The sequence below is a fragment of the Roseobacter sp. TSBP12 genome, from assembly GCF_009129705.1.
In the GTDB taxonomy this organism is placed as follows: Bacteria; Pseudomonadota; Alphaproteobacteria; order Rhodobacterales; family Rhodobacteraceae; genus Celeribacter; species Celeribacter baekdonensis_A.
Window position 1 is genome coordinate 114,979 of record NZ_PYIB01000028.1, and the last position, 115,343, is coordinate 230,321.

General features: G+C 54.8%; 106 protein-coding genes, 2 tRNA genes and 7 pseudogenes (2 of these 115 only partly in view). 46 read left to right on the forward strand and 69 right to left on the reverse strand.

Going from position 1 to position 115,343, the window contains the following annotated elements:
* Window positions 1-250, forward strand: the 3' portion of a protein-coding gene (locus tag C8029_RS08885; RefSeq protein WP_152002767.1) for a hypothetical protein. The gene continues 248 nt to the left of window position 1, outside the view; only the last 250 of its 498 coding nucleotides appear in the window; the start codon falls outside the window, past its left edge; its stop codon occupies window positions 248-250.
* On the opposite strand, the gene C8029_RS08890 is transcribed toward C8029_RS08885, so the two are convergent.
* The 6 genes and pseudogenes from C8029_RS08890 to C8029_RS08915 all read right to left on the reverse strand — a co-directional run bounded on the left by C8029_RS08890 (window position 247) and on the right by C8029_RS08915 (window position 9,853).
* Window positions 247-1,164, reverse strand: a complete 918-nt coding sequence (locus C8029_RS08890) for a DMT family transporter (RefSeq protein ID WP_152002768.1) — start codon at window positions 1,162-1,164, stop codon at window positions 247-249. The two genes, C8029_RS08885 and C8029_RS08890, sit on opposite strands and share 4 nt — an antisense overlap.
* 39 nt (window positions 1,165-1,203) lie before the next feature.
* On the reverse strand, window positions 1,204-2,244 hold the full coding sequence (queG, locus tag C8029_RS08895) for a tRNA epoxyqueuosine(34) reductase QueG (RefSeq protein ID WP_152002769.1): 1,041 nt from the start codon (window positions 2,242-2,244) through the stop codon (window positions 1,204-1,206).
* A 39-nt stretch (window positions 2,245-2,283) separates the two neighbouring features.
* On the reverse strand, window positions 2,284-2,949 hold the full coding sequence (gene fzlA, locus C8029_RS08900; protein WP_152002770.1) for an FtsZ-binding protein FzlA: 666 nt from the start codon (window positions 2,947-2,949) through the stop codon (window positions 2,284-2,286).
* A 48-nt stretch (window positions 2,950-2,997) separates the two neighbouring features.
* A complete protein-coding gene (gene mtgA / locus C8029_RS08905; protein ID WP_152002771.1) occupies window positions 2,998-3,726 on the reverse strand; it encodes a monofunctional biosynthetic peptidoglycan transglycosylase in 729 nt (242 codons plus the stop codon).
* Window positions 3,727-3,829: 103 nt separating this feature from the next.
* Window positions 3,830-8,364, reverse strand: a pseudogene (gene gltB, locus C8029_RS08910) (glutamate synthase large subunit).
* A gap of 55 nt (window positions 8,365-8,419) precedes the next feature.
* Window positions 8,420-9,853, reverse strand: a complete 1,434-nt coding sequence (locus tag C8029_RS08915; protein ID WP_152002772.1) for an NAD(P)-dependent oxidoreductase — start codon at window positions 9,851-9,853, stop codon at window positions 8,420-8,422.
* A 229-nt stretch (window positions 9,854-10,082) separates the two neighbouring features.
* Between C8029_RS08915 and C8029_RS08920 the strand changes: the two genes are divergently transcribed.
* Complete coding sequence (locus C8029_RS08920) at window positions 10,083-10,889, forward strand: undecaprenyl-diphosphate phosphatase (protein ID WP_009570311.1); 807 nt, start codon at window positions 10,083-10,085, stop codon at window positions 10,887-10,889.
* Between the two features lie 50 nt (window positions 10,890-10,939).
* On the opposite strand, the gene C8029_RS08925 is transcribed toward C8029_RS08920, so the two are convergent.
* Window positions 10,940-11,923 carry a complex I NDUFA9 subunit family protein gene (locus C8029_RS08925; RefSeq protein WP_152002773.1) on the reverse strand — a complete coding sequence of 328 codons (984 nt, stop codon included), beginning with the start codon at window positions 11,921-11,923 and terminating at the stop codon, window positions 10,940-10,942.
* A gap of 141 nt (window positions 11,924-12,064) precedes the next feature.
* Here C8029_RS08925 and C8029_RS08930 point away from each other — a divergent pair.
* The 8 genes from C8029_RS08930 to C8029_RS08965 all read left to right on the forward strand — a co-directional run bounded on the left by C8029_RS08930 (window position 12,065) and on the right by C8029_RS08965 (window position 17,134).
* Window positions 12,065-12,151 (forward strand) — tRNA-Leu (locus C8029_RS08930).
* 182 nt (window positions 12,152-12,333) lie between these two features.
* Window positions 12,334-12,945: a ribonuclease D gene (locus C8029_RS08935; RefSeq protein WP_152002774.1), complete on the forward strand. Its 612-nt coding sequence runs from the start codon at window positions 12,334-12,336 to the stop codon at window positions 12,943-12,945.
* Window positions 12,946-12,980: 35 nt separating this feature from the next.
* Complete coding sequence (locus C8029_RS08940; protein WP_009570314.1) at window positions 12,981-13,943, forward strand: KpsF/GutQ family sugar-phosphate isomerase; 963 nt, start codon at window positions 12,981-12,983, stop codon at window positions 13,941-13,943.
* A gap of 9 nt (window positions 13,944-13,952) precedes the next feature.
* Window positions 13,953-14,552, forward strand: a complete 600-nt coding sequence (gene lptC / locus C8029_RS08945; protein WP_009570315.1) for an LPS export ABC transporter periplasmic protein LptC — start codon at window positions 13,953-13,955, stop codon at window positions 14,550-14,552.
* Between the two features lie 17 nt (window positions 14,553-14,569).
* Window positions 14,570-15,073 (forward strand): lipopolysaccharide transport periplasmic protein LptA, encoded by a 504-nt coding sequence (gene lptA / locus C8029_RS08950; RefSeq protein ID WP_152002775.1) that lies wholly within the window; start codon window positions 14,570-14,572, stop codon window positions 15,071-15,073.
* Window positions 15,073-15,804: an LPS export ABC transporter ATP-binding protein gene (gene lptB, locus C8029_RS08955; protein ID WP_009570317.1), complete on the forward strand. Its 732-nt coding sequence runs from the start codon at window positions 15,073-15,075 to the stop codon at window positions 15,802-15,804. The genes lptA and lptB overlap by 1 nt, the downstream gene beginning before the upstream one ends.
* A gap of 246 nt (window positions 15,805-16,050) precedes the next feature.
* Entirely contained in the window at window positions 16,051-16,626 is a 576-nt protein-coding gene (gene hpf, locus C8029_RS08960) for a ribosome hibernation-promoting factor, HPF/YfiA family (RefSeq protein ID WP_009570318.1), read from the forward strand.
* 43 nt (window positions 16,627-16,669) lie between these two features.
* Entirely contained in the window at window positions 16,670-17,134 is a 465-nt protein-coding gene (locus tag C8029_RS08965) for a PTS sugar transporter subunit IIA (RefSeq protein ID WP_009570319.1), read from the forward strand.
* 138 nt (window positions 17,135-17,272) lie between these two features.
* On the opposite strand, the gene C8029_RS08970 is transcribed toward C8029_RS08965, so the two are convergent.
* The 8 genes and pseudogenes from C8029_RS08970 to cysQ all read right to left on the reverse strand — a co-directional run bounded on the left by C8029_RS08970 (window position 17,273) and on the right by cysQ (window position 26,352).
* Complete coding sequence (locus C8029_RS08970; protein WP_009570320.1) at window positions 17,273-18,703, reverse strand: hypothetical protein; 1,431 nt, start codon at window positions 18,701-18,703, stop codon at window positions 17,273-17,275.
* A 3-nt stretch (window positions 18,704-18,706) separates the two neighbouring features.
* Window positions 18,707-20,404, reverse strand: a complete 1,698-nt coding sequence (locus tag C8029_RS08975) for a DUF5927 domain-containing protein (RefSeq protein ID WP_152002776.1) — start codon at window positions 20,402-20,404, stop codon at window positions 18,707-18,709.
* Window positions 20,401-21,387 (reverse strand): glycosyltransferase family 2 protein, encoded by a 987-nt coding sequence (locus C8029_RS08980; protein WP_152002815.1) that lies wholly within the window; start codon window positions 21,385-21,387, stop codon window positions 20,401-20,403. Before C8029_RS08980 ends, C8029_RS08975 begins: the two co-directional genes overlap by 4 nt.
* Before the next feature lie 238 nt (window positions 21,388-21,625).
* Complete coding sequence (locus tag C8029_RS08985; RefSeq protein ID WP_152002777.1) at window positions 21,626-22,642, reverse strand: glycosyltransferase family 2 protein; 1,017 nt, start codon at window positions 22,640-22,642, stop codon at window positions 21,626-21,628.
* Between the two features lie 33 nt (window positions 22,643-22,675).
* Window positions 22,676-23,661 (reverse strand): annotated as a pseudogene (galE, locus tag C8029_RS08990) (UDP-glucose 4-epimerase GalE).
* A gap of 9 nt (window positions 23,662-23,670) precedes the next feature.
* Entirely contained in the window at window positions 23,671-24,567 is an 897-nt protein-coding gene (locus C8029_RS08995; RefSeq protein WP_009570325.1) for a UTP--glucose-1-phosphate uridylyltransferase, read from the reverse strand.
* Window positions 24,568-24,754: 187 nt separating this feature from the next.
* On the reverse strand, window positions 24,755-25,555 hold the full coding sequence (locus C8029_RS09000; protein ID WP_009570326.1) for a 3-deoxy-manno-octulosonate cytidylyltransferase: 801 nt from the start codon (window positions 25,553-25,555) through the stop codon (window positions 24,755-24,757).
* On the reverse strand, window positions 25,555-26,352 hold the full coding sequence (gene cysQ, locus C8029_RS09005; RefSeq protein WP_009570327.1) for a 3'(2'),5'-bisphosphate nucleotidase CysQ: 798 nt from the start codon (window positions 26,350-26,352) through the stop codon (window positions 25,555-25,557). The genes C8029_RS09000 and cysQ overlap by 1 nt, the downstream gene beginning before the upstream one ends.
* Before the next feature lie 132 nt (window positions 26,353-26,484).
* Between cysQ and C8029_RS09010 the strand changes: the two genes are divergently transcribed.
* A complete protein-coding gene (locus tag C8029_RS09010; RefSeq protein WP_009570328.1) occupies window positions 26,485-27,303 on the forward strand; it encodes an ABC transporter permease in 819 nt (272 codons plus the stop codon).
* A 6-nt stretch (window positions 27,304-27,309) separates the two neighbouring features.
* Here C8029_RS09010 and C8029_RS09015 read toward each other — a convergent pair whose 3' ends face one another.
* Window positions 27,310-27,921 carry an alpha-ketoglutarate-dependent dioxygenase AlkB gene (locus tag C8029_RS09015; protein WP_152002778.1) on the reverse strand — a complete coding sequence of 204 codons (612 nt, stop codon included), beginning with the start codon at window positions 27,919-27,921 and terminating at the stop codon, window positions 27,310-27,312.
* A 212-nt stretch (window positions 27,922-28,133) separates the two neighbouring features.
* Here C8029_RS09015 and dnaK point away from each other — a divergent pair, with 212 nt between their 5' ends.
* From dnaK to radC, 3 genes are all read left to right on the forward strand, one after another.
* Complete coding sequence (gene dnaK, locus C8029_RS09020) at window positions 28,134-30,053, forward strand: molecular chaperone DnaK (RefSeq protein WP_009570331.1); 1,920 nt, start codon at window positions 28,134-28,136, stop codon at window positions 30,051-30,053.
* Between the two features lie 82 nt (window positions 30,054-30,135).
* Entirely contained in the window at window positions 30,136-31,293 is a 1,158-nt protein-coding gene (gene dnaJ, locus C8029_RS09025; RefSeq protein ID WP_009570332.1) for a molecular chaperone DnaJ, read from the forward strand.
* 87 nt (window positions 31,294-31,380) lie between these two features.
* On the forward strand, window positions 31,381-32,148 hold the full coding sequence (radC, locus tag C8029_RS09030) for a RadC family protein (RefSeq protein WP_009570333.1): 768 nt from the start codon (window positions 31,381-31,383) through the stop codon (window positions 32,146-32,148).
* 4 nt (window positions 32,149-32,152) lie between these two features.
* Here the strand turns inward: radC and C8029_RS09035 are convergent, their stop codons facing one another.
* The 4 genes and pseudogenes from C8029_RS09035 to secA all read right to left on the reverse strand — a co-directional run.
* A complete protein-coding gene (locus tag C8029_RS09035; RefSeq protein WP_152002779.1) occupies window positions 32,153-33,721 on the reverse strand; it encodes a phosphate ABC transporter substrate-binding/OmpA family protein in 1,569 nt (522 codons plus the stop codon).
* A 33-nt stretch (window positions 33,722-33,754) separates the two neighbouring features.
* On the reverse strand, window positions 33,755-34,723 hold the full coding sequence (locus C8029_RS09040) for a hypothetical protein (protein WP_152002780.1): 969 nt from the start codon (window positions 34,721-34,723) through the stop codon (window positions 33,755-33,757).
* Window positions 34,724-34,857: 134 nt separating this feature from the next.
* Window positions 34,858-35,139, reverse strand: a complete 282-nt coding sequence (locus tag C8029_RS22955) for an SEC-C metal-binding domain-containing protein (protein ID WP_353617597.1) — start codon at window positions 35,137-35,139, stop codon at window positions 34,858-34,860.
* A 9-nt stretch (window positions 35,140-35,148) separates the two neighbouring features.
* A pseudogene (gene secA / locus C8029_RS09045) lies at window positions 35,149-37,559 on the reverse strand (preprotein translocase subunit SecA); the annotation flags it as partial.
* Window positions 37,560-37,738: 179 nt separating this feature from the next.
* Between secA and C8029_RS09050 the strand changes: the two are divergent.
* The 4 genes from C8029_RS09050 (at window position 37,739) to C8029_RS22005 (ending at window position 40,548) form a co-directional block, all read left to right on the forward strand.
* Window positions 37,739-38,581 carry a peptidylprolyl isomerase gene (locus C8029_RS09050; RefSeq protein WP_152002781.1) on the forward strand — a complete coding sequence of 281 codons (843 nt, stop codon included), beginning with the start codon at window positions 37,739-37,741 and terminating at the stop codon, window positions 38,579-38,581.
* A 27-nt stretch (window positions 38,582-38,608) separates the two neighbouring features.
* Window positions 38,609-39,856 carry a bifunctional glutamate N-acetyltransferase/amino-acid acetyltransferase ArgJ gene (gene argJ / locus C8029_RS09055; protein ID WP_152002782.1) on the forward strand — a complete coding sequence of 416 codons (1,248 nt, stop codon included), beginning with the start codon at window positions 38,609-38,611 and terminating at the stop codon, window positions 39,854-39,856.
* The gene (mutT, locus tag C8029_RS09060) at window positions 39,853-40,251 is read left to right on the forward strand and encodes an 8-oxo-dGTP diphosphatase MutT (protein WP_009570344.1); all 399 of its coding nucleotides are present in this window, start codon (window positions 39,853-39,855) and stop codon (window positions 40,249-40,251) included. The genes argJ and mutT overlap by 4 nt, the downstream gene beginning before the upstream one ends.
* 156 nt (window positions 40,252-40,407) lie before the next feature.
* Window positions 40,408-40,548: a hypothetical protein gene (locus tag C8029_RS22005; RefSeq protein WP_009570345.1), complete on the forward strand. Its 141-nt coding sequence runs from the start codon at window positions 40,408-40,410 to the stop codon at window positions 40,546-40,548.
* 75 nt (window positions 40,549-40,623) lie between these two features.
* Here the strand turns inward: C8029_RS22005 and infB are convergent, their stop codons facing one another.
* The 5 genes and pseudogenes from infB to pip form a co-directional block, all read right to left on the reverse strand.
* Complete coding sequence (gene infB / locus C8029_RS09065; protein WP_009570347.1) at window positions 40,624-43,146, reverse strand: translation initiation factor IF-2; 2,523 nt, start codon at window positions 43,144-43,146, stop codon at window positions 40,624-40,626.
* A gap of 25 nt (window positions 43,147-43,171) precedes the next feature.
* Window positions 43,172-43,773, reverse strand: a pseudogene (locus C8029_RS09070) (RNA-binding protein); the annotation flags it as partial.
* Between the two features lie 26 nt (window positions 43,774-43,799).
* Window positions 43,800-45,407, reverse strand: a complete 1,608-nt coding sequence (nusA, locus tag C8029_RS09075; protein ID WP_074644111.1) for a transcription termination factor NusA — start codon at window positions 45,405-45,407, stop codon at window positions 43,800-43,802.
* Window positions 45,408-45,421: 14 nt separating this feature from the next.
* On the reverse strand, window positions 45,422-46,009 hold the full coding sequence (gene rimP / locus C8029_RS09080) for a ribosome maturation factor RimP (RefSeq protein ID WP_074644115.1): 588 nt from the start codon (window positions 46,007-46,009) through the stop codon (window positions 45,422-45,424).
* 172 nt (window positions 46,010-46,181) lie between these two features.
* Window positions 46,182-47,159 (reverse strand): prolyl aminopeptidase, encoded by a 978-nt coding sequence (gene pip / locus C8029_RS09085; protein ID WP_152002783.1) that lies wholly within the window; start codon window positions 47,157-47,159, stop codon window positions 46,182-46,184.
* A 69-nt stretch (window positions 47,160-47,228) separates the two neighbouring features.
* On the opposite strand from pip, the gene ubiG reads away from it, so the two are divergent.
* Window positions 47,229-47,975 (forward strand): bifunctional 2-polyprenyl-6-hydroxyphenol methylase/3-demethylubiquinol 3-O-methyltransferase UbiG, encoded by a 747-nt coding sequence (gene ubiG, locus C8029_RS09090; protein WP_040401732.1) that lies wholly within the window; start codon window positions 47,229-47,231, stop codon window positions 47,973-47,975.
* Between the two features lie 3 nt (window positions 47,976-47,978).
* Here ubiG and C8029_RS09095 read toward each other — a convergent pair whose 3' ends face one another.
* The 4 genes from C8029_RS09095 to C8029_RS09110 are packed head-to-tail and all read right to left on the reverse strand — an operon-like array spanning window position 47,979 to window position 50,271.
* A complete protein-coding gene (locus C8029_RS09095) occupies window positions 47,979-48,428 on the reverse strand; it encodes a MarR family winged helix-turn-helix transcriptional regulator (protein ID WP_009570358.1) in 450 nt (149 codons plus the stop codon).
* A complete protein-coding gene (locus tag C8029_RS09100; RefSeq protein WP_009570359.1) occupies window positions 48,425-49,261 on the reverse strand; it encodes a carbon-nitrogen hydrolase family protein in 837 nt (278 codons plus the stop codon). Before C8029_RS09100 ends, C8029_RS09095 begins: the two co-directional genes overlap by 4 nt.
* A gap of 3 nt (window positions 49,262-49,264) precedes the next feature.
* On the reverse strand, window positions 49,265-49,522 hold the full coding sequence (gene grxC / locus C8029_RS09105; RefSeq protein WP_009570360.1) for a glutaredoxin 3: 258 nt from the start codon (window positions 49,520-49,522) through the stop codon (window positions 49,265-49,267).
* Between the two features lie 35 nt (window positions 49,523-49,557).
* Window positions 49,558-50,271 (reverse strand): ComF family protein, encoded by a 714-nt coding sequence (locus tag C8029_RS09110; RefSeq protein WP_009570362.1) that lies wholly within the window; start codon window positions 50,269-50,271, stop codon window positions 49,558-49,560.
* 62 nt (window positions 50,272-50,333) lie between these two features.
* Between C8029_RS09110 and C8029_RS09115 the strand changes: the two genes are divergently transcribed.
* Window positions 50,334-51,167, forward strand: a complete 834-nt coding sequence (locus C8029_RS09115) for a methyltransferase domain-containing protein (protein WP_009570363.1) — start codon at window positions 50,334-50,336, stop codon at window positions 51,165-51,167.
* A 76-nt stretch (window positions 51,168-51,243) separates the two neighbouring features.
* A complete protein-coding gene (gene hemH, locus C8029_RS09120; protein WP_009570366.1) occupies window positions 51,244-52,305 on the forward strand; it encodes a ferrochelatase in 1,062 nt (353 codons plus the stop codon).
* 95 nt (window positions 52,306-52,400) lie between these two features.
* Here hemH and C8029_RS09125 read toward each other — a convergent pair whose 3' ends face one another.
* Entirely contained in the window at window positions 52,401-52,586 is a 186-nt protein-coding gene (locus C8029_RS09125) for a hypothetical protein (RefSeq protein ID WP_009570367.1), read from the reverse strand.
* A gap of 123 nt (window positions 52,587-52,709) precedes the next feature.
* Window positions 52,710-53,303, reverse strand: a complete 594-nt coding sequence (locus C8029_RS09130; RefSeq protein ID WP_009570368.1) for a L,D-transpeptidase — start codon at window positions 53,301-53,303, stop codon at window positions 52,710-52,712.
* A gap of 167 nt (window positions 53,304-53,470) precedes the next feature.
* Between C8029_RS09130 and dalA the strand changes: the two genes are divergently transcribed.
* Entirely contained in the window at window positions 53,471-54,004 is a 534-nt protein-coding gene (gene dalA, locus C8029_RS09135) for a divisome-associated lipoprotein DalA (protein WP_040401733.1), read from the forward strand.
* 10 nt (window positions 54,005-54,014) lie between these two features.
* Here the strand turns inward: dalA and C8029_RS09140 are convergent, their stop codons facing one another.
* From C8029_RS09140 to hslO, 5 genes are all read right to left on the reverse strand, one after another.
* Entirely contained in the window at window positions 54,015-54,515 is a 501-nt protein-coding gene (locus tag C8029_RS09140) for a L,D-transpeptidase family protein (RefSeq protein ID WP_009570372.1), read from the reverse strand.
* 70 nt (window positions 54,516-54,585) lie between these two features.
* Complete coding sequence (locus C8029_RS09145) at window positions 54,586-55,803, reverse strand: class I SAM-dependent RNA methyltransferase (protein WP_009570373.1); 1,218 nt, start codon at window positions 55,801-55,803, stop codon at window positions 54,586-54,588.
* A 1-nt stretch (window position 55,804) separates the two neighbouring features.
* Complete coding sequence (locus tag C8029_RS09150) at window positions 55,805-56,908, reverse strand: CCA tRNA nucleotidyltransferase (RefSeq protein WP_009570374.1); 1,104 nt, start codon at window positions 56,906-56,908, stop codon at window positions 55,805-55,807.
* Between the two features lie 47 nt (window positions 56,909-56,955).
* Window positions 56,956-57,558 (reverse strand): CoA pyrophosphatase, encoded by a 603-nt coding sequence (locus tag C8029_RS09155; protein WP_152002784.1) that lies wholly within the window; start codon window positions 57,556-57,558, stop codon window positions 56,956-56,958.
* Complete coding sequence (hslO, locus tag C8029_RS09160; RefSeq protein ID WP_009570376.1) at window positions 57,542-58,543, reverse strand: Hsp33 family molecular chaperone HslO; 1,002 nt, start codon at window positions 58,541-58,543, stop codon at window positions 57,542-57,544. Before hslO ends, C8029_RS09155 begins: the two co-directional genes overlap by 17 nt.
* 78 nt (window positions 58,544-58,621) lie before the next feature.
* Here hslO and C8029_RS09165 point away from each other — a divergent pair, with 78 nt between their 5' ends.
* Window positions 58,622-59,053 carry an NUDIX hydrolase gene (locus C8029_RS09165; RefSeq protein WP_009570377.1) on the forward strand — a complete coding sequence of 144 codons (432 nt, stop codon included), beginning with the start codon at window positions 58,622-58,624 and terminating at the stop codon, window positions 59,051-59,053.
* Here the strand turns inward: C8029_RS09165 and C8029_RS09170 are convergent.
* Complete coding sequence (locus C8029_RS09170) at window positions 59,043-60,326, reverse strand: PP2C family protein-serine/threonine phosphatase (RefSeq protein ID WP_009570378.1); 1,284 nt, start codon at window positions 60,324-60,326, stop codon at window positions 59,043-59,045. The genes C8029_RS09165 and C8029_RS09170 overlap by 11 nt on opposite strands.
* 149 nt (window positions 60,327-60,475) lie before the next feature.
* Here C8029_RS09170 and C8029_RS09175 point away from each other — a divergent pair, with 149 nt between their 5' ends.
* Window positions 60,476-60,796 carry an Hpt domain-containing protein gene (locus tag C8029_RS09175; RefSeq protein ID WP_009570379.1) on the forward strand — a complete coding sequence of 107 codons (321 nt, stop codon included), beginning with the start codon at window positions 60,476-60,478 and terminating at the stop codon, window positions 60,794-60,796.
* 10 nt (window positions 60,797-60,806) lie between these two features.
* Here the strand turns inward: C8029_RS09175 and ilvA are convergent, their stop codons facing one another.
* Together ilvA and C8029_RS09185 are read right to left on the reverse strand one after the other, a co-directional pair.
* The gene (gene ilvA, locus C8029_RS09180) at window positions 60,807-62,057 is read right to left on the reverse strand and encodes a threonine ammonia-lyase IlvA (protein ID WP_009570380.1); all 1,251 of its coding nucleotides are present in this window, start codon (window positions 62,055-62,057) and stop codon (window positions 60,807-60,809) included.
* Window positions 62,050-62,802, reverse strand: a complete 753-nt coding sequence (locus C8029_RS09185) for a hypothetical protein (RefSeq protein ID WP_009570381.1) — start codon at window positions 62,800-62,802, stop codon at window positions 62,050-62,052. The genes ilvA and C8029_RS09185 overlap by 8 nt, the downstream gene beginning before the upstream one ends.
* A gap of 147 nt (window positions 62,803-62,949) precedes the next feature.
* On the opposite strand from C8029_RS09185, the gene C8029_RS09190 reads away from it, so the two are divergent.
* A complete protein-coding gene (locus C8029_RS09190; protein ID WP_009570382.1) occupies window positions 62,950-64,176 on the forward strand; it encodes an argininosuccinate synthase in 1,227 nt (408 codons plus the stop codon).
* 127 nt (window positions 64,177-64,303) lie between these two features.
* Here the strand turns inward: C8029_RS09190 and C8029_RS09195 are convergent, their stop codons facing one another.
* On the reverse strand, window positions 64,304-65,107 hold the full coding sequence (locus C8029_RS09195) for a ribokinase (protein WP_226946291.1): 804 nt from the start codon (window positions 65,105-65,107) through the stop codon (window positions 64,304-64,306).
* A 21-nt stretch (window positions 65,108-65,128) separates the two neighbouring features.
* Window positions 65,129-67,393 (reverse strand): NADP-dependent malic enzyme, encoded by a 2,265-nt coding sequence (locus C8029_RS09200; protein ID WP_009570384.1) that lies wholly within the window; start codon window positions 67,391-67,393, stop codon window positions 65,129-65,131.
* Window positions 67,394-67,562: 169 nt separating this feature from the next.
* On the opposite strand from C8029_RS09200, the pseudogene mutS reads away from it, so the two are divergent.
* Window positions 67,563-70,183: pseudogene (gene mutS / locus C8029_RS09205) on the forward strand (DNA mismatch repair protein MutS).
* A 61-nt stretch (window positions 70,184-70,244) separates the two neighbouring features.
* On the opposite strand, the gene C8029_RS09210 reads toward mutS, so the two are convergent.
* Together C8029_RS09210 and hrcA are read right to left on the reverse strand one after the other, a co-directional pair.
* Window positions 70,245-70,805 (reverse strand): nucleotide exchange factor GrpE, encoded by a 561-nt coding sequence (locus C8029_RS09210; protein ID WP_009570386.1) that lies wholly within the window; start codon window positions 70,803-70,805, stop codon window positions 70,245-70,247.
* A gap of 11 nt (window positions 70,806-70,816) precedes the next feature.
* Window positions 70,817-71,881: a heat-inducible transcriptional repressor HrcA gene (gene hrcA / locus C8029_RS09215; RefSeq protein WP_009570387.1), complete on the reverse strand. Its 1,065-nt coding sequence runs from the start codon at window positions 71,879-71,881 to the stop codon at window positions 70,817-70,819.
* A 120-nt stretch (window positions 71,882-72,001) separates the two neighbouring features.
* Here hrcA and rph point away from each other — a divergent pair, with 120 nt between their 5' ends.
* Genes rph through hemW form a run of 4 tightly spaced genes read left to right on the forward strand, consistent with a single transcriptional unit; the run spans window position 72,002 to window position 74,875 of the window.
* Window positions 72,002-72,715 (forward strand): ribonuclease PH, encoded by a 714-nt coding sequence (gene rph, locus C8029_RS09220; protein ID WP_009570388.1) that lies wholly within the window; start codon window positions 72,002-72,004, stop codon window positions 72,713-72,715.
* On the forward strand, window positions 72,715-73,335 hold the full coding sequence (gene rdgB / locus C8029_RS09225; RefSeq protein WP_009570389.1) for an RdgB/HAM1 family non-canonical purine NTP pyrophosphatase: 621 nt from the start codon (window positions 72,715-72,717) through the stop codon (window positions 73,333-73,335). Before rph ends, rdgB begins: the two co-directional genes overlap by 1 nt.
* The gene (locus tag C8029_RS09230; protein WP_009570390.1) at window positions 73,332-73,715 is read left to right on the forward strand and encodes a RidA family protein; all 384 of its coding nucleotides are present in this window, start codon (window positions 73,332-73,334) and stop codon (window positions 73,713-73,715) included. Before rdgB ends, C8029_RS09230 begins: the two co-directional genes overlap by 4 nt.
* A gap of 2 nt (window positions 73,716-73,717) precedes the next feature.
* Window positions 73,718-74,875, forward strand: a complete 1,158-nt coding sequence (gene hemW / locus C8029_RS09235; RefSeq protein WP_009570391.1) for a radical SAM family heme chaperone HemW — start codon at window positions 73,718-73,720, stop codon at window positions 74,873-74,875.
* On the opposite strand, the gene C8029_RS09240 is transcribed toward hemW, so the two are convergent.
* The 8 genes and pseudogenes from C8029_RS09240 to hemJ all read right to left on the reverse strand — a co-directional run bounded on the left by C8029_RS09240 (window position 74,872) and on the right by hemJ (window position 82,292).
* A complete protein-coding gene (locus tag C8029_RS09240) occupies window positions 74,872-75,780 on the reverse strand; it encodes a ParB/RepB/Spo0J family partition protein (protein WP_009570392.1) in 909 nt (302 codons plus the stop codon). The genes hemW and C8029_RS09240 overlap by 4 nt on opposite strands.
* Window positions 75,781-75,783: 3 nt before the next feature.
* On the reverse strand, window positions 75,784-76,584 hold the full coding sequence (locus tag C8029_RS09245; protein WP_040401735.1) for a ParA family protein: 801 nt from the start codon (window positions 76,582-76,584) through the stop codon (window positions 75,784-75,786).
* Window positions 76,577-76,924 carry an RsmG family class I SAM-dependent methyltransferase gene (locus tag C8029_RS22960; RefSeq protein WP_353617595.1) on the reverse strand — a complete coding sequence of 116 codons (348 nt, stop codon included), beginning with the start codon at window positions 76,922-76,924 and terminating at the stop codon, window positions 76,577-76,579. Before C8029_RS22960 ends, C8029_RS09245 begins: the two co-directional genes overlap by 8 nt.
* Window positions 76,855-77,193, reverse strand: a complete 339-nt coding sequence (locus tag C8029_RS22965) for a 16S rRNA (guanine(527)-N(7))-methyltransferase RsmG (RefSeq protein WP_353617596.1) — start codon at window positions 77,191-77,193, stop codon at window positions 76,855-76,857. The genes C8029_RS22960 and C8029_RS22965 overlap by 70 nt, the downstream gene beginning before the upstream one ends.
* Window positions 77,193-79,081 (reverse strand): annotated as a pseudogene (gene mnmG, locus C8029_RS09255) (tRNA uridine-5-carboxymethylaminomethyl(34) synthesis enzyme MnmG). The gene C8029_RS22965 and the pseudogene mnmG overlap by 1 nt, the downstream one beginning before the upstream one ends.
* 2 nt (window positions 79,082-79,083) lie before the next feature.
* Window positions 79,084-80,379, reverse strand: coding sequence for a tRNA uridine-5-carboxymethylaminomethyl(34) synthesis GTPase MnmE (gene mnmE / locus C8029_RS09260; protein WP_152002785.1), 1,296 nt, complete (start codon window positions 80,377-80,379; stop codon window positions 79,084-79,086).
* Window positions 80,380-80,403: 24 nt separating this feature from the next.
* Window positions 80,404-81,675 (reverse strand): transcription termination factor Rho, encoded by a 1,272-nt coding sequence (gene rho / locus C8029_RS09265; RefSeq protein WP_040401834.1) that lies wholly within the window; start codon window positions 81,673-81,675, stop codon window positions 80,404-80,406.
* 164 nt (window positions 81,676-81,839) lie between these two features.
* Window positions 81,840-82,292 (reverse strand): protoporphyrinogen oxidase HemJ, encoded by a 453-nt coding sequence (hemJ, locus tag C8029_RS09270; protein WP_152002786.1) that lies wholly within the window; start codon window positions 82,290-82,292, stop codon window positions 81,840-81,842.
* A gap of 394 nt (window positions 82,293-82,686) precedes the next feature.
* Between hemJ and C8029_RS09275 the strand changes: the two genes are divergently transcribed.
* The 4 genes from C8029_RS09275 to dnaQ are packed head-to-tail and all read left to right on the forward strand — an operon-like array spanning window position 82,687 to window position 85,466.
* Window positions 82,687-83,292 carry a Maf family protein gene (locus C8029_RS09275; protein WP_152002787.1) on the forward strand — a complete coding sequence of 202 codons (606 nt, stop codon included), beginning with the start codon at window positions 82,687-82,689 and terminating at the stop codon, window positions 83,290-83,292.
* Window positions 83,289-84,131, forward strand: a complete 843-nt coding sequence (locus C8029_RS09280; protein ID WP_152002788.1) for a shikimate dehydrogenase — start codon at window positions 83,289-83,291, stop codon at window positions 84,129-84,131. The genes C8029_RS09275 and C8029_RS09280 overlap by 4 nt, the downstream gene beginning before the upstream one ends.
* The gene (gene coaE / locus C8029_RS09285) at window positions 84,128-84,730 is read left to right on the forward strand and encodes a dephospho-CoA kinase (RefSeq protein WP_152002789.1); all 603 of its coding nucleotides are present in this window, start codon (window positions 84,128-84,130) and stop codon (window positions 84,728-84,730) included. The genes C8029_RS09280 and coaE overlap by 4 nt, the downstream gene beginning before the upstream one ends.
* Window positions 84,723-85,466 (forward strand): DNA polymerase III subunit epsilon, encoded by a 744-nt coding sequence (gene dnaQ / locus C8029_RS09290; protein WP_152002790.1) that lies wholly within the window; start codon window positions 84,723-84,725, stop codon window positions 85,464-85,466. Before coaE ends, dnaQ begins: the two co-directional genes overlap by 8 nt.
* Before the next feature lie 9 nt (window positions 85,467-85,475).
* On the opposite strand, the pseudogene secB reads toward dnaQ, so the two are convergent.
* Together secB and C8029_RS09300 are read right to left on the reverse strand one after the other, a co-directional pair.
* Window positions 85,476-85,993 (reverse strand): annotated as a pseudogene (secB, locus tag C8029_RS09295) (protein-export chaperone SecB).
* A 58-nt stretch (window positions 85,994-86,051) separates the two neighbouring features.
* Window positions 86,052-86,564: an FxsA family protein gene (locus C8029_RS09300; protein ID WP_152002791.1), complete on the reverse strand. Its 513-nt coding sequence runs from the start codon at window positions 86,562-86,564 to the stop codon at window positions 86,052-86,054.
* A gap of 107 nt (window positions 86,565-86,671) precedes the next feature.
* Here C8029_RS09300 and C8029_RS09305 point away from each other — a divergent pair, with 107 nt between their 5' ends.
* The 3 genes from C8029_RS09305 to C8029_RS09315 are packed head-to-tail and all read left to right on the forward strand — an operon-like array spanning window position 86,672 to window position 88,994.
* Entirely contained in the window at window positions 86,672-87,337 is a 666-nt protein-coding gene (locus tag C8029_RS09305; protein ID WP_009570405.1) for a Tim44/TimA family putative adaptor protein, read from the forward strand.
* A complete protein-coding gene (gene mltA, locus C8029_RS09310; protein WP_009570406.1) occupies window positions 87,337-88,377 on the forward strand; it encodes a murein transglycosylase A in 1,041 nt (346 codons plus the stop codon). The genes C8029_RS09305 and mltA overlap by 1 nt, the downstream gene beginning before the upstream one ends.
* Window positions 88,374-88,994, forward strand: coding sequence for a Smr/MutS family protein (locus tag C8029_RS09315; RefSeq protein ID WP_152002792.1), 621 nt, complete (start codon window positions 88,374-88,376; stop codon window positions 88,992-88,994). Before mltA ends, C8029_RS09315 begins: the two co-directional genes overlap by 4 nt.
* 9 nt (window positions 88,995-89,003) lie before the next feature.
* On the opposite strand, the gene hslU is transcribed toward C8029_RS09315, so the two are convergent.
* From hslU to regB, 10 genes are all read right to left on the reverse strand, one after another.
* On the reverse strand, window positions 89,004-90,308 hold the full coding sequence (gene hslU / locus C8029_RS09320) for an ATP-dependent protease ATPase subunit HslU (protein ID WP_152002793.1): 1,305 nt from the start codon (window positions 90,306-90,308) through the stop codon (window positions 89,004-89,006).
* Window positions 90,305-90,862, reverse strand: coding sequence for an ATP-dependent protease subunit HslV (hslV, locus tag C8029_RS09325; protein WP_009570409.1), 558 nt, complete (start codon window positions 90,860-90,862; stop codon window positions 90,305-90,307). The genes hslU and hslV overlap by 4 nt, the downstream gene beginning before the upstream one ends.
* A 108-nt stretch (window positions 90,863-90,970) precedes the next feature.
* Window positions 90,971-91,291 (reverse strand): thioredoxin, encoded by a 321-nt coding sequence (trxA, locus tag C8029_RS09330; protein WP_009570410.1) that lies wholly within the window; start codon window positions 91,289-91,291, stop codon window positions 90,971-90,973.
* Window positions 91,292-91,348: 57 nt separating this feature from the next.
* Complete coding sequence (gene addA, locus C8029_RS09335; RefSeq protein WP_152002794.1) at window positions 91,349-94,744, reverse strand: double-strand break repair helicase AddA; 3,396 nt, start codon at window positions 94,742-94,744, stop codon at window positions 91,349-91,351.
* Window positions 94,741-94,938: a hypothetical protein gene (locus tag C8029_RS09340; RefSeq protein WP_152002795.1), complete on the reverse strand. Its 198-nt coding sequence runs from the start codon at window positions 94,936-94,938 to the stop codon at window positions 94,741-94,743. Before C8029_RS09340 ends, addA begins: the two co-directional genes overlap by 4 nt.
* A gap of 56 nt (window positions 94,939-94,994) precedes the next feature.
* Window positions 94,995-97,718 carry a double-strand break repair protein AddB gene (gene addB, locus C8029_RS09345; protein ID WP_152002796.1) on the reverse strand — a complete coding sequence of 908 codons (2,724 nt, stop codon included), beginning with the start codon at window positions 97,716-97,718 and terminating at the stop codon, window positions 94,995-94,997.
* A gap of 10 nt (window positions 97,719-97,728) precedes the next feature.
* Complete coding sequence (locus tag C8029_RS09350; RefSeq protein WP_152002816.1) at window positions 97,729-98,409, reverse strand: nucleotidyltransferase family protein; 681 nt, start codon at window positions 98,407-98,409, stop codon at window positions 97,729-97,731.
* Window positions 98,382-99,407, reverse strand: a complete 1,026-nt coding sequence (locus C8029_RS09355) for an aminoglycoside phosphotransferase family protein (RefSeq protein ID WP_152002797.1) — start codon at window positions 99,405-99,407, stop codon at window positions 98,382-98,384. Before C8029_RS09355 ends, C8029_RS09350 begins: the two co-directional genes overlap by 28 nt.
* 118 nt (window positions 99,408-99,525) lie before the next feature.
* A complete protein-coding gene (locus C8029_RS09360; RefSeq protein WP_152002798.1) occupies window positions 99,526-101,112 on the reverse strand; it encodes a PAS-domain containing protein in 1,587 nt (528 codons plus the stop codon).
* An 81-nt stretch (window positions 101,113-101,193) separates the two neighbouring features.
* The gene (regB, locus tag C8029_RS09365) at window positions 101,194-102,588 is read right to left on the reverse strand and encodes a sensor histidine kinase RegB (RefSeq protein WP_009570416.1); all 1,395 of its coding nucleotides are present in this window, start codon (window positions 102,586-102,588) and stop codon (window positions 101,194-101,196) included.
* A 92-nt stretch (window positions 102,589-102,680) separates the two neighbouring features.
* On the opposite strand from regB, the gene C8029_RS09370 reads away from it, so the two are divergent.
* Together C8029_RS09370 and C8029_RS09375 are read left to right on the forward strand one after the other, a co-directional pair.
* Window positions 102,681-103,310 (forward strand): SCO family protein, encoded by a 630-nt coding sequence (locus C8029_RS09370; protein WP_152002799.1) that lies wholly within the window; start codon window positions 102,681-102,683, stop codon window positions 103,308-103,310.
* Between the two features lie 88 nt (window positions 103,311-103,398).
* Window positions 103,399-103,953, forward strand: a complete 555-nt coding sequence (locus C8029_RS09375; protein ID WP_152002800.1) for an ActR/PrrA/RegA family redox response regulator transcription factor — start codon at window positions 103,399-103,401, stop codon at window positions 103,951-103,953.
* Between the two features lie 54 nt (window positions 103,954-104,007).
* On the opposite strand, the gene C8029_RS09380 is transcribed toward C8029_RS09375, so the two are convergent.
* Window positions 104,008-104,904, reverse strand: coding sequence for a LysR family transcriptional regulator (locus tag C8029_RS09380; protein ID WP_152002801.1), 897 nt, complete (start codon window positions 104,902-104,904; stop codon window positions 104,008-104,010).
* A gap of 97 nt (window positions 104,905-105,001) precedes the next feature.
* Between C8029_RS09380 and C8029_RS09385 the strand changes: the two genes are divergently transcribed.
* Complete coding sequence (locus C8029_RS09385) at window positions 105,002-105,208, forward strand: hypothetical protein (RefSeq protein ID WP_152002802.1); 207 nt, start codon at window positions 105,002-105,004, stop codon at window positions 105,206-105,208.
* On the opposite strand, the gene C8029_RS09390 is transcribed toward C8029_RS09385, so the two are convergent.
* Complete coding sequence (locus C8029_RS09390; RefSeq protein WP_040401737.1) at window positions 105,171-105,761, reverse strand: HD domain-containing protein; 591 nt, start codon at window positions 105,759-105,761, stop codon at window positions 105,171-105,173. The two genes, C8029_RS09385 and C8029_RS09390, sit on opposite strands and share 38 nt — an antisense overlap.
* A gap of 157 nt (window positions 105,762-105,918) precedes the next feature.
* Here C8029_RS09390 and ahcY point away from each other — a divergent pair, with 157 nt between their 5' ends.
* Together ahcY and C8029_RS09400 are read left to right on the forward strand one after the other, a co-directional pair.
* A complete protein-coding gene (ahcY, locus tag C8029_RS09395; protein WP_009570421.1) occupies window positions 105,919-107,310 on the forward strand; it encodes an adenosylhomocysteinase in 1,392 nt (463 codons plus the stop codon).
* A 172-nt stretch (window positions 107,311-107,482) separates the two neighbouring features.
* Window positions 107,483-107,824 carry a DUF2853 family protein gene (locus C8029_RS09400; protein WP_009570422.1) on the forward strand — a complete coding sequence of 114 codons (342 nt, stop codon included), beginning with the start codon at window positions 107,483-107,485 and terminating at the stop codon, window positions 107,822-107,824.
* Window positions 107,825-108,122: 298 nt separating this feature from the next.
* On the opposite strand, the gene C8029_RS09405 is transcribed toward C8029_RS09400, so the two are convergent.
* The 3 genes from C8029_RS09405 to C8029_RS09415 are packed head-to-tail and all read right to left on the reverse strand — an operon-like array spanning window position 108,123 to window position 109,816.
* A complete protein-coding gene (locus C8029_RS09405) occupies window positions 108,123-108,545 on the reverse strand; it encodes an EVE domain-containing protein (protein ID WP_009570423.1) in 423 nt (140 codons plus the stop codon).
* Window positions 108,545-108,817 (reverse strand): YciI family protein, encoded by a 273-nt coding sequence (locus C8029_RS09410; protein WP_009570424.1) that lies wholly within the window; start codon window positions 108,815-108,817, stop codon window positions 108,545-108,547. Before C8029_RS09410 ends, C8029_RS09405 begins: the two co-directional genes overlap by 1 nt.
* 3 nt (window positions 108,818-108,820) lie before the next feature.
* A complete protein-coding gene (locus C8029_RS09415) occupies window positions 108,821-109,816 on the reverse strand; it encodes an NAD(P)H-dependent glycerol-3-phosphate dehydrogenase (RefSeq protein ID WP_051130573.1) in 996 nt (331 codons plus the stop codon).
* 153 nt (window positions 109,817-109,969) lie between these two features.
* On the opposite strand from C8029_RS09415, the gene C8029_RS09420 reads away from it, so the two are divergent.
* From C8029_RS09420 to C8029_RS09435, 4 genes are all read left to right on the forward strand, one after another.
* Window positions 109,970-110,584: a uroporphyrinogen-III synthase gene (locus tag C8029_RS09420; RefSeq protein ID WP_193217627.1), complete on the forward strand. Its 615-nt coding sequence runs from the start codon at window positions 109,970-109,972 to the stop codon at window positions 110,582-110,584.
* Window positions 110,585-110,666: 82 nt separating this feature from the next.
* Window positions 110,667-111,902, forward strand: a complete 1,236-nt coding sequence (locus tag C8029_RS09425; protein ID WP_152002804.1) for a COG4223 family protein — start codon at window positions 110,667-110,669, stop codon at window positions 111,900-111,902.
* Between the two features lie 12 nt (window positions 111,903-111,914).
* Entirely contained in the window at window positions 111,915-113,408 is a 1,494-nt protein-coding gene (locus tag C8029_RS09430; RefSeq protein ID WP_152002805.1) for a heme biosynthesis protein HemY, read from the forward strand.
* 73 nt (window positions 113,409-113,481) lie between these two features.
* Window positions 113,482-113,557: transfer RNA gene (locus tag C8029_RS09435), tRNA-Thr, on the forward strand.
* An 81-nt stretch (window positions 113,558-113,638) separates the two neighbouring features.
* Here the strand turns inward: C8029_RS09435 and C8029_RS09440 are convergent.
* Window positions 113,639-115,343, reverse strand: partial view of a trimethylamine N-oxide demethylase gene (locus C8029_RS09440; protein WP_152002806.1) — the 3' portion only. 668 nt of this gene lie beyond the right edge of the window; 1,705 of the gene's 2,373 nt are visible here — the last part of the coding sequence; its start codon lies beyond the right edge, outside the window; the stop codon is at window positions 113,639-113,641.

A 115,343-nucleotide genomic window follows, 5' to 3' on the forward strand; every position in this document is an offset into this window, starting at 1 on the left:
CTTTGATCGGCTTGAAACCGAAGCGAGTGTCAAATTTCGCTCTGTCCCTGGAAGTTCTCAAACAACGATCACCTATATTGTTGGCGAAAGTCGAATTGGGCCCTTCCCCGTCGAACGCGCAGCCGAGGGTGTTCTTGCCGCCGCGCAAGCGGAACGAATGATCGTCGCCCAGAGGCGCTCAGTGGCAAAGGAGCAAGAGCGGCGTGCGTCCATGACAAAAAGTGCATTTTGGCAAAAGATATTTGATTAAAATGTATCCGTTTTGCGCCGCCGATCGGCGCTCAGCCCAAGGGCGCGCTCCCGCAAAATAATCGCAATCCCGGCAGAGATCACGATACTCGCGCCGATCATCATCGGCACAGTCGGCACCTCGCCAAAAACCGTATAGCCAATAATCAAAGCAAAAAGCATTGACGCATAGTCAAATGGTGCCAAAAGAGATGCATCGGCGTAGCGGTAGCAGGAGGTCAAAAACACTTGCGCAACGCCACCAATCAAGCCGCCAAGAATAAGAAATATAAAGACGGTCGGGCTGGGCATCACCCACTCGGAAAAGGGAATGGTCAACAGGCCTGCTACGGTACAGGACATTGAGAACCAAAAGACAATCGACGTCGTCGACTCACTGCGCACCATATTGCGCACATGCAGCTGCACAATTGCCGCAAGACAGGCCCCACCAAGAGCAACCATTGCCCCCAATTGTTCAAGCGGGTCGGGCATACCTTGCATAACGGTAATGCGCGGCAAAAGGACGACAATGACCCCAACAAGCCCGGCCAGCACAGCGGAAAACCGGAACAACCGGACGTTTTCCCCCGCAAACATCGCGGCAAAAATCACCAAAAGCAGCGGTGAAGCGTAGCCAATGGCCGTTGCCTCGGGCAGAGGCAACAAGGCCAAAGCATAGAAATTTAAAAACATCGCGCTTGCGCCAATCATCCCGCGCCAGACATGCCCCATCGGAGATTTCACCCGAAGTCCCGCGGAGAATTCATGTCGCTGTGCAAGCCAGATAAAGATGATTGGCAACGCAAAAAACGACCTGAAAAACACCGCCTCGCCCGGCGGCACCTCATCACTCGCGGCTTTGATCAGCGCGGCCATGATGACAAAGCAAAACACCGAAGCGAGTTTGAGGGCTATGCCTCGAAAGGGGGTCATATGAACGATTCCGCGCGCTGATCAGACAGCTAAAGGATTTCACGCGGAGCCAAGCCGCGCAACGGCCCATTGCGCGGCATCGCGCACGGTGGCATCGGCATCTTCGCACAACAGACGCGCGATGGGTTCAAGATCAGCCGCACCCGAGTTGCCAATCGCGTAAAGCACATTGCGCACAAAGCGGTCGCGCCCAATCCGCTTGATCGGAGAGCCCGAAAACTTTGCACGGAACGCCGTATCGTCCAGCAGCGCCAGATCACGCAAAGGCGGCGCAATGAGATCATCCCGCGCCGCATAACGAAGCTCCTTCGCTGTGGCCGCGAACTTGTTCCACGGACAGGCAGCAAGACAATCGTCACAGCCATAAATCCGGTTGCCCATTTTTTCTCGCAGCTCAAGGTCAACCGGCCCGTGATGTTCAATCGTCAGATACGAAATGCACCGCCGTGCATCGAGTTGAAAGGGCGCAGGAAACGCTTGCGTCGGACAGGCATCCAAACAGGCACGACAAGACCCGCAATGGTCCTTTTCTGCTCGATCAGGGTCGAAATCATGGGTTGTGAAAATCGCACCGAGAAAGAACCAACTGCCCAAATCCCGCGCCAAAAGATTGGTGTGTTTGCCTTGCCATCCAAGCCCCGCCTTGGCGGCAAGAGGCTTTTCCATCACCGGAGCGGTGTCGACGAAAACCTTGATCTCCGTTCCCTCACCCGCCTGCTCTATCAGCCATCGCCCCAGCCGTTTAAGCCGCTTTTTGACCATATCGTGATAATCACGGTTGCGAGCATAGACGGAAATTGCGCCGGATTCGGGTCTATTCACAGCCTCCATCGGATCATCGTCAGGGGTGTAGACCTCGGCCAACATGATCACCGATTTTGCCTCAGGCCAAAGGGCGGTCGGGTCGCCACGCCACGCCATGCGCTCTTCCATCCAACCCATTTGGCCATGATGACCGGCATCAACAAAGGCTTTCAGCCGATCCATGGCATCGGGCAAATCAGGTCGGGCAAAACCCACCTTGGAAAACCCTTCCTCCAAAGCACGGGCGCGCACTGTTTCTTTGTCTAATCCAGCCAAATCGCGCCCCTTATGGGTCAGTTTTCCTCAGATTGAGCCTCAGAAATCAAGGTCTGCGTAATGGGACGGCGGCGGGAAACCGGAAACTTGATCCGCCAAAAGCGACCGAAAGGCAGGACGCGATTTGATCTTTGCGTACCAATCCTTAACCACCTCATGCCGGTTCCAATCGACATCGGAAATATAGTCCAACGACGACAAATGCGCCGCCGCCGCGAAGTCGGCAAGTGTCATCGCATCACCGGCAAGCCAACGCCGACGTTCCAACAACCACGCCATGTAATCCAGATGATATTTGACCGCCTTCGCCCCAGATTTCACATTGGCAGAGACCGGATAGCCGCCCTTCATCAACTTGCGATTGACCCGCTCGTACAAAAGATTCGCGGTCACCTCACTGTGAAACTTATCGTCGAACCATGCCACCAGCCGCCGCACTTCATAGCGACCATCAATGTCTTTGGGCATCAAGGGCGGCGCAGGATAGCGCTCTTCGAGATATTCGCAAATCGGTGTGCTTTCAGCGAGGTGCATATCGTCAATCCGCAACACCGGAACCTTGCCAGCGGGATTTCGACGCATGAAATCGGGATCGCGTTCCCAATAGCGCTCCTCGACCAGTTCAACCTCAAGCCTTTTCTCCGCCAAGCAGAGACGCACCTTGCGGCAAAACGGGGAAAGGGGGACGTGAAAAAGTCGGATCATATTCGCTACTCTTGTTTTTCTTCTACTTGCCGCGATTGTGCCGTCAGTTCAATGGTCGAAACAAGATGCACGACCATCACGGGATATTGTCGCGGCGCCATCGACGATCTGGGCGGCTCTCCGCCGAACAAACGGACCGGGATTTCCGGCATCCCGGTCTTTGGGTGCGGGTAAAACGGCGGCGAGTTGGGCCGCCTGTTGCGCCGTGAGGGCCTCTGGTCCGACGCCAAAATAATGCCGCGCCGCAGCCTCAGCCCCAAAGACACCCGCATCAAATTCAGCGACATTGAGGTAGACCTCAAGGATGCGCCTCTTGCTCCATGTCAGTTCAACAATTGGCGTGATGAGCGCTTCAAGCGCTTTACGGGACCAATTCCGCCCGTGCCACAAAAAGCTATTTTTGACCACTTGCTGCGTGATCGTCGAGGCCCCACGTTGCCCACCCGCGTCGATCGCCGCACGAATGGCAGTCAAGTCAAACCCCCAATGGGTACAAAAATTAGCGTCCTCGGCGGCCACAACAGAGCGCGCAAGCGCCGGGGATATGCGCTCGATGGGTGTCCATTGATAATCCACCGATCCGCCCTGACGACCGGATTCGGCCATCATATAGGGTGTCGTCGGAACAGGAAGGATGGAATAGGCCAGAATCCACAGCAAACCCAAGCCAACGCATAGCGCCACTATTCGCAACACCCGCCGCCGGATGCGCCGAAACAGACCGAGGCCGGTGTTGGTCGTTTTCTTGGTCGATTTTTTCTGTGTCTTGCGTGCCATGCGGACGAGGAACCACGCGGGCCGTATTCAGGTCAAGTGGTCGGATCGACAAAACGAAAAAAGCCCCCGAAATCGGGGGCTTTTCACTGAGTTCGGGTCACATTCACTCGGCCGGCATCGCGCCTCTTTCAATGGCCAGCGGCACCGGTAGGTGGATCAACATCTCTTTCGGGCAAATCTGAAGGAAATACCCTTTTTGTTCATCCCAATGGAGCAAGATGTCCTTGGCTTTCACCGATCCGGTTTCTGCGGCGTGGCGTTCAACCAAGCCTCTGAGCTGCGTTTCCCAATGATCGACAGTGACCGGACAGGTGACCAGCGTCTCCATATTGATCAGATCGAGCGCAAGCCCGTCCGGGTCATAGAGATAAGCCATGCCGCCGGTCATACCGGCGCCAAAGTTTGCGCCAATAGAGCCGAGAATCACGGCCAAACCACCGGTCATATATTCACACCCGTTGGAGCCGCAGCCTTCGATCACTGCCGTGGCACCAGAATTGCGCACAGCAAAACGTTCGCCCGCGCGCCCCGCCGCAAAGAGATAACCGTCGGTTGCGCCGTAAAGAACGGTGTTGCCAATGATCGTGTTCTCAGAAGCGACAAGCGGCGAATGCATCGGCGGACGAACCACGACCGTGCCTCCCGACAAACCCTTGCCGACATAGTCGTTGGCGTCACCCGACACCTCGATTTTCAGACCAGGTGCCGCAAAAGCACCAAGGGACTGACCGGCAGACCCGGTGAGTTTCACCGTCAAATGGTCTGGCTGAAGCGCATTGCGCATGCCGAATTTCGACACGATATGCGACGAGGTGCGTGTGCCGATGGTGCGGTGCGTGTTTTGCACCGCGTAAGACAGCTGCATCTTTTCGCCATCATTCAAGAAACGCGCCGCGTCAGAAACGATTTGCGCATCAAGCGTATCGGGCACCGCATTGCGCGGTTTGGAGCGATCGTAGACGATTTTGTCCGCGCCATCGACGGAGATCAAAAGCGGGTTCAGATCGAGATCGTCAAGATGCGCCGCCCCCCGTGAGACCTGCGTCAACAGATCCGCACGGCCGATCACCTCATCCAGAGAACGCGCGCCAAGAGACGCCAGCAATTCACGCACCTCCTGGGCATAGAAGGTGATGAGGTTCACAACCTTATCGGCATTGCCCGTGAACTTGGCGCGCAGCGCCTCGTCCTGGGTACAGACGCCCACCGGACAGGTGTTCGACTGACACTGGCGGACCATGATACAGCCCATCGCGATCAATGCGGCGGTGCCGATCCCATATTCCTCGGCGCCAAGCATCGCGGCCATGACAATGTCACGCCCCGTCCGCAAACCGCCATCGGTGCGTAGCGTCACACGTTCGCGCAGATTGTTCATCGCCAAGACCTGATGCGCCTCGGTGAGGCCCATTTCCCACGGCAGACCCGCGAATTTGATCGAGGTCGCAGGCGAGGCACCCGTACCACCGTTGTGACCGGAGATCAGAATGATGTCGGCTTTCGCTTTCGCCACACCGGCGGCAATCGTGCCAACGCCGGAGGAGGCCACAAGTTTGACCGTCACCTTACAGCGCGGGTTGACCTGTTTGAGGTCATAGATGAGCTGCGCGAGGTCTTCGATCGAGTAGATGTCGTGGTGCGGCGGCGGCGAGATCAGCGTCACGCCTTTGGTCGAATGGCGCAGTTTGGCGATCAGGTCGGTAACCTTCATACCGGGCAACTGACCGCCTTCACCGGGTTTCGCACCCTGAGCGACTTTGATCTCAAGCTCTTCGCAGGCCAACAGGTATTCGACCGTGACGCCAAAGCGCCCCGAAGCCACTTGTTTGATCTTTGCAGAGGCATTGTCCCCATTGGGTTCCGGCGTGAAATCATCCGGGGATTCGCCACCCTCACCTGAGTCGGATTTCGCGCGATCCGGTTCATCGCGATGGAAAGCGTGCGGTGTGCCTCAGGAGACAAAGCCCCCAAAGACATGCCCGGAGTCACAAAGCGTTTGCGGATCGAGGTGATCGACTCGACCTCTTCGATCGGAACGGGTTTGCCCAGCGGTTTGAAATCCAACAGATCGCGCAGGTGAATCGGCGGATTGGACTGCATTTTTGCGGAATATTGTTTCCACATTTCATAGGAGGCACGGTCACAGGCCGATTGCAGCATATGCATCGACTGCGCTTCCCACGCATGGGTCTCGCCCGATTTACGCGCTTTGTAAAAGCCACCGATCGGAAGCGTGTTGCCGCCCAGCCAGCCCTGTTTGTGAACCGCCAAAAGTTTCTTTTGGATACCGCCGATGCCGATGCCGGAAATCCGGCTGTGCATGCCTGGGAAAAACTCGGCGCACAGGGCACGAGACAGGCCCACGGCCTCAAAGTTCAAACCGCCGCGATAGGAGGAAATCACCGAAATCCCCATCTTGGCCATGATTTTCAACAGACCCGCGTCCACAGCGGCACGGTAACGCAAGACAGCCTCGGACAAGGTGCAATCCAACAAACCACGCTCAATACGGTCGGACAGGCTGTCCTCCGCCAGATAGGCGTTCACGATGGTCGCGCCGCAACCGATCAACACCGCAAAATAATGCGGGTCGATACATTCGGCGGAACGCACACCCAGCGAACAGAAGGTCCGCAGGCCCTTACGCGTCAACCAGCTATGCACAGCCGAGGTCGCAAGGATCATCGGCATGGCGACGTTTTTCTCGTCCTGTCCTTGATCCGTCAAAATGATGTGACCACCGCCGGAGCGCACGGCCTCTTCGGCCTCGGCACGAATCCGATCCAACCCATCGCGCAGCGCGTTCGGGCCGCCATCCACTGGGAAAGTACAGTCAATTTCCGTCATCGGCGCGTTGAAATGATCTTTCAGCGCATCGAATTGTGCGTTGCCAACGAACGGACTGTCCAAAACAAGAATCTCGGTCTGGGAGCTGTCTTCATCCAGGACGTTTTTCAAGTTTCCGAACCGGGTTTTGAGCGACATGACGCGGAACTCGCGCAAGCTGTCGATCGGCGGGTTGGTCACCTGAGAAAAGTTCTGTCGGAAGAAATGCGACAGCGGACGGTATTTGGTCGACAGCACTGCAGAGGGCGTGTCATCCCCCATCGACGCCAAAGCCTCTTTGCCATCTTCGGCCATCGGCGCGAGGATTTGTTCCAGTTCTTCAATCGTGTACCCGGCTGCAATCTGACGCTTTTTCAGCTCGGCACCGGTGTAGTAAGCGGTCTCGGTAATGCCAGACAGTTCGTCTTCGAGATCGTTGATCTTGCCAACCCAGTCGCCAAACGGACGGGCATTGGCCAAGCGATCCTTGATCTCAACATCGTGGTACAATTTGCCCTCGGCCATGTCGACGGCCAACAATTGCCCCGGCCCAAGCGCGCCTTTTTCAACCACAGTGGCCTCATCTGTCGGCACCATACCAACTTCAGACCCAGCGATCACAAGCCCATCCCCGGTCACGACATAGCGCATCGGACGCAACCCGTTGCGGTCCAGACCGGCGCAGACCCAGCGACCATCGGTCATCGCCAAAGCGGCCGGACCGTCCCACGGCTCCATCACGGAGTTCACATAGGAATACATGTCGCGCCACGCCTGCGGCAGTTCTTCGGCGTTTTTCGACCACGCTTCAGGCACCAACATGGTCTTCGCCATAGGCGCCGAGCGGCCCGCACGCACCAACACTTCGAACACCGCATCAAGTGCGGCGGAATCGGAGGCGCCCTGCGGGATGATCGGCTTGATGTCCTCGGCCATGTCGCCAAACGTCGTCGAGGCCATGCGGATTTCGTGCGACTTCATCCAGTTGGTGTTGCCCTTGATCGTGTTGATCTCGCCGTTATGCGCCAACATGCGGAACGGCTGGGCCAACCACCACTGCGGGAACGTGTTGGTGGAATAGCGTTGGTGATAAATCGCAAAGGCGGATTCAAAGCGCTCGTCCATCAGGTCCGGGTAAAACACCGCAACCTGTTCGGCCAACATCATGCCTTTGTAGATGATCGAGCGGCAGGACAGCGAACAGATGTAGAGGCTGCTAACACCTGCGGCTTGGGCGGCTTTTTCGATCCGACGGCGGATCACATAAAGCTCACGCTCAAATGTCTCTTCATCCACACCTTTGGTGTTGGAAATGAGGATTTGTTCGATCTCGGGCCGCGTCGCATTGGCCTTTTCGCCCAAACATTCGGTGTTCACTGGAACATGGCGCCAGCCGTAAATGTAATAGCCCATGCGGAGCACTTCGCTCTCCACGATGGTCCGGCAGGTTTCCTGAGCACCAAAATCCGTCCGCGGCAAAAACACTTGACCGACGGCCAAAAGTTCGCCATCGCGCGCTTCGTGGCCAGTGCGGCGGATTTGGTCACCAAAGAAGTGATGCGGGATCTGAACGTGAATGCCCGCGCCATCGCCGGTTTTCCCATCGGCGTCTACGGCGCCGCGGTGCCAGATCGCTTTGAGCGCGGTGATGCCGTTTTCCACAACCTTGCGGGATTTTGAGCCATCAATCGACACCACAAGACCCACGCCACAAGAGGAGTGTTCATCCTCTTCGCGGAACAGGGAATGCTCTGTCATCCATTGGCGCTTGGCGTCTTCGCGGGCGGCCCAGTCTTGGTCAAACTTCGTCATGTCGGATACCTTTCGGATAAAGGCGGGAGGGCGGACCCTCCTGAAAAAACTAGGATTATTCAGCAGCCACAGAGACGGATTGGTCGATATACTCGATCATCGCATCCGCCGCTTCGCGCCCATCACGGATCGCCCACACCACAAGGGAAGCGCCGCGTTGAATGTCACCACAGGCATAAACACCCGGAAGCGAGGTCACATGGGATTTAAAATCCGCCATGACGGTGCCCCAGCGCGTGACATCAAGACCCTCAACACCCCAAAGCGTGGGAAGATCTTCGGGTTCGAAACCAAGCGCTTTGATCACCAGATCGGCGTCTTCGACGTAATCCGCACCCTCAATCACCTCGGGCGATTGACGGCCGGACGCGTCGGGTTGACCGAGGCGCATTTTCTGAACCATGACGCCCGAAACCGGATCGCCCGCAAAACCTTTCGGCGCAGAGAGCCAGACGAATTCGACGCCTTCTTCTTCGGCGTTTTGGGTTTCGCGCTGTGAACCGGGCATGTTGGCGCGGTCACGACGATAGAGACATTTCACCGAAGTGGCCCCTTGGCGGATCGCAGTACGGACACAGTCCATCGCGGTATCACCGCCACCGATCACAACAACCTTTTTGTCCGCCGCATTCAATTCACCGCTTAGATAATCCTCAACCTCATCGCCAAAGGACACTTTGTTGGAGGCGGTGAGATAATCAAGTGCGCGCACGATGCCGGCGGAACCAGACCCAGGACCTTTGAGATCGCGGGATTTGTAGACGCCGGTTGCGATCAGCACGGCATCATGCTTGCCACGGATTGCATCAAAGGAAATGTCTTCCCCGACGTTGCAATTCAGCACGAATTCAACACCGCTGTCTTCGAGCTGTTTCACCCGACGCAGCACGATGTCTTTTTCAAGTTTGAAGCCAGGGATGCCGTACATCATCAAACCGCCAGCGCGATCAGAGCGTTCGTAGACCGTCACCTTAAGACCTGCCCGGCGCAAACGATCCGCGGCCGCAAGACCACCGGGGCCAGAGCCGATGATGCCGACGCTCTCCTCGCGCTCCACAGCGGGGGCGATCATTTCGACCCAACCGTTTTCCCAAGCTGTATCGGTGATGTATTTCTCAACCGAGCCGATGGTCACAGTGCCATGGCCGGATTGTTCGATCACACAATTGCCCTCGCACAACCGGTCCTGCGGACAAATGCGACCACAAATTTCCGGGAAGGTGTTGGTGGCCTGTGACAGCTCATAGGCCTCTTTCAACCGCCCCGTTGCGGTCAGGCGCAACCAATCCGGGATGTTGTTGTGAAGCGGGCAATGGCTTTGGCAGTACGGCACACCGCATTGCGAACAGCGCGACGCCTGTTCTTCGGCCTTGGCCTCCACGTACTCGCCGTAGATTTCAAGGAAATCGTCTTTACGATCCTCCGCGTCCCGCTTGGATGGCATATCCCTGCCTACGGTCACGAATTTGAGCATCGGCTCTTTCGCCATGACACCACATCTCCGAATAGGTTGGTTGTGAGTTTGTGCCTAAATACGCGCAGTCGGAAAAAAAGAAAAGTCAGAAGTGCTGTCTTATTTTCTTTTCTTTTGGCCCGATCGGTCAAATTCAAGCGGGGAAATGGTGTATTTAGGTAATATATACTGACTTACATTCGACCTTCTTATTGATAACAAATGGGTTTACGCTGCCTTAAATCTTTCCAAAGGCGCACCTCCCATGTCTCTCTTTTACCTCCTCATTCTTGCGATTGTTCAAGGCATTACCGAATTCTTGCCGATTTCATCCTCTGGCCACCTGATTCTCCTGCCCCACCTGCTCGGCGCACAGGACCAAGGTCAGGCGATTGATGTCGCGGTTCACGTTGGCACACTTGGGGCGGTGATCGTCTATTTTTGGCGCGATGTACGCGAAGGCCTTTTGGGCATTCCCAGACTTGCAACCGGGCGCATCGACACCCCCGGATCGAAACTCGCCTTTCTCCTGCTCATTGCAACCATCCCTGTCGTCCTTCTTGGCCTTGTCCTGAAAATCACCGGCCTGTCGGATCTGATGCGCTCCACCGCAGTGATCGGCTGGGCCATGCTGGTCTTTGGCATCGTGCTCTACTGGTTCGATCAAAAAGGCGCTGAAGAGAAAGTGGCGCGGGACTGGTCGATCAAAGACGCCGTGAAACTTGGCCTTTGGCAAGCGGTCGCCTTGATCCCCGGCACATCACGCTCCGGCATCACCATCACAGGCGCACGCGCCATGGGGTACAAACGCGAAGATGCCGCAAGAATTTCGATGCTGATGTCGATCCCAACGATCATAGCCTCCGGCATCTTGTTGGGCGCGGAAGTTGTCGGCCAAGCGGATTGGGCGATGATGAAAGACGCGGCCATTGGTGCAGTCTTTGCCTTTGGCGCCGCCATCCTCGCCCTGTCTCTGATGATGAAGCTTTTGAAATCCGTCAGCTTTACACCCTATGTGATCTATCGCGTGATCCTGGGTGTGGTGCTTTTGGTGGTCTCTTACAGCTCATGAAAACGCGCGCCCGAATGAGCGCGCGTTTCAAGCCTTGCGGTTCTGATCGCTCAGATATTCATGTTCTTTGCGCTTTCGCGGATCGCGTCATACTGACCCGACGGGCGATAAACCCACATGTAATCCGGCAAAACAGCCTGAAGCGCGGTTGGCGCCATGCCGAGATCAGCAAAGGTTTTTGCCCCCTCTGACACCACATTATCAACCCGCAGGTTGGCCACCTGATCGCGGGTCAAAATGCCATTGTGGAACAGGCCGCCCGTCATGGATTGCAGCAAGGACAGCACACCGCCCATGATATTGCCCACCCAGAACGGCAGGTTAAGGATCAAACGGTTGCGATGAAGCACGGCGAGCATGTCGCCCATCAGGCCTTTGAGCGTATCCACATCCGGGCCGCCAAGTTCGTAAACGCCAGCATCCGCCTGACCCAAAACCGCCTTCACTGCGGCTTGTGCCACATCGTCGACATAGACCGGCTGAAATTTCGTGTTGCCGCCAACCAAGGGCAAAACAACGCTTTTTTCTGCCATTTTGCCGAAGCGGTTAAAGAACGCATCCTCGGTGCCAAAAATCACCGAAGGGCGCAGGATCACGGCATTCGGGAAAGCCGCGAGCACTTTGGCCTCGCCTTCCGCCTTGGTGCGGGAATAGGCGCTTTTCGATTGCGCGTCGGCGCCAATGGCGGACAGGTGAACCAGATGTTCCACACCCTGCTCCGCGGCAATACGCGCAATGCGCCCGGCACCGTCGGCCTGAATCGCCGCAAAGGAATTTTTGCCGCGCTCGGTCAAAACACCCACACAGTTCACAACTGCATCCGCGCCCGCCATCGCCGCACGCACAGAGGCGTCATCGCGAATGTTACAAAAGATCGGTTCGACCTGACCCACTGCGCCGTAAGGTTTTACATAAAGCGACTCGTTGGGACGACGAACAGCGACACGCACACGCCAGCCCTCCTTTGCCATACGACGGGCGATGTACCGCCCGACAAAGCCAGCGCCGCCATAGATGGTGACCAGTTTCGTCATCTGCATCTCCAATGCCAATTACCGCTTTTCTTTAGCTTTTAGAGCGGAAATGAACAAGACGCTATTGCTGTTCCACAAATCCTTTAAAATCGTCGTTGACAGTGCCCTTCAGGCCTATTACATCGCGGCTCTACGACACCTGCCCAGGTGGCGGAATTGGTAGACGCGCTAGCTTCAGGTGCTAGTATTGGCAACGATGTGGAGGTTCGAGTCCTCTCCTGGGCACCACCACTTTCCGATGGGAAAGTGTCGATCTAACTCAAAATCAACTCGGTACTGGCCGGATCATCCAAACTTCTTTGGCCGGATCAAACCACTTTCCCGACATCAAAGAGTGCGATCTCTTGCCCCGGATAGGCAGAATGCGTATTGACAGGCGACAGCCAGATTTAGCGCAAAGGCCCCTCTCCATGGCGAATTTCCTTTATAAAAATGACCTCCCCGATGATCTCGATCTTGGTCCGATTGTCGCCATTGATTGTGAAACCATGGGGCTGAACCCACATCGGGATCGTTTGTGCCTTGTGCAAATGTCCGGCGGGGACGGCAATGCGCATTTGGTTCAGGTTGCGCGCGGCCAAACCGAGGCCCCCAACCTGTGCAAAATGTTGGCCGACCCCAATGTGTTAAAGCTGTTCCATTTCGGCCGTTTCGATATTGCCGCGATGTATCACGCCTTTGGCACCGTGACCGAACCGGTCTATTGCACCAAAATCGCCTCCAAGCTCGTTCGCACCTTCACTGATCGGCATGGGTTGAAAAACCTGCTAGAGCAGCTTTTGAAGGTCGATATTTCCAAATATCAGCAAATGAGCGATTGGGGGGCCGAAGACCTCACAAATGCTCAGCTCGACTATGCCGCCTCCGACGTCTTGTACCTGCACCAACTGCGTGACAAGCTCAACGTGATGCTGGAACGCGAAGGCCGGATGGAGATCGCTCAGGCCTGTTTCGACTTCTTGCCAACGCGGGCCAAATTGGATCTCGAAGGCTGGCCCGAGATCGACATTTTCACCCACTGATCTGCTCTTGCCCATCTGCCACTGAGGAGGTCGCCATGACCCAATCGGACGCCTTTATCGCCACCGCCCAGCGCGTGATCCGCCTCGAAGCCGAGGCGCTGACCCAATTGGCCGAGGGCATCGGTGCAAATTTTGCCGAAGCTGTCGGGCTTATCCTCGCCGCCAAAGGGCGTACGATTGTCACAGGCATGGGCAAATCCGGCCATATCGCCCGCAAAATTGCCGCCACTCTGGCCTCCACGGGCACGCCTTCGCATTTCGTCCATCCCGCCGAAGCCAGCCATGGCGATCTTGGCATGATCGGCAGCGACGATGTCTGTCTGGTTCTGTCCAACTCCGGCGAAACGCCTGAACTTGCCGATCTCATCACTTACACCCGCCGGTTCAAAATTCCGATGATCGGCGTCGCCTCGAACCCGGACAGCTCGCTGATCCGCGCCTGTGATGTGGCGCTGGTCCTGCCGAAAATGCCCGAAGCCTGTGGTCACGGCATCGTACCAACGACCTCGACCACAATGACACTGGCACTCGGCGACGCTATTGCCGTTGCTCTGATGGAGCAACATGCTTTCACTGCCGACAACTTCCGGGTCTTGCATCCCGGTGGCAAACTGGGTGCACGCCTGACCAAGGTCCGCGCGTTGATGCATGAAGACATGCCCTTGGTGACAGCCGAGACGCCAATGCGGGATACGCTTGCAGAGATTTCCGCAAAGGGTTTTGGCGTTGTCGGCGTGGTTGACGCCCAAGGCCATCTGACGGGCATCATCACAGACGGCGATTTGCGCCGCAACATCGACGGACTGCTTGATAAAACCGCAGGCGACATCATGACCGCCGCGCCGATGACCATTTCCCCCGACGCCTTGGCCGAAAAAGCCGTGGCGCGAATGGATGAGCGGGCGATCACCTGTCTTTTTGTGCGGGATCCTGCCGAAGATGGCCGTCCTTGCGGGATTTTGAAAATACAGGACTGTCTTCGCGCTGGCGTCGTGTAAGACAGCCCTATGGCGCGGTTTGACAACAGCTATTCTCGTTTCGTGGCGCTCGCAAAGATCGTCCTCCCCCTGGCCAGCCTTGTGGTATTGGCCACGCTGTTTTTGTTTGCACGCGGGCGCGAGTTCGAAATGTCCATTCCCTATGCGCAAGTCGATTTAGAAACACTGGCGCGCGAACAACGTGTGGATGGTCCGGCCTATGCGACAGTGACCAAAGATGGTGCGCAGTTGGAATTGTCTGCCGATCAAGTTCGCCCAGACCTGTCCACTCAGGACGTGGTAAATTCTTCCGCCATCCGTGGTGCCCTGCGCATTCCCGGCAATGGCTCCGTTACACTTCAGGCCAACGACGGCGTGATTGACGGGCCTGGCAAAATTGCTGAACTGTCAGGTCAGGTGCAAATCAAAACATCAACGGGCTACACGATCCACTCTGATCGGATCGCGACGATGCTTGATGTCTCCAACATCGAAAGCCCCGGCACGGTTACAGCCGACGGACCAACCGGGCATCTGACCGCCGGGGCCATGCAAATCTCACATGATGAGGGGACGGACACCTACCTTCTGGTTTTCAAGGACGGTGTAAAGCTGGTATATCAACCGTGAATTTAAAGGAAAAAACCGTGCGCATCATTCAAACCCTGTCCCTGAGCGTCGCGCTGATCATTGCATTGGCATTTCAAAGCCTGCCCGTGATGGCTCAAAGCGCGCAGATTGCGTTCGGCGGATTAAAGCACGACAGTTCGCAGCCCGTCGAAGTGACCTCCGACCAATTGAGCGTCGATCAAGCAACCGGAAAGGCACTTTTCGCCGGCAATGTCGTGATCGGCCAAGGCACGCTGCGACTGACGGCGCAAACAGTTGAGGTTGTTTATGCCAAAACCGGCGGCACAATCGCCCGGCTTTTGGCCTCTGGCGGTGTGACGATCACCAATGCGGGCGAAACGGCAGAAGCCGCACAGGCCGAATATGACCTCGAATCATCAACTGTTCTGCTCACGGGCAACGTGCTTTTGACCCAAGCGGGCAGCGCCCTTTCGGGCGAACGCATGCTGATTGATCTCAACACTGGCACCGGCCGCATGGACGGACGCGTGAAAACCATACTCCAGCCTGGGAATAAGTGATGTCCGACACAACCGGGCTAAAGGTCCGCAACCTGCGCAAAGGCTATCGCAAACGCACCGTGATCCGCGATGTGTCGCTTGATCTTGGCCGTGGGGAGGTCGTGGCACTACTGGGTCCCAACGGGTCAGGCAAAACCACCTGTTTCTATTCTATCGCAGGTCTTGTAATGCCGGAAGCTGGAGAGATCACGGTCGATGGCCGCAACATCACGCTTTTGCCGATGTACCGTCGCGCCAAAATGGGCATTGGATATTTGCCGCAAGAGGCCTCGATTTTTCGCGGTCTTTGTGTTGAGGACAATATCCTCGCGATCCTCGAAGTCTCCGAATCCGACCCCCTCGTGCGGCGCGAAAAACTTGAGGAACTGCTGTCCGAATTCTCGATCTCTCACCTGCGGCGCGCGCCCGCCTTGTCGCTCTCCGGGGGCGAGCGGCGCCGCGTCGAAATCGCGCGCTGTCTGGCCTCTGACCCCTCCTATGTGCTTTTGGATGAACCCTTTGCCGGCGTTGATCCTATCGCGGTGGCGGAAATTCGCGGACTTGTGTCCGATCTCAAGAATCGTGGCATTGGCGTGTTGATTACCGATCATAACGTTCAGGAAACGTTAGGAATTATTGATCGAGCCTATATTTTGCATGATGGTCAGGTGTTGATGTCCGGCACCACCGAAGACATCGTTGCGGATGAAACTGTACGCCGTGTTTACCTTGGCGACAATTTCCGGATCTGAACGCGGGTTTCGATTGACATTGACCTAGATTCTGCCGCCAAATGTAACCGATGCATGACGCGCGTTTCACAGTCTGCGCCACGGCAAATCAAAGCCTCAGGGCGCCAAAGCACCACCCCGACACACCGTCAGGGTCCTATGGCGAACGCATGCATTCAATTCCCGCTTTATACAAGAACCCAAGGCCCTGTCAGACGCCAGAGGAGGCGTCGAGCATATAGGTCCCAAAGAAAGAAGGAGGTATCAATGCGGTACCAAATCAGCGGAAAACAAATCGACATCGGCACAGCCCTTCAAACGCATGTGAAGACGGAGCTGGGCACCGTTCTTGATAAATACGCACAGCGTCCGACTGACGCGAATGTCGTGTTTTCAAAAACTGGGGCAGAATTCAATTGCGAGGCCGTGGTTCACCTGTCCAGCGGCCTGACCGCACAGGCCAGTGCGCATGCTCATGAAATCTACGCAGCCTTTGATGAATGCGCAGAAAAAATGGACAAACAACTGCGCCGTTATAAGCGCCGTTTGAAAGATCACCACAAGGATCGCTCCGAGCCGGTTGAACTCTTCGGCGCTTCCCAGTATATCCTCGCCGCGTCTGACCATGATGAGGATCAGGAACCTGAAAGCCTTCAGCCGATGATCATCGCTGAAATGGAGGCAAAGATTCCGACCCTGACGGTTGGCGAAGCAGTGATGCAAATGGAATTGGCTGGTGCTCCTGTTCTTGTGTTCCACAAGGATGGGAAAACCGGAGTAAACGTGGTCTACCGCCGTGCCGATGGCAACATTGGTTGGGTTGACCCTAACAACGCGACATAACAAAACTGACCCGCCTCGACGGGTCGGGGCGGGTACATTTCATATGGATATATCTAAGATCTTGAATCCGCAGGCCATCAAATTGGTCGGAAAGATGACGAGCAAGAAACGTCTCTTTCAGGATCTCGGGGAGATCGCTGCAAGTGCCTATGGCCTGTCGCTCAATGACACGGTGGATGCCTTGCAAGACCGCGAAAGCCTTGGCCCAACAGGTGTGGGGCATGGCGTTGCTTTGCCTCATGCGCGCATTGAGGGGTTGGACCGTGTGGTCGGGGCGTTTATGCGCCTCGAAAACCCGATGGATTTCGATGCCGTGGACCGGCAGCCCGTCGACCTGATTTTCGCCCTTTTTGCCCCGGCGGAATCCGGTGTGGATCACCTCAAAGCACTGGCGCTTGTGTCGCGTACAATGCGCGATGGGGACATCTGCGCCAAACTGCGCGCCAATGGCGAGGCCACGACCCTTCATGCCATTTTGACTGAAGGGCCAAAAACCAAAGCCGCTTAAAATCGGCCTGTGGCGTTTCAGACCTGCCACAGGTCATTTCGAAATTGGGCCCTCTCAACCAAATTTCAAAACGCGTTCAAGGGCCAAAACCATCCGCACGTCACCCCAAGTTTTGCGGCCCCTGTGTCGCGAAACACTTTAGGTTTGTGACCAAGGTTTAAAGCCAAACATCATGTAATCGCGCTGGTAGGCCGCCCGAACGGCGTCCTCGACCTCTTCGTCGTAGATATCTGCAAGCGTGTAGGGACTATCGTCCCGCTGTGCGGGAACGGCAATCGCAGACACTCCAACACTCGCCCCTAGGCGATCAAGATCCTCGGTCAGGCTTTCCTCTCGTATGATGACGTCAGGCAGAGAGAAATCCGCAAAACCTTTGATCACTTCGGATTGTGACGCCCATGTCCCATCCACCCGTATGGAGGTTTGGCCGTTGAGATTGCCTTTGACGAAGTCCGCGAATTTCAGAAACGCTTCGCGGTGCTGGTCGCGACCATAGGATGCGTCCGGCTGACCCACTGGGATGGGTAACTTATAAATGTCACGCAATACCTCGCGGATTTCTACGTAGGTCAGCGCACTGATATTCAAAATATATCGGCAAAACGTCCGATGTAGCCGCAAGGCCGGATGTGTAATCACCGTAAAGCTGCGATGCCCTTTGTTTTGCCGCTTCCACTGACGGAGCGTCTTTTGGGTAAACTCTTGGGTCAAAGCCGCTGGGTCGATCCTATCCAGACCGGCCAGCCACGCCTGCACCGCTTGCTCCGGGCCACTGCGCACCGGCATATAAAGCAAAGGTACCGATTGACCGGCCAGATAGGTCGGCACCCCAGGACCGCGACGCGGTTCGAAATTTGGCGTGTTGGACAGGTTGAAGTGGTCGACGCTGGACAGGTTGGCCACCATCTCCGCGTAGTTCACAACCTTATCCTCAAGACGCGACGGGTTTTGAACCTTGGTCTTTTGCGTGGTCTTGCCCCGCTCCTCACTCACACCAAGGAAACGTGCCAACCCGTTGAGGACTTCAATGTCCTGAATGTCGTCATAATTGATATAAAACGCAGTCTGGCCAGAGGTTTGCAGCGCGCGCTGAAGCGAAAGCTGAAACCCCTTGAGTTCATCCAAAAGCCCTGAGAATTCACGTTTATCAAAAACTATCTTGGCCGATTTAGCATCCTTCAAATCGCCAAGCCGCCATTGTCCGGTCTTGTCCGCGATCTTGCGCGACACATAGCTGTCCAGCGGGTTGCGGGTGAGGATGATCTTGGCGCATTTCGAATCCTTCAGGACATGTGCCAGAATGCGCGGGTCGTGATCGTGGAAAAACCGAAATCCAGCCAACCCCTTGGTTGCATCCCGCATTTTATGCAGCAAAAGCGTCGGGTCCGCTTCGCGCATGATCAGGCTTACGCCCAGCATTTCTTTCTGTTTCGACTTGCCGATAAAGGCCGGATTGAACGCCTCGCCCCAACATGTCAGCCCAGGATAGGAATTGACGTTTTCTTCGAGAAAATTTGACCCGGTTCGCATTTCTGCGAAAATTACGAAATAGTCGTACTGATGAGACATGCGCTACTTTACCAAATAGGGCCGTTTGCTATCGCGGGGGCGGGCATCGGGCGCGTTGCCCATGGGAAAATCGCCCATGAGGTGGGGCTTCATCCCCTGATTTTTCAGATTTTGCAGGAACTGGCCAAAGCCTGTCAAATCCCGCATCTTGGGGGCTTCGGTCAACCGGCGGACATTGCGCGGACCGATCTCATCAATGATCGCCTGCAAAGGCTCCATACGGCTTTCGATAAAATCCGCCATGGTCCAAATCCGCACGCGCGCTTTGACATGTTGGGACCGCAGGATGGCGATATGCTCCGCCTCGATCCGTTGTAACCGCGCGGCCTCCCGACGAATATCAGAGAAATTGCGATTTGAACGGAACAGGGTCACAGCCCAAGCCCCGGTGATCACCGAAATCTGAGCGTTTGGATCGGTGGCGATGAGCCAGTTGATCTCCTGATTGTCGCGAGGTCCGAACATAAAACACTGCCGCTCGCCCCGGGTGTTCCAGATCAGCGAGGTGAGAAAGCCGCAGGGGTTATAATCCCTCAAGGCCGCATGGTTCGAAAGCGCGCCAGAGAACACCTTTTGATCGCCGGCGAACTCAACACCGTCAGGATCAAAAAGATGACCATGCACCCGCGCACCGACCGCACGCGCCAGCCATTCATCAAACTCCTCGAACAGATCAGAGAAGCCCTCAAACACGGAATAGGGCGCACTGGTTTTGTCTTGACCCTGACCATGCCCCGGCATCCGGCTTTGCATATATAGCCCCTCGCGCCCCATCGTCCGACGCTCCACAGCCTTTGAAAAGATGCGGTCTATTTTGCCCGGATTGGGCTCGGCCCCCTTCATCGGGTTGCTGTCAGAGTTCAAAAACGTTGTGTACAAACGATCCGCCCGGGGCCAGATTTTGCGCGCCACAAAGCAATCCGAGCGCCGCAGAAGTTGCAGGTGATCATCATAAAAAATATGCGGTTTGCCCTGATAGTCGAACTTCGACAGAGTCAAAGACCGGCTCTCGATATTGTTGGAATAGAGCCGCACCAAGGTTTGGTAATAGCTTTCATCCGGGATCCAGACCTTTTTGAAATAGCTGTCATAGGCCTTGCGATCCGGGTCTTCGAGAATGGCGGAGAGGGTTTGACGCGTCAGGCACCACCATTGCGAGCCAAGATGCGGAACCAAACCGTCCGGAATTTTGCGTTTATACCGGATTTTGCGTTGAAGCGTGACGTAGCGGTCAAACAACCACCGCCGCTTTTTCCACGAAAACGGGAACCGGAGCGTAAAGCGTTCGGCGTCCAGCCCGCCCACAGTCCAAGGCACATCCTCGGTTGTGACGCTTTCGATAAAATTCGTCATCGGCCGCGCCGCAAGATATTGTTTCAAATCCTCTACGGGCCGCAGCGGCAAACAGGAGCCGGACGACAGGTAGACATGGCGCACATTGCGAAACCGGTCGAGCATCAGCTCTGAGGCGGCTTGTGAGGCGGCGACGAGCGACCAGGTTCCCCAATCGCACGCATGGCGTTTACTAAAAATCACCGTGTCGAGATCAGAGAGACTATCGACAAAGGGTTGATAGACATCCTTTTTCACCCGGCGATCCACATGGATCACAACCGGGCAGCCATGGCTTGCCCAATGACGCGCAACCTGTTCGGCGCGATCAAGGGCGGTATGAACAAGCATTACAAACCCGACCGTCATGCCCAGTTGCCCTTGGACATAAGACCGAGAATCTCAAGTTGCCGCCAATTGATGTATTTTTCAGACCAGTTACACCACAAGTCAGGATCATCTTTGATCCGACTCATGTAGGCAAGATATTCGCGACTTCCGGCATAATGCTGACGGCGCTTCAATTCCTCTTCGGTCTTTTGCACGAATGTATTGAGAAACTTGGCGTGTAACAGCACGCCAGAGGCCATTTCACCGCCATTGCTGTCGTAGACTTTATTCAGGCGTTTCGGCAAAAGCATATGAGTCGAATGCAGATACACATAGCTGCGATCCCATTTGACCAATGGAATTTTGTTCAAAGATGGCGCGTTGAACGGGTCGTTGTGAAAAAAAAGCCGCGCGCGCGGGCCGCCCTGAATCCACAGGTTTTCATACTCCCAGTTGGTTGAAAGCATGTAGTTTCCGCTGTCAAACCATTCGGCAATCTCAAACGGATTTTGGCCCTCAATATAGGGCTGCGCATCGACCGGTCCTTTGGGGTACATGTCAATCAACATGGCCGAAAAACTGCGCAGGCCGGAATTATCGAGCCAATCGGTCAAGGCCGGGATCGGACGGGTGTCGCAAAAGGGAAAGGCGAAAAACTCGTCCACATCAACGGTCAGCGTCCAATGTCCGTGGCAATATTTGCGCGCGAGCGCATTCATCCAATGCACGCCAAACAGCGATTTTCGATAACTTGCCGTGGTGTGCCAGATCGACACATCCTCTTGGCCGATGAGAAATTCCCGCGAGCCATCGTCACTGTCATTGTCGACAAAAAGAAAATGGGACACGCCCATGTCCCTGTAATATTTCATAAAATACGGCAACCGGATGCGTTCATTGCGCAGCGTACAGACCAGAAGGACGTCATTTTTTTTGATCCGGTCGGTGTGATTTTGCAGACAAGTCAACTCTCGGCTTTTCCGATATGCTCGGATAAGCCGATGCTTGCGCCGAAGTCTCAGGCGATATTGCCGTAGCCGACTCACTTCAGCCCTTTTCCATTTCGCTCAGGGTTTCTCTTTTACCTCAGCTATCACACAAACTTTAAGACCCGCCTCACCCACCCACATTTTAAAGGTGCTTTGGATTGTTTTCTTATGTTTCTGTAATGCGTCTTTTCCTATTTTAAATAGGGGTTTATTCAGTTTTCGTAAACAACACATTGTAAATTTTGAAACAATTATTGGCGCACCCTCTGACCTAACGCCATGCGCCACGTGTCAAAATTCCATCCTCTTCAAGGCCCTGCCATCCATGATACCGGACACCATCCTCAGACCAAAGAGTGGGGTCTCTTGCAACGGCCGCATAATAGTCATCATATTTATGGGGGTTTAAGTGATACTCACGGAGCAGGTTGTCTTGCCGCGCCTTTTCCATCATGTCCGGTAGAAACTTGCTATGAAGCAAAGCCCCTGTCGGCAAATCCAGACGTGCGTCAAATCCACAGTTTAGTTCACGTGGCAGAACCACATGAGTTGAACTCACATAAGCAAATCGCCCATGCCATTTGACCAAGGGGGTCTTATGCAGATGTGGAGCGATGTTCGGCTGATCTTTAAAAAAGACCCGCGCACGTGGCCCCCCTCGTATGGAAATATCATTGTATTTCGCTTGCATTTCCCAAGTATAGTTATGCGCATCATAATAAGGCAAAACATCCCAAACTGGCTGCCCCTCCTTATAACTGACCGCGCTGATGGGACCGTCTCCATACAAATCCAACATCATCGCGGAAAACACCCGACAGCGTCGAGTGTCGAGCCAGGCGGTCAGATCATGTAGGGTTCGCGTTTCATTGAAGGGGATTATCAACGCCTCATCAGCGTCCAAAGTAAGGCACCAATGATCGTGACCGTAACGCATCAAAAGACTGTTGATCCAATCCATTCCGAACCGCGCGTCACGGTAGCTTTGATCTGTTCTCCATAATGAAACATCCGGTTGACGGAGCAGATAGTCTGATGTTCCATCAGTGCTGCCATTATCAATGATCAGAAAATGCAAAATGCCCAAGGCACGGTGGTGATCGAGAAAATAGGGAAGCCGCAGCCTCTCATTGCGCACAGTCGCAAAGGCAAGGATATCACCCTTGCGGATTTTGGCCGTGCGCAGTTGCACGGCTTCCAATTCGCGGCGTTTGATCCATGCCCGAGCAAGAAGATACCGGCGCTTGTGTCGTAGCCGGTATTTCCTCCAAAGATCGTAAACTGGCATTCAAACTCCCCACTGAAAAATCCACATTGTGGATCATTTTTCGTAGTGGCCAGTTTGATGCCATTTCCACGCATGATCAATCATCGTGGCAAGATTCGAGCGCTCAGGGGCCCATCCAAGCTCCTTGATCGCACGCGCCGAGCCAGAGACAAGTTTGGTACAATCGCCAGGACGGCGATCCCCCTCGACGATGGGCACATCTTTGTTGGTCACAGCGCGGGAATGATCCACGACGTCACGCACCGAAAATCCCACACCAGTGCCCAGATTGAACACCCGGCTGCCTTTGCCGTTTTCAAGCCATTTGAGACCCAAAACATGGGCATCGACCAGATCACAGACATGGACATAATCGCGGATACAGGTGCCATCCGGCGTGTCATAATCCGTGCCGAAAATCGTCAAAGCGGCGCGTTTGCCCGCGATCGCATCCAACATCAGCGGGATGAGATGGGTTTCCGGCTGATGGAACTCGCCCACCTCGCCGTCGGGATCACAGCCAGCCACGTTGAAGTAGCGGAAAATCACATGGTTAAGGTCGTAGGCCGCGCCAAAGTTTTCCAGAATGTCTTCGATCGCGCGCTTGGACGCCCCGTAGGAGTTGATCGGGAGCTGTACAGAGTCCTCATCCAACACCACGTTGTCCTGATCGCCATAGGTGGCACAGGTGGAGGAAAACACAAAATGCGGACACCCCGCCGCCACCGCCGCTTCGACCAACGTCAAAGAGCCGATGACGTTGTTACGCCAGTATTTCCCCGGATCTGACATGCTTTCGCCAACCTGGGAAAAAGCGGCGAAATGCATCACGGCGACGGGTTTATATTTGGCAAAGACCTCGTCAAGGCGGGCACGATCCAAAAGATCACCCTTCTCAAATGGGCCAAATTTCACCGCATCTTCCCAACCCGTCGACAGGTTGTCAAAAGTCACAGGCTGATAGCCCGCGGCCCGCAGCGCCTTACACGCATGCGAGCCGATATAGCCGCTCCGCCGGTTACAATAACGGATTTGGTCATGGATGGACCTTACTGTGCAGCAGTGCGCATGGAGGACAGGGTATCAAGATACTCCTGAAGCTCATCACGCAACTCAGGGCGCGACAGGCCGAAAGAAATCGTCGCCTGAAGGAAGCCCGCCTTGGACCCGCAATCAAACCGCTGACCCGCGAAGCGATAGCCGTACACGCCGCGATCCGTGTCGATCTCGTCGGCAATCGCATCGGTCAGCTGAATTTCACCGCCGGCGCCCGCTTTCATCTGGTTGAGGTTTTTCATCACATTGGGCGAAAGAATATAACGACCGATCACCGCAAGGTTGGACGGTTCTGTGCCGGGCGCAGGTTTTTCGACCATGCCTTTGGCCGAAACATAGGCCCCCATGTCCTCTTTGATGTCGAGCACACCGTAGGAGGACACTTTGTCATCGGGGACTTCCATGGCCGCAACCATAGAGCCGCCAATTTCTTCATAGGCTTCGACCATCTGTTGCAAACACGGCTTATCCGCCGCAATCACGTCATCCGGCAGAATCACAGCAAAGGGTTCTTTCGGGTCCAAAAGACGGCGCGCGCACCATACAGCGTGACCAAGGCCCAGCGCTTTGTGCTGGCGGATATAGGCAATCGCACCACTGTCCATATTGGTCATTTTCAGGGTTTCCAGAAGCCCATCTTTGCCCTTTTTGCGCAGCTCTTGTTCAAGGACGGGAGAATGATCAAAGTAGTCCTCAAGCGCGCCCTTTCCGCGCGAGGTGACAAAGATGAACTCCTTAATTCCGGCCGCCCGCGCTTCATCAATGGCGTATTGAATCAAGGGACGATCGACAAGCGTCATGATTTCCTTCGGAATGGATTTGGTCGCAGGTAAAAACCGCGTCCCCAAACCCGCCACGGGAAAGATCGCTTTCGTCACTTTACGTGTCATCTTTACTCCTCTGGGCTCGCACCATTGAGCCCTTAAATTGAACTTTGCCAAAGCGACCTTAATGTTTTCCGGTCATAAGGTCAGCACTGGTCTTTAGCTTTCGCAGTTTATTGCCACAGTTTTACTACTGTGCCTTGTTAGCACACAGATACAGATCAAAAAACGATCATATGGCGCATAAATTCCCCTAAGACGCGCCCATCTCAGACAGCATTGCCTCAAGACGCGGAACGTCTTCGGGGTTGTTCAACTCCCAAAATTGCCGCCCACGAGATTCGACCTCGACACACAGAACGGGCCGCTCTTGTTCCAAGAAGCGGAGTTGCTCCAAACCTTCGAGGCTTTCCAAGGGGCCCGTCGGCCATTTGGGATAAGCTGCCAATGCGGAGGGGCGATAGGCGTAGACGCCAACATGGTGAAACACCGGCGTTTCTTCGTCATCCGCGTAGGTTTTAGAGGTATAGGGAATCACCTCTTTTGAAAAATAGAGACCCTTGTGATCACTCCCAAACACGGCCGTCGTTCCGCCCACGCGTCCCGCCCGCCGGTCCTCAAGAAACCCGTTCAAAGCCCGGCCATCACAGCGCAACACCGGAGTGGCAACCTCCGCTGTCGGGTGCGCCCGCAAACCCGCCACGAGGTCTTCGACAAACCAGGCGGGGGTCAGCGGCGCATCGCCCTGAAGATTGACCACAATGTCATAACCGCCACCGAGATTTTCCAAGGCCTCGGCACAGCGTTCAGTGCCATTGGCGCAGGCCTCTGAGGTCATCACAACCTCCGCCCCAAAGGCTTCGGCGGCCGTGCGAATGCGGTCATCATCCGTTGCAACAACAACCCGGTCCACACCGGACACCGCAATTGCGGCATCCCAACTGCGCCGGATGAGGGATTTCGCCTCCCCCGTGGCCCCGGTCAACTCAACAAGCGGTTTGCCCGGATAGCGCGTTGACGCGTACCGGGCGGGAATCACAATCAGAACGGACATCAGGCGTCTTTCAGCTCAACACCGGGAGCATAGGCAATGAAGAACGGATTGGCGTAATCTTCTTTGCCATAGGTCAGAGGCGTGTGATCATCAAAGCGCACCACATCGCCACCGGCCCCAAGCAAAACCGCATGTCCGGCAGCCGTATCCCATTCCATCGTACGTCCAACGCGCGGATAAAGATCGGCCTCTCCCGTTGCCACAAGACAGAATTTAAGCGACGAACCCGCAGATTTGCTGTCTTTCGCTTTGTATTTGGCAAGGTAATCTTCGGTTGCCTGATCACGGTGCGATTTCGAGGCCACGATCATCAAGGCGTCATTGTCCGGCGTCGACACGGACATCTTTTTCATTTCACCCGGCGCCGAGGCTTCAAACGGGCCAATTTCCTCATAGGACTGCCCGCTTGCATCGGTGATAAACAGGCGATCCTTGGCAGGCGCGTAAACCACACCGCGCAGCGGCACACCCTTCTCGACATAAGCAATGTTCACGGTGAAATCGCCACGACGCTGTACAAATTCTTTAGTGCCATCAAGCGGGTCAACGATAAGGAACGTATCCGATTTCAACTGATGCGAGGCAGATTGTTCTTCGGTGATCAGGGTCACATCGGGGAAAGCGGCCCGCAACCCTGCGGAAATCAATGCATCCGCAGCTTCGTCGGCTTCGGTCACCGGGCTTTCGTCCGATTTTGTTTTCACTTCAAAATCATCGGCATTGTAAATCTCAAGAATCTTCTCACCAGCTTCGATTGCCAGACTGCGCATGAGGGGGATAAGTTTTTCGAAATCCAAGGGTTTGCTCCTGATTTATGTCACATGTGTTTTCATTGAAAGAAAACCTCAACAACCTTATGCTATGTCGGCATGGGAACAACAAGAAATCCCGAAGAAACAGGCGCGATTAACCTACAGGACACATGAACGATGTTTCATTACGCAAAAAGCCGAAGCGGGTTCTCAGCCGCGCTGACGATCCTGAGGCTTATTTTCGTGAACACCGTGCGTCATGTCCGAAAATCACACGGAAACCCGCTTCTGGGTCTGATTTCGAATATGACACAGGCGATGATTCTCGTGTTTGTTTTTACCTTTATGTACAGCATTCTCGGTATCCGTGGCGTCGCGATCAGAGGAGATTTTATGCTATTCATCATGTCCGGGATTTTCCTGTTTCTGACGCATAACAAAGCCATTGGCGCGGTTGCCGGTGCGGAAAATTCCACCTCGCCGATGATGCAACACGCGCCGATGAACACCGCCATTTCCATCGCCTCCGCCGCTCTCAGCACCCTTTACATCCAGGTCCTATCAGTCGCGGTGATCCTCATCGTCTATTCCTTGGGCTGGGGAGAGGTGCATTTTCAGGATGCCGCTGGCGCTTTTGGGATGTTGCTTATGGCCTGGGCCTCCGGATCCGCCATCGGCACTGTGGTTTTGGCTGCCAAACCATGGGCCCCGCGCATGGTGGGCATCGTGCAAACAGTCTACACCCGCGCCAATATGTTTACCTCCGGCAAGATGTTCGTCGCCAATCAAACACCGGGCTACATGCTTGCCTTTTTTTCGTGGAACCCGCTGTTTCACACCATTGACCAGGCCCGCGGCTTTACCTTCGTCAATTACAACCCGCATTACAGTTCGGTCCTTTACCCAGCTGTCTTTTCAATGATCTTTGTCACCATCGGGCTGCTTGCCGAATTTTTCACCCGCAAACGCGTGTCGCTGAGCTGGGGCGCGCGGTGATCGCGGTCACGTCACAACGCGCAATGTCAGATTGAGACGACCCCCATCACGCAAAAGCGTGCTGGTGCCAGTCTTGATCCGATCAATGCCGTGATACAACAGGCGCGCTTCACCGTTCATGACCACCACATCGCCGGACTGCAACCAAACGCTTTCCGTTTTGCCACCACGGGTCGCCTGACCAACCCGAAACAGCGCCTCATCCCCCAGGGAAATCGACACAACAGGTTGGCCAAAATCCATCTCATCGCGATCCTGATGCATCCCCATTTTCGCACCTTCGCCGTAAAAATTGACCAAACAGCACTCAGGCGACCGCTCTGTGCCCGCAACCTGCTCCCAAATGGTGAGAACCCGTTTCGGAATGGGCGGCCAGTTTTGCCCATTCGGATGCCGATCGGCATAGCGATACCCCGCTTTATCCGAGACCCAGCCAAACCGCCCCGCAGAGGTCGTACGCACAGACATCGGCTTTCCATAAGGCGTCATCGGCGAAAAGAGCGGCGCGCGCCGCGTCACCTCGCGCAGATCTTCAATGATTGCCTTTTGATCCTCTGCCGCAATAAGCCCCTTATAAATGCGCATCCCACGCAGACTTAATGCCTTTGGTCGATCCATTTTCCCCCTCCTTTGTCATTTTCCTCTGAAATGACTCCATTTTTCCTGTCCCTGAGCGCCTTGCACAACTTGCAGGGGGCCAAACGCCTCCTTATATACGCCGAGAAGCAATGATCGGTTCGGATATTCTGATCGGTCAAGATCACTGGGATCAACGGCGGGTGCCAAAATGGGCCCCTCGTTTTAACATCGCCTAAGAGAGGATTTTGAGCATGGCCAAAGTCATCGGTATCGACCTCGGGACCACCAACTCCTGCGTTGCCATCATGGATGGTTCGCAACCCCGGGTTATTGAAAATGCTGAAGGTGCACGTACCACGCCTTCGATCGTCGGCTTTACCGACAATGAACGCCTCGTTGGTCAAGCGGCCAAACGTCAGGCTGTGACCAACCCTGAGAACACAGTGTTCGCCGTCAAACGTTTGATCGGTCGTCGCGTCGGTGACGCCGAAGTGGAAAAGGACAAGAGCCTCGTTCCCTACAGCATCGTCGATGGCGGCAATGGTGACGCTTGGGTTGAAGTGCGTGGCGACAAATATTCGCCTTCGCAAATCTCCGCCTTTATTCTCGGCAAGATGAAAGAAACCGCCGAGTCCTATCTCGGCGAAGAAGTGACCCAGGCCGTCATCACGGTTCCGGCTTACTTTAACGACGCCCAACGCCAAGCCACCAAAGACGCCGGTAAGATTGCTGGCCTCGAAGTGCTGCGGATCATCAACGAGCCGACAGCTGCGGCTTTGGCCTATGGCCTCGACAAATCCGAAACCAAGACCATCGCAGTCTATGACCTTGGCGGCGGGACATTCGACGTGACCATCCTCGAACTCGGTGATGGCGTGTTTGAAGTGCAGGCCACCAACGGCGACACATTCCTTGGTGGTGAAGATTTCGACATGCGCATCGTGAACTACCTCGCGGGTGAGTTCAAAAAAGAGCATGGCGTCGATCTGACCAAAGACAAAATGGCCCTTCAGCGCCTCAAAGAAGCTGCTGAAAAAGCCAAGATCGAACTGTCGTCCTCCAGCCAGACCGAGATCAACCAGCCGTTCATTTCCATGGACCCGTCCTCCGGCACGCCGCTTCACCTCGTGGTCAAACTGACCCGTGCGAAGCTGGAAAGCCTTGTGAACGACCTGATCAAAAACTCGATCAAACCGTGCCAAGCTGCGCTCAAAGACGCTGGCCTGTCCACCTCTGACATCGACGAAGTCGTGTTGGTTGGCGGGATGACCCGTATGCCGAAAGTCATCGAAGAGGTGACCAAATTCTTCGGCAAAGAGCCGCACAAAGGTGTGAACCCGGACGAAGTAGTTGCCATGGGCGCCGCCATTCAGGCCGGCGTATTGCAAGGTGACGTGAAAGACGTGTTGCTGCTTGATGTGACCCCGCTGTCCATCGGCATCGAAACGCTGGGTGGCGTGTTCACCCGTCTGATCGACCGCAACACCACGATCCCGACGAAGAAGTCGCAAATCTTCTCCACCGCCGAGGACAACCAGTCCGCCGTGACACTTCGCGTGTTCCAAGGTGAGCGCGAAATGGCCGCCGACAACAAAATGCTGGGCCAATTCAACCTCGAAGGCATCCCGCCCGCACCGCGCGGCATGCCGCAAATCGAAGTGACCTTTGACATCAACGCCGACGGTATCGTCGAAGTGGGTGCCAAAGACAAAGGCACCGGCAAAGAGCAAAAGATCACGATCCAAGCCTCTGGTGGCCTCTCCGATGAGGACATCGAGAAAATGGTCAAAGACGCCGAGGCAAATGCCGACGCCGATAAGGCCCGCAAAGCATTGGTCGAAGCGAAAAACCAAGCCGAAAGCCTCATTCACTCGACTGAAAAGGCGATCGAAGAGCACAACGACAAGGTTGATCCGACCACCGTTGAAGCCATCGAACTTGCGATTGCTGCGCTCAAAGATCAGCTTGAAACCGAAGACCCGGATAAAATCCGTTCGGGCATTCAAAACGTGACTGACGCTGCCATGAAGCTCGGTGAGGCCATTTATAAGGCTGAACAGAGCAAAGCGGGCCAAGGCGACGATGTCGATATGGATGACGGTCCGTCGTCTGTTGATGATGACATCGTTGATGCCGATTTCGAAGATCTCGGCGGCGACAAGCGCTCCTAACGCGTATCAGGGACCGATTGGCCGGTTCGAACCATCGAACCGGCCTCTCCCGTTTTAGGGCGTTCCCGAAAGGACCAAATCCATGGCAAAACGCGATTTCTATGAGGTGCTTGGCGTCAACAAAGGCGCGGATGCTGGGGAATTGAAAAAAGCCTATCGCAAAAAAGCGATGGAATTTCACCCCGACCGCAACAAAGACAACCCCGAGGCAGAGGCCAAGTTCAAAGAAGCGAACGAAGCCTACGACACGCTCAAAGACCCCGATAAAAAGGCCGCCTATGACCGGTTTGGTCATGCCGCTTTTGAACAGGGTGGCATGGGCGGTGGCGGGCGTGCTGGCGGTGGCTTTGGTGGCGGTCATGGCGATTTCTCGTCGGCCTTCTCCGACGTGTTCGATGACCTGTTTGGCGATTTCATGGGCGGTCAACGCGGCGGTCAGCGGTCGCGTGCGCAACGCGGTGCAGACCTACGCTACGACATGCGTATCACCTTAGAGGAGGCCTATAAGGGCGCGCAAAAGACCATCACTGTCCCGACCTCCGTTGCCTGCACGGGCTGCAGCGGCACAGGCGCTGCGAACGGTGCCGAACCGCAAACCTGTCCGTCTTGTTCGGGCATGGGCAAGGTCCGCGCGCAACAGGGCTTTTTCACCGTTGAACGCACCTGTCCGGCCTGTGGTGGTCTGGGGCAGACGATCAAAGACCCCTGCCCCGATTGTCGTGGTGCTGGGCGCATTGAAAAAGAGCGCTCTCTGTCTGTGAACATTCCCGCAGGTGTCGAAACAGGCACGCGCATTCGCCTAGCTGGCGAAGGCGAGGCAGGGCTTCGTGGCGGTCCCACGGGTGATCTCTACATTTTCATCGAGGTGCGGTCGCACAATCTGTTTGAGCGCGACGGCGTGCATTTGCATTGCTCTGTCCCCGTATCTATGGCCACGGCGGCGCTTGGTGGTGACATTGAAGTTCCGACCATTGATGGCGGGCGTTCTCGCGTGAAAATCCCCGCAGGGAGCCAATCTGGTCGCCAAATGCGCCTACGCGCCAAAGGCATGCCTGCGCTGCGGGGAGGTGGTCAGGGTGACATGTTCATCGAGCTTTCGGTGGAAACGCCCGTCAATTTGACCTCGAAACAAAAAGAGTTGCTTCAGGAGTTTGAAAAGCTCGGTGAAGACCACAACAACCCGGAAAGTTCTAGCTTTTTCAAAAAGGTAAAGACTTTTTGGGATGGAATGAAAAGCTAAAACCTTTGGCTGGCGGCGTATATATCTATGCCGCCGGTTAAAAGCCGTTAACTACTTTTTTAGCGAATCGTGGGATGGATTCACTCCATGACCACAACACCGCACCCCTCCGCGTTTCGCGAAATGCCCGACTGGCTCTTCGATCTCGAAGAAGCCCGTCCCGTTGTCCTCCCCTCGCGTCCGCCAAGCTACCTGCGCAATCATAAAAAGCACCTTCAGGATCGCTTCTTTGATGGCGGCGCGCAGGCGATGCCGGATTATGAGCTTTTGGAACTCATCCTTTACCGCGCTCTTCCGCGTGCGGATGTAAAACCGATTGCGGCAACGCTGATCGAGAGTTTCGGCGATTTCAACCGCGTTATCTCCGCACCCATTTCCCGACTTTTGGAGATTGAGGGCGTCGATCTTGCCGTCGCCCAAGAGCTGAAAATCGTCGAGGCGGCGGCGCATCGTCTTGCCCGCGCCCGTGTCATGCAACGCCCGGTGATTTCAAGCTGGGATGCGGTTTTGGACTATTGCCACACCACCATGGCACATCGGGAAACCGAACAGTTTCGCGTGCTGTATCTGGATCGGAAAAACATCCTCATCGCCGATGAAGAACAGGCACGCGGTACGGTGGATCATGTGCCGGTCTACCCGCGTGAGGTGGTTAAAAGGGCGCTTGAACTCAATGCCTCTGCCCTCATTCTCGTCCACAACCATCCCTCTGGCGACCCGACGCCATCAGACGCAGACATCACCATGACCAACCAAATCCGCGATGCCGCAGAGGCGCTCGATATTCAGCTCCACGATCACCTGATCATTGGAAAATCGACTGAGCTGAGTTTTCGTGGGTCAGGCTATCTCTGATTTATTATAATTCTCTGAGCCAAATTTCCACCCGACGATTAAGTGACCGACCCCAAGCAACGTCATCGCAGGCAAGCGGCATGACTTCGCCATAGCCTTGGACGCTCAATCGTAGCCGATCTGGTTCAAAGGCTTCGCCAAGCGCACGACGCACGGCCAACAGCACAGCATTGGCGCGCCGCTCCGAGAGTGCGCGGTTGACTGGCGCGGCACCTTCGCCGTCGGAAAATCCCGCGAACATCAATTCTTTGCCGTCATAGACCCCCGCCTCAATCAGTTCCGCAAGCAAATGCACGTTGGACCGCGATTGCGCATCGAGACCGATGGCACCCCCTTCAAAGCGAAACCCCAAAGTCAGCCGTTTGGCCCCTTGCAGGGCCGCGGTCACATCTTGGAGATCATCGAGCGAGATTTCGTCTCCGGCATGGGTGATTGCATTGGCAAATCGGCGGCCCTGATCGCGGAACGACAGGTGGTCCACCCCTTGATCCACAAAAGCCGTGCGAGCAACGACAACCTGCGCTGCGGGCGATACAGCAAATTCAAGAAACTCTCGCGCCAATTTCGGCAAACGCCGCGCGGGTGTGTAGAGAAAGACGGGACGGGTCAGCGGATAGTCTTCGGTTTTGATGTCCGGCGCGATGGCTTGCGCTTCAAATCCACAAGCCCCCGTCAGCCCAAGCGGTTTAACCGACCCACCTGCCGACATCCGCCCCAATCCGATGGCATATGGGTCATGCTCAACCGCAGCACTCAAAGCGGCGTAGCTGTCATGTACGGTCAACTCATCTGTCGCAGATGCCCCTTTGGCAAGAATCATCCGGCGAAATTCACTGCCCTCTCGCAAATCGTCACGCATCACATGGCGCGACACGGGAGCATCAGCGCCACCAACTTCGCTCCAATTTGTGACCGACCCGGTATAAATATTGGACAGATCGGTGAGCGACAGCCCCTCAAGCAAGTTTGAACGCGACACGACAGGCACCAAAGCATCCAAACCAATCACGCGCGCGCGCAGGGGATCGGACAGATCGCCAACACCCGCCTCCTGCGCCAACGACCGCTCCATGGGAGACACTTTGCGCAACGACACAACAACATCGGTATTCTCGGAAACGAGATCCGCGAAACCTTCACCGCTTGAGGTCGGTGCGATCAGAAATTCGCCAACGACCAGTTTGCTCTCAGCGTCCAAAAGCAAAAGCGCCGTTTGACCATCGACCCCCGGCTCTTCCTCGACCACATAGCCATTGCGCAAGGCGAAAGCCGTAATCAAAGCAGGGACCAGGTCCGACATACCGGTGGGATCGCCAGACAGACGAATTTGGGCATAATACCCATCAAGTTCGGGACAGCCCGGCCCCTCACATTGCACGCCTGTACCGTCGACTGTCAGAACACCCAAATCCGTATCGACGCGGTAGAATTCCCCATCGAAACTCAGAAACGTGCCTGAGATTGAAATTGTCCCATCGCGTGACAGAAGGTTTACGTCTTGGGCTTGCGCCATGAGAGGCAAGAACAAGGAAAGGGTCAATGCGACGATTTTCGCCGCACTTTGACTGGACATGAGCGCTTAGCCTCGCATGAAAACCGGGGGCAATCAGTTGCTGGCGATTTTCAACTCTGGGACGATATTTTTCAACTGGATAAAGTCGCCAATCGCATGGCAATCCGGCATATCGACAAAAAAGCTCTGGCCTTTCGTAGGGGCGAAGGGCGCAATCTCAAATATCTTACCACCAATTTGGCGACCACAGGTGGCTTCTGTCACTTCAACTTCGACCACCAATGCGACATGGGTCTCGGTTTCCGCCCAATCAACAGGAAAAGAATAGATCTGAGAATGCGCGGCATGTGGCGCAACTTCGGAGCCTAATTCAATCATATAGCCGGAATGAGACGTTCTGGCGCGTGTGGGTTCCGAGGGCGCTTCGCTCCAAATATGACCCACAGCGCCAAACTCGGCTCCGTTTTCAAAAGCGTGCAACTGGAAATGAGCCTCGCCAATCCATTGCAAAACGACGCGGGAATAGGTGTCGATGGTGAAGACGTCCAAGCTGGTTTCAACCTGCGCACCGGATGCAAGCGTCGCCTCAAAGCGCGCAGATTTTTCTAAGGCGGGCACAGTCAGAAAGAGCTCGCCACTGGCATCCAGAAGGGCGGAAAACTGTAGAGCTGCATGAGTGAAGGTGACGGTTTGATCCGCCGCACAGGGCGCGGCCATAGTGAGTCCGACCATCGCATCCGCCATTGAAACGGCCTTTAAGCTGACGGGGCAAATGATGTCGTCCGAGGCCTGCAAAGCATCAGAGATCGCAGCAGGAGACAGGTGATTTTGCTCCAGGGCAGCCACGCGCAGCAGAGGGGATTCTTGTATAAGGGTTGGAGGTTTGACGACGAGCGCCGCGGGAGGAAGCGGTACACCCGACGCCAAAGACAGCGCTTGCCCAAGATTTTCATCGGTGGGATCAATGCGTGCCGCAATGGCGCCGCCTTGCATGACATATCCAATCGCAAAAGCGGCGAGCAGCGTGCCTACAGCAGTTAAAATTTTACCCTTAGGGAGCATTACATCCTCCACCAAACCCTTGACCATTTATTAAGGATGTAGCGGAGAAATCTGATTTTTCTGAGGTCCCATTGCGGCAAGAAAAAGCCCGCCTCCGGTGATCGAAAGCGGGCTAACCATTGTCAGTGAGTGATTTAAACAGCGCCGTGGCAGTGTTTGAATTTTTTCCCGGAGCCACAGGGGCAGAGATCATTGCGGCCTGGATTGCCCCAGGTTGTCACATCCGCCTCATCAAAACCGGGCGCAGCATCAAGGCTTAAATCAGCGTCTTGATCCGGGGCAACCGGTTGAGCACCCGCCGTCGCGGCCGCCTGCTGTTCCATAAGCTGTTGCAACATCGCGTTGCGCTCTTCGTCGGTCATCGGGCGCACACGCGACAGTTTTTGGGTCACTTCCGTGCGCAAGCTGTCGAGCATGGTTTCGAAAAGCTGGAAGCTTTCGTTTTTATACTCGTTGAGCGGATCACGTTGTGCATAGCCGCGGAAGCCAACAACAGAACGCAGATGTTCGAGCGTCATAAGATGCTCGCGCCATTTGGCGTCGATGGTGTTCAGCAGGAATTGCTTTTCGATCTGGCGCATTTGGTCGTCGCCAAAGGCCGCCGCTTTTTCCGCCATCATCGCATCGGACTGTTCAGCAATGCGATCAATGATTGCCTCATCATCGACGCCCTCTTCGTCCGCCCAATCTTGCACCGGGAGGCCCATGTTGAGAGTCTCAGCAATAGATTCCTGCAGTTTTGGAACATCCCATTGATCGGGATAGGATTTCGGTGGAATAGCCTCCGCGACCAGTTCTTCGATCACCTCGTGGCGCATATCCGCCACGATTTCATTCACGTCTGCGGCTTCCATGATGCCACGGCGCTGGGAAAACACCACCTTGCGCTGATCGTTCATTACGTCGTCGAATTTCAAAAGCTGTTTGCGGATGTCAAAGTTACGGCCTTCGACCTTCGCCTGTGCTTTGGCGAGGGATTTGTTGACCCAAGGGTGCACAATCGCCTCACCCTCTTTCATCCCCAAGGACGACAGCATTTTATCGAGACGATCAGAGCCGAAAATCCGCATCAGGTCATCTTCGAGAGACAAGAAAAACAGCGAGCGACCCGGATCGCCCTGACGGCCAGAACGGCCCCGCAACTGGTTGTCGATACGGCGGCTCTCGTGACGCTCAGTGGCCAAAACATAAAGCCCGCCCGCCTCAAGAACACGTTGCTCTTCGGCGGCGTGTTCTGCTTCAATCTGAGCGCGGATGGTGTCGGGATGAGCCTCTGGATTGGCGGCAAGCGCCTCCATCACCTTCATCTCAACGTTACCGCCGAGTTTGATGTCGGTCCCACGCCCGGCCATATTGGTCGCGATGGTCACCGCGCCGTATTTGCCAGCGTCCCCCACGATCTGTGCTTCTTGCTCGTGATGACGGGCGTTGAGCACATTGTGGACAATACCTTCTTTGGTCAAAAGTTTTGACAAATCCTCAGACTTATCAATCGAGGTGGTGCCAACAAGAACCGGCTGACCTTTTTCATGCGCTTCGCGGATGGACTCGACCACGGCGGCCAGTTTTTCCGCCTCCGTACGATAGACCCGATCATGCTCATCAAGACGTTGAATCGGACGGTTGGTCGGCACTTCGACCACCCCAAGTTTGTAAATCTCCATGAACTCTTCGGCCTCGGTGGCCGCTGTCCCGGTCATGCCGGACAGTTTTTCATAAAGACGGAAATAGTTTTGGAACGTCACCGATGCCATGGTGATGTTCTCGGGCTTGATTTCGACGCCCTCTTTGGCCTCGATCGCCTGATGGAGACCCTCCGACAGACGACGGCCCGACATCATACGCCCGGTGAATTCGTCGATCAACGCGACCTCACCGTTGCGCACAATGTAGTGAACGCCGTTCTGAAACAGCTTATGCGCCCGCAAACCTTGGTTCACATGGTGCACAATGGTGGTGCTTTCGGGATCGTAAAGCGTCTGACCCTCGGCCAAAAGACCCGCCTGATGCAGGCGCTGTTCGAGGAATTCGTTGCCCTCTTCGGTAAAGGTCACCTGACGAGTTTTCTCATCCAGCTCGAAATGCGCGTCGGTCAATTCCGGGATCAATTTGTCGATGGTCAGGTACAGCTCAGACCGGTCATCAGAGGGGCCGGAAATGATCAAAGGTGTGCGCGCCTCGTCGATCAGGATCGAGTCGACCTCATCGACGATGGCAAAATGATGCCCGCGCTGAACCATTTCACCCAGTTCGGATTTCATATTGTCGCGCAGGTAATCAAACCCAAGCTCGTTGTTCGTGGCATAGGTCACGTCACAGGCATAGGCCGCGCGTTTCTCGTTTTCGGGTTGCTGGCTATAGATTGAGGCGCAGGTCATCCCCAGCGCTTCAAACACATTCGCCATCCATTCAGAATCGCGTTTGGCCAAGTATTCGTTGACGGTCACGACGTGAACACCCTGACCGGACAGCGCATTGAGATAACAGGGGAAGGTCGCCACAAGCGTCTTACCTTCGCCGGTTTTCATCTCGGCAATGTTGCCTTCGTGGAGGAAAATCCCGCCCATCAACTGCGTGTCAAAAGCGCGCAGACCAAGCGCGCGCCGCGCCGCTTCGCGACAGTTGGCAAAGGCCTCCGGCAAGAGCGCATCAAGCTTTCGCCTTCGGCCACCCGCTTTCTAAATTCTTCGGTTTTTGCGATCAAACCGGCGTCATCGAGCTTTTCAAACTCTGGTTCCAGCCCGTTGATTTTAGCCACGAGAGGGCGGGTCGCCTTGATCTTGCGATCGTTAGGAGTCCCAAAAACCTTTTTCGCGAGTGTACCGATGCCCAGCATATTCTCTCCGCTCGATGCGTCCTGACAGGATCGTGTGAGAGGAGGGATTGCCCCAGTGCCATTCACCCCATAGAAACAGGCGGAAGGCTCCTCTTCAGTGACCTAAGGCGATGTAAGGGGCCACATCAACAGTGTCAACGTCGCGCCCCGATATGGGGACGACAGGAAGGATTTTCTCGATGAAATACCGCATTTCTGGTGCCACAGCTCTCATTTCCGCCGCGTTTTTTGCCATGAGCCCGCTTCATGCCGAAGATGTGACAGCTCAGACTGTGGTCGCTACAATCAATGGCGCGGAGATCACAGTTGGTCATCTCATCGCCGCACGCCAAAGTCTTCCGCCGCAATATCAAAGCCTGACCGACGAACAGCTTTACGATGGAATCCTCAATCAGATCGTCCAGCAGGAGATTCTCAAACAATCCGCAGGCGAGATTGGTGAGGCGCTGAAATACCAGATCGAGAATGAAGAACGCGTCGTGATTGCCGGCTCCATGCTTGAAACCATCGCGAAAGAGGCGGTGAATGACGCCTCCCTCAAAGCCGCCTATGACGCCAAATTCGCCGAATTTGAGCCAGGTCGCGAATATCACGCCGCGCATATTTTGGTAGAGACCGAAGATGAGGCAAAAGCGCTTGAGGCCGATCTGGAGGCTGGTGCAGATTTTGCCGATCTCGCCCGCGAAAAATCGACGGGTCCGTCGGGTCCGAACGGTGGTGATCTGGGCTGGTTCGGCCTCGGCATGATGGTGCCTGAATTTGAACAGGTCGTCGTGGACATGGAAGAAGGCACTGTCTCCGCGCCGGTTCAGACCCAATTTGGCTGGCATGTGATCAAACTGATGGAAACGCGCCTGTCAGAGGTCCCGCCGCTGGCCGACGTGCAGGATGAATTGGCCGCAGAAATCCAAGACAAAGCCATTCAGGACAAAATCGCCTCCCTCGAATCGGATGGCGCAGTTGAGCGCGTTGACGGCATTGATCCCTCCGTGTTGCGGATGGATGATCTGCTCGCCAACTAAGATCGTTTTGTAGCAAGGACGCCGACCATGGCCAAAATCGAACATGTTTCCCCGCTCGCGCCCAAATCGGGCTTTCCCGAGTTGCCTGTCATCGAAGGGGTGCGTTTTGCCGCCTTGGAGGCGGGCGTGCGCTACTCTGGCCGCGTTGACGTGATGCTGGCGGAACTGTGCGAAGGAACAGCCATGGCCGGCGTTTTCACCCGTTCCTCGACACGCTCCGCTGCCGTGCTGGACTGTCAGGACAAGATTGGCCTCGATGGTTCGGGCAAAGCCGCCATTTTGGTCAACTCCGGCAATTCCAATGCCTTTACCGGCAAAAACGGCATGGATGCGGTGCAAAAGATCACCAAAGCGGTGGCAGACACCATGGGCATTGACCAAACCCGCGTCTTTACCTCCTCCACCGGTGTCATCGGCGAGCCCCTGAAATGGGAGCGGATCACCGCCAAAATCGCCGATCTCGACGCCGCGTTGGATGCGGCGGGCATCAGCATGGCCGCCCGCGCGATCATGACCACGGACACCTTTGCCAAAGGCGCCACACGGACGGTTCAGCTTGATGGTGCGACCGTCAAAATCGCCGGAATCGCCAAAGGCTCCGGCATGATTGCACCCGACATGGCGACGATGCTGTCCTATATCTTCACCGACGCAAACATCTCGCGCGATGTGCTGCAACAATGTATCTGGCTCGACAATGCCAAGACATTTAACTGCGTCACGGTGGACGGCGACACCTCCACCTCCGACACGGTGCTTCTGGCCGCGACAGGTAAGGCGGATATGGCACCTATCACCGATTTCGCCGATCCGCGTGTTCATGCCTTCCGCGAAGGGCTTCATGCGGTGATGAAAGACCTCGCCATTCAAATCGCCCGTGACGGCGAAGGTGCAACCAAACTGATTGAGGTTCAGGTCACCGGCGCAAATGCCAATGGCCCGGCGCACCGTGTCGCGATGGCGATTGCCAATTCGCCTTTGGTCAAAACCGCTGTGGCCGGCCAAGATCCGAACTGGGGTCGTATTGTCATGGCTGTTGGTAAATCCGGCGAACGGGCCGAGCGGGATCGCCTCAAGATTTGGTTTGGCGACATCCTTGTGGCCGAGGATGGCTGGGTCTCCCCCTTCTATTCCGAAGAGGCGGGCGCGGCCTACATGAAGAACGACGAAATCGTGATCCGTGTCGACCTCGGCCTCGACAATGGCACGGCCACCGTATGGTCCTGCGATTTGACCCACGGCTACATCACCATCAACGCAGATTATCGCTCGTGAAACTGGTTTTCGTTTCGGCAGTTGCCTTGATCGACGTCGAGGGGCGCGTGCTTTTGGCACAGCGCCCCGAAGGCAAATCCATGGCGGGTCTTTGGGAGTTCCCCGGTGGTAAAGTTGAGCCCGGTGAAACACCCGAAGCCGCGCTTGTACGTGAGTTGCATGAGGAACTTGGTATTGAGACGTGGAACTCCTGCCTCGCTCCATTGACCTTTGCGTCGCATAGCTACGACGACTTTCACCTGATGATGCCGCTGTTTGCCTGTCGCAAATGGAACGGTATTCCCCATCCGCGTGAGGGGCAGGTATTAAAATGGGTCAAGGTCTCTGAATTGCGTGACTACCCAATGCCCCCGGCAGACATCCCACTGATTCCCATGCTTCGCGACCTTTTGTGAAATGCTGCAAAGCAGAAACGGAATATTCTGTGGTTATTGCCTTCATTTGCACAACATTTGTGCTCAAATGACAGATTTGTCTTAAATTTGTGAATGATTTTTAAATATTTATAGGCTAATTTGTTTCTAACGTCATTTCAGTTGGGGGCAAACAAGATGATGCGTTCTATCTCTGTCGGGAAATACATTTCCGTCCAAGGTCTGTTTGTTGGTGAAACCGCCGATGGCAACATCCAGGTTCGTGTTGGTGACAAAACCTTCGAGGGCAAACCTGTTTCCGTCAAAAAAGTCGCCTGATTAGAAATCAGCGTGCAGAATGAAGAAAAGGCGAGCCGTTTGGCTCGCCTTTTTATTTTGATATATTGGTCGAAGTTACTCGAGATTCCGCTGAACTTCTTCACGTTCAAAAATCTCGATGACATCGTTCGGACGGATGTCTTCGTAATTCTCAAAAGCCATACCACATTCTTGACCGGACTGGACCTCTTTGACCTCATCCTTGAAGCGCTTGAGCGTCTTGAGCGTCCCTTCGTGCATGACAACATCATCACGCAGCAAACGCACACCCGCAGAGCGACGTGCAACGCCTTCGGTGACAAGGCACCCTGCAACTTTACCGACACCAGATACCTTAAAGACCTCTTTGATCTGGGCGTAACCAATAAAGTTCTCGCGAATCTCAGCAGAAAGAAGGCCAGAAGCCGCCGCTTTCACGTCATCCACAAGATCGTAAATCACCGAGTAATACCGGATTTCCACGCCTTTTTGGTTTGCAGAGTTGCGTGCCGGAGCGTTCGCACGGACGTTAAAACCAATGACTGGAGCACCAGATGCCTCAGCAAGGCCGATGTCGGATTCGGTGATCGCACCCACGCCGTAGTGGAGAACGCGCACACGCACCTCGTCGTTGCCGATTTTTTCCATCGCCTGAACGATTGCTTCGGCCGAGCCCTGCACATCCGCTTTGACCAAGATAGGCAACTCGGACACGGTTTCATCGGCTTTCGCTTTCGCCAAAAGCTGATCCAACGTTGTCGCAGCACCCGCCGCAGCACGTTTGTTTTTGGCTGCATGTTCGCGATATTCTGCGATTTCACGCGCCTGTGCTTCGGTGTCGACCACGTTCAAAACGTCACCGGCCTCGGGCGTGCCATTGAGACCAAGCACCTCAACAGGAACAGACGGACCAGCCTCATCCACACGCTCGCCTTTGTCGTTTACAAGCGCGCGGACTTTACCCCATTGCTCGCCCACAACAAAAATGTCGCCACGTTTCAGAGTACCCTTTTGCACAAGCACCGTCGCCACCGGACCACGGCCCACATCAAGCTGAGCCTCAATCACGGCACCTTCGGCGGCACGATCAGGGTTGGCTTTCAGTTCAAGGATCTCTGCCTGAAGCGCGATGGCTTCGAGGAGTTGATCAAGCCCTTTGCCCGTTTTCGCGGAAACTTCCACGTCCTGCACGTCGCCGGACATGGCTTCTACAACAACTTCGTGCTGCAAAAGCGCGGTCCGTACCCGGTTCGGATCGGCATCCGGTTTGTCGCATTTGTTGATCGCCACAATCATCGGAACGCCTGCCGCTTTGGCATGGGCGATCGCTTCGATCGTTTGCGGCATGACCGAGTCGTCAGCCGCCACAACAAGAATGACGATATCCGTCACCTGCGCACCACGGGCACGCATCGAGGTAAAGGCCGCGTGACCCGGCGTATCCAGGAAGCTGAGAACAGCGCCCGAATCGGTGGTCACCTGATAGGCGCCGATGTGTTGGGTGATGCCACCCGCCTCACCAGAAGTCACATTCGCATGGCGGATCGCATCAAGCAGGGAGGTTTTCCCGTGGTCAACGTGACCCATGATGGTGACAACCGGCGGACGCGGTTTGAGATCTTCGGGTTTTTCTTCAACCTGTTGGATCACATCCTCAACGTCAGCATCAGACACGCGCAAAATGCGGTGGCCAAATTCTTCGACGATCAATTCAGCCGTATCGGCATCAATAGATTGGTTCTGTGTGACCATCATACCCATGTTCATGAGCGCTTTGACCACATCAGCCACACGTTCGGCCATACGGTTGGCAAGCTCGGACACCACAATGGCTTCCGGGACACGCACATCACGCACAACCTTTTCACGTTGCTCGTTGCCCATAGCCTTCTGACGCATACGCTCTTGTTTGCGCTTCATCGACGCCATGGAGCGATGGCGATTGCCTTCGCCGCCCGTCAACGCTTGGTTCACGGTCAGTTTGCCAGAGCGACGGTTGTCCGCCACTTTGTTGCGGTTGTTGCGATCTGTCTCTTCACGCTCACGCGCGCGCGGCGCTGGCGTGACAGGGCGTCCGCCACGGTCCATTTGCTTTTGCAAAGCAACCTGAGCCGCAGCCGGGTCATCATCAACCTTGGGCGCAGCCACAGCCGCCGGCTTTTTCGCCTGAACCTCGCGCTTCTTGGCGTCTTCCGCCTCTTTCTTGGCCCGAGCTTCTTCTTCTTCCTTGGCTTTGAGCGCGGCTTCACGCTCCGCTTCTTCGCGTGCCTTTTCTTCAATCTCACGGCGGCGGCGCTCGCGCTCTTCTTCGCGCGCCTTCTCTTCTTCCGCACGGTTTTTAGCATCCTGAACTTCGGCAGATTTTGCCGCAGCCAGTGCCTTCATCCGGCGTTCCATTTCCGCATCGGAAATGCCCGCAGGACGTTTTGATGGGTCCCCATAGTGGGCTTTTCCGGCACCCGACGCAGACGGTTTCGCGGACCCGGCTTTGGGCACCACGACTCGTTTACGCTTGGTCTCGACCACAACACTCTTCGTGCGCCCGTGGGAAAAGCTCTGTTTCACCGATCCGGGGCCGCCCCGAAGGCCGAGGGGTTTCTTGCCGTCTGTATCGCTCATTTCGTCGTCTTACCCTTCCCGGCGGAGCCTCTCCACCGATTGTCTCGCGCACGCCCATCAGGCGTGTGGCTTCCTCTACAACACGTTTGCTGAGTCCGCCACCTGCGAGCGCGCCATGTATCACACTTTCGCGTCCAAAAGCCAAACCCAATTCGGAACTCGTCAGATGACCGAACCAACGGCCTCCCTCTGGTGTCCAAAGTTTGCCTTTGCCACGTTCTGATCCGTCAGAGGCCTGAAGCAAAATTTTTGCCCGCCCATCTGCCAACCAGCCCTTAACTTTTTCGAACCCACACACGGCATCTCCGGCTTTACGGGCCAAGGAGATTAAATGCACAACGCGGTCCGTCAAACCCACCTCAAGCAGGTCAACAAACCCGTCAGGATCGTCAAATCCATTCGCGCCGCCTTGGAAAAGAGACGCTTTTTGAGCGCCTCTTCCAAAACATCGCGCTCTGCCGAGACATAAATCCCGCGACCGGGAAGTTTCTCTGACAGATCCGGAACGAGAAGCCCGTCCGGGCTAACAACAAACCGGATGAGACCACGCTTCGGCTGCGCTTCGCGCGTCACAATGCAACTGCGCTCGCTCTCATCCCGGTTTTTCGTTTGCCCACCTCGGGTCATATAGCACCTCGTCGCAAAGCCTCAAATCAGGCTTCGCTTTCCTCTTCGACTTCACCGTCCTCATCGGACACAAGATCGGACGGATCCACCCAGCCAAGCTGAATACGCGCCGTCATCACCAGTTTTTGTGCTTCTTCCAGGGACATGTCGAACTTTTCAAGGACACCGTCGTCCTTGACGCGCTCGCCATTGACTGTGGTCCAACCACCGGCCAATTCCCAATCGGCACAGGTCGCGAAATCTTCGACGGATTTCACACCATCTTCGGCCAATGCTTCAATCATTTGGGGTGTCAGGCCTTCGAATTCAATAAGGCTGTCTTCGACACCCAATTCGCGGGCATGCTCAAGCGCCTTACGATTGGCAGCCTCCAACACGTCACGGGCACGGGCCTGAAGTTCAGACGCCGTATCCGTGTCCACACCGTCGATGACCAAAAGCTCATCCACATCAACATAGGCCACTTCTTCAAGGTTGGTGAACCCTTCGGAGACCAGAAGCTGGGCAAAGAACTCGTCAAGATCGAGGTTGTCCATGAACAGTTTCGTGCGTTCGGCAAACTCAGCCTGACGACGCTGAGATTCCTCAGCTTCGGTCAGAATGTCGATGTCCAAGCCGGTCAACTGCGACGCAAGACGCACGTTTTGACCACGGCGACCAATGGCCAGCGACAACTGCTCATCCGGCACAACAACTTCGATTTTGCCAGCGTCTTCGTCGAGCACAACTTTCGTCACCTCGGCGGGCTGAAGCGCGTTGACCAAGAAAGTCGGCGCATCTTCGTTCCACGGGATGATGTCGATTTTCTCGCCCTGAAGCTCGTTCACCACGGCCTGAACACGCGAACCGCGCATACCGACACAGGCACCGACCGGGTCAATCGAGCTGTCATAGGAAATCACAGCGATCTTGGCGCGCGAACCCGGATCACGGGCCACAGCTTTGATCTCGATGATGCCGTCATAGATTTCCGGCACTTCCATTTTGAACAGTTCGGACATGAATTCCGGCGCGGTGCGGGACAGGAACACCTGCGGCCCGCGCGCTTCGCGGCGCACATCTTTGATGAAACACCGGATGCGGTCATTCGGGCGATAGGTTTCGCGGCCGATTTTCTCGTTGCGGCGCAGGATGGCTTCGCCACGACCGACATCGACAATCACGTTGCCATATTCTTCGCGTTTCACAACACCGTTGATGATGGTGCCGACGCGGTCTTTGAATTCGTCAAACTGACGATCCCGCTCCGCTTCGCGCACCTTTTGCAAGATGACCTGCTTGGCAGATTGCGCTGCGATCCGGCCAAGCTCCACGGGGGGAACCTCTTCCTTGATCTCGTCGCCGATTTGCGGGTCGGCCATGTATTGTTTGGCCTGCGTGACGGTCATCTCGGATTGGTAATTCTCAAGCTCGTCTTCCTCAACCACAGTGCGCACACGGGTAAAGGTGGCACGGCCGGTTTTACGGTCAATGGACACGCGAATGTCCATTTCGGAGCCATAACGCGACTTTGCAGCGCGTGCGAGGCTTTCCTCCATCGCTTCAACCACCAATTCGGGGTCGATCATTTTCTCGCGGGCCACGGCCTCGGCGGTTTGCAACAGCTCAAGCTGGTTTGCAGAGGTGATTGCCATATCTCAGTCCTCTCTCAATCCTCTGAAGACCCGTCGTCGGTCTGGATTTCGTCAAAATTTGTTTCGTCAATTGCGCCGGACGCTTTGCGTTGGCGCAACATTTCGCGGATCAGCTCATCGGTCAGCACGAGTTTTGCGTCTGACAGCCAATCAAAATTCAAACCGATGGTGAGCGTCTCACCATTTTCTTCGATCGTCAGGAGAACTTCATCACCCTCAACACCGGCGATCTCTCCTTTGAACCGACGGCGGCCGTCGATCATCTCAGTCGTCTCAATTTTGGCCTCATAGCCTTCAAAAGATGTAAAATCTTTCAGGCGGGTCAAAGGTCGGTCAATGCCGGGACTGGACACTTCAAGCGTGTATTCATCCTCAATTGGGTCTTCGACATCAAGAATAGCAGAAACCGCGGTCGAAATCTGCGCACATTCGTCAACTTCGATCCCACCATCGGGGCGTTCGGCCATAATTTGAAGCGTCTTCGATTTGGTTGACGACATCAAACGCACGCGCACAAGTTCAAATCCCATCCCCTCGATAACCGGGGTGATGATTTCCGCCAAACGGCGGTCAATGGCTGTCTTGGCAATAAGTTCGGACATGTCCGGGCTGCCTCTCAGATACGGGTTCACGGGCCACCCATCGACCAACGCGGTTTCAGGGCACAAAAAAACGGGCGCGCGGCCCGTCGATCTTTCCCGGTGGAGCTTTGGGACCTCCCAACGCGCCGCTGTTGGCAAGTCCTATACGCCGCCACAGGGCGCTCTGCAAGCCTTATCGCACCTCCTGCCCGATCCGGTCCATTGTCGACACAAGCGCCTGCGTGATTCCGGGCTCAGACATCGCATGACCTGCCTGCCCCACCATCATCAACCGCGCCTTGGGCCAAACCTTATGCAACGCATAGGCGGTATGTGGTGGGCAAATCATATCGAATCGCCCCTGAACAATGGTGCCAGGCACATTGGCCATTTTGCCAATATCCTCCAAAAGCTGTCCATCGCGCTCAAAGAATGCCTTGTGGGTGAAATAATGGTTCTCCAGCCGTGCAAAGGTCCGGGCGTAATCCGGCGCAGGCTCACCCGCTGCGCCATTCGATCCGATCGACGCCAACGCATTCTCCCAACGCGACCAGATCCGACCAAAACGCAATTCTTCTTGATAAGTGCCGCTAAACAAACGCCGATGATAGGCCGCGATCAAATCGTCGTGTTCCTCATCCGGGATGGCATCGCAAAACTCCGCCCAAAGCTCCGGCCAAAACTGACCCGCACCGCCCGCGTAGAACCAATCCAACTCACTTTGCCGCGCCAAAAACACGCCGCGCAAAACAAGATGCAGCACTCGTTCCGGATGACTTTGAGTATAGGCCACGCCCAATGTCGCCCCCCAACTTCCGCCAAACACAGTCCAACGCTCAATGCCCAATTCGACCCTAATCCGCTCAACATCAGCGACCAAATGCCATGTCGTATTGGCGTCGACGGAGGCGAAGGGCCGCGATTTGCCGCAACCGCGTTGATCAAACAAAATGATGCGAAAAATGGACGGATCGAAATAGCGCCGCATATAAGGGCTACAGCCCCCACCTGGACCACCATGAAACACCACCACAGGAATACCCTTCGGATTGCCGCTTTGCTCGACGTAAATCCGGTGCCCGTCCCCAACCTCCAACATCCGGTGGTCATAGACCGCGATTTGGGGGTAGAGGTAGCTATATGCGCTCTTTTGGCCTGAGACCTTATCCATGGGGTTCCTATATAGAGCGATCAATCGGTATAGAAACCGATTTCTAAGTTGAACACGAAGGAGAGGATCATGCAAATGCATCAGTCCACCATTGACCCGCAAGAGGTCGCCAAATTCGAGGCCATGGCCGCAGAATGGTGGGACCCGAATGGTAAGTTTAAACCATTGCATATGCTGAACCCGTGTCGGCTTGATTACATCACCTCGCAAATCGCCGCTGAGTTCGGGCGTGACCTGTCCGCCGAGCGCCCCTTTGAGGGGCTACGCCTGCTGGACATCGGTTGTGGTGGCGGGCTTTTATCCGAACCGATGGCACGTTTGGGCGCGACGGTTGTAGGTGCCGATGCGGCGGCGGGGAACCTTCCCGTTGCGCAGCTTCACGCGGAAAAATCCGGGTTGGTGATCGACTATCGCCACACCGCCGCCGAATCACTCGCCGAGGCGGGGGAACAGTTTGACGTGGTCTTGAATATGGAAGTGGTCGAACATGTCTCCGATCCACTGGGCTACATGACCGCCTGTCAGATGTTGCTCAAACCCGGTGGGCTGATGATTGCCTCAACGATCAATCGCAATCCCAAAAGCTATATGATGGCCATCGTTGGCGCCGAAGTGATCATGCGCTGGTTGCCGAAGGGCACGCATGAGTGGAAAAAATTCATCACGCCAGACGAGTTGTACGCGCTGATTGAAAAGGCCGGGCTGTCTCCGGTGGATCGCAAAGGCTTTGTCTTCAATCCGGTGCTTTGGACCTGGTCTCTGTCTGCCCGTGATCTGTCGGTGAACTATGTCACGGCATCGACCAAGCCAAGTTAAGGTCTAGTTCTCTTCCTCAAGACGAATGCGCATTTCCCGCAAGACGGGAAGTGCGGCCTTGACCCGTTCGGTGCCAATCGCCTCGACAATATCAGACAGGATCGGCGCAATCGCCGCCAAAGCTGCGTCTCGTGCCGCGCGGCCTGATGGGGAAATTGACACGAATTTGCGGCGCGCGTCGTCCCAATCCGGGCGAATGTGAACATGTCCCGCCCATTCGAGTTTGTTCAATGTGTTGGTCATCGCACCGCGGGTGACGTGAAACGCCCGCGCAAGCTGCGCCGGAGACCTTTCGTCATTGGCACGGGCAAGATGGTTGAGCACCGAAAAGTGACTGATTTCCATGCCTTTGGGCATCGCTTTGGTCAGCCGGTTTCGGGCCAACTGATCCGCCATGAAAATCTCGGAAAACAGCGCCACAGACAGCGAGTCATTGTTGGATGGGCCACTCATTGCGGAACCTCAAAGTCACGGTCATGGGACAGGGAAGGAATGCGCGATCTGGCATGAGCAACATCGCCCATATCAATGTCAATTACATCCCATCCCGGTTCAACACCGCCATCATAAAGCACCTCTCCCCAGGGCGAAACGGCAAGAGAATGACCATAGGTGCGGCGCGTTGACCCTGTGGTTTCGACGTGTTGCCCCGTTTGCGCCGGAGCAAAAACAAAACACCCGGTCTCAATCGCCCGCGCTCTGAGCAAGCTCTCCCAATGCGCGGCCCCGGTCACGGCAGAGAAGGCCGCAGGCACGGTGAGGATGTCGGCTCCTGCCTGTGCCAAAGAACGAAACAAATGCGGAAAACGCAGATCATAACAAATCGCCATACCGATCTGGCCCAGCGCCGTTTTCGCCAAAACTGCCCGATTGCCAGGACGATACCCGGCGGATTCGCGATAGGTCTCCGTCTCGCTGACATCGACGTCAAACATGTGGATTTTATCATAGCGCGCGGCGATTTCGCCCTCAGGGGTGATCAGGAAAGACCGATTGGCAAATCGCCCATCTGGATCATCGGTCTTTAAGGCCAGTGAGCCGATCAAGAGCCAAATCCCACAGGATTTTGCCGTTTCCTGCAACCCTGCCAATGTTGGGTCTTCAGACTCAGCGCGCAAAACCTCTCTTTGATGTGTACGCGAACTTGAAACGCAATTGGTGACTTCTGGCGTCAAAACAATCTGTGCCCCCGCCTCTGCCGCTTCGGTCACATAGCGTTGCGTAATCGCAAGATTGGCAAGCGGATCGTCAGAGGAATTAAGCGTAATAAGGCCGACGCGGGTCATGGCTCAATCCGCCAAAAGCGGGTCGAGTTTACCAGCACGTTCAAGGGCGTAAAGCTCATCACAACCGCCGACATGGGTGTCGCCAATGAAAATCTGCGGCACGGTGTGGCGACCATGGGCTTTTTGCATCATCTCGGCGCGACGATTGGGTTCGGCCATCACGTTGATGTCGGTGTAGGTGACCCCTTTGCTGTCAAGCAGGCGCTTGGCCGCGATACAATAAGGGCAAATCGGAGTGGTGTAGAGCGTGACAGGTTGCATGGGAAATCCTTTGATCTTTCGGCGACTATAAGGATTTAGCCCTCTCTGGCAACGCGGGCCAGTACCGCGATCGAAACATGCGACGCACCAGCCTCAAGGCAGGCGCGCGTGCATTGCGCCAAAGTCGCACCAGTGGTCATCACATCGTCGATCAAAAGCACATGCCGACCGGCAATCACCTTGGCGCGCTTCGGTGTGACTTTGATCACGCCTGAAACCGTTTCATGGCGTTGATCTGCGGTCATCCCATCCAATTTTCGAGTCGCAACAGGTCGGCGTAATAGGTCAGGACAATAGTCCAATCCATGGAGCTTCGCCACCTGAGCGGCAAGCAACGCGGATTGATTGTACCGCCGCTGAACGATACGCAGCCAGTGGAGAGGCACCGGGGCAACAAGCGTATCCTCACATATCAAAGGCTCTGCCGCCCGCGCCAACCACGCCCCCGCAGAGCGCGCAAGATCGGTGCGGTCGCCATGCTTGAACCTCAAAACCATCGCTCGGCCATTGCCCGCATATAGCATCGCAGCCCGGCCTCGATCCCACAGGCGCGGATTAGCGCGACAGTCATCACAGAGATCGCCCTCCTGCGCCTCACCAATCAAAGGGCGCCCACAGGCGTCACAAGGTGGATCGACAATAAACGGTGTTTGCGACCAACATTTTGGGCACAACCCGCGCGCCACCTCGATCATTTCGTCGCAGGTGAGACATTGTGCCGGGTAGATCAGCTTGGCCAGTGTTTGCATTTCCCTGTCAACTTCCTACATTGCCCGCAGGTTTGAAACATGACCGTAAAGAAAGCACATCCATGTCCGACCCCGTTCCTTTGATCCATCGGGACCACCTGTCTCGATACCGCACCCGTGCTTTGCGCATGGGGGGCGATTTCTTTTTGCATGAAGAGGCCCGCGCTGAGATCGAAGATCGGTTAAGCATGGTTAATAAAGCGTTTACATCGCCGGCGATTGTCACCGGATTTCCCGAGTTGTGGTCAAAATGGTTCCCCGAGGCGCGTGTTGTTGCCGATGACGATGTGCTCGACCTGAAACAAGGCGCGCATGATTTGGTGATCCATGCCATGTCCCTGCACTGGGCCAATGATCCCGTCGGCCAACTCATCCAATGCAATCGCGCGCTCAAACCCGATGGCTTGATGATCGCGGCCTTTTTCGGCGACCAAACGCTGCATGAACTGCGCGCCTGTTTGGGACAGGCGGAAGCGGCGCTTTTGGGTGGCCTATCGCCGCGCGTGTTGCCGATGGGAGAACTGCGCGACCTCGGTGCGCTGTTGCAACGCGCCTCTTTTGCCCTGCCTGTCGCGGACAAAAGCCCGCACACCGTGACCTACCCCAGTTTAAAAAGACTCGTCACCGATCTGCGCGCCATGGGAGAAAGCAATGCGCTCGGCGCACGGCACATGACTCCAAGCCCAAAGGCGCTTTTCGATCTGACCGAGCATCTCTATCAGGCTCATTTTGCGCAAGACGACCGGCTTGTGGCGACATTTGATTTGGTGTTTCTGACAGGCTGGGCCCCGGATGAAAGCCAGCCGAAACCGTTGATGCCCGGTTCCGCCAAACATCGCCTTGCCGACGCGCTTCAGGCGCAGGAATTTAAACTTCCCACAGACGCGGCCCCTTGACCCGCAGCCCGACCACCCTAAGCCTATAAAAAACAAAAATCAGGACAGACACATGGGACTTATGAAGCCAAGCCGGATGAACACAAATGCGGCAGACGCCACCTGTCCAATACACGCACAAACAGACCACCCCAAAGTGCCAAAACAAAAGATCGGGGTTTTGCTGTCAAATTTGGGAACGCCTGACGCGACAGACTATTGGTCAATGCGTCGGTATTTAAATGAATTTCTCTCGGATCAGCGGGTGATCGACTATCCAAAATGGAAATGGCAACCGATCCTGCAAGGCATCGTTTTGACCTTTAGGCCATCGAAATCCGGTGCGGCGTATCGGTCTATTTGGAACAATGAGGCCGATGAAAGTCCGCTGATGACCATCACCAAAGAGCAAACGGCGGCGATCAAAGCAGCGCTTGCGGAGGAGTTTGGCGGTGAAGTGATGGTTGATTTCTGTATGCGTTACGGCAACCCATCCACCAAATCAAAGGTGCAAAAACTCGTCTCCGAAGGCTGTAGCAAAATCCTGTTTTTCCCGCTCTACCCGCAATACGCCGGGGCAACGGTTGCCACCGCCAATGACGAATTTTTCCGCGCTTTGATGGAAGAAAACTGGCAACCCGCCGCGCGGACCGTACCGCCCTATTTCGATGATCCCGCCTATATTGAAGCCCTCGCCCAGTCCGTTGAGCGCGCCTATGCGGCGGTGGCGAAAAAGCCCGACATCCTGATTTGTTCCTATCACGGCCTGCCAGAACGCTACCTGAAAGAGGGGGGCGATCCCTATCATTGTCAGTGCCAGAAAACGACGCGGCTGCTTAAGGAACGCCTCGGTTGGAATGACACGCAGATCATGACGACGTTTCAATCGAAATTCGGTCCCGAAGACTGGCTTCAACCCTATACCGTGGAAGAGGTGGCGCGTCAGGCCGAAGCCGGGAACAAAAGCATCGCCGTTTGTGCCCCTGCGTTTTCCGCCGATTGCATTGAGACGCTTGAGGAAATCAACGAAGAGATCAAAGAAAGCTTTGACCACGCAGGCGGCGAGGATTTCCTCTACATCCCCTGCCTCAACGCCGAGCCTTTGCACATCAAGGCCCTTGTCGATCAAATCCGTAAGAATCTGAGTGGGTGGGTATAGGCGGACTCATAGAGTCTTGCCTTTAGCCCTTTGTTCAAAATGAAAAGGGCAGCTCAATGAGCTGCCCTTTAAAATGAGTAACTGTCGAGTGACGATTAGTCAGCAGCAACAGCAGCGGCAACGAGTGCCAAGATCAGCAACGGTACAACGTAACCGCCAGCGGACGAAGAAGATGTTTCTTCCACGACAACAGGAGCTTCGATAACCGGAGCAGAGTAGCCACCAGCAAAAGCAGCAGAGCCAGCCAAAGCAAAAACGGCAGCAGCAGCGAATTTTTTCATTTTCATTCCTCCATGATCCCTGCATTGGCAGGTCAGGTTTGTTACACAGTATTCGTAATGCAGATAAACCGAAGAGAAATCAATTTATCCTTTAACGTAGGTCTCATTTCGAACAGAGAATCGTCAAATTAGCAACACTTGCGTTCCCACTTTTGTCAAAGAATACAACTCAGCGATATGCTCATTGTACAAACCGATGCAGCCATTGGAGGATCTCCGGCCGATTTTTCGCGTATCGTGGGTTCCGTGGATTCGGTAATATTGCCAAGACAGATAAAGCGCATGCGTGCCGAGCGGATTGTTTGGACCCGGCCCAACAAATTCCGGCCATTCAGGATTGCGGACTTTCATTGCTGGCGTCGGAGACCAACTTGGCCCCTCGACTTTGCGAATGATTGATGTGCGGCCCCGACGCGTCAGGTCTTCGGTTAAGGGAACCGATGTTGGATAGAGCTTGTAGACCGACTGATCTTCGCTCCAAAAATGCAGCGCCCGCGATGTGGTATCAACAAGGATCGCCCCATTGCTGAGATTGCTGAAATAGGGTTCCCAGTTCAGCGAGCGGAAACTTGAAATATTGCGGCGCACAACGGTTGAAATGTCGCCTTCGATCTCTGTCGTGTTGTCGGTCTGTGCCAAAGCTGGCAATGCCAAAACCGCTGTAGAGCCTGCAACAAATGCGCGGCGTGAGACCTTGAGGGCCGGAAGTTTACTCATTGAACGAAGCCAGTCATGTAATGTGAACGCGTGTACCTTGCCTTTATATGGCGCGATTGCCTCAGTCGCAAATCAAACAATCATTCATAGCAAAAAGTTGCGAACAGGATTTGATCCCGGCAATCAAAGGGTCTAGGTCATCAAGACAAAGTTTTTGGAGTGTCTGAATGTCTCGCATTATTGCTGTCCTTATGATGGCCCTTGTTGGTCTCTCCGCCTGCGACGCGCCGACCGAACGACTTGGGCCCGATGGCAAGCCCTTGCCCCGGCTGTATCGAATCCACGCTCGGGATGAAGCAAAGATTCAATACCACATCCTTGATTCGATCAACGCGCTGCGCGCCGCCGCCGGGACCTCCCCCGTTCAACTCAACGCCAATCTAAACGCTGCCGCCGCGACCCATTCGCGTGACATGCATGTCCAAAACCGTCCCTGGCATTTCGGCTCTGACGGCTCCTCGCCGCTCGATCGGGTCAACCGTTCCGGCTACACCGGCTTGATGCTTGGTGAAAATATTTCAGAAACCTACGAAACCGAACTTGAAACCCTGTCCGCCTGGATGGAGCAATCCGACACCCGCGATATCATTCTTGATCCGCGCGCAACGGATATCGGCTTTGCCTGGTATCAAGAAGAGAATGGAAAACTGTGGTGGACCCTCCTGATCGGAGCCAATCCATCTCAGTTTTCAGGCCTGTAATTATCTGAAATTACGGAAAAATATCTACCTGAGTGCCATCTTGCACCATCATGTAGATTTTCTCAATATTGCGATCGGAAACCGAGATACAGCCCGCGGTCCAGTCGCGGCCCTTGCCCCGGTTTTCGCCGGCCCGTCCATGAATAAAAATATCCCCCCCCGGACGCCGCCCCATCGACGCGGCGTATGCTTCATCTCTTTGGTTCGGATACGAAATCCCCAAAGACAGATGGTAAGCTGAATTCGGGTTGCGCCGATCTATGATATAGCTGCCTTCCGGGGTCTTACTGTCGCCTTCGAATTGCTTGGGTCCAACCGGATTTCCGCCAATTCCGATCCGATACTTTTTGAGCACCTTTGCCCCATGCATGAGGTACATTTTGCGGCGCCCCTTGTAGATCACAATCCGGGTGACTTCAGGCCCGGAATAGGTCCTGAGTTCGCGCGCCAAAACGCCGAATGGCAGCACAATGGCTGCCACAGTTGATGCTAAAAAAGTCCGCCGATCCATTGGGTCTACTCGTATAGTGTTTTGTGCTGGATACACTGATTTGGGTGATCAGGCCAATGATTTGATTGCTCTAAACCCGCAAGAATCGCGCCGCGATTTCGACGTGAGTCGACCACCGAAACTGATCAATCACCTCAATCCAGTCCAAAACAAAGCCCGCATCGGTCAGTGTTTTTGCGTCTCGCGCGAATGTGATCGGGTTACATGACACGAAACCAACGGTTTTCAGCGCGCTTTTGGCGATCTCATCACACTGCGCGGCAGCCCCCGGTCGTGGTGGATCAATGATCGCCGCGTCAAACCGATTGAGTTCGTCGGCTCGAATCGGCTGTCGGAACAAGTCACGGGTCTCAACAGTTACGCGTTTGAGGCCCTCGGCCTGTCGCCACCCTTTGCTCAACGCGTCAAGCATCTCACTCACGCCTTCCACGGCATGAACCTCAGCTGTCTCCGCGCAAGGTAAGGAAAACGTCCCACAGCCTGCAAAAAGGTCAATGACGCGGCGCGCATCGCCAACGACCCGACGCATCGCCCGAACAAGCGCGGCCTCACCTGCTGCGGTCGCCTGAAGAAAGGCGCCGGCGGGTGGCACGACCCGCGCTTTGCCAAAACGCAGATAGGCCGGCGCTTCGCCCGCTACATCTTCGCCATTCCAAGACAGTCGTGAAAACCTTTGTTCACGTACGACTTGGCCTAGATCAATCCTCAGATCCATATCGAGCGGCTTGCCATTCTCCACGGACACATCAAGACCTGTTTCCGTTGCGATCACCGCGAGGTTCATTTCGCCGCGACGCGAGGCCCCGAGTTGAACCAACCGTTCAAGCGCGCCATAGGCGGACATGATCTCAGGGGTCATCAGAATACAGTCAGGCACCGGAACCAAGCTGTCAGACGCACGGCCATAAAGGCCAACCATGACACTCTTTTTTGTTCGTCGCCCATGAAACACTGCACGCCTGCGGCTGCAGGAGGGCGACGTATGGATCGTCTCCAACCCAGCCGAAATACCATGATTTTTGAGGGCGGTTGCCACGATTTCGCGCTTCCAGTCGGCAACGAATTCGTCTGAGGCATGTTGAAGCGCGCAACCGCCGCACGCCTTGTAATGACGGCAGGCGGGTGTAACCCGAGCGGGAGATGAGGTGATGATCCGACCATGGATCACCCGGTCGTTTTCAACATCACCCTCCACAACCTCACCCGGAAGCGCATGTGGCACAAACACGCCGTCCTTGGTGATTCCGTCACCTTTATGTCCAAGCCGGACAACTTCGAACTGAGTCATATCACGTATCCTTTGCCCGCTTTATCAAGGCATGCCGATCCAGCGTAAATCCACTTTCAATCCACGCCTGTTCCGCTGCTTTCAAGGCGGCACCAAGCGCAGGACCCGTCAGTTCTGGTATCAAATCTGATGCCACCAGCGGGAAAATCGCTGTAGCTCCTTTGGCGATTTCAACCGCCGCGTCCTGAGAAACCGGCTGTTCAAAAAATGCCGCCCTAAGACATGACACGGCGCGCGCAATATCCGCATTTTCACGATAGGCGATCTCTGCAAGCCCACTCGGTCCCACCGCACACTCTCGATAGGTCGCATATCGGCGGCATTGCGCCCTGGACAACCGCAAAAGACCAGCCACATCAAAATCGCCCAGCGCCGCAAGACGCAGGATCGGGTCTGGATGTGTTTCAAAAGAGGTCAAAAGGAAGAACGCTTTGGTTGACGCCCCCGGCAGAAGGGTGTTCAAAACCCCAGATTGGTCCATTGCGCCAATGGCCTGATCCGGCGACGGGGCAGACAACAGCTTGATGATCTCCGCCCCAACACGCTCCCGCGACAGTGTTGTCAATCCATCAAGATGTGTTGCACAAGCCGCCAAGCCATCAGGGTCTAATCCGGCAGAATGATCACCATACCACGCATAAAACCGAAAGAACCGGAGAATGCGGAGATAGTCCTCTTTGATCCGAAGATCAGGATTATCAATAAAGCGGACACGCCCAGCGCGCAGATCGGGTAACCCGCCAAGCGGGTCAATAATCGTTCCTGTCGCGTCGGCATATATCGCATTCATCGTAAAATCACGTCGCCGCGCGTCATCTTCCATGTGAGTCGAAAATGCGACGACAGCGCGACGTCCATCCGTCTCCACATCTTTGCGAAAGGTTGTGATTTCAAACGGTTCGCCCTCCGCGATCACCGTGACCGTACCGTGCTCAATCCCGGTTGGAATAACTTTTAATCCGGCCTTTTGTGCCAAGTTTAAGATGAGTTCGGGTCGCACTGGTGTCGAAATATCCAAATCACTGACAGGAACACCAAATAGGCTGTTCCTGACACACCCCCCAACAAAATATGCTGGCTCTCCAATATCGGAGAACAGCGCCATCACTTGGTGTGCTCCCGCACTTTTGAGCCAAGACGCTGTAAGTTTGGTCACAATTGCACCCGATCCGCCAGTCCGCGTAAAATGCGCGCCGTGGCACCCCAGATATAGTAAGGGCCGTAAGGCACGGTGAAAAACGACCGCTTTTGTCCGCGCCATAGGCGCGACTGCACATTGAAATTATCTACGTTAAGAATGTGGTTCATGGGAACAGTGAAAATTTCCGAGACTTCGCCCGGCTCGGCGATGGGCACAAAATCATCTTTAATCCAGCCTAAAACTGGATATATCTGAAACCGCGTCACGGTTTCATGGGTGGGCAAAGTTCCAATAACATCAACAATCTGACGCGGCAGTCCGATCTCTTCTTCAGATTCGCGAAGGGCTGCGTCAATCGGGTCCAAATCTGTCGGGTCCACCCGGCCACCTGGGAATGCAATCTGACCCGGATGATGTTTAAGTGCGGATGAGCGTTTGGTCAGCACAAGCCTCGGCCCCTTGGGATGATCCATGATGGGGATCAACACACCGGCCGCCCGCAAATCACCCGTCACAGCGCCCGAAAAATCCGGATTCAGATCAAAATCTGACGACGGCGCGCCAGACATGTGGAGCGCCGCCTCAAGTGTGGTGCGATCAATCGGTGGTTCCATCCGGCTTCACCTCCGCATCGAAGCCAACTGTTTTTGGATCGAGAATGTAATGCTCGCCACAGAATTGGCAGTCGGCAGTCACCGTCCCCTCCTTCGTTGTCATATGCCGGATGTCCTTCGCGGAGTACATCGACAGGCTGTTGCGCACGCGATCCTCGGAGCAGTTACAGCCAAAAGCGACGGGCTGCGGGTCAAAAACCCGGGGCTGCTCTTCGTGAAACAGGCGGACAAGAAGATCGGTGGGCTGAACGCGCGGACCGATAAGTTCCATCTCCTCAACGGTACTCAAAAGAATATTGGCGCGGTTCCAGTCCTCCAAATCATCCTCGGCCAGAATGTCGGCGGGCTTCAAAAGGCTTTGCTCTTCTGCGCCCTCCAAAGGTGCGGCGAAGGGTGACGCTTTCGGCATTTTTTGCAGCATGATGCCGCCCGCACGCCAAGATTCGGTTTCGCCCGATAGGCGCGATTTGCCAAAAGAGGTCGAAAACTGCGTCGGCAGTTGCTCGGACTGGGCAAAATAAGTTTCCGCGCATGACGACAAAGACCCACCGGCGATCGGCGTGATGCCTTGATAGGGCGTGGTACCGCTGCCTTGGTCAATCAGGATGGCAAAATAGCCTTTGCCAATTTGCGAAAACGGATCAACACCGGGCTGAAGGCGCTCGGCATCATAGGAGGCATAGGCCCGAATGCGCCCCGGCGCGCCATCCTTTTCGGGCGCGTAATAGTCGGTGGCGATCAACCGAGCCGGACCATCCCCGCGCACTTGCAGAGAGAGTTTCCAACGCAATTTGATGGTCTGACCAATCATTGCGGTCAGCAATGCAATCTCAGCGACCAGCGCTTCTATTTCAGGCGGATAATTGTGTTGCGACAAAACGCGGTCCAAAACCCCGTCAAGACGCGCGACACGACCCCGGATGTCGGATGCATCCAGTTGAAACGGGAGAACTGTGTCATCCCATGCGATTTTCGATCCGATCATTTGTGCTTTCCTTGAGGTTCGGCGCTGACATATCGTGTTCATATAGGTGGAACAACCGCCGAAGGAAGGTGGAACACGATGCGGCGCTACGGAGAATCGAAAGTTTTTGGGCAAACCTACCGTGCACGACCAGGTGTTTACGCTCTATTGTCCCGCAATGAGCGCGTATTGTTGACGTACCAAGGCGGGATTCACCACGAGTTTCAATTTCCCGGCGGCGGCATTGATCCGGGGGAAAGCCCCATTGCAGCACTTCATCGCGAGGTCTTTGAAGAAACCGGCTGGCGCATCGCCTCCCCAACCTTCATCAGGTCTTTTCGACGTTTCGTATATATGCCCGAATATGACATGTGGGCAGAAAAAATTTGTCGGATTTATCGGGCTTTTCCGGTCAGACAGCTTTCTGAGCCGCCCGAACCAGATCACTCTGCGCACTGGGTTTCGACCGAAGAAGCCTCGCTCCTGCTTGGGAATCCAGGTGAGCGAGATGTACTAAACACTATTCTTTAGCAGCCCGTCCGGGATATTCGAGCAAGATGGCAGAGATGTCGTCAGGGAAATCCTGATCGTTGTTGAAATCGTTCAAATCCCAAAGGAACGTGTCAAAGAACGCGTTGCCCGTTTCAGTGGCAACTTTTTTGCACATTTCGACCAACCCCTCTTCACCGAGCATACCATCGCCACCATCGGGACATTCCGTGACCCCATCGGAAAACAGCAAAATCCTGTCGCCGGGAGACAATTTCATGTGAACATCCTCGTAAGCGGCGAAAGGGATCAGGCCGACGGGCAATCCGCCATCGCCAAAAAAGGAAATCTCGCCATTGGCGCGCTGAACAATTGGGTATGGGTGACCGCATTGCGTCATAACGAATTCGCCACTGAGACGATCAAAATGCCCAAGAATCATTGTGAAATAGAGGTCGGTCTCCATTTCCTCCAACATCAAACGGTTCAGTGCCATAGCCGCCTCAGAAGGGCTTGCGGCAATATATCCGCCGATTTCATCGGATCGAATTGCGAGATTTTGCTCTGATGTAGACCCCGTAAGGTAGGCCGCAAGCCGTGCTGTCATCAAAGCTGATGCAATCCCATGGCCCGAAACATCGATCGAAAAAACGCCAAATTGCCGGTCATTGATCGGGAAGAATCCAACAAGATCGCCACCAACATGGCCGCTGGGACGTAAAAGCAGCGAAATTTGAGCCGTCTCAAAATCGTGGAATCGTTCCCGCACGAGTGATTGCTGCAACTTGCGCGCTTCGACAAGGTCACGGTCGAGGGAATCATAAAGGTCAGATATTTCTTTTAATGTGGAACTGACCAGCCGGTTCTTTTCGGTCAGTTCTCGCTCCATCCGCAAAATACGCTCCCCGGCACGAATACGCGCAAGCAATTCATCGCCCGCCACGGGTTTGGTCAGAAAATCGTCAGCCCCAACATCCAACCCCTGTGCAACCTCAGTCTTATCGGATTTCGAAGTCAATAGGATGAAATACCCATAGTTCGCCCGATCAAGTTGCCGAAATAATTGACAAAATTCTAGCCCACTCATCCCTGGCATCATCCAGTCGGAGACAATCAAATCAATGCTTTCGCTTTGACAAATGTTCATCGCCTCTTCGCCGGACCCCGCCTCAAACACAGTGTAGCCCCAGCGCCCGAGATAAGACGATAGAATCCGCCTCTGAGCTCGGGAATCATCAACAATCAACACATTGTTGACCACACCCCGTTCTGGCACGGCTTGAAGATAGGCTTGTTTTTCTTGTGCGATGGCCAAAATCAAAATCCTTAAAAGCGCGCTCTGATCGGACAATGCACCCCACGGTTTAATGCGGCCTTAAATCTAAAATTTTCTGGAATAATTGAGGCGCGCTTACTTAAAGCTAAGATTCTTCATCTCTTATGCATCAGGAAAAGGAGAGCGTCATGATTGATTGGAGGCGAGTGGACGAACTGCGTGATGAAGTCGGTGCCGAAGATTTTCGCGAAGTCGTCGATCTCTTTCTCGATGAGGTGGATGAGGTGATTGAGCGGATGAAACATCACCCAACCCACTCCAGTGTTGAGAAAGATTTGCATTTTCTCAAAGGCAGTTCGCTTAATCTTGGGTTTGCAGCGTTTTCAAGCCTCTGTGCCGCCGGAGAACGCGCCGCGCGCAATGGAGAGGCCGAATCCGTCGATCTCGGCCAAATTTTTGATGCCTATGCACAATCGCGTACCACCTTTGTGGCGAAAGTTGTCCCATAAATACGGGAGATCAAAGAACGAATTCAGCCAAAGCCTGATCGTTGGTGATGTCACGGTAGACAAGGCCAGCATCATCCATCTTTTGAAAGAGATGCGCAAAGCTATTTGAGTCCGTCGTCTCAATTCCGATCAAAACAGATCCAAAATTTCGAGCCGACTTTTTAAGATACTCAAATCGCGCGATGTCATCCTTTGGGCCAAGCATGTCCAAAAAATCACGCAACGCGCCGGGGCGCTGCGGCATACGCAGAATGAAATATTTCTTGAGGTTACGGAACCGCTGAGCCCGTTCTTTGACCTCTGGCAAACGTTCAAAATCAAAATTGCCGCCGGATGTGACACACAAAACGCGCTTGCCCCGAATCTGCTCTCGGATGTCCCAAAGAGCATCAATCGAGAGCGCCCCTGCGGGCTCAAGCACGATCCCTTCCACGTTCAGCATTTCGATCATCGTCGAACAAATCCGATCTTCTGGACAGGACAAAACGTGATCTTTCGGCACGTCTTTGAGCACCTCGAACGGGATTTCGCCAATTCGTGCAACAGCGGCACCATCGACAAAGCTGTCTACATTTTTCAGCGTCACCAATTCGCCCGCCTCCAGAGCTGCGGCCAAAGATTGTCCGCCTGACGGCTCAACAAAATAGACCTCAACCTGTGGCGCAACCTCTGTAAGATATGACAGGACTCCCGACGAAAGGCCGCCGCCTCCAACCGGCAGCACAACAACATCCGGTGTCATTTGCGCCATAAATTCCACCGCAACGGTGGCTTGTCCCTCAATCACATCCGCATCGTTGAAAGGCGAAAGAAAATGCCCGCCCTCCTCCTCACAATAGGTGCGTGCGGCGTCTAGAGTGTCGTCAAAATAGTCTCCAACCAAGCGAATTTCGACCATATCCGCACCAAATACGCGGGTTTTATCAATTTTCTGCTGCGGCGTCGTCACAGGCATAAAAATGACCCCACGCACACCAAATTCACGGCACGCAAAGGCGACACCTTGGGCGTGATTGCCCGCAGACGCACAAACGAAAAGCTCTATGCTTGGGTCTTTTTCCCGCGCTTTGACCATCGCATTCCAGGCCCCGCGCAACTTATAGGAACGCACGGGTGTGAGGTCTTCGCGCTTAAGCCAAACGTCACCGCCATAGGCCACCGAAAGATGATCATTGCGCAAACACGGCGTCGGCTCAAACAGGCGCCGCACTCGGGCTTCGGCCTGACATGCCTTGTCAGAAAAGTTGGTCCAATCAATCATCGAACCGACCTCGCATGGAAATCTCGTATATTGAGGACAAAAGACTGACGTTCACCATCAAAACGATCCAACCCGTGACCAGTTCGTAGATCAACCCAAACAAGCCGCTGCCAAAACGCATACCAATAATTTGCAGCGCGACCAAACTCACGATCGACAGGATGGCGGCCTGCAAAATTGTGGCGCTGTGCGGCTTGGTAGCGCTCCAAGCCTCCGCAAATCGCATTTTCCCACCCAATGCGATCGCGGGCAGAACTGGGGACACCCGCAAAAATCCATAGATTGCTGGCAAGCCGATCACGACCATGAGGAACAGGCCACCAAGCACCATAGCACCCTGTGATCCCAAAATAGACACCAAGAAAGCGGCCAAAATACCAACGAAAAGTCCAATCAACAGGCCGATCAGTAAGGACAGACCAAAGTACCCCCAAACGCGCGAACCGCTCCACGACGGAAACGCGGATGTCGGGCGCTTGCCCTCAAGCACATAGCGGTGCCATTCAACCGCGACCCAACAGGAGCCGATTGCCATCACAACATTGGACAGAAGAATGAGGAAAAGGGATGAGCCGCCCATCATGGGTGCGTCACTTTCCGCCATGCCTTCCATATCTAACGACCCGAAAGCTAAGATCTGGCAAACCAAAATGGCAATCCAAATCAAACCAGAAACGGCCAATGCTTCGTCGAGATTGCGGAACACACGCAAAATAGCGTGTTGGAACAATTGAAATCCGGTCATGATCGCCCTTTGAGACTGTGTTTGGGGATGGTTTAGGACTTTTCGGGCAGAAGCTAAAGCATTCTGACAGTGAACTGAGTGCGAAACCTTGCTCTTGGGCGAAAAACCCGATACTCGCCCGTGCGATATCCGAAAAAGGAAAGTCTCATGTCTGCGCCCAAAAAAGTCGTTCTTGCCTATTCCGGCGGCCTTGATACGTCGATCATTCTGAAATGGCTCCAGACCGAATATGGCTGTGAGGTTGTCACCTTTACCGCTGATCTCGGTCAGGGCGAGGAACTGGAACCCGCGCGTCAAAAGGCCGAGATGCTCGGCATCAAGCCGGAAAACATCTATATTGAAGATGTCCGCGAAGAATTTGTGCGCGATTTCGTATTTCCGATGTTCCGCGCCAATGCGGTCTATGAGGGTCTCTATCTGCTCGGCACCTCCATCGCGCGTCCGCTGATCTCCAAACGCCTTGTTGAGATTGCTGAGATGACTGGCGCCGATGCGGTCGCGCATGGGGCAACCGGCAAGGGCAACGATCAGGTGAGGTTCGAACTTTCGGCCTACGCGCTCAACCCCGACATCAAAGTGATCGCGCCATGGCGGGAATGGGATTTGACCTCGCGCACCAAGCTTTTGGAATTTGCCGAACAGAACCAAATCCCGATCGCCAAAGACAAACGCGGCGAAGCGCCGTTCTCGGTCGACGCCAACCTATTGCACACCTCGTCTGAGGGACGCGTTTTGGAAGACCCGGCACAGGAAGCGCCCGATTACGTCTACCTGCGCACCGTGAAACCGGAAGATGCGCCCAATGAGCCGGAATTCATCGAAGTCACCTTTGAAAAAGGCGATGCGGTTGCGATCAATGGCGTGGCGATGAGCCCGGCAACGGTTTTGACAGAGCTGAACGAATATGGCCGCAAACACGGCATCGGTCGTTTGGATTTCGTTGAAAACCGCTTCGTTGGGATGAAATCGCGCGGCGTGTATGAAACGCCGGGTGGCACGATCCTTTTGGAGGCACACCGTGGCATTGAGCAAATCACCCTCGATTCTGGCTCCGGCCACCTCAAAGACAGCCTGATGCCGCGTTATGCCGAGCTGATTTACAACGGATTCTGGTTCAGCCCCGAGCGTGAAATGCTTCAGGCTGCCATCGACAAATCTCAGGAACATGTGTCCGGGACTGTCCGCCTGAAACTCTACAAAGGCTCCGCAGTTACCGTGGGTCGTTGGTCGGACGCGTCGCTTTACTCAGAAGCGCATGTGACCTTTGAAGACGACGCTGGTGCCTATGACCAAAAAGACGCTCAGGGCTTTATTCAGCTCAACGCCTTGCGTCTCAAACTTTTGGCCGCGCGGAACCGTCGTTTGAAAGACTAAGACGCCTAAAATCTAAAGAGAAAGGGCGCTTTCAAGCGCCCTTTTTCATTTTAAGATTACGCAGCCCGAAAAGACTTTACCTCATCCGCGGTCGGGATCGCATCCGCGGTCCCGTGGCGCGTGACTTTCAGGCTGCCGCCTGCACCGCCCATTCCATCGCCGCCTTGATGGGCATGCCAAGGTCAAGCCCGGCCGCGACATAGCCGATGTAGGTATCTCCTGCGGCCGTCGTATCCACAGGATGCACCGCGGGTGAGGAGACTTCGATCACCTCGCCGGTTTCATTCGACCGCCACATCGCCCCCTTGGCCCCAAGGGTGACCATGACCTGTGGGGCTGGAATTTTATCGAGGGTCACGCCCATTTCGGAACAGAGCTGCGCCGCTTCAACCGAATTCATCACCAGCATGGACACATCGGGCACAAGATCGGTGACCGCTTTGATCGAAAAAGGTGCCGCAGAATAGATCACCCGCATGCCTTTAACGATGGCAAAGGTCGCGGCAAAGGCCTGAAGATTGGTTTCGTTTTGGATCAAAAGCGTGTCAGACGCAGCCGCCTGATCAATCGCATTGACGACGAACTCGCTGTCCTGCTGCATATTTGCGCCGGATTCCAAAACGATGGTGTTTTCGCCCTCAGCATCAACATAGATCACGGCATGCCCCGTGTCCTGTTCCACCATGCGCAAAAATTTGCAATCCACCCCGTAGGATTGGACTTTATCACGCACCCATGCATCCCGTTTACCAATGGCGCCGATATGAAACACCGACGCGCCCGCTTTGGCGGCGGCAACGGATTGATTCATTCCTTTGCCGCCAAGCCCAAGGGTATGCCCTGTCGCGCTGAGTGTTTCTCCCGGAGCAGGAAGGTGTGGCAGTGTATAAAAATGGTCGATGTTCACCGAACCCAAATTAAAAATCGCCATCCGCTTCCCTTCCGAAAGCCATTACCGGGTCTGACCCACCTTGCAGGCCGCAAGGATCGCCATATTCAGAATATCACTTACAGTAGAAACAGTTGAGCAAATCTGAATAGGTCTATCAACCCCCGTCAAAATCGGGCCAATAACAGTCGCTCCGGCCATTTCCTGCATCAGCTTCACCGAAATGGACGCAGAGTGTCTCGCTGGGACCACCAAGATGTTGGCGGGTCCAGACAAACGACAAAACGGATAGGCCGCCATCGCATCAGGATTGAGCGCCACATCGACCGTCATTTCACCATCATATTCGAAATCCACACCGCGCTTATCAAGCACTTTCGGCGCGATGTGCATTTTGTTGGCGCGCTCAGAGATCGGATACCCAAAGGTCGAGAAAGAGGCAAAGGCCACACGCGGTTCGATCCCCATCGCACGCGCCACCTGAGCGGCAGCAACAGCAATATCGGCAAGATCGTTCTCATCGGGCCATTCGTGCACCAAGGTGTCCGCAATAAAGATGATCCGACCTTTGTGCAGCACAGCGGTTACCCCGACAGCCCCATCTTCGGCCTTTGCATCAAACACCGAGTTGATCCGGTCCAACACATGCGCGGATTTGCGTGTCGCGCCGGTCACAAGACCATCGGCATGACCATGCGCCAACATCAGCGCCGAAAACGCGTGACGATCACGGGCGGCAAGACGGTGAATGTCTTTTTGGTCAAACCCGGAGCGTTGTAGGCGATAGTAGAGAAAGGATTTGTACTCTTCCAGATGCGGCGTGTTGGCCGCGTTCACGATCTCAAGCTCGGTCATAGCCTCGCCAAGACCCTCTTCTTGAAGCCTAACGCGCACATCGTCGTCACGCCCCACCACGAGCGCACGACCAAATCCACCACGCTGATAGGCAACAGCGGCGCGCAAAACGCGCGGATCATCGCCCTCGGCAAAAATCATTGTCGCTTGCGCCTGTTTCGCTCGCGCATAGAGCCCCTGAAGGATCTGCGCTGTCGGGTCCATGCGCGCTTTCAGCTCCTGCACATAGCCTTCCATATCCACAATCGGACGACGTGCCACGCCGGTGTCCATCCCGGCCTGTGCCACTGCGGGCGGGATAGTGTAAATCAAACGTGGATCAAACGGCGTTGGGATGATGTAATCACGACCGAAAGACAGCTTTTGCCCATAGGCCAGAGCCACCTCATCCGGCACATCCTCACGCGCCAGTTCAGCCAGCGCACGCGCACAGGCGATTTTCATTTCGTCATTGATCGCACGGGCATGAATGTCCAAAGCCCCGCGAAACAGGTAGGGAAAGCCCAAAACGTTGTTGACCTGATTGGGGTAATCCGAGCGTCCGGTGGCCACAATCGCGTCTTCGCGCACAGCGTGGGCTTCTTCGGGTGTGATCTCGGGATCCGGGTTTGCCATGGCGAAAATCACTGGGTTCGGCGCCATATCCGCTACCATATCCTGAGTCACAGCGCCTTTAGCCGACACCCCAAGGAACACGTCCGCACCCTTCATCGCCTCTTTCAATGTGCGTGCGTCGGTCTTGGCGGCATGGGCAGATTTCCATTGGTTCATGCCTTCGGTACGGCCTTGGTAAATCACACCTTTGGTGTCGCACATGATGCAATTGTCATGCTTTGCACCCATCGACTTAATGAGTTCCAAACACGCAATCCCAGCCGCACCGGCCCCATTGAGCACGATTTTACAGTCTTCGATCTTTTTGCCCGACAAATAGAGCGCATTGATCAGGCCCGCTGCACAGATCACCGCCGTCCCGTGTTGGTCGTCGTGGAAGACCGGGATGTCCATCTCTTCTTTGAGCCGCTGCTCGATGATGAAACATTCCGGTGCCTTGATGTCCTCAAGGTTGATCCCGCCAAAGCTCGGCCCCATCAGGCGGACAGCCTGGATGATCTGTTCGGGGTCTTCGGTGTCGAGTTCGATGTCGATCGAGTTCACATCCGCAAAGCGTTTGAACAATACCGCCTTACCCTCCATCACCGGCTTGGAGGCCAGTGCACCCAGATTGCCAAGACCCAAAACCGCCGTCCCGTTGGAAATGACCGCCACAAGGTTGCCCTTGTTGGTGTAATCATAGGCCGTTTCGGGGTGGGCCGCGATGGCTTCGCAGGGCACAGCCACGCCGGGAGAATAGGCCAGCGACAAATCACGCTGGGTGTTCATCGGAACACTTGGCGTGATGTCGAATTTGCCGGGGCGCGGCTCCATATGAAATACGAGCGCTTCTTCGCGGGTTTGTTTGATCTTGGACATGCGGGTGGGCCTCCTCCTCGTCAGGCCTGCATCCTTATCCAGACTGAGCCCCGGCCTCAACAAAAAGAACGCGTTCTGGGCCTTTACGCCACATATAGTGCGAGTAAGTTGGGGCAACCCAAACCGGAGAGACAAGCCTGTGTCCAACGAAACGCCCGCCGCCACCCCGATGATGGCGCAATATCTCGAGATCAAATCGCGTCATCGCGATGCATTACTGTTTTACCGCATGGGTGATTTCTATGAGATGTTTTTTGATGATGCGATTGCCGCCTCGCAGGCGCTCGACATTGCACTCACCAAGCGCGGCAAACATGCGGGTGACGACATCCCGATGTGCGGCGTGCCCTTTCATGCGGCTGAGACCTATCTTTTGAACCTGATCCGCAAGGGGTTCAAAGTGGCCGTCTGTGAACAGCTCGAAAATCCGGCCGACGCGAAAAAACGTGGTGCGAAAGCTGTGGTCAAACGTGATGTGGTGCGTCTTGTCACGCCTGGAACCTTGACCGAAGACAGCTTGCTTGATGCGCGGCGTCACAATTACCTCGCCGCCTTCGCGGAGGTGCGCAATGAGGGCGCTTTGGCCTGGATCGACATTTCCACCGGGGCGTTTCATGTCATGCCTTGCCCGTTGGTCGGCCTTGGCCCGGAATTGGCGCGGCTGAACCCCTCTGAGATCGTAATCTCCGAGGCAAATGACGTGAATTGGGCTGAATTGGTCTCTGATTTTCATCCCAACATGACTCCGCTTTCGCGCGCCTCCTTTGACAGTACCTCGGCACAAAAGCGCCTGACGGAGCTGTTTCGGGTCTCATCTTTGGATGCATTTGGGGCGTTCTCTTTGGCCGAATTGTCGGCGATGGGCGCGATCATCGACTATCTCGACATCACCCAAAAAGGCAAATTGCCGCTTGTGCGACCGCCCGTGCGTGAATCCCTGCGGGGCAACATGCAGATTGACGCCGCAACCCGGCGCAACCTTGAGATCACACACTCCCTCTCTGGCGCCCGCGATGGGTCGCTTTTGTCCGCAATGGATCGCACCGTGACCGCCGCCGGTGGGCGTCTTTTGGAACGTCGCCTCTCAAGCCCGTCTCGCGATGTCGACATCATCACGGCGCGCTTGATGCCATCAGCTTTGCCATTGAAAATCCGAAACTCTCAGAGCCATTGCGCGACGCCCTACGGCGGGTGCCCGACATGGAACGCGCCCTGTCGCGGATCGGTCTAGAGCGTGGCAGTCCCCGCGATTTAGCCGCCATTCGCAATGGCCTATCGCAGGCGGAGACCATCGCCAACGCTCTTTCAAATGCGACACTTCCGAGCCTAGTCCAGCAGAAATCAGCCTTTCTTGTCGGCCATGCTGAACTGATCGACCTTCTCGACAGAGCGCTTGTCGCTGAACCGCCGCTTCTCGCGCGCGATGGTGGTTTTATCGCGCCCGGCTATGACACTGAACTCGATGAATGCCGTACCTTGCGCGACCAAGGCAGAGGTGTGATTGCCTCGCTCCAATCCAAATACGCCGAGGCGGCGGGTGTCTCGTCCCTAAAAATCAAGCACAACAATGTGCTGGGTTATTTCATCGAGACAACATCGACCCATGCAGAAAAAATGCTGTCTGCACCGCTGAATGAAATCTTCATCCACCGCCAAACAACCGCCAACCAAGTGCGGTTCACCACCTTGGAACTCAGCGAGCTTGAGACCAAAATTCACAATGCCGGCGGGCGGGCGCTTGAGATTGAAAAACGCCTGTTTGACACCTTGTGCATGGCCATTCTGGAGCGCGCGCCGGCGATCAACGATGCCTCCTCCGCTCTGGCGGAAATGGACCTGATCAGTTCGCTCGCAGATTTGGCGATTTCAGAGGATTGGACCCGTCCTAAGGTGGATCAGGGCCGAAGCTTCGAGATTATTGGTGGGCGTCATCCCGTTGTGGAACGGGCGTTGCGCAAACAAGGCGGTAGCAAGTTTGTTGCCAATGATTGTGATCTCTCAGACGGTCACGATGGCGCAGCAATCTGGCTTTTGACCGGGCCGAACATGGCGGGTAAATCGACGTTTTTACGTCAAAACGCACTCATCGCGCTCATCGCACAGGCCGGGTCCTTTGTTCCCGCCAAGGACGCACATATCGGTATTGTCTCGCAATTGTTTTCACGCGTTGGTGCCTCGGACGATCTCGCCCGAGGTCGCTCGACCTTTATGGTGGAGATGGTCGAAACCGCTGCTATCCTTAACCAAGCCGATGACCGTGCTCTGGTCATTCTTGATGAAATTGGGCGCGGAACGGCGACCTATGACGGGCTGTCGATTGCCTGGGCCACGCTAGAACATCTCCACGACGTGAACACCTGTCGCGCACTTTTCGCAACCCATTACCACGAGATGACCAGCCTTTCCGACAAACTCAAAGGTGCAGAAAATGCCACCGTTTCAGCTAAGGAATGGGACGGTGAAGTGATTTTCCTTCACGAGGTGATCAAGGGCAAGGCGGATAGGTCTTATGGCGTTCAGGTCGCCCGGCTTGCGGGCCTGCCCACGGCTGTGGTTGAACGCGCCAAAGCTGTGCTTGAGGCGCTTGAAAAAGGCCAATCCCAACACGCGGCCAATCCGAAAGCGATCATTGACGATCTGCCGCTGTTCTCGGCCATGCCTGCCCCGGCCCCTGCGCCGAAGGCAAAAGAAAGCGCAGTGGAAAAGGCGCTTTTGGATATTCTTCCAGACGAGCTCACACCTCGTGAGGCGCTTCAAGTGCTGTATGATTTAAAGGCGAAACTCGACTGAGTTTCACAAAGAAAAGGCCCCCACCATTGTGAGGGCCTTTTGTCTTTCGGGTTGCCTTGGCTTAGGCCGGATTGGACGACACGCCAACCTGAGCCGGGCGCAACAGGCGATCGTGGATCATAAAGCCCACATTCATCACCTGAATGATGTCGCCTGCTTTGGTGCCCGGCACCGGAGCCTCGAACATCGCTTCATGTTCCTGCGGATCAAACGCATCACCAACTTCAGGCGCGATGATGACAATCCCGTGCTTTTTGAACACGCTGACCAGTTCACGCATGGTCAATTCGATGCCTTCGATCAAAGCCGCCTGGGCTTCACGCTGATCTTCGGCAATTGCATCAATCGCGCGTTTCATATTGTCGAAAATCGGCAACATATCTCGCGCCAGTTTCGATCCGCCGTAATTCTCCGCCTCGCGCCGATCCCGGTCCGCCCGTTTGCGCGAATTCTCTGCATCGGCCACGGCTCGGATAAACCGGTCTTTGAACTCATCCCGTTCCGCACGCAGCTTTTCCAGCTCGTCGATCTCCTCTTCGGCCTCAGCCTCAAGAAACTCTTCAAGCTCAGCATCCAGTTCGGTTTCGATCTCTTCAGCCATGTCTTTTTTTGGATCCGTCATGTTCCACCTTTTCACGCCTTGCCGGACAATATGCGACCGACAAGTTGCGCCGTGTAATCCACAATCGGAACAATCCGCCCATAATTGAGACGAGTCGGTCCGATCACTCCCACAGCACCAATTATCTTTCGTTCAGCGTTCATATAAGGAGAAACCACCAAAGAGGAACCCGAAAGAGAGAAAAGTTTGTTTTCTGAGCCAATGAAAATACGCACGCCTTCGCCATCCTCAGTCAGTTCGAGAAATTCGGCAATGTCGCGTTTCTTTTCCAAGTCATCAAACAGACTGCGAATGCGATCCAATTCCTCGGCTTCCGCACTATCCCCCAATAGATTCGAACGCCCCCGCACAATGAGTCGCTCATACACGGCTCCCTCGCCCCCCCAAAAGGCGCTGCCGTTTTCGATCAGATCGGCGGCGAGGCTATCCAACTCTTGTCGGCGCAGTTTGATTTCCCGCTCTACCGTTGTACGCAACTCGCCAAGGGTTTTACCTTCGATCAGAGAATTCAGAAAATTCGTCGCTTCACGTAGCGAGGATGGCGTTTGTCCAATTGGCGGGGTGAAAATTCGGTTTTCTACATGCCCATCAGCAAAGACCAAAACCACAAGCGCACGATCTGGGGCCAAATTGACAAATTCTACATGTTTTACCGGCGCTTCATGCTTGGGCGCCAAAACAAGGCTTGCCCCCTGTGTCAGTCCCGATAGTGCGGAGCCAACCCGATCCAACATCCCGCCAACATGCGATTGATCCTCGCGCACGGTCTCTTCCATTTTCGCGCGCACATCGTCGGTCACGGTGCCCAATTCAAGCAACCCATCCACAAACAGACGCAGGCCGAGTTGCGTTGGCACACGTCCAGCCGACACATGCGGACTGTCCAACAGGCCCAGATACTCAAGATCCTGCATCACATTGCGCACCGTCGCGGCCGAGACTTTTTCGCTCATCGTCCGCGTCAAGGTACGCGAGCCAACCGGATCGCCATTTTCGAGATAGCCCTCCACAACGCGGCGGAACACCTCGCGGGATCGGTCGTTCATTTCTGTGATTAAATTCGCACGGTCGTTCATATGGCAAAGGGCTCCAACGGTATCGTCATTAAAAGACATGCATTGCCGGGGTCAATGACACTTGCACCTTTCACACCCACTTCGTTATGTCTCAGCCAACAAAAATTGGAAGGAATGACCATGCGACCCTCCGGACGGAAATTAAACGAGATGCGCCCGATCTCGATCGACATCAATGTGACAAAACATGCCGAGGGCTCCTGCCTGATCCGCTGTGGTGATACGCATGTTTTGTGCACCGCGACCATCGAGGAGCGCGTGCCTCCATTTATGCGTAACTCTGGCCAGGGCTGGGTCACCGCAGAATATGGCATGTTGCCGCGTTCGACGTCTTCGCGGATGCGTCGTGAAGCGACCCAAGGCAAACAAGGCGGTCGTACCGTAGAAATTCAACGTTTGATCGGTCGCGCCCTGCGCGCCGGTGTGGATCGCGTTGCTCTTGGCGAACGTCAGATCACCATCGACTGCGATGTCATTCAGGCCGATGGCGGCACCCGTTGCGCTTCGATCACCGGCGGCTGGGTCGCTCTGCGCATTGCCACCAACAAATTGTTGAAATCCGGCGCGCTGATCTCCGATCCGCTGCTGTCCAACGTCGCCGCCGTGTCCTGTGGCATATACGCGGGTCAGGCCGTGCTTGATCTCGACTACCCCGAGGATTCCGAAGCTGGCGTTGATGGCAACTTCATCATGCTCGCCAATGGCCAGATGATCGAAACCCAGATGAGCGCCGAGGGGGCTACTTATTCGCGCACTCAAATGAATGAACTCCTTGATCTTGCTGAAAAAGGTGTCGCTGAACTCGTTGCCGTACAAAACGCCGCGGTGGCCTGATGCGTATGTTTGATGGCGACACGCTGGTCCTCGCCTCCCATAACAAGGGCAAGCTTCGCGAAATCGCGGAGCTTTTGACGCCTTTTGGGATCAAAGTCATCTCCGCTGGGGACCTCGGGTTCGAAGAACCGGACGAGACCGAAGACAGCTTTGTCGGAAACGCCCGGATCAAAGCTCATTTTGCCGCCAAAGAAAGTGGGCTACCTGCGCTTTCCGATGACAGCGGCATCATGGTCGATGCCTTGGGTGGTGCCCCCGGTGTCTACACCGCCGATTGGGCCGAAACACCCAATGGCCGCGATTTTCCGATGGCGATGAAGAAAGTCTGGGACAAGCTTGAGGCTATAAATGCCCCTGAGCCCCGCACCGCACGCTTCTGCTGTACGCTTTGCCTCGCTTGGCCTGATGGCCATGACGAGATTTTCGAGGGTACAGTTGAAGGCCGCCTTGTTTGGCCTATGCGTGGAGATTTGGGATTTGGGTTTGACCCGATTTTCTTGCCTGATGGCGAAACAGAAACATTTGGTGAAATGGACCCTGCCAAAAAGCAGGGCATGAGCCATCGTGCCGACGCCTTTCGTAAACTGGTCTCCGGACCCTTCAAGGACCTCTCTAAATGAGCACTCGCAAACTCATCTCTTCCGGCTCTGCTTTTGAATCCACCATGGGCTATTCCCGTGCTGTCGCCCAAGGCGATTGGTGTTTCGTGTCCGGCACAACCGGCTATGATTACGCTACAATGACTATGCCCGACAGCATTGCCGATCAGGCGCGCAATTGCTTTAAAACCATCTCGAATGCACTGGAACAGGCTGGATTTTCCCTCTCGGACACTGTGCGTGTACAATACACTGTCAGTGACAAAGCCTTGGTCGATGAACTCATCCCGGCACTTGGCGAATTCCTCTCCGACATTCGCCCTGCGGCCACAATGGTGATTGCCGATCTCATCAAACCTGAGATGAAAGTCGAAATCGAAATCACGGCTTTCAAGGGCTGATGATGGAAGACTGGCAAAACGGCGGATTTGGTCTCTATTTTCACTGGCCGTTTTGTCAGGCAAAATGCCCATACTGCGATTTCAACTCCCATGTCGCGGCGACAATTGACCAAAAGGCATGGGAACGCGCCTACCTTTCAGAAATAGACCGGATTGCAGCACTCACACCGGGGCGCTTGGTCAACACGATTTTTTTTGGCGGCGGCACCCCATCATTGATGGAACCGGAGCTTGTTGATGCGATTTTAAGCCGGGTTAGAGCCTCTTGGACGCTCGCGAATGATGTCGAAATTACGCTTGAAGCCAACCCAACCTCCGTGGAAGCGGGTCGTTTTCGTGGCTATCGTGCCGCAGGGGTTAATCGTCTCTCCATGGGCATTCAATCGCTTCGTGACGACGATCTGCGCCGTCTTGGCCGGCTTCACTCCGTCTCAGAAGCCCAAAAGGCCTTTGATATTGCTCGATCCGCCTTTGATCGGGTCAGCTTCGATCTGATTTACGCGCGCCAGGGTCAAACTCAAGAGGACTGGCGTTTGGAATTGCGCGAAGCCCTCTCTATGGCCGTCGATCACCTGTCCCTCTATCAACTGACCATCGAACAAGGCACCGCCTTTGGCGATCGCTACAATCGTGGCCAATTGCGTGATCTGCCCTCGGATGACGCTGCCGCTGATATGTACTTCCTCACCCAAGAGGAATGCGATGCCGCCGGAATGCCGAGTTATGAAGTCTCTAATCACGCTCGAAAAGGGTCTGAGAGCCGGCACAACCTGATTTACTGGCGCTATGGTGATTATGCAGGCATCGGCCCAGGTGCACACTCCCGCCTCACCCTTGATGGACAAAAATACGCAATCGACACGCCTCTCTCACCGACGCTTTGGCTCGCGTCTGTTGACGCAAAAGGCCACGGCGACCAGGAACGCAATGCCCTACCAGGCTATGATCAAGCCCTCGAATACCTTATGATGGGACTTAGAATTTCAGAAGGGGTTGATTTATCCCGGCTTTCCGCTCTTTTTGGATATAATTACTCTATAAAAAACAAATACTTATTAGATGACGGATTTCTAAAATCAGAAAACGGGCGCCTTTCCGTCACCGGAAAAGGCCGCCCGCTGTTAAATGCCATCATTCGGGATTTGATCCCGGACGCTTAAGCGCCCTTAGATAAAATTTTGCAAAGCGTATCCAGATCATCCAAAGTTGCGTAGGAGATCGAAAGCCTGCCGCTCTCTGACCCGTCTTTATGATCAATCTCCACCTTCATGCCCACCGTAGCTGACAAATCAGCCTCCAAAGCACGGGTATCGGCGTCCTTTTCAGAGGCACGGAAGGATTTTACCGCCTTCGGCTGAGTTGGACTCTTTTCCGCCTTAACCAGTTTTTCAGCGTCTCGTACAGAAAGGCCGCCTTTGACAATCCGTTTCGCAAGCTCGGTCGGATTTTCGGCCGTCACCAGAGCGCGGGCGTGGCCAGCAGAAAGGTGACCATCGACAACCAAATCCTGAACATCCGTCGGCAAATGAAGCAAGCGCATCAGGTTCGCAATATGGCTCCGGCTTTTGCCCAGTGCATCAGAGAGCTTCTCCTGTGTGTGGCCAAACCGCTCCATCAATTGCTTATAGCCTGCCGCCTCTTCAATCGCATTCAGGTCAGCGCGCTGAATGTTCTCGATAATCGCAACTTCAAGAACCTCAGTGTCTGTGTAAGCGCGTAAAATGACAGGAAGTTCATGCAATCTGGCCAATTGAGACGCACGCCAACGACGCTCCCCAGCCACAATCTCATAGTCACCGGCGTTTCTTGGGCTTTCGCGTACGATCAAAGGTTGAATCACGCCTTTTTCGCGAATGGAATTGGCCAAATCGTCCAATGCGCCTTGTTCAAAGGTCCGCCGTGGCTGATCTGGATTCGGCACGATTTTCTCAATCGGCACCATCATATCAGGCCGGCGAGGTTCTTTTGTATCTGATGCGCCACCAATTTCTGGCGCGACGTCCGCCATCAATGCTGACAAACCGCGCCCGAGACCGCGGCTTTTTGGCTTCGTCGGATTTTCCATCTCTTATTTACCCCTCTTTGCAGCGACTTCCGTCGCCAAAGCCCTGTAGGCCAAGCTACCCTTGGAATTCGAATCGTATTGAAGAACAGGTAAAGCAAAAGATGGTGCTTCACTGACGCGTACATTGCGCGGAATCACCGTTTGAAACACCAATTCTCCCAAATTTTCGCGCGCATCCAACTCCACCTGACGAGACAGATTGTTTCGTTGATCATACATCGTCAACACAACCCCCTCGATTCTCAAATTTGGATTTGCAGTCTGGCGCACCTCTCGCACAGATAGCATCAACTGAGATAAGCCTTCGAGCGCAAAAAACTCGCTTTGAAGCGGTACCAAAACGGAATCAGCGGCTACCATTGCATTCACCGTCAACAGGCTGAGCGATGGAGGACAGTCAATTAAAATAAAATCAAACAGATAGCCATCAATTGCCGGCTGACGTAGCGCGTCATGCAACAGAAAGCTCCGCTTTTCGCTTGAAACCATTTCAATGTCGGCAGAGCTCAAATCTACGGTCGCAGGCGAAATCCAGAGACCTTCGATGTCAGTAGTTTGAATAACATCGTGTAAATCCACATCCCCAAGAACAAGGTCATAGGTCGTGAAGCTGCGACTCTCTATGTCGATTCCCAAGCCAGTTGAGGCATTTCCTTGCGGATCAAGATCTACAACAAGGACACGAAACCCGTTTTCAACCAGCGCAGCTGCCAAATTTATAGCTGTCGTTGTCTTCCCGACACCGCCCTTTTGGTTCGCGACTGCAATAATCTTAGGACCTGGCGGCCGAGTGGGATCAGACACGTCTTATATCTCCAATAAGAAGGGTGACGGCATCTTGGCCCGTCGTGCTTGGATATTCTTCGTAGGTGAAGCGCCAAGTTTCAAGAGATTCTGCAATCTCATCTGACACATTGGCCCCTTTTTGGAAAATGGCCTGCCCAGACTCAGAAAGATGGCGCTCGGCATAGTTTAAAAGCAGTGGCAAAGCTGCAAGCGCACGCGCAGAAATGACATCTGCATTGAGGGGCGGAATATCTTCGATACGTTTTGCTATTACAGTGACAGGAACACTCAAATCTCGCGCCACAGTTCGAAGGAATTCCGCCTTCCTTTGGTCGGACTCAACCAAAGTAAACTCCATTTCTGGCGCATGTTCAGAAGCCAAAACAGCAGAAACCAGCCTGGGAACCCTCCCCCACTTCCAATATCAACCCAAGATTTGCTTTCTTTTGGCGCCAAAGCAAACACTTGGGCTGAATCCAGAAAATGCCGATCCCAAGCATTTTCAATTGTGGACTTTGCTACCAAGTTTATGACGGGATTCCATTTTTTTAAAATTGAAAAATAGGCCTCAAGTCGCTCGAATGTTTCACGTGAAACATCCAAGCCCGCAAATGAAATTTTCTTCATTAAGACGCCTTTGCTTTCTTTCCTTGACGCATACGCGCAAGAATGAGTGTGGTCGCAGCCGGGGTCATACCCTCAACGCGGCCAGCTTGAGCGATCGTCTGTGGGCGCACGTTCTCCAACTTCATACGAAGCTCATTCGAAAGCCCGACGAGCGCAGAATAATCAAAATCATCCGGGATAATTTGTTTTTCATCCCGCTTCATCGCCAAAACATCCCGCTGTTGCCGTTCAATGTAAGTGGCATACAGCGCATCTTTTGAGAGTTGCTCGCGGATATCGCCATCAATCTTTGCAAACGTCTGATCAAGCTTGATTATTTCATCATAATCGACATCGGGAAATGACAAAATTTGGAACGCATTGCGGCGGCTTCCATCAGAACTTGCACGGATTCCAGCCTCCGACATCTGTTTTGGTGTAAAAACAAGACTTTCTAAAAGAGTCCGACCACTCGCGAGCGATTCCATCTTTTGAGTGAACGCCTGTTTACGCTTTTGACCAACAATACCCAAATCGAGCCCGATAGGCGTTAATCTTTGGTCTGCATTATCCGCGCGCAGTGACAATCTAAACTCCGCGCGAGACGTGAACATGCGATATGGTTCGGTCACGCCGCGCGTCACCAAATCATCAATCATCACACCGATGTAGCTTTCCGAACGCGCAAAAACCATTGCCTCTTTACCCAAGGATTTGCGTGCGGCATTTAAGCCGGCCACAAGACCTTGTGCTGCAGCCTCTTCATATCCCGTGGTCCCATTGATCTGCCCTGCAATGAAAAGTCCCGGCACATCGCGCAATTCAAGCGTCATTCGAAGCGCTCGGGGATCCACATAATCATATTCAATCGCATATCCCGGCTGAAGAATCTCAACGGCTTCAAGGCCACGAATGGAACGCACATAGGCCTCTTGAACATCGACCGGAAGAGAGGTCGAAATGCCGTTTGGATAAACTGTGTCGTCATCCGCGCCTTCGGGTTCCAAAAAAATCTGATGAGAGGTTTTGTCGGCAAAGCGTACAACCTTGTCCTCGATCGAAGGGCAATAACGCGGACCGACCCCTTCGATATGGCCGCCGTACATCGCAGATCGGGACAGATTTTGGCGAATGATATCGTGAGTAGCCTCGTTCGTATGTGTAATTCCGCAGGACACCTGACGCGCCGTTGGCGTCTTATTTAGGAAAGAAAACATCACCGGCTCATCATCGCCAGGCTGTTCTTCAAGTATATCCCAATTGATGGTTGTGCCATTTAAACGCGGCGGGGTTCCCGTTTTGAGCCGCCCCATTGGCAGGCCAAACCCATAGAGCCGCTCAGCCAAAGCAACAGAGGCTTATCCCCCATACGACCACCCGCGTGGCTGACATCGCCAATATGTATCAAGCCATTCAAGAATGTTCCGGTGGTTAGAACAACTGCACCGCAGGAAATTTCAGAACCATCAGCCAAAATGACGCCGGAAATCTGCGTGCCCTTCGTCACAAGATCGGCAACTTCCGCCTCAATGATGGTCAGGTTTTCTGTTGTGGAAAGCTCTTTCAACATCTCTTCGCGGTAAATCTTGCGATCCGCTTGCGCGCGCGGGCCCTGTACCGCCGGACCTTTTCGACGGTTCAACAGGCGAAATTGAATCCCGGCCTTGTCCGCAATTCGCCCCATAACGCCATCCAAAGCATCAATTTCCCGCACAAGATGGCCCTTTCCAAGCCCACCGATGGCAGGATTACAGGACATGACGCCAATATTACCGCGCTTAAGTGTGATCAGAGCGGTCTGTGCCCCTGTTCGAGCTGCCGCAGCGGCAGCATCAGATCCAGCGTGGCCGCCACCAACAACGACAACATCAAAGTCGGTATGTTTCACGTGAAACACTCCTTGCGCCATTTTCATTTCCCAATGCAAAAACTGGAGAAAATCTCTCCAAGGATATTCTCAACATCGACTCGGCCCACAAGGCAATTGAGTGCATGGATTGCAGTGCGCAACTCTTCTGCCGCCAACTCTGTCCGATCTGCCCCGAGCAATACTTCATTTCTCGCCGATTCTAAAGAGAGCAGTGCATCACGAATTGCAACTCGGTGACGTTCACGGATGGCGGACGACGCCGACGAAGCACGTTCTGTCAAGGTAGCAGAAATCTGAGCGACCATTACGTCGATCCCCTGCCCGGTCTTTCCGGACACTGAAAGCCATTTACCTCGAGCCGATCCGTCATCATCCTTACTGAGAACCAAAAGATCGCCTTCTTCTGGTTCGATCTCAGGTGCGGCGTCTTTATCCGCTAACAAGATAACACGCAGATCAGCGTATTTCGCCCGTTCGCGCGCACGCTCAATACCAATCGCTTCAACAGCGTCTTCGGTTTCACGCAGGCCTGCCGTGTCCAAAAGAGTCACAGGCAATCCGCCAAGCTCCATCCGAACTTCAATCACATCGCGCGTGGTCCCAGCGACCTCAGACGTGATCGCGGCATCGCGCCCAGCCAGAGCATTTAATAGCGTGGATTTCCCGGCATTTGGTGGACCGACGATGGCCACTTCAAAGCCATCTCGGATGCGCTCCGCCATCGTCGCACCACGCGCCTCGGTTTCGAGATCCAACATGACCGTCCCGATCAGTTCAAGAACCTCAGGCGAGACGTCGAGGGGCACCTCTTCGTCAGCAAAATCAATCGTGGCTTCGATCAAAGCGGCAGCGCGCACAAGCGCCTCCCGCCAACGCTCAACCTTATCCCCGAGCACACCAGAAAACACCTTCAACGCTTGCCGTCTTTGCGCCTCGGTCTCTGCTTCGATCAGATCAGCAAGACCCTCAACTTGGGCCAGGTCGAGACGTTCGTTCTCAAGCGCCCGACGCGTAAACTCGCCCGCCTCTGCAATGCGCAACCCTTCCATCTTAGAAAGGGTGCGCAACACTGCATTCACAATTGCGATAGAACCATGAAGTTGCAGTTCCGCGCTTTCTTCCCCTGTAAATGACGCACCTTTTTTAAAGCAAATCACCAAAGCTTCATCAAGCACCTCACCTGCCACATCGCGTAGAACGCGCAGTGCAGTGCGCCTCGGAGCGGGCACATCACCCGTAAGATTATGGACAGCCCAAAACGCAAGCGGCCCGGAAATCCGGACCACTGCGACGCCTGCTTTGCCGCGGGCGGATGCCAGGGCGTATATCGTATCCATAGGATAACCTATTGATATTAAATGTTAAGCGTTCATAGAATCGAAGAATTCAGCGTTGCTCTTGGTCTGTTTCAACTTCGAGATCAGGAATTCAATCGCATCGGTTGTTCCCATTGGGTTCAAGATACGGCGCAGCACGTATGTTTTCTGAAGATCTTTGGAATCGACCAAAAGTTCTTCTTTGCGTGTGCCGGATTTGAGAATATCCATCGCCGGGAAGACACGTTTGTCCGCAACTTTGCGATCCAGAACGATCTCTGCGTTGCCCGTACCTTTGAATTCCTCAAAGATGACCTCATCCATACGCGAGCCGGTGTCGATCAAGGCGGTAGCGATGATGGTCAAAGACCCACCCTCCTCGATGTTACGCGCGGCCCCAAAGAAGCGCTTAGGACGCTGCAACGCATTCGCATCGACACCACCGGTCAGAACCTTGCCGGACGACGGTACAACGGTGTTAAAGGCGCGGCCAAGGCGGGTGATGGAGTCGAGCAAGATGACAACATCGCGTTTGTGTTCAACCAGACGTTTGGCTTTTTCGATCACCATTTCGGAAACGGCGACGTGGCGGGTTGCGGGTTCGTCAAAGGTCGAAGAAATCACCTCGCCCTTCACAGACCGCTGCATGTCTGTCACCTCTTCGGGACGCTCGTCAATCAACAGAACGATCAGGTAGCATTCCGGGTGGTTGGTTTCGATCGAATGCGCGATATTTTGCAACAAAACCGTTTTACCCGTGCGTGGCGGCGCAACGATCAGCGCGCGCTGACCTTTACCGATCGGCGCGACAAGGTCGATGATTCGAGCAGAACGATCTTTCAGCGTGGGATCTTCGATCTCCAGCTTAAAGCGCTCATCCGGGTAAAGCGGCGTCAGGTTATCAAAGTTGATCTTATGACGGGCCTTTTCAGGCTCCTCAAAGTTGATCTGTGTAACCTTGGTGATCGCAAAATAACGTTCGTTTTCATCAGGTGCCAACATGACGCCTTCCACGGTGTCACCGGTGCGCAAGCCATGCTGGCGGATCACGTCCGGGGAGACATAAATGTCATCAGGACCCGGAAGATAGTTCGCCTCAGGTGCGCGCAGAAACCCGAACCCGTCTTGCAGCACTTCGAGCACGCCATCACCAGAGATTTCCCAATCATCCTCTGCCCGCTCTTTCAGGATCGAGAACATCATCTCGCCCTTGCGCATGGTTGAGGCGTTTTCGATCTCAAGCTCTTCAGCCATGGAAAGAAGGTCTTTGGGGCTCTTGGCTTTGAGATCGGCCAGATTGAGGGTGGTGGCTGTCATGAAAAAATCCGTCTCGACCGACTCATTGAGCGGTCTCTTGGTCAAATTATACTGGAGAATCCCTTGATGCCGGACGGCTGGGATTTGAGAGTACATAAGAACAGAAAGAGGGTAAGTCAATCATTCTCAGAAAGAACTGGCAACGTTCACCAAACAGGCTTGGGTCAAAATGGTTTGGCAATGATCATGATCACGATGATGATCATCAAAAGCGTCGGCAATTCATTCATCATCCGATACTGACGCCCTGTTCGCGTGTTGGTCCCGGCGACAAACTCTTTGCGCCGCAATCCAAGCCAATGATGAAACCAAGTCATTGCAATCACAGAACCAGCTTTGATCCAGGACCAACCCGATGTCCAATCGACGATCCCTGGTGTCATCACAAGGCAAAGCCCAAAAATCCACGTCGAAATCATCGCAGGATTCATGATCAACTTGAGCAGCTTCAGTTCCATGTCCTGAAACAGGATATCCGCTTCACTGCCCCGTTTCACGCTTTCAGTGTGACGCACAAAGAGTCGAGGAAGATAGAAAATTCCAGCCATCCAGGCGATGACAGAAATGACATGGAGGGATTTCACCCAAGGATATGCGCTTGCCAGAATATCGCCCATGATCGTCTCCCTTGGTTCGCTCTCTTAATAAAATAAAAAGAAAGAAAAGAAAGATGATGTTGTTAGTAAGGCCTGTGGACAATGGGGATTATTGAGATACCCACATAGTTTTCCTCCGGTTTAAAACGCCAATTCATTCTATCCACAAGATGGGATAAATAATTTTTATGCTTTAAATTCAGCATTTTAAACAAGTATATTTCCAAAACTACTGGGATAAATCAGTTTTACATGATGGATGAAAGAACCGTCCCGTCATAGAAAGATTTCTTTTCCACACAGGAGAAAGAGTGCGTATTTTTCCTAGACCACCCCTGATATCCCCACAATAGGCGGATCAGGTCAATTTCGGCCATTTGGTCAACGCAAACGCACAGGAGTTTTCCACAGAGTGATGAACAGTCCTAAACCTCTCATCCTTGCGTCCGGTTCAGACATCCGGCGGTCTCTTTTGCAAAATGCTGGCGTAACCTTTGAGGTGATCGTCGGACGAATTGATGAAGAAAGCGTAAAAGATGCGCTCTTATCTGAAGGCGCAACACCGCGTGAGATCGCTGACGCCTTAGCCGAGGGCAAAGCCCGCAAAGTGTCGATGAAACATCCGGAGGCCATGATCATTGGGTGCGATCAGGTCTTGTCCTTTAAAGGGCGGTTGATTTCGAAAGCAAACGACATCGAAGAAGCCCGTGCTCTCTTGAGTGAAATGCGCGGGCAACGGCACTCTTTGCTCTCCGCCGCTGTCATTTATGAACACGGGGAACCAAAATGGCGTCACGTGGGCGAAGTGCGCCTCACGATGAATGCGCTGTCTGATGCGTATTTGGACGCCTATTTGGAAAGAAACTGGGACAGTATTCACCATGCTGTTGGCTGCTATAAGCTCGAAGAAGAAGGCGTGCGGCTTTTTTCGCGCATTGATGGCGACTACTTTACGGTCTTGGGTTTGCCCTTGTTGCCACTTCTGGCATACCTGTCCCAAAGGGGGGTGATTGCATCATGAGTGACAAAGTGAGTGACAAAATTCCATTGGCCGGCGTCATCGGCGCGCCGATCAGCCATAGCCAATCGCCAAAACTGCACGGGTATTGGTTGAACCGTTACGGGATTAAAGGCCATTATGTGCCACTTCATGTGGAGCAATCCGACCTCAAAGACGTGCTCCAAACCCTGCCGAAAATGGGATTTGTTGGCGCAAATGTGACCATTCCACATAAAGAAACCGTGCTTGGCCTTGCCGATATTGTCACTGACCGTGCGGCTCTCATCGGGGCCGCCAACACGCTGATCTTTCGCCCGGATGGCAAACTTTACGCAGATAATACTGACGGTTACGGATTTGTCGAAAACCTTCGTTCCAATGCCAATTGGGACCCTAAGTCCGGCCCCGCCGCCGTGCTTGGTGCGGGCGGTGCAGCGCGGGCGGTGATCGCCTCTTTGCTTGAGGTTGGTGTTCCGGAAATTCGCCTCTCCAACCGCACGCGCACGCGTTCGGATGTGTTGCGCTCTGAATTTGGCACCAAGATTGTTGTGTGTGAATGGGTCAATGCTGCCGACATGCTCGATGGCGTTGCCACGCTGATCAACACCACATCTCTAGGCATGGCAGGGCAGCCTGAGCTAAAACTTTCATTGGATCGTTTGAGCTCCAAAGCTGTGGTTACAGACATCGTTTATACCCCGCTGCGCACTGGATTGCTCAAGCGAGCCGCTGAGATGGGCTGTCAAACCGTCGATGGTCTCGGCATGTTGTTGCACCAAGCCGCGCCGGGATTTGAGCGTTGGTTTGGTCAGCGTCCCGATGTTGACGAGGCCACTCGAAACTTCATCCTCTCCGCATGACCTCCCGGCCTTTTCTCATCGGCCTCACCGGCTCCATCGGAATGGGCAAAAGCACCACGGCGACAATGTTTGGCGAGGAAGGTGTTCCCGTTTGGGACGCCGATGCCGCCGTGGCGCGGCTATATGGCGAAAATGGCGCGGCTGTTGGCCCAATTTCCGTAGCGTTCCCGGAGGCTATCAGTGATGGGGCGGTGTCCAAAGATCGGCTTAAATCCATCATCGCGCTCAACCCGGACGCACTCAAACAGATCGAAACCATTGTTCATCCCCTTGTTGCCGCAGACCGGCATGCGTTCATTGCTGACTGTACCGCCCCCATCGCTTTGGTCGATATCCCGCTTTTGTTTGAAACAGGTGCCGAAAAAAGTGTTGATGTTGTTGTCGTTGTGTCAACCGATGCTAAAACCCAAGCCGCGCGCGTGCTTGCCCGACCGGGCATGACAGAGGCGCATTTTAAAGCCATTCTGTCAAAACAACTGCCAGATGCGGAAAAACGAGCGCGCGCGGATGTGGTCATCGAAACCGATACCCTTGAATCCACCCGCGCTCAGGTTCAAAATCTGCTCTCAACTCTCAGGACCAAAATAGCCCATGCGTGAGATCGTTCTCGATACCGAAACCACCGGATTTGATCCTCATAGCGGCGATCGTCTTGTCGAGATCGGGGCGATTGAGCTGTTCAATCATATGCCGACCGGGCGCACCTATCACCAATATATCAACCCGCAACGGGATATGCCTGATGGTGCATTTGGCGTTCATGGCATTGGTCCCGATCTTTTGACGCCGCCGCGCGCGCCAAAAGATGGCGAGGTGACGCTCAAAGACAAACCTCTGTTTAAAGCTGTTGGTCAGGCCTTTCTTGATTTCATCGGGCCTGATTCTAAACTTGTGATCCACAACGCCAGCTTTGATATGAAATTTCTCAATGCGGAGCTGAAATGGATCGGCCTGCCGGAAATCCCCTTTGCCCGCGCGCTCGATACCCTCGCCATGGCGCGCAAAAAGTTCCCCGGCTCTCCGGCCACTTTGGATGCTTTGTGCCGCCGCTTTGGCATCGACAATGCCGCGCGTACGCTGCATGGCGCCTTGCTTGACTCGGAAATTTTGGCCGAGGTCTATCTCGAGCTCATCGGCGGACGCCAACCCGATTTGATCCTTGCGCCTGAACCCACCCGCAAAACGGCAGTCTCCGCACTCACCAAGGATGAGACGTGGCGACCGACGCGTCGCCCTGCCCCGCTTCCGCCGCGCATCACAGACGAAGAAGCCGCCGCCCATGCCGCCTTTGTTGACGGGTTGGGCGACGGCGCGATTTGGAAAAAATACAGCTAAGCGAAAGGCTTAGTTTGTCGTGGCTGCGGCCTTTTGAGCTTCTGCACGGCGCATCATGTCTTGGCGATAGAGCTGAACAAAGTCGATGTTATCCAAGTTCAGCGGCGGGAAGCCCCATCGCGCGTCACATCATGTACAACCCGGCGCAGGAACGGGAACAGCATCCGCGGGCATTCGATCATCAGAAACGGGTGCATTTGCTCGTCCGGCACGTTTTCGATCAAAAACACGCCCGCATAATCAAGCTCAAGGATGAACAGGGTCGCATCGTCTTCGGTCTTGGATTCGACCTTGATTTTGGTTGCCACATCAAACTGATTGTCTTCAGCGCGCTTTTTGGCATCAAGTGCCACCTGCACAGAAATGTTCGGACGGCCTTCGACCTTCAAACTCTTCTGCGCAAGAATATTCTCAAACGACATATCCCGGATATATTGGCCCAAAACCTGCATTTTCACAGGGGCAGCTTGTGCTGCCGCTTCGGGAGCAATCGCGGAGTCGCTGGTGTCGGTTCCATTTTCGGCCATGGGTTTCGTCCTTAGAAGTATGAAATTCGCGGTTTTGTATCAGGTTGCCACCCATGCCTCAATGGCGAGTCCACCCTGATGGGGCTTGCGGGTCATTTGGGGCACTGTCACCCTCTTGATCAATCTCTTGCCATTCGCCGTCAATGGTCGTGGGATCACCCGGTTGATTACGAAACCGGTCCTGGTGTGGCGGCATGTTCTGTTGGCCCATGACAAAGCCCTGAACCTTGATCCTTTTGCGCAATTCACGAAAGACAAAGGACCTAAACGCGGGAATCAAAAGCAAAAACCCGACCGTATCGGTGAAAAACCCCGGCGTCAGCAACAGCGCGCCAGACAAAAGGATCAGTGCACCATGCGCCAAAGGTTCGCTTGGATCATTGAGTTCGGAAAAGGATTGGCGCAATTGCGATAGGGCAAGCGCGCCTTGTTGACGCACCAACTGCGTGCCCAAAATAGCCGTCACAACCACGATCAAAAGCGTCGGCCAAAGGCCAATGAGGCCGCCAACTTGAATAAAAAGTGCGATCTCAATGATAGGCACAGCAACAAAAAGTGCAAAAAGCCACATATGAACTCCTGTCTTCTCTCTGTGGCACCGGTGGACTTGGTGCCAGTCAGCACCTACATAAGGTGAGTAGACAGATTTTGCCACGTTGCAACGGAGAAGAACCGCCGATGGGTAACTCCCTTCTTTCCATTTTGGTACTTGCGGGTATCGCCATTTTTTTGATCCTGCGCTTGCGCAGCGTTTTGGGCACGCGCGAGGGCTTTGAAAAACCGCGCGCCGATCTGCCCGGTGCACCGGATGCCACACGCGCCCGACAAAATTTCGAAGTCATCGATGGCGGCGTCGACCACGACATCATTGACAATGTCGAGGCTGGCACCCGCGTTGCCGAAAATCTCGCCGCGATCAAACGGGTTGACCCCTCGTTTAGCGTCAGTGAATTCCTTTCCGGCGCGCGTGGCGCCTACGAGATGATCCTCATGGCGTTTGAACACGACGAGTTGGAAAGCATTCGCCCTTTCCTCTCCGACGATGTGTATGACGCGTTTTCTGGCGTGGTAGCGGAACGCCAAGCCAAAGGCCTGACGATTGAAAGCCAATTCGTCGGTTTGCGCGAAATTCAAATTATTGACGCCGAGTTGGATCGCGCCAGTGATGAGGCTGAAATCAAACTGCGTTTCGTGGGCGAAACCACCTCCGTGGTGCGTGATGCCACCGGCCAGTTGGTTGAGGGCAATCCCAATGACATCAAACGCCAAAAGGACATCTGGACCTTTGCGCGTGTCGTCGGGTCGGATGATCCAAACTGGCAACTTGTAGCAACGGGTGCCTGATGTGGGTGAGGTTGGCGAGCGCTGCATGTGCGGCCTTGCTGGCTTTGAGCGCGCCAGCCTCATCTGCGGATGAGCTTATGGCGCGCGTTCTTTCCTTTTCCGATCTCAACACCTGGGCCGAGGATGATCATGCTGCGGCCCTTGCGGTGTTTCGCGACACTTGTGACTTGATCGACGGCGACGAGTGGCCGCAACTGTGTAAACTTGCCGCCACGCCGATCAATGCGCGTGGCTTTTTTGAACTGTTTTTTCGTCCTGTTTTGATCGAAGACGGCGCAGATCCGATGTTCACTGGCTATTTCGAACCCGAGTTGCGCGGTGCACGCTCTCCTGATGGCCCCTACCGTTACCCCATTTACCGCCTGCCCCCGGACCGCGTCTCCGGCGCGCCTTATCTGAGCCGTCGCGATATTTCCGACGGGGCTTTGGCCGGGCGTGGGCTTGAGATTGCCTGGGTCGATGATCCGGTCGAACTGTTTTTCCTGCAGGTCCAAGGCTCTGGCCGCATCCGCCTCACAGATGGCTCCACCATTCGGATTGGTTATGCGGGACACAACGGCTATAATTATCGCTCCATCGGTCAGGAATTGATCCGGCGCGGCACCTATGAACCGCATCAGGTTTCGGCCAAGGTCATTCAAAATTGGGTGCGGCGCAATCCGGTCGAGGGTCAGGACCTCTTGAATTTCAATCCGTCCTACGTCTTCTTTCGTGAATTGCCGCGCTTGCCTGCCGACAAAGGTCCGATCGGGGCCATGCACCGTTCGATCACGCCGATGCGCTCTATCGCTGTGGACCCGGCCTTTGTGCCTTTGGGGGCCCCCGTTTGGGTGGAAAAGGACGGTGCCACCCCCTTGCGCCGCCTGATGATTGCCCAAGACACTGGCTCGGCCATCAAAGGCGCACAGCGCGCCGATATCTTTTTCGGATCTGGCGCGGCAGCGGGGGATTTGGCGGGGCAAATCCGCGATCCCGGACGTATGGTCGTCCTGATGCCAATCCAAATCGCCTTTGGCCTTGAAGAAAAGGCCAAGGGATGACCCGTAAACGCAAACCCGGCACTTCCCCTCTTACGGAAGAGGATCAAACTCTTTGGGATTTGGTCAAGAAGACTGCGAAACCCATTCATGGCGCGCGTCCACCCGCGCCGATTGCCCGTCCGGTCAAACCCAAAGCATCGGCCCCCATCACCCCGCGCGACGTTGCTCGCGACATTCAGCTTTTCGAACTCGAAATTGGCCGTCACGCCAAGGTGGAAAAAGGCCATAACCTTGCGCCCACCCTGACTGAGCGTTTGGCACAAGCGCCGCTGCGGATGGACCGCAAACATTTCACCAAAATGCGCAAAGGCAAGGTCTCGCCAGAGGCCCGTATCGACCTTCACGGCATGACCATGGCCCAGGCACATCCGGCGCTTACCAGGTTTATCCTTACGGCTTGTGCAATGGATCGGCGGCTTGTGTTGGTTATCACCGGCAAGGGCAAACATCGCGACGATGAGGGGCCAATCCCGGTGCGCAAAGGTGTTTTGAAACATCAGGTGCCGCATTGGCTGCAAACACCGCCCCTGCGTGAGGCGGTGTTACAGGTCGCCGAGGCGCATTTGAAACATGGTGGGTCCGGGGCCTATTACGTCTATCTCAGACGGCAAAAATAGCCCCAAACCTCAGAGCATATAGCGGCTTACATCGACCTCTTTGGCCATCTCGCCGACATGGGTGCGGACATAGGCCTCGTCAATCACGACCTCCTCGCCCCCCCGGTCCGGCGCGCCAAAGGACAGCTCCTCAAACACCCGCTCAACGATGGTGTAAAGACGACGTGCGCCGATGTTTTCAACGGCGGTGTTCACCTCTGCGGCCAGCTTTGCGATCGCGGCAATGCCATCTTCGGTAAAGGTTACTTTGACCTCTTCGGTCGCCATCAAGGCGCTGTATTGCAACGTCAGCGCATTCTCCGTTTCGGTCAAAATCCGAACGAAATCACCCTCTTCCAGCGCCCGCAATTCCACTCGGATTGGCAAACGACCTTGCAATTCCGGCAACAAATCCGAAGGCTTAGCGATGTGAAACGCGCCTGATGCGATGAACAGGATGTGATCGGTTTTCACCGGACCATGTTTGGTCGACACGGTGGTGCCCTCGATCAAAGGCAACAAATCCCGCTGAACCCCCTCGCGTGACACATCGCCGCCGCGGGCATCCGAGCGCGCGCAAACCTTGTCGATTTCATCGATGAACACGATGCCGTTTTCCTGCACCGCCTCCAAGGCCACGCGCGTCACGGTCTCGTCGTCCAAAAGCTTATCGGCCTCTTCCGAGATCAACAGATCATAGCTTTCTGCCACCGTGACCTTCTTTTTTACCGTGCGTCCGCCAAAGGCTTTGCCAAAAATATCGCCGAGATTCATCATCCCGCCCATTTGTGGCTGACCAGGCACCTCAAACATCCCTGCGGGTGTGCCGCTGTCTTGCACCTCGATCTCAATTACGGTTGCATCCAATTCGCCCGCGCGCAGTTTTTTGCGAAACATCTCCCGCGTCTGCTCGCGGGCATCCGTCCCGGCAATCGCTTCGATGACGCGATCTTCGGCGGCGCTAAAGGCTTTCGCCTTCACATCATCGCGCATGTATTCGCGGGTCTGCGCAATCGCCGCATCGACCAGATCACGTACAATCTGTTCCACATCGCGGCCAACATAGCCGACTTCGGTGAATTTCGTTGCTTCGACTTTGACAAATGGCGCTTTCGCCAGTCTCGCCAAACGCCGCGAAATCTCGGTTTTGCCGACGCCGGTGGGCCCGATCATCAAGATATTCTTCGGATAGACCTCATCACGGATGTCATCGGCCAAGTGTTTGCGGCGCCACCGATTGCGCAACGCCACAGCAACCGCGCGTTTGGCGTCATTTTGACCGATGATATAGCGGTCCAGCTCAGAAACAATTTCACGGGGAGTCAGGTCAGTCATTTTGAAATCTTCTCAACCGTCAGGTTGCCATTGGTATAAACACAGATGTCAGAGGCAATTTTCATCGCCTCACGGGCAATCGTTTCGGCATCCTTATCGGTGGACATCAATCCACGCGCGGCCGCCAATGCGAAATTCCCGCCCGATCCAATCGCCGCGATGTCATGTTCGGGTTCCAAAACGTCGCCCGCCCCGGTGACCACCAAAAGCGCATCGCCATCGGTCACGATCAACATCGCCTCAAGTTTTGAGAGATATTTGTCCGTACGCCAATCTTTCGCCAATTCAACACAAGCCCGCGCCAATTGACCAGGGCTGGCCTCCAGTTTGGTTTCCAGTCGCTCCAAAAGCGTAAACGCATCCGCCGTCGATCCGGCGAATCCCGCGACAACCTCATGTCCACCGGGCTTCAATCGCCGCACCTTGCGCGCAGTGCCCTTGATCACGGTTTGGCCCAGGCTCACCTGCCCATCCCCCGCGATCACAACTTTACCCCCACGCCGCACGCCAATAATCGTCGTGCCGTGCCATCCGGGAAACTCTTCTCTCGACATCGGTTTTCCTTTCGCTTCGTGGTTATATGAGCGCGCGGCCCGCTTGGCGCAACCCGGCCACGAAAAAGGGCGCCAAGCGGCGCCCCAAATTCGTAATTTTAGCCAAACTCAAACAGCTTCGGCGATCCAACCGGCCAATGCGGCTTTCGGAGCTGCGCCGATTTTGTTGGAAATCACTTCGCCGTCTTTGAACATGAACAAGGCGGGGATCGAACGCACGCCAAATTGTGCCGGGGCGTTCGGGTTTTCGTCCACGTTCACTTTGACGATTTTGACTTTGCCTTCGTACTCATTGGAAAGTTCTTCGAGGGACGGGCCGATTTGTTTGCACGGGCCGCACCATTCCGCCCAGAAATCCACAACAACGGGGATGTCTGAATTGAGAACTTCGGATGCGAAAGTGTCATCGCTTACTTTAACAGTCGCCATGGGGCTTCTCCTGAATGCTGAACTTGACCGAAAACCTATGGCTTGTACGGCCAAAGATCAAGATGTGGCGGTTCGACGCAAAGCTGACATCACGATGTCGAGAGGCACCACAGCAAGCTCCGCCGTGCGCGTCCAAAGGATCGCGGTTTCAATCTCTCTATCCGGGTAAATCAGCGCCATCGCCTCGGCATAGGCACCCAATTGCCGCAATAATCCCTCCGGGATGTCTCCGGATTGCTCTGGGATCACCGCATTGGATTTGTAGTCGATGATTTGCACCCGGTCGGGCATGATGATGAGTCTGTCGATGATCCCATGGATCACCTGACCGCCCTTTGTGGAAAGTTGCGATGTATAGGGCACCTCCGCCAAGGAATTGGCCCCAAACACATCCCAGTCATAAGACGCATTGAGCACGCCAAGCGCTTCCTCCAACAGATCACCGACCTCATCATCAAGCGCGGCGTCCTCACCTGTGGTCAAAACGTGATGCGCCACTTGCGCCCGGCGATCTGGCGCGACCTCTGGTAGGATTTCAATCAAGCGGTGAAGCTGACTTCCGCGCCGCATCGCGGCCTCTTGGTCCAAAACATTCGCTTCACCGGGCAGGGCTTTGGCACCGCCAAGATCAGACGGGGACAGAACTGCGGTGGCCAAGTCCGGTTCTGGTGCGGGAAAGTGATACCAATCCGGTAAAACAGGCGGCATTTGTTTGGCGCGCACTTCCCCGGTTTGTGGAGTAGGCCAGTCGCCATAGGCATAGCGATCCACTTCAAAATCGCCAAAATCGACCTTTTGCGTTGGCAACTCCGCCAAGCCGCGTCGTACAAGGTTATACCAACTGTCCGCCGCCTCTTTTTCCTCGCCTGCCCCGCAGACCACAAGCCACTTTTCCGCGCGTGTCATCGCCACATATAAAAGCCGACGATCTTCTTCTAAATCTGCCATTTTCAGGCGGTTTAGGCTCTGTTTTACCACATCAGACCGCTGTTCTTTCGGTCCCTTCCAAACCACCTGACCACTGTCCGGTTCGATAAATTCATCCCGCGTTTCGCGAAGAGATTTTAACGTGTCTGGCAGGATCACAATTGGCGCTTCCAACCCTTTGGACCCATGTGCCGTCATAACCCGAACAAGGTTTGAGGTCTCATCCAAAACGCGTTTAAGTTGAATATCCTGCGCCTCAAGCCAAGCGATAAACCCGGTGAGGCTTGGTGTTTCCGAGGTCTCATAGGCCCGTGCTTGATACAACAGGGCGTCAATCCCATCCTCGGCCTCTTTGCCCAAGCGCGCGATAAAATTTTGTCGTCCGTTGTGACGAATTAAAATCCGTTCAATCAGATCGTAAGGCCGTAAAAAATCGGAAGTTTGGCGCAAATCCTCAAGAATTTCAAAGGTCTCCGGCCATTCTGCCCGTCTTTCGTAGAGCGCACGCCAAAGCGTGATCGTGGTGCGCCCATGGGCCAACTGATAAAGATCACGCTCGGACCAATTGAACAAAGGTGATTTCAACGCCTCGGCCAAAGCCAAATCATCGTCCTGCAAAGACAGAAATGCCAAAAGCGAACGGATATCTTTCACCGCGAGTTCGTCGTTCAACGTTAGACGATCCGCCCCTGCCACGGGAATGCGCGCTGGGTGGGATTTCAGCGTCCGTAAAATCCGACCAAACAACTCAGACCGACTGCGCACAAGGATCATAATGTCGCCTGGTGTCACGGGACGACCTGTGCCATTTTTATCAGGAATTGAGCCGGATTCGAGAAGGTTTGCAACAAAATCCGCCACCCTCTGCGCCAGCCGTGCGGAGTGATGTTCGGGTGTGATGATATCCACCGGATTTTCCCAATCCTCGGGATCATCGGGGCCCTTTTCCGGTTCGATCAAAGGCCAAAGATCCACCCGTCCCGGAATGTCGTCAAAAAACGCAATATGCTCCGTTGTACCGCCAACGCCGACGCCTTCACTGGCGCGAAACACCTCATCCGTGGCCGACAGGATCGCACGCGAAGAACGAAAGGAATACTGCAACGCAAGGTCTTGCAGCGGCTGGCCCACGGCCGCCAAACGGTCGCCAAAATGCGCTTTCATCTTGTCGAATGCCTCAGGGGCCGCGCCTTGAAATGAATAAATCGACTGTTTGTGATCCCCAACCACAAAGATCGTGCGCGTCACATCCGCGCGTGCACCCTCTCCTGCGGTAAATTCACCCGCCAAAAGCTGCACAACCCTCCATTGATCCGGGCTGGTGTCTTGCGCTTCATCGACAAGGATGTGATCAATTCCGCCATCAAGGCGATAGAGCACCCATTGCGAGACGTTCGAGATCGACAACAAATCCCGCGCGCGTCGGATCATGTCGTCAAAATCCAAAAGCCCAAGCTGCGCTTTGCGCTCCAAATAGGGCGGCAAAACCGCGCGCGCCAATTGATGCAGCGCCCAAGTTCGCCGGGCGTCATAGAGGCCAAAGACTCTCGGACGCACCGCCTCGATCCGCTTCATGAACGCTTCCAGTTGATGAAACGCGTCGGGATGCGCATCAATCAGTTTGCGTGTTGGAAAGCTCGAATGCTGTGCATAGAATTTTGAAACATGTGGATTCTTACTTGTCTCCCCGGACAAAAGCTTTTGGCAACAGGCCTCGATCATCGTCACAGAAGGCTCTGATCCAGCCCAAAATCGAAAAAGCGGGGCCAGTTTTTCATCCGCTTTTGTGGAACCCTCTAAAAGTGCTGCAACCGAACTAAACATCTCCTGCTCGCCGCCCATGAAGGCTTCGGCGATTGATGCCCTCTCATCATAGCCCTCTGGCAGGTCAAACCAGGACCAAATCTCTGCCTCACTGCGCGTCGGCAAAAAGCCCTCTCGTTTAGCGACAATTCGGAGTGCCAAATCCGTCAAATCCAGATCGTTGACATAAACTGCGGCTGCGTCGATCACGCCACGCGCCGGTCCCAATGCCAACTCATCCAAAATGTCGGCCACCATTCGCCGGGATTGGCGTTCGTCCATTTCCTTGAACTGGGGAGAAACGCCGGCTTCCAAAGGAAATCTGCGCAAAAGGGCGCTGCAAAACGAGTGGATGGTTTGAATTTTCAATCCGCCCGGCGTTTCTACCGCGCGCGCAAACAGGGTGCGCGCGTGCCGTAGGGTCTCGGCATCCAGAACCTTTCCAGGTGCGAGTATTGTCAACTCGCCGATCAACTCCGCATCGGGCAGCATTGCCCAACCACCCAGTCGCGCGAACAGCCGGTTTTGCATCTCTGCGGCGGCCGCCTTGGTGTAGGTCAAACACAAAATATGTTGCGGTGGCGTGCCATCCAACAACAGTCGCGCCACGCGGTCGGTCAGCACCTTGGTCTTGCCTGATCCCGCATTCGCGGAAAGCCAAGTGGACATGTCCGGCTGTGCCGCCATGATTTGGCGTTGGGTCGCCTCATTGAGCGCACTCATTGCAAATCCTCCGGCACAGGCTCATCCGCTTCCGACCATTCGCCAAAGCGCGCAAGATGTTCAAAATCGGTTTTGAACCGCACCTTCGCCATCATTCGCCGCGCGCTATAGCCCGTTTCCGGATCATCGTAATTGTGGATCAGTTCGCGTAGCTTGGCTTGAACCTCGTCGATGTCGCTTTTTTCCAAAGCCAAAGATGTTTCCGTCAACCCGGAATCAAGCCCCAAATAAGTGACTTCGGTGACCCTTCCTATCGGCAGGTCGTCAAAGCGGCCAGCTCCAACATTGCCGCCTCCAACAACAACTGAATGCTGAAAATCCGCGTTTGGTTTTCCGACGGAGGCCGCCCTGACTTGTAGTCGTAAATCACGAATGTATCGTCGTTTTTGCGATCAATCCGATCCGCCTTACAGGTCAAGGAAAAATCAATGTCAGAAAAATGCATCGCCCCTTTGACTTCAATTCCCGCAGGTTGCCCCCTGGTCAGACGCATGCGTTCCTGACGGACCAAACCCTCGGCAATCTTGCGTATCCGACCCAACCACACACGGCGCGCGGAGGGCCAAGCCACTTGATCTTCCAAGACACGCTCGGCCGTCGCCATGAACCGTGCGAGCGATTGATCGAATGTTTCGTCTGAAATATCAGTCAGATAGCTTTCCATGATCGCGTGAAAAGCGGTGCCTCGCTCGCGCACATCGGGGTCCCGGCTCAGCGGATCAAGTTTGTTCAACCGAAGAATACGGTTGGCATAAATGTCATAAGGATCACGGATCAATGTTTCGATCCGTGTCACCGAAAGCTGTCTTGGGCGTGCCGCAACCGGGGGGCGCGGACTCGGTCGTTTTGCAGGTGGCAAGGTGAAATTGGGTCGATCAAGGTCATCGGCCATCTTGATCCAATACGCCCCACGTTTGCGCATGGCGTCAAGAGCGCTCCGACCCTCATCAGACATGCCAGACATCAGGTTTGTCAGTCTGATCAGCCAGCGGGACGCAACAGTTTCGGCCTCTGCATCCCGTTTTGCCCGCGTCAATACCACCTCAGGTGCGCCAACAGCCTGTTGAAAATCATGCGCGGAAAGTCCCGTGGCTTGTTCGGGCGACAATAGCCCGGCTTGTTTGCGCATGTCTCGGCTGAACCACGGATCTTGCCCGGGTGCTTGTGGCCAGATGGTTTCGTTCAACCCAGCCAAAACAACCAACTCGGCTCCCAAGGCTCGCGCTTCCAATGTGCCCCAGATCATAACCTGCGGATGCTTTGGCGACGGATCGCGTGCCAATCCCCGACCTAAAACCGCCCGGAAGAGATCGGCAAAGGCCAACGCATTCATTACGCCGCCAAATTCGGCTTCCCGACGTAAGTCAGAAACAAGGCGCAACACTTCTCGTCCTGCATTTTGCCCCCACAGTTCGCGGTCATCCGTGCCTTGTGCCCCCTTTACAAAGAGAGAGGCGACCGACACGAGATGATCAATGTGATCTGCCAAGTCGCGTTCAGGTGCCACGGCAAGTACGTCCAAAAGATCGGCAATCCAAGCCGCCCATATTTTGCGGACCTCTTTGTCCGCTTTTTCTGCTCCAGACGAAATAGCCCACTGTAAAAGGCTTTCACGGGCGGGAAACACCACCCCTTTGCGGCGTAGATGCACCTCAAGTTCACGGGTCCACAAAAGGTGATACCCACGTCCCTCGTCGCCGGCATGTCCGCGCGAGGTCAGCGGATGTTTCAAGAGGACCAGCAGGTCTTCTGAGGACAGGTTGTGTCCCAAAATCCCAACAATATGGCGTAACAGTCGGCCCGGCGGGGTCTGATTGAGCGGTATCCCGGCGCTGTCATCTGGTGTGATATTCCACCGGCCCAAAAGCGCCGTCACCCGCCGCGCAAGATCGCGATCCGGTGTGATCAGGGCGGCTTTACGCCCGTTTTGTGCTGCCTCACGAAGGATCAAAGCGATGGCATTGGACTCGATCCGCATGTCCGGCGCTTCAATCAAAGTCATTGCAGAACAGGCTGAGTCTGTATTCTGAAACCCAGGGCCTTCTTTCATCCATTGATGGGTCACAGGCGCAGGCCGCAAAGAAAGAGAAATCAGCCGGTTTCGGGTCAAATTCGGGGGAGATACTTGTGCCCAATTTTGAATGTCACCTGACGTTAAGCCAAGCTTTTCGGCCATACGCACAGTGCGCTCTTGCGGGTGCTCAACGGTGGGTGTGCTCCTGTTCCCCCGCCCTGCAATTTCTTGCCAGACCTCAAGAGGAATATCAGAATCAACCCCGGGCAGAACCACAGCGCCCTTCGGTTGGCGCGCCACCAATGTCATGAATCGTGCCGTCATTCCACGCGATCCGGTTGAGCCGGCAACAATGATCGGGTGACTTGGCGGGGTCTCGCCCCATTTTGTTTCGAGGCGATCCACAATCAACCTCAACCGATCTTCCTGACTGGGTTCATGGGCGGCGGTCGGACCGAAATAGTCAAAAATAATCGACAAAAACGCCAAAGATTTTTCCCAATGCCCTGAAGCATCCGGGATTTTAAGTGACCTTAACTGTTCTGGTGTCACGCCCTCATCCTGCATTTCGGACAGCAAGGCCGCGAGGCTATCTGAGAGATCAAACACAGAGGCGCGTGTGGCAAATTGCGGCTCTTGGCGGAGAAAATGCGACACAAGTTGCGACAATTCCAGCCGTCGCCGGAGTCCGCTGATCGGCATTGGCAGGTCCATGACATCGGGCGATGCCCCTAGCTCTGCAATCAATTTCACCTGCGGCAAAAGCCGGGTTGACCCGTCATCAAACGCGGACAGGATGTCCTTTTTCATTCGCGATGTGTTCACGAAAATCTGCGTATGCGCCAAAATTTCGGGCGGTGAGTTTCGAAACCGTTCCAAAATCCCCTGTTTTAACGCCGCCGGATAATTGACGCCGCAAGGCAAACCAAACAGATGTGGCTTCTCGATGGATCCGAACATAATCCGTCCTTTAATGGGCGTCCTTCAAGAGGCGCTCCGCAATCTCAATCCCTTCGGGATGACCGACATCACACCAATGTCCCGGATATTCCGCGCCGAAAATTCTATTCGTTTCAAACAGACGTTCCCACACGAGATTAAGCGAAAAACACGTCTCGTCGATGCCGTTGAGCGTATCGGTTTTTAAAATCTGAACCCCAGTGTAAACTGAGCCATGACCGCGGGCCAATCGCCCATCTGGTAAAATATCAAAATCACCCTGTCCAAGGTGCCCGTGCACACGGTCAAATGGAACGGTTAAGAGCAGCGCATCCATCTTTTCAGGGTCCCAGGCCTCTGACAAAATATCAGACGCCATTGGACCTTTCCAAACCGCATCTGTGTTGACGGTGAATACCACATCTGCTCTGAGCTGTGGCAAGGCGTTGCGTAGCCCGCCCCCTGTTTCAAGCAGAGTGTCTTCAAAAACAGTCTCGATTCCGGCGGTATTTAAGTGTTTTTCAAGCGCGTCCGGCAGGTAATGAAGGTTTGCGACCCTGTGCTCGACGCCCCCGATCTGATCCAGCGCATGATCGACAAGTGGCCGCCCCGCCACTTCAATCATCGGTTTTGGTCGATCTGCCGTCAGCGTTTTCATCCGGGTGCCGCGTCCCGCACAAAAAATCATTGCAGTGTTGGGATGGTTCCGCATTTTTCTTTCAGACACTGAAGGGTTTCTTTTGTGGGTTCCGGTAGATGTGTGCGAATGAGATGTGCGAGACTTGAGAGATCGGGATGATCCAGATCGCGTTGTAAATGACCCCAGACCCGAGGGATCAGGTCAACATAGTGCGGGCGTGAAAAATGAAGTGACATGCGTGCGAAAATCATCAAGATTCGCAGGTTCCGCTGCACCGAACAAATCGCGGCTTCACGATTGAAATCAACCGGATTGAGATTCAATCCGTCGCTAAATCGCGCCAGGCATCGTTTCTGAACCTCAACCGGGACATCGCGTCGCGCATCTGTTGTCAGCGAAATCACATCATAAGCGGGATGGCTGAGCATCGCGTCCTGGAAATCCAAAAGCCCAACACGCGAAGGACCCGCTCGATCCGGCAGCCACAATAGATTTTGCGCGTGATAATCGCGTAAAATCGTAACGCGACCATGCCCAAGAGCCGCAATGAGTGGCGTTAAAACGGTGCGCGCGGCCTCACGTTCTGAAGACATATCGTGACTCAAAACGGGTTCGGCGTACCAGCGGTAACAGGAAAGCGCGAGATCGGTCATCAAGGGGCCGTAATCCGCAGCGCCGTCCAGTGGTGTTGAGGAGGCGATGTGAATCAGAACATCGACAGCAGCGTCATAAAGCTCGGTTTCCAAATGTGGTTTCCGAGCACAGACGACGTCATACAAATCTCTACCAAAATCTTCGAGGATCAAAAAACCATTGGTCTCATCGGCGGCATATATTTCAGGGGCTGACAGTTCGAGATCGCGAAGATAAGCGGCGACCTTGAGAAAAGGGCGAACATCTTCACCAGCCTCTGGGGGCGCATCCATTGCGATGGCACATCGACCGGTCGAACGATCTTTCAACCGGTGATACCGCCGCCGAGACGCATCACCCGCCAAGGCGGCTACACTGGAGTCGGCCCAAGGGCCAGACCCAAGAAACTCTTGGAAAAGCTGCACGCGCTCAGTCATAAGATCGCTGAAATTTGAGAGACAGAGTGTCGCAGCATTGCGGGGAGCCTTTGATGTTCGGACAAAACATGTGCCCGACTTTAGGCCGCCCCGCAAGGGACGCAAGGCAAGAAGGGCGTCACATTTCTACGAACTGGCTGTCCGCCTGCGGCCGAAGCGCGAGTCGCACCGCCGAGCCGCGCGCCTCTGGCGCAAAGCCAACGAGGGTTTGGCCGGATGGCAATGGTGCAAATCGGCAAGTAAGACGGCGCCCATCCCAAAGCCGGGTGGTGCCAGTCCACTCCTCACGCGCACCAACACGGCTGACAAATTCCCGAATATCATTCCAAAGCGGCGATGGCGCACATTTCGAATGCCATATCCGTGTCGCCTCAACGATGCTTGTCTCGGAAATACCTTCCATTTGCTCAAGATCCCAAAGCGACGTATAGGCCGAATTCGCCATCATCAACATGCCTTCGCTGTTAAACACGGCAATGGCTTCAGATAGGCTGTCGAGCACAGCCTGGCCCGTTTCGATCTCTGACCTAAACCGCCGTGTCAGGGACATCTCGGCAGAGATGTCTTCGAACAAAAAGGCGATGGCCCCATCGGGATGCGGGCGTCCAGAAATTCGATATGTCATGCCGCCAGGCAGGGTCCAAACCTCTTGATAGGTGCCATCTTCGGCGGCGGATTCCAAGGCGGCCATTTCTTGACGCCATGATTTATAATCTTTCGGCTCAGGCATCATCTGACTGTCGCGCAGTCTGTCGAGGAAGGTGGTTAAAACCGGTCGCGAGATCAAAAACTCAACCGAAAGGGCGGTCAGGTCCGTCAGTGCCGGGTTGAACAAAGCCAGCCTGCGATTGCGATCAAACACTGCAAGTCCGATTGTGAGATGGGAGAAGGTTTTGGTCAGGGTTTGCGTGAACTCGCGAAGCGTTTCCTCCGCCTTGACCGTATGGTCCGCAGAATTGGCTGTGAATAGGAAATCGCCGCCCATTTCAAATCGAAATACCTCAAACCAATGTGTTCCGTGGTTTTGATCCTTAAGGGTGAGGCGGCGGGATTCTTTTGCGCCGACGTTGGCAAGAAGTGAGGTGTCGAACAAAGACGTCGGCGGCCAGCTTGGAATATCATCGTTCTGCGCCATACTGTCGGCAAGAGCGATATAGGCGGCATTGGCCCAACTGATCGTGCCATCCGCGAGTTCGCGCCATACCAGATGGGGCACGTTTTCCGTGGTGGCGCGCAGAGTTTCAAGCTCGTGCTCCATCGCCATCAAGGAATGACGATCCAACTCGATATGGCTGTGTTCCGTTTCACGATCCAACAATGTCAGGCGCGCAAGACCGTTGCGCCATTCGCATTTCATCACGGAGCTGCCATCACGGGACTCAATGATCAATGTGCCACGATCGGCGAGTTCTATGATCTCTTTTTGAAGTGTTGGGAATTTTGAGATCGTTACCGATAAAAGCCGTGACCAATCCGAGCCGACATCGGCGGCTGCCGCAAGCACGCTTTGCGCGGAGGCCGTCGCGTTTACCAGTTTTTCGTCATCGAACAGAAAGACGATGTCATTGTCCTGATCTTTCAGAGTGATCGCCTCTGACTTTTCTTTTCTGGCGGCCATCCAGGCAAACCCATAGAGCGCCAAAAAGGCAATGCACAGGCTTCCTATGATGAGGGACGCAAGAGTGGAGAGGAGTTCGACCGACATGTGATTCCCGACAAAAATACGCTTCTGCGACGGGATGATTTTGGGTAAGGATAGTTAACGCACCGTTAAAATCCCAAGAAATCATGCATCAAATCGGGCATTTTCACCCAAAGCCTTGTTTTGTTCACCTTCCTGGACGCTGATCCGCTCTTTGGGCCAACTCAGTTCGACAATTGCGCCAGACCGACGACCGGCATGCAGATGGAGGTCGTGGCGGTCCGATCCATTGGCGAACGCAATCTCGGCCCCGGTTCGCTCCAAAAGCGTTTTGGCAATAAAAAGCCCAAGCCCCATACCCTCATAGCCCGGACGCCGGTCAATCTCGCGCTCGGTGCGGCGGCGGCGCATGAAAGGGTCGCCAATCCGGCCAATCACCGATGTCGGAAATCCGGCCCCATCATCAATGATTCGAAGCGTGATGGTGCGCGCGTTCCATGTAATATCAATCCACGCCGTCGTTTCAGAAAAATCCACCGCATTTTGAACCAGATTGCGCAACCCATGGATGATCTCTGGACGCCGATAGACATAGGGCTGCGGCGTCCCGTCTTCGCTACCCAGCACTTCAAGTTTGACTGTTTTGCCCCGCGCAACATGCGGCTGTGCGGCCTCTTCGACCACGGCCTGAAGCGGCGCAAACCGCATATGTAGATCATCTTTGCCGGCCTGCCCCATCGAGCGCAAAATATCACGACACCGATCCGCCTGTTCATTGATCAACTGCGCATCCTCGCGCAAAACGTCATGGTCTGCCAGATCGTCGACCAACTCGCTGGACACCAGTTTGATCGTGGCCAGAGGCGTGCCCAATTCATGTGCTGCAGCGGCAATCACACCCCCTAAATCCGTCAGTTTCTGTTCGCGTGTGAGCGCCATTTGGGTTGCCAAAAGTGCCTCTGACATGGTGTGAATTTCAGAGGCGACTTTCCACGAAAATACTCCCAAAAACACCACACCAATCACAATCCCTGCCCAGCTCCCAAATAGGAAAATTCGTGGCATGCGCAGGATTTCACCGTCTAAAAGCTCAAGCGGGACGTGATAAAGCGCGGTGATCGACACCAAGGCGATGGCCGCACCCCCCGTCAACACCGATGATTTTGGCCGAAGTGCTGAGGCCGAAATTGACACAGGCGCCAAGATCAAAAGGGCGAATGGGTTGTTCAACCCCCCTGACAGATACAAAAGCGCTGACAATTGCACGATGTCGAACAACAACATCAGCGTTGCACCATGTTCGCTCAACCGGGTGTTTTCCGGGTAAATGAACGTGACCACGATGTTCAAAATGATCGACGCGCCGATCACAACGGCAAAGCCGCCCAGATCAAATTTGAGGTGAAATACCGTCATCGCCAAAATAATCGTGGCAATTTGACCCGTGATCGCAATCCATCTCAGCGCAGTGAGAGTTCTCAGGCGAACCCAATTGGATCTGCGCTCTTCGGTGATGAGATCGTCACTATTTTCAATCATTGACAGGTTTTTGATCCAACTGCGGCATTAAACCCCTTGTTAGTCCGTGCTGATGCGCCGATCAATGCGTCGCACACATGAGGAGAGAAAACATGTCGACAAAATCTTTCGCCATTGTCGCCGGTGTTGCCGTTGTCGCCTTATTGGGCGCAAGCGCTTGGTATGCCACACGCCCGGCTGGTGATGATCAATTTGCCCAATGTCGCGGCTCCGCTGTCAGCGGTGGCGCGGGGTCCATTGGCGGGCCTTTTGAGCTCGTGAGTGAAGATGGTGTGACCGTCACCGATCAGGATGTGTTCACCAAGCCAACGATCCTCTATTTCGGCTATACCTTCTGCCCCGATGTCTGCCCGCTCGACAATGCGCGTAACGCGGATGCGGATCGTCTCTTGGACGAACGCGGCTATGACACACAAACTGCTTTTATCTCCATCGACCCGGACCGTGACACGCCTGAGGTGGTCAAAGAGTTCACCGATCTTTTCCACGAAAACATGATCGGCATGACCGGCTCTCCTGAACAGGTGAAAGCCGCTTCAATGGCCTACAAAACCTATTACAAGAAACAAGAAGAGGGTGATCCGGAATATTACCTCGTGGATCATTCGACCTTCACCTATCTGGTGTTCCCCGAAATCGGGTTTGTCGATTTCTTTAAACGTGATGACACGCCAGAGCAGATGGCGGATCGTGTCGCCTGTTTTATTGATGCGGCCAAATAGAACGCCGGGTAGAAATTGACCCGCCGCCATCCGCACTCTAGGTTGATACAAATTCAGATAATCACGCACATTGGCGCAAGGGGGTCCCATGGCCGGGGAGGAAATGATGGACTTGGGTGTGGACAAGTCACTGTTGCTGGTCGATGACGACGAACCGTTTTTGCGTCGCTTGGCGCGGGCCATGGAAAAGCGCGGCTTTGAGGTCGAAATGGCGGGTTCTGTCGCGGCCGGTAAAGCCATTGCGACCGCCCGCCCGCCTGCCTATGCCGTGGTTGATCTTCGGCTTGAGGATGGCAACGGGCTTGATGTCGTTGAGGTGCTGCGGGAAAAACGCCCCGACAGCCGCATCGTGGTCTTGACCGGATATGGCGCGATCGCCACCGCTGTGGCGGCCGTCAAAATCGGTGCCACGGATTATCTGTCAAAGCCGGCTGACGCCAATGACATCGTCAATGCGCTTTTGGCAAATGGCGATGCCTTGCCCCCACCGCCCGAAAACCCGATGTCGGCGGATCGGGTGCGTTGGGAACATATCCAACGCGTCTATGAGCTTTGTGATCGCAACGTGTCCGAGACGGCGCGACGCCTCAATATGCACCGACGCACTTTGCAGCGCATTTTGGCCAAACGCAGCCCGCGCTAACGCGAAAGTACTAAGGCAATAAGACTTGGAAAGACCTGCTTGGGCGGGTCTTTTTTATGGCTTTGATTGTGGCCCCAAGGTCTTGAGCCAATCAATGAACAGCCGGGTCGAGGTCCGTTGCGGGCCTTTGGGTGTGACGGCGAAATAGGAAAAATCGGCGTCAATTTCAAACGGCACATGCAAAAGTGCGCCAGAGGCAAGGTCATCACTCACCGCGATTTCAGAGACAAAGGTTACCCCCAATCCGCGCACGACGGCTTGGACCGCATCGGATTGCCCCTCGATAAAAATTGCCGGCGCTTTGTGGCCATCGACGCCACCCTTTTTCATGTAAGCCAAATCTTGGCCATGAGCCTGCGACCTGATCCAAGGCATTGTCTTTAAAGGAAGATTGTTTACATCCCCACCGTATTTTGTGACCAAAATCGGACTGGCGACAAGGATGAATCTCGTCCTCCAAAGCAATTCAACATCCACGTCGGGCCAGTTGCCCGACCCAGAGCGAATGCCAACATCAAATTGCCGCCGCTTCAGGTCGTCGACCGTGCCGGACGGGGTCAGGGACACCGGGATATTTGGATGCGCATCCCAAAATTGGCCAAGGCGCGGAATGATAAACGCATAGGACAAAGCGGGCGTACAGGTGACCCTTAGCCCACGTGAACGCGGCCCATTGCGCAGGCGCTCGACACCCTGGGCAATCGTCGAAAATCCCTCGCCCAAAGCCTCGGCCAATTGCGCACCCGCTTCAGTCAACGCCATGCCTCGCCCTTCCCGCTGAACAAGGACCACACCAAGTTCTTTCTCAAGCGTGCGCACCTGCTGCGTGACTGCCGCATGGGTCACGTTCAGCGCGCGTCCTGCGGCGGTAAAACTGCCCAGCCGTGCTGTCGCCTCAAAGGCGCGCAGCGTAGAGAAAGACGGAATTTGACGCCAATCGATGTCACTCATGTGTAATCACAGCTTACATGTTCAAAAAATCGTTGAGTCGCGATAGAAGACTATAAGCGATAAATAAGGATCATACCCAAAGATTTGGAGAGATCAAATGTTACAGATTATCGCGCCTGACATCATGCGTCAGCCGGAGGCGACGCCAGAGGTTCAACATCGGCGCGCCCTCATGGAGCGTCAGCATGTTCAGGCCCAAGCCGCGCGTGCGGTCTGGCTCTCGGAGCTACGGATCTGGGCTGGAAAGCTCGGCTTTGTGCCTCGGCTCAAAGCGCGGCCATCAATTCGGCGTGTCGCGCCGTAAAGGCCGTGCGCGCATAGATCGGCGGACGCAGGTGAATCCGCAGATCGCGCACCAAATCCGGGTTCATTTTTCCAAAAATCTTATTGCCTTCTTCAACGGAAAACCCGGCGATTTGTGTCGCTTCGAGCCATGCTGAGACTTTATCCGCCTGTTTGATCTTTTTTTTGATCGCCACAGGGATTTTTGCAGGCAGCCCAAATCGAATGTGAATGGCCGCAGTGAGGCGTTCATCCAACTCACCGTAATTCGGCCCCACGGCAGCCTTCACCGGTGAAATCATATCGCCGATGACATATTCGGGCGCGTCATGCAAAAGCGCTGCCAGTTGCCACTTAACTGGCTCCGATGGGTAGAGTTTGCGAAAAATCTCTTCAACCAAGACGGAATGTTCAGCCACGGAATAGGCAAAATCACCGCGTGTTTGCCCGTTCCAGCGCGCCACAAAGGCCAGCCCATGGGCAATATCTTCGATTTCAATATCCATTGGAGTGGGGTCCAAAAGATCAAGTCTCCGACCCGATAACATTCGTTGCCACGCGCGTGGTTGAGCCATGGTTGCCTCATCTGTGTTTGGCCTTTGGTAGCGTCTGAGCAGCACAGTTTCTATGATTTTTCTCGACTTAACCGGAAATCAATGCCTCTGCGTTGTAAGGTGTGCCTCAAGCTGGTAACCAGCGATCAAATTAACCGTATTTATGCAGGAGCCAGAGATGGGCACCGATTACATCGTGAAAGATATCGCGCTCGCCGCTTTTGGGCGCAAAGAGTTGGATATCGCAGAGACCGAAATGCCGGGCTTGATGGCGTTGCGTGAGGAATTTGGCGTAAGCAAACCGCTCAAAGGGTCCCGCATTGTTGGCTCGCTGCACATGACGATCCAGACCGCTGTGTTGATCGAAACGCTCGTGGCACTGGGCGCCGACGTGCGCTGGGCTTCGTGCAATATTTTCTCAACACAGGACCACGCGGCGGCAGCCATTGCCGAAGCAGGTGTGCCGGTGTTTGCCATCAAAGGTCAGTCTTTGGTTGAGCATTGGGATTACCTCGACCGCTCGTTCCAATTCCCGGAAGGTCCGAACCTGATCTTGGATGATGGCGGTGACGCAACTCTTTACGTTCTCTTGGGCGCGCGTGTTGAGGCGGGTGAAACCGATCTGATCGAAGTGCCAACCTCTGAGGAAGAAGTCGCAGTTTTCGCCCAAATCAAAAAGCGCATGAAGGAGAGCCCGGGCTGGTTCACCAAAATGCGCGGTCAAATTGTTGGCGTTTCCGAGGAGACCACCACCGGTGTCCATCGTCTTTACGATCTGGTGAAAAAGGGTCAACTCCCCTTCCCCGCGATCAATGTCAATGACTCTGTGACCAAGTCGAAATTTGACAACAAATATGGCTGTAAAGAGAGCCTTGTGGATGGCATCCGCCGCGCGACCGACACGATGATGGCTGGCAAAGTGGCCGTTGTCTGTGGCTATGGCGATGTGGGCAAAGGTTCCGCCGCCTCGCTGCGTGGTGCTGGAGCGCGGGTGAAAGTCACCGAGGTTGATCCGATCTGTGCGCTTCAGGCTGCGATGGACGGGTTTGAGGTTGTTGTGCTTGAGGATGTTGTTGGTGACGCCGACATTTTCATCACCACCACGGGCAACAGAGACGTGATCCGCATCGAACATATGCGGGCGATGAAAGACATGGCGATTGTCGGCAATATCGGCCATTTCGACAATGAAATCCAAGTCGCGGCGCTTAAAAACCACAAATGGACCAACATCAAAGATCAGGTCGACATGATCGAGATGCCATCCGGTGCGCGTCTCATTCTGTTGTCCGAAGGTCGTCTTTTGAACCTTGGCAACGCCACGGGCCACCCGTCCTTTGTGATGTCCGCCTCTTTCACCAACCAAGTGTTGGCGCAGATCGAGCTTTGGACCAATGGTGACAGCTATGAGAACCAAGTCTACATCTTGCCGAAACACCTCGACGAGAAAGTGGCGCGACTGCACCTTGCTCGCATTGGCGTGAAACTCACCGAACTTTCGAAAGATCAGGCGGATTATATTGGCGTGACCGTCGAGGGCCCGTTTAAGCCGGAGCATTACCGCTACTGAGGTCAAGCATAGAACGAGACAGAAACCGCTCATGGGAACATGGGCGGTTTCATTATGAGTTCATTCGCCAAATTTTCCCTTTTTAAAGCACCGTGATCCCACTAGGCTTTGCGCGAGCCTTGTTTGGGTTCCGAGATGAATGACATAACACTTTGAATGGTGGGAGAATAAAATGGGAAAACGTGACGATCTGATCGCCAAATATGCAGAGGATCTGAAATCCAAATGTGGTGTCGAACCTGACATGGATTTGTTGACCAAAGTGACCATCGGTTGTGGGCCTGCGATCTATAAAGAAGATGCGTCCACAGTGGCAGCCTCGCAAGAAGGCGAACTCGAAACGGTCAAAGCCAATTTCCTCATGAAAAAACTAGGCCTCCCAGACAGCCCCGAGCTTATGGATGCGATCAATGTTGTGATCGACACATACGGTCGCTCTGAGCGCAACAAATATCGTGCCGTTTTCTACTACATGCTTGTTAAGCATTTCGGCAAAGAAGCCGTTTATAGCTGATTTCGTTTCGATCTATTGAGAGCCGCCTCGATTGTTCGGGGCGGTTTTGCGTTGGTTGTTTCTCATTCGAGTTAATCGAAGGTTTCAAAATCAGATTCAACCCTAGCTACTTCAGGTTTGCAGTGAATCAGCAAAGCGCCTAGGTTGATTACACGGGCCAGGACGGACCGGACCTTATATCGAACACGTGTGGTGCCTAAGGGAGCACGTGGGGTGGTGGAGGGTCCCGGGGGGTCGGGACCCTCCTTTTTATTGAAATTCAACTTTGAAACGGCGCAAGGTCAGGTCGATCAAAGCGCTACTCCGGATCAGTGTCTCCCAACTCACATATAATCGCCCATTCCGCCTCCGACACGGGTTGAACGGAAAGGCGCGAGTTGTTCACCAAAACCATCTCGGACAGGCGTGGATCGGCTTTACACATGGCAAGGGTCACGGGCGTCTTTAATGGACGCACTGCTTTGATGTCGACGCATTCCCACCGTTCGTCATCGGTGGTGCTGTCCGGATGCGCAAGTGCACAGACCTCAACAATTCCAACGATTTCTTTTTCCGCCCGCGAGTGGTAGAAAAACCCGCGATCGCCAATCTGCATCGCCCGCATGTTGTTGCGAGCCTGATAATTGCGTACGCCGTTCCATTCCTCGCCAGCGTCACCTTTAGCAACCTGTTGATCCCAAGACCAAACTTCCGCTTCGGATTTAAAAAGCCAATATGCCATCAGCCAATCACCTTGTTCCAAGCTTCAATCCGCACATCCGCAAACAGCCCGGCCTTGGCATAGGGGTCGTTCGCGGCCCATGCGTTAGCAGCGTCAAGATCATCCACTTCGATGATCACAAGTGAGCCGCACATCTTGCCCTCCGAGTCCAAAAATGGCCCGGCCTGTTCAACAACGCCACAGGATTTCAAATAGGCGACGTGATCCGGGCGTGTGTCAGTGCGGATGTGAAGCGAACCGGGTTTGTCGGTGCAAATGACAGCGTATTTCATGGGTTACTCCCTTTTGAGTGGGCGGGAAAGCAACAGCTCTACCGCCTCAGAAATCGAAATGTGACCATCCAAAATCTGCGTGATGGTCGTTGTGATGGGCATGTCCAGGTCCAGGGTACGCGCGAGGTGCATGACGGCTTTGGCAGTGGCCACGCCTTCGACCGTTACATTTGGGTCGACTGTTGCGCCGGTGCCAAGTTTGAAACCATGCGAAAAGTTGCGCGATTTATCAGAGGTGCAGGTCAACACAAGGTCGCCAAACCCCGAAAGCCCCGAAAGCGTCGCAGGATCGGCCCCAACGCGGGCTGCAAGCCTCTGCATTTCGGAAAAGCCACGCGTCATCAGCGCCGCACGCGCGCTTTCGCCAAGCCCGGCTCCCATCGCAAGGCCACATGCTATCGCAATCACATTTTTCAAGGCCCCGCCAAACTCGACCCCCACCGGATCGAGGCTTGAATACAGTCGGATAGTGTCGGTGGTCAGCTCTGATTGCAGCATATCAACCACGTCTTTGTCTCTCGCAGCAAGAGTCAATGCGGTGGGCAGGCCGTCTGCGATGTCGACAGCAAAAGAGGGGCCGGACAGAATGGCCACCCGTGCGTCTGGCATCAAATCTTCAAGAACAGCCAGAGGACCGCGATCCGATTTAAGATCAATCCCCTTACAGCAGGCAACGAGGCTTTTATACTGGATTAGGCTCTTGTTTAGGGCTGCGAAATCCGCCAGCTGTTGCATGGGAACAGCCAAGAGAAGGATGGGTGCTTTGCAGGCCTGGGTAAGATCGGAGGTGGCACTCAAGGATGCAGGAAAAGGTTTTCCCGGCAAGCGGCCAATGTTTTCGCGCGCGGATTGCATGGATCGTGCGGCATCTTCCGAGCGTGCCCAAAGGGTGACAGTCTTACCTGATCGCGCAAGGGAGATGGCCAAAGCCGTCCCAAATGCACCGGCGCCGAGGACAGAAATCTGATCCACGTGCTGCGTCTCCTCACCCAGTCTCATCGGTCGCCCTCCGTTGAGCGTTGTTCAGATGCACTTTGGGAGGTATCACCGAGTGAACCGTCAGACAATCCCGAGACCGATTTTGCCCAGAACCGTCCTGATCACACGCCCCAAAGATGACGCCAATCGATTGCGCAGGAATTGCGCGCGCTGGTGCCGGGGATAAATGTTCTGATAGCGCCGGTTCTAGAGATCGTGCCTTGCGCCCCCAAACTCATGGCGGAGCAATATAGCGCGGTTATTTTGACTTCACGCCACGCGGCGCAAGCTACCGCAGAGGCGTTTCCGAAATTGACGGCCTATTGTGTTGGGGATGCGACGGCACAGGCGGTGCGGGCGCTTGGCGTGACGGCTGTGTCCGTTGCAGGGTCGGCGGATGATTTGATCTCGCATCTTGCGGGGAAGTCCCTATCGCGCGCCATCCACCTCCACGGCAAACATACGCGCGGCGATGTGGCGCGCCGATTGACGGCCAGCGGCATAGAGACCCACGAAGCTGTGGTCTACGATCAGCGCGCCCGAACATGGACGTCAGAGGAACGGGACAGCGTGGCGCAGGCGCAATCTCTCGTGGTTCCCCTCTATTCTCCCCGCTCGGCACAGATTCTGTCGAAACGACTCGAAATCTATACTGGGCCGTTGACCCTTGTTGCCATGTCGCAAGCCTGCATTGATGCTTGGTCAGGGCCTGTTCCTATCTGCTCTGTTGTTGCGCAACGCCCCGACGGTGCGACGATGACGCAGGCCGTTGCATCGCAATTGACCTGATCATCGCTTGAGGCGCAGTGGCTCAGGGTCTAAGTTCCAGAGGTAGTTGTGAAATTGGTTCTGGATTCGAAAGGTTGATCTTTTGGCACGAGACAAAAAAACTCCGCAAAATGATGTGAGCACCGAGGCGGAAACGGTTCAGGATCAAGAGGATGCCTTGGCGGTAGAGGCAGTGCCCTCGGACGTCGGTACATCAACGGAGATGGCTTCTGAAGAGCCAATGGCAGAGGGTGATGCGGCTGATCCAGAAGCTGAGGTTTCTGAAGAGACGCATATCGAAGATCAGGATGATACGTCTAAGACGGATGAGTCGACACGGGGCGAAGACATTCCCAAAGCTGAGCGCGCTGACGCGCGGCCAGTGATCGAAAAGAGTGCGGTCAAACGAGGCGGCCTTGTTCCGACGCTTTTGGGGGGTGTAATTTGTGTGGCATTGGGTTACGCGGGTGCGCAATTTATCAAGCCTGAGGGCTGGCCATTCCCCGGAGCCAATACGGATGAGTTGGCACAGCAGCTCACCGACCTGTCGGCGCAATTGGCGGACCTGAAATCCAGCACACAGGATCAAATCGCGGCGACCCACTCGGCGCAGGACAGGTTGAAATCCGAAATTGAGGCGCAAATTGCCGCCATTGATCCGGGCCAGGCAATCCAGCCGCTTCAGGATCAATTGTCCAACTTTGAATCGCGTCTGACCGAATTTGAGGCGCGTCCCGTGGCGGAGGCGGTGGTCTCACCGGAGGCGACAGCCGCCTATGAGCGTCAATTGGCCGAAATGCAGAATCTGCTCACCGACGAGATTGCGCGACTTGAAGCCGCCAAAGCACAGTCCGCGGCCGAGGAAAAAGCCGCCACAGCCGCAACACAAAAGGCCCGGTTGCAAAGGCTTGTGGACGCCGGCGATCCTTTTGCCTCTGTTCTTTATGAGCTTGAAGAGGATGCGCCCGCTGCACTTAAAGAGGCTGCGCAGAATGGGATTGCCAGTGTGACGGAGTTGCAGGACACCTATCCAGATGCCGCAAGGGCGGCTCTCATGTCAGCATCGCGCGCGGCCTATGAAGCGGGCGAACAGGGCTGGTTTGACACCGCACTTCAAACGCAACTCGGTCTCAGATCGACGAAGCCAAAAGAAGGCGATGACGCCGACGCGATCCTGTCCCGGGCCGAAGATGCCGTGCGCAAAGGTCAGTTTGCATCAGCAATCACCACGCTTGAGGCTTTGCCTGAGGCAGGTCAGGCGGAGATGCAGCCCTGGATTGAACAGGCGCAAAAACGGGTGGATGTGATGGCTGCTCTCAATGAAATGCTTGGTCAGTAAGGTAGGCGAAACATGCTTTGGTCTCTCGTTAAAATCATTCTTTTCGTCATTCTTGTGGCTGCGCTCGCCTATGGCGGAATGCTTCTCATGGAAACCGAAGGTGGCGCTCAACTGAGCTTTGGGAATTTCGAAATCACCCTCACGCCGTTCAAAGCCGTGCTGGCACTGATTGTCTTGATCGTTGCGTTTTATGTGGCGCTCAAACTTATCGGGCTGTTGATCGCTGTGGTGAAATTCCTTTTGGGCGATGAAACCGCAATCTCGCGCTATTTCGACCGCAATCGTCAGAAAAAAGGTATTGAAGCGCTGGCGGATGGGATGATGGCGCTGGCCTCAGGCGAGGGTCGCGTGGCACTGACCAAGGTTGCGCGTGCTGAGAAATATTTACAAAAACCCGAACTGACCAACCTGCTCAAAGCGCAGGCTGCGGTGATGACTGGCGACAAAAGGACGGCCGAGCGTGCCTACAAACAATTGGTCGCGGATGACCGCACCCGCTTTATTGGCGTTCAGGGCATCATGAAACAGAAGCTTGAGGATGGTGATACCGCGACCGCGCTGAAGCTCGCGGAAAAAGCCTTTGCCCTCAAACCGAAACATGTTGAGACACAAGACATCTTGCTCCGGCTTCAGGCCGAAAAGGGCGATTGGTCGGCGGCGCGTTCGACCCTGTCGGCCAAGTTGAAACATGGAGCAATCCCGCGCGATGTTCACAAACGTCGCGATGCGGTTTTGGCCCTGTCAGAGGCCAAGGGGGTGTTTGAAAAAGGTGCCACGATTGAAGCGCGCGAAGCCGCGATTGAGGCCAATAAAAAGTCGCCGGATCTCATCCCTGCCGCTGTGATGGCCTGTGAAGAATATGTTGCTGATGACAAGCCGCGTCCGGCTGCGCGCGTCATCAAAAAAGCATGGGAGGCGCAACCGCATCCGGATCTGGCCGCCGCCTTTGCGGCGATTGTGCCGGATGAAACCCCGGAGCAACGGATCAAACGCTTTGCGGTGCTGACCAAAATCCACCCGGAAGATCCAGAGACTAAAATGCTGCTCGCAGAGCTTAACATTGCTGCCGAAGATTTTCCGGCGGCGCGCCGCGCGCTGGGCGATCTGGCGGAGATCAACCCAACCGCGCGCAGTCTGACAATTTTGGCGGCGATCGAACGCGGCGAGGGTGCGGATGACGTGGTTGTCCGCGGCTGGCTGACCCGAGCGCTGACAGCGCCGCGTGGGCCACAATGGGTCTGTGACAATTGCCAAACCATCCATTCGGAATGGGGCCCGGTTTGCGAGCATTGCGGCGGATTTGACACGCTGAGTTGGCGTAAACCGATGCGTTCCGAGGTCGCGATGCCACAAGGAACCGAAATGTTGCCGATGATTGTAGGCGCATTGCCGGAGCCAAAAGTGGATTTTGTCGATCCGATTGAAGAGGAGTCACAGGACGCGCCGAAAGGTATGGTAGATGTGACCCCGGTTGAAGAAGATGAAAACCCCAAGGTCGAAAATTAGGGCTACACACCTTTGAAAGAGGGTGATAAAGACCCGTTCACGTCACGCGCGATTGCGCCTGACAGAGAAGAGTGCCGCTGTAGCTCAGCTGGTAGAGCACGTCATTCGTAATGATGGGGTCGTAGGTTCGAGTCCTATCAGCGGCACCACTTTTCTACTCGCTGCCGGGAATTTCCCATGCAGAAAAGCCTCCCCGAAGGGAGGCTTTATTACTTTTAGATTGACCAAAATTAACTGCGCGGACGTTCCTTTTTAGGATCGTAATGCGGGAAGGCCGTGACCTTGGCGCTGTAGCGTTTCAAATGACCGTCCAATTGGCCAACTTCGACCTCTGTACCCGGCTCAGAATGCGCAACATCGACCCGTGCCAAGGCGATGACTTGACCGGTGCGTGGGGATCGCATCGCGGAACAGACCTCTCCCACTTGTGCGCGCCCAATGCGGATGCAATCGCCATGGGCAACGTGGTTTTGACCTTCAATCTCAAGCCCGACAAATTTGCGGGCGGGATGCTCTTTGCGCCGCAAAAGCGCATCTCGACCAACGAAATCTACAGTCTTTGATTTGAGCGGAACGGTGAAGCCAATCCCGGATTCAAACGGATCAGTCTGATCGGAGAAATCGTAGCCTGCAAACACAAGCCCCGCCTCAATCCGCACAAGGTCAAGCCCGGCAAGTCCCATCGGACGTATCCCGTAGGCCTGACCTGCTTCCCAAACGGCCTTGAACACCGCGTCGCCGTCTTTGGGGTGGCAAAAGATTTCATAGCCCAGCTCACCCGTGTAGCCCGTCCGAGACACCACGACAGGCACGCCCTCATGATCGCCAATCCGGCCCACGGTAAAGCGGAACCAGTCGAGATCGGAGATCGGCGTTTGATGCGGGGCGGTCCAGATGATTTCTTTCATCAGATCGCGGGATTTTGGACCTTGGACAGCGAGGTTGTGCATCTGGTCGGTGGAGGTGCGGATCATCACATTTAGATCGAGCTTTTCGGCCTGTTCCCGCATCCAAACGCCACCTTCGTCCGAGCCACCAATCCAACGGAAATTCGTCGGACCAAGGCGGAAAAGCGTGCCATCGTCAATCATGCCACCATGCTCATAACACATGGCCGAATAGACCACCTGACCGACTCCGAGCTTTTCGACATTGCGGGTCAGAACCCAGTTCATCAGTGCTTCGGCATCCGGGCCGGTGACCTCAAATTTGCGCAGGGCAGAGAGGTCCATGACCACAACATCGTCACGGCAGGCCCAATAGCCCTCGATCGTGTCGGTTTGACGGAACGAATTTGGCAGCCAAAAGCCACGATACTCGACGAAATCACTCGTCAGCGTGGCAAAGTTATGATGAAAGGCGCTTTCACGGGTCATGACAGGGTCCTCGTCTGGAGTGGCGCGCCAAGCCACGGAGCGGCTGAACCGCTCCTGGGCGGCATAGGTGCGCACATGAATGTCGGTCAAATTCCAGCCATTGGCCGGGGAGGTGTCATCGGGGCAGGCGGAAGACACACAGATCAGATCGGTGAGCGCGCGCAACAACACGTAATCGCCCGGACGCGACCACGGTTCGTCAGCCAACAGAACGCCATGTTCATCGACATGGGTGTTAAAGAAGAAATTCGCCGCCATCCATCCTTTGCGGCCAGGGATCTCATAGGCCGAAAGCGCGCCATTGAAATTGTCGGAACAATTGGCGTGACCGGGATAGCCGATGTCATCGTAGTATTTGGATGAACAGGCCATGGCGAAAGCGTCGTGCCGACCGCAGGTGTCCTGCACCACTTCGATGAGGGGTGTCATGTCCTGATCGAAATATTTTCCATGCAGTCCGGGCATCGGGTAGGCGTGGTTGAGGATGGTGCGCGTGGTGGTGACATCAAGGGGAAGGTAGTCGCCACGATCCGCTTTGCGCGCGTCGAAACATTGGAAA

Coding starts and splice junctions, on each gene's coding strand:
- C8029_RS09350 (WP_152002816.1), bottom strand. CDS start 98,409: ATGCGGAACCATCCCAACACTGCAATGATTTTTTGTGCGGGACGCGGC.
- hrcA (WP_009570387.1), bottom strand. CDS start 71,881: ATGAACGACCGTGCGAATTTAATCACAGAAATGAACGACCGATCCCGC.
- hemJ (WP_152002786.1), bottom strand. CDS start 82,292: ATGGGCGATATTCTGGCAAGCGCATATCCTTGGGTGAAATCCCTCCAT.
- C8029_RS09405 (WP_009570423.1), bottom strand. CDS start 108,545: ATGGCATATTGGCTTTTTAAATCCGAAGCGGAAGTTTGGTCTTGGGAT.
- C8029_RS08915 (WP_152002772.1), bottom strand. CDS start 9,853: ATGGCGAAAGAGCCGATGCTCAAATTCGTGACCGTAGGCAGGGATATG.
- regB (WP_009570416.1), bottom strand. CDS start 102,588: ATGATTGAAAATAGTGACGATCTCATCACCGAAGAGCGCAGATCCAAT.
- C8029_RS09355 (WP_152002797.1), bottom strand. CDS start 99,407: ATGACTGAGCGCGTGCAGCTTTTCCAAGAGTTTCTTGGGTCTGGCCCT.
- C8029_RS08925 (WP_152002773.1), bottom strand. CDS start 11,923: ATGACGAAACTGGTCACCATCTATGGCGGCGCTGGCTTTGTCGGGCGG.
- C8029_RS22965 (WP_353617596.1), bottom strand. CDS start 77,193: ATGAAGAAAATTTCATTTGCGGGCTTGGATGTTTCACGTGAAACATTC.
- C8029_RS09280 (WP_152002788.1), top strand. CDS start 83,289: ATGAGTGACAAAGTGAGTGACAAAATTCCATTGGCCGGCGTCATCGGC.
- C8029_RS09210 (WP_009570386.1), bottom strand. CDS start 70,805: ATGACGGATCCAAAAAAAGACATGGCTGAAGAGATCGAAACCGAACTG.
- C8029_RS09040 (WP_152002780.1), bottom strand. CDS start 34,723: ATGCTCCCTAAGGGTAAAATTTTAACTGCTGTAGGCACGCTGCTCGCC.
- C8029_RS09315 (WP_152002792.1), top strand. CDS start 88,374: ATGACCCGTAAACGCAAACCCGGCACTTCCCCTCTTACGGAAGAGGAT.
- hemH (WP_009570366.1), top strand. CDS start 51,244: ATGAACACAAATGCGGCAGACGCCACCTGTCCAATACACGCACAAACA.
- addB (WP_152002796.1), bottom strand. CDS start 97,718: ATGTTCGGATCCATCGAGAAGCCACATCTGTTTGGTTTGCCTTGCGGC.
- rho (WP_040401834.1), bottom strand. CDS start 81,675: ATGACAGCCACCACCCTCAATCTGGCCGATCTCAAAGCCAAGAGCCCC.
- C8029_RS09275 (WP_152002787.1), top strand. CDS start 82,687: ATGAACAGTCCTAAACCTCTCATCCTTGCGTCCGGTTCAGACATCCGG.
- hslO (WP_009570376.1), bottom strand. CDS start 58,543: ATGATCGGATCGAAAATCGCATGGGATGACACAGTTCTCCCGTTTCAA.
- C8029_RS09305 (WP_009570405.1), top strand. CDS start 86,672: ATGGGTAACTCCCTTCTTTCCATTTTGGTACTTGCGGGTATCGCCATT.
- C8029_RS09190 (WP_009570382.1), top strand. CDS start 62,950: ATGTCTGCGCCCAAAAAAGTCGTTCTTGCCTATTCCGGCGGCCTTGAT.
- dnaK (WP_009570331.1), top strand. CDS start 28,134: ATGGCCAAAGTCATCGGTATCGACCTCGGGACCACCAACTCCTGCGTT.
- C8029_RS09240 (WP_009570392.1), bottom strand. CDS start 75,780: ATGGAAAATCCGACGAAGCCAAAAAGCCGCGGTCTCGGGCGCGGTTTG.
- C8029_RS08935 (WP_152002774.1), top strand. CDS start 12,334: ATGGCGAATTTCCTTTATAAAAATGACCTCCCCGATGATCTCGATCTT.
- C8029_RS09140 (WP_009570372.1), bottom strand. CDS start 54,515: ATGGATCGGCGGACTTTTTTAGCATCAACTGTGGCAGCCATTGTGCTG.
- C8029_RS09430 (WP_152002805.1), top strand. CDS start 111,915: ATGCTTTGGTCTCTCGTTAAAATCATTCTTTTCGTCATTCTTGTGGCT.
- C8029_RS09175 (WP_009570379.1), top strand. CDS start 60,476: ATGATTGATTGGAGGCGAGTGGACGAACTGCGTGATGAAGTCGGTGCC.
- hemW (WP_009570391.1), top strand. CDS start 73,718: ATGGAAGACTGGCAAAACGGCGGATTTGGTCTCTATTTTCACTGGCCG.
- hpf (WP_009570318.1), top strand. CDS start 16,051: ATGCGGTACCAAATCAGCGGAAAACAAATCGACATCGGCACAGCCCTT.
- C8029_RS08940 (WP_009570314.1), top strand. CDS start 12,981: ATGACCCAATCGGACGCCTTTATCGCCACCGCCCAGCGCGTGATCCGC.
- dnaJ (WP_009570332.1), top strand. CDS start 30,136: ATGGCAAAACGCGATTTCTATGAGGTGCTTGGCGTCAACAAAGGCGCG.
- nusA (WP_074644111.1), bottom strand. CDS start 45,407: ATGGCAATCACCTCTGCAAACCAGCTTGAGCTGTTGCAAACCGCCGAG.
- C8029_RS09185 (WP_009570381.1), bottom strand. CDS start 62,802: ATGACCGGATTTCAATTGTTCCAACACGCTATTTTGCGTGTGTTCCGC.
- C8029_RS09000 (WP_009570326.1), bottom strand. CDS start 25,555: ATGTCCGTTCTGATTGTGATTCCCGCCCGGTACGCGTCAACGCGCTAT.
- ubiG (WP_040401732.1), top strand. CDS start 47,229: ATGCAAATGCATCAGTCCACCATTGACCCGCAAGAGGTCGCCAAATTC.
- C8029_RS09015 (WP_152002778.1), bottom strand. CDS start 27,921: ATGGATCGACCAAAGGCATTAAGTCTGCGTGGGATGCGCATTTATAAG.
- lptC (WP_009570315.1), top strand. CDS start 13,953: ATGGCGCGGTTTGACAACAGCTATTCTCGTTTCGTGGCGCTCGCAAAG.
- C8029_RS09380 (WP_152002801.1), bottom strand. CDS start 104,904: ATGAGTGACATCGATTGGCGTCAAATTCCGTCTTTCTCTACGCTGCGC.
- dalA (WP_040401733.1), top strand. CDS start 53,471: ATGTCTCGCATTATTGCTGTCCTTATGATGGCCCTTGTTGGTCTCTCC.
- coaE (WP_152002789.1), top strand. CDS start 84,128: ATGACCTCCCGGCCTTTTCTCATCGGCCTCACCGGCTCCATCGGAATG.
- C8029_RS09390 (WP_040401737.1), bottom strand. CDS start 105,761: ATGGCTCAACCACGCGCGTGGCAACGAATGTTATCGGGTCGGAGACTT.
- pip (WP_152002783.1), bottom strand. CDS start 47,159: ATGGATAAGGTCTCAGGCCAAAAGAGCGCATATAGCTACCTCTACCCC.
- C8029_RS08920 (WP_009570311.1), top strand. CDS start 10,083: ATGTCTCTCTTTTACCTCCTCATTCTTGCGATTGTTCAAGGCATTACC.
- C8029_RS09115 (WP_009570363.1), top strand. CDS start 50,334: ATGTCCGACCCCGTTCCTTTGATCCATCGGGACCACCTGTCTCGATAC.
- C8029_RS09155 (WP_152002784.1), bottom strand. CDS start 57,558: ATGGAACCACCGATTGATCGCACCACACTTGAGGCGGCGCTCCACATG.
- C8029_RS09035 (WP_152002779.1), bottom strand. CDS start 33,721: ATGTCCAGTCAAAGTGCGGCGAAAATCGTCGCATTGACCCTTTCCTTG.
- C8029_RS09200 (WP_009570384.1), bottom strand. CDS start 67,393: ATGTCCAAGATCAAACAAACCCGCGAAGAAGCGCTCGTATTTCATATG.
- rdgB (WP_009570389.1), top strand. CDS start 72,715: ATGCGTATGTTTGATGGCGACACGCTGGTCCTCGCCTCCCATAACAAG.
- C8029_RS22960 (WP_353617595.1), bottom strand. CDS start 76,924: ATGGAGTTTACTTTGGTTGAGTCCGACCAAAGGAAGGCGGAATTCCTT.
- mtgA (WP_152002771.1), bottom strand. CDS start 3,726: ATGGCACGCAAGACACAGAAAAAATCGACCAAGAAAACGACCAACACC.
- fzlA (WP_152002770.1), bottom strand. CDS start 2,949: ATGATCCGACTTTTTCACGTCCCCCTTTCCCCGTTTTGCCGCAAGGTG.
- argJ (WP_152002782.1), top strand. CDS start 38,609: ATGGCCAAAATCGAACATGTTTCCCCGCTCGCGCCCAAATCGGGCTTT.
- C8029_RS09410 (WP_009570424.1), bottom strand. CDS start 108,817: ATGAAATACGCTGTCATTTGCACCGACAAACCCGGTTCGCTTCACATC.
- C8029_RS08995 (WP_009570325.1), bottom strand. CDS start 24,567: ATGACACGTAAAGTGACGAAAGCGATCTTTCCCGTGGCGGGTTTGGGG.
- hslU (WP_152002793.1), bottom strand. CDS start 90,308: ATGACTGACCTGACTCCCCGTGAAATTGTTTCTGAGCTGGACCGCTAT.
- C8029_RS09375 (WP_152002800.1), top strand. CDS start 103,399: ATGGCCGGGGAGGAAATGATGGACTTGGGTGTGGACAAGTCACTGTTG.
- ilvA (WP_009570380.1), bottom strand. CDS start 62,057: ATGATTGATTGGACCAACTTTTCTGACAAGGCATGTCAGGCCGAAGCC.
- C8029_RS08970 (WP_009570320.1), bottom strand. CDS start 18,703: ATGTCTCATCAGTACGACTATTTCGTAATTTTCGCAGAAATGCGAACC.
- C8029_RS09150 (WP_009570374.1), bottom strand. CDS start 56,908: ATGGCGCTGTTCTCCGATATTGGAGAGCCAGCATATTTTGTTGGGGGG.
- grxC (WP_009570360.1), bottom strand. CDS start 49,522: ATGCAACCTGTCACGCTCTACACCACTCCGATTTGCCCTTATTGTATC.
- addA (WP_152002794.1), bottom strand. CDS start 94,744: ATGAGTGCGCTCAATGAGGCGACCCAACGCCAAATCATGGCGGCACAG.
- C8029_RS08890 (WP_152002768.1), bottom strand. CDS start 1,164: ATGACCCCCTTTCGAGGCATAGCCCTCAAACTCGCTTCGGTGTTTTGC.
- C8029_RS09230 (WP_009570390.1), top strand. CDS start 73,332: ATGAGCACTCGCAAACTCATCTCTTCCGGCTCTGCTTTTGAATCCACC.
- ahcY (WP_009570421.1), top strand. CDS start 105,919: ATGGGCACCGATTACATCGTGAAAGATATCGCGCTCGCCGCTTTTGGG.
- C8029_RS09130 (WP_009570368.1), bottom strand. CDS start 53,303: ATGAGTAAACTTCCGGCCCTCAAGGTCTCACGCCGCGCATTTGTTGCA.
- C8029_RS09050 (WP_152002781.1), top strand. CDS start 37,739: ATGAAATACCGCATTTCTGGTGCCACAGCTCTCATTTCCGCCGCGTTT.
- C8029_RS22955 (WP_353617597.1), bottom strand. CDS start 35,139: ATGCTCGACAGCTTGCGCACGGAAGTGACCCAAAAACTGTCGCGTGTG.
- rph (WP_009570388.1), top strand. CDS start 72,002: ATGCGACCCTCCGGACGGAAATTAAACGAGATGCGCCCGATCTCGATC.
- C8029_RS09195 (WP_226946291.1), bottom strand. CDS start 65,107: ATGGCGATTTTTAATTTGGGTTCGGTGAACATCGACCATTTTTATACA.
- C8029_RS09095 (WP_009570358.1), bottom strand. CDS start 48,428: ATGAGTGGCCCATCCAACAATGACTCGCTGTCTGTGGCGCTGTTTTCC.
- C8029_RS09400 (WP_009570422.1), top strand. CDS start 107,483: ATGGGAAAACGTGACGATCTGATCGCCAAATATGCAGAGGATCTGAAA.
- C8029_RS09300 (WP_152002791.1), bottom strand. CDS start 86,564: ATGTGGCTTTTTGCACTTTTTGTTGCTGTGCCTATCATTGAGATCGCA.
- C8029_RS09145 (WP_009570373.1), bottom strand. CDS start 55,803: ATGACTCAGTTCGAAGTTGTCCGGCTTGGACATAAAGGTGACGGAATC.
- C8029_RS09110 (WP_009570362.1), bottom strand. CDS start 50,271: ATGCAAACACTGGCCAAGCTGATCTACCCGGCACAATGTCTCACCTGC.
- trxA (WP_009570410.1), bottom strand. CDS start 91,291: ATGGCGACTGTTAAAGTAAGCGATGACACTTTCGCATCCGAAGTTCTC.
- dnaQ (WP_152002790.1), top strand. CDS start 84,723: ATGCGTGAGATCGTTCTCGATACCGAAACCACCGGATTTGATCCTCAT.
- C8029_RS09370 (WP_152002799.1), top strand. CDS start 102,681: ATGTCGACAAAATCTTTCGCCATTGTCGCCGGTGTTGCCGTTGTCGCC.
- C8029_RS08985 (WP_152002777.1), bottom strand. CDS start 22,642: ATGCCAGTTTACGATCTTTGGAGGAAATACCGGCTACGACACAAGCGC.
- C8029_RS09100 (WP_009570359.1), bottom strand. CDS start 49,261: ATGACCCGCGTCGGCCTTATTACGCTTAATTCCTCTGACGATCCGCTT.
- C8029_RS09010 (WP_009570328.1), top strand. CDS start 26,485: ATGTTTCATTACGCAAAAAGCCGAAGCGGGTTCTCAGCCGCGCTGACG.
- C8029_RS22005 (WP_009570345.1), top strand. CDS start 40,408: ATGATGCGTTCTATCTCTGTCGGGAAATACATTTCCGTCCAAGGTCTG.
- mltA (WP_009570406.1), top strand. CDS start 87,337: ATGTGGGTGAGGTTGGCGAGCGCTGCATGTGCGGCCTTGCTGGCTTTG.
- C8029_RS09415 (WP_051130573.1), bottom strand. CDS start 109,816: ATGAGACTGGGTGAGGAGACGCAGCACGTGGATCAGATTTCTGTCCTC.
- C8029_RS09165 (WP_009570377.1), top strand. CDS start 58,622: ATGCGGCGCTACGGAGAATCGAAAGTTTTTGGGCAAACCTACCGTGCA.
- radC (WP_009570333.1), top strand. CDS start 31,381: ATGACCACAACACCGCACCCCTCCGCGTTTCGCGAAATGCCCGACTGG.
- C8029_RS09360 (WP_152002798.1), bottom strand. CDS start 101,112: ATGTCGGTCGAACTCCTCTCCACTCTTGCGTCCCTCATCATAGGAAGC.
- lptB (WP_009570317.1), top strand. CDS start 15,073: ATGTCCGACACAACCGGGCTAAAGGTCCGCAACCTGCGCAAAGGCTAT.
- C8029_RS08965 (WP_009570319.1), top strand. CDS start 16,670: ATGGATATATCTAAGATCTTGAATCCGCAGGCCATCAAATTGGTCGGA.
- C8029_RS09125 (WP_009570367.1), bottom strand. CDS start 52,586: ATGAAAAAATTCGCTGCTGCTGCCGTTTTTGCTTTGGCTGGCTCTGCT.
- C8029_RS09385 (WP_152002802.1), top strand. CDS start 105,002: ATGTTACAGATTATCGCGCCTGACATCATGCGTCAGCCGGAGGCGACG.
- mnmE (WP_152002785.1), bottom strand. CDS start 80,379: ATGGATACGATATACGCCCTGGCATCCGCCCGCGGCAAAGCAGGCGTC.
- infB (WP_009570347.1), bottom strand. CDS start 43,146: ATGAGCGATACAGACGGCAAGAAACCCCTCGGCCTTCGGGGCGGCCCC.
- C8029_RS08975 (WP_152002776.1), bottom strand. CDS start 20,404: ATGACGGTCGGGTTTGTAATGCTTGTTCATACCGCCCTTGATCGCGCC.
- rimP (WP_074644115.1), bottom strand. CDS start 46,009: ATGTCCGAACTTATTGCCAAGACAGCCATTGACCGCCGTTTGGCGGAA.
- hslV (WP_009570409.1), bottom strand. CDS start 90,862: ATGTCGAGAGAAGAGTTTCCCGGATGGCACGGCACGACGATTATTGGC.